Origin of the sequence: Paraburkholderia graminis, from assembly GCF_003330785.1 — a bacterium.
Taxonomy (GTDB): Bacteria; Pseudomonadota; Gammaproteobacteria; order Burkholderiales; family Burkholderiaceae; genus Paraburkholderia; species Paraburkholderia graminis.
In genome coordinates this window covers 1,820,669-1,936,011 of record NZ_CP024935.1, presented here as the reverse complement: position 1 = coordinate 1,936,011, position 115,343 = coordinate 1,820,669, and the positions used below count along the sequence as shown (strand labels likewise).

The 115,343-nt window shown below is 63.7% G+C and carries 96 protein-coding genes and 1 pseudogene (2 of these 97 running past the window's edge); 58 read left to right on the top strand and 39 right to left on the bottom strand.

The annotated features are described in order from the left end of the window. From CUJ91_RS26790 to CUJ91_RS26765, 6 genes are all read right to left on the bottom strand, one after another. Positions 1-69, bottom strand: the 5' portion of a protein-coding gene (locus CUJ91_RS26790) for a DUF72 domain-containing protein (RefSeq protein ID WP_114157571.1). Its footprint begins 735 nt before the window's first position; the window shows 69 of its 804 coding nt (coding positions 1-69); it begins with the start codon at positions 67-69; the stop codon falls past the left edge of the window. Positions 70-212: 143 nt separating this feature from the next. Then, positions 213-1,559, bottom strand: coding sequence for a hypothetical protein (locus CUJ91_RS26785; protein WP_244231034.1), 1,347 nt, complete (start codon positions 1,557-1,559; stop codon positions 213-215). Between the two features lie 273 nt (positions 1,560-1,832). After that, positions 1,833-2,525 (bottom strand): phosphatase PAP2 family protein, encoded by a 693-nt coding sequence (locus CUJ91_RS26780; RefSeq protein ID WP_006049828.1) that lies wholly within the window; start codon positions 2,523-2,525, stop codon positions 1,833-1,835. Between the two features lie 299 nt (positions 2,526-2,824). Then, entirely contained in the window at positions 2,825-3,124 is a 300-nt protein-coding gene (locus CUJ91_RS26775; RefSeq protein WP_232292279.1) for a DMT family transporter, read from the bottom strand. Between the two features lie 75 nt (positions 3,125-3,199). After that, positions 3,200-4,621 (bottom strand): UbiA family prenyltransferase, encoded by a 1,422-nt coding sequence (locus tag CUJ91_RS26770; protein ID WP_114158074.1) that lies wholly within the window; start codon positions 4,619-4,621, stop codon positions 3,200-3,202. A 349-nt stretch (positions 4,622-4,970) separates the two neighbouring features. Continuing rightward, positions 4,971-5,822 (bottom strand): NAD-dependent epimerase/dehydratase family protein, encoded by an 852-nt coding sequence (locus CUJ91_RS26765; protein WP_216649169.1) that lies wholly within the window; start codon positions 5,820-5,822, stop codon positions 4,971-4,973. Positions 5,823-5,977: 155 nt separating this feature from the next. Between CUJ91_RS26765 and CUJ91_RS26760 the strand changes: the two genes are divergently transcribed. Continuing rightward, positions 5,978-6,970 (top strand): LacI family DNA-binding transcriptional regulator, encoded by a 993-nt coding sequence (locus tag CUJ91_RS26760; protein ID WP_006049824.1) that lies wholly within the window; start codon positions 5,978-5,980, stop codon positions 6,968-6,970. 48 nt (positions 6,971-7,018) lie between these two features. On the opposite strand, the gene CUJ91_RS26755 is transcribed toward CUJ91_RS26760, so the two are convergent. Continuing rightward, positions 7,019-8,308, bottom strand: a complete 1,290-nt coding sequence (locus tag CUJ91_RS26755) for an MFS transporter (RefSeq protein WP_053860150.1) — start codon at positions 8,306-8,308, stop codon at positions 7,019-7,021. Positions 8,309-8,607: 299 nt separating this feature from the next. Here CUJ91_RS26755 and CUJ91_RS26750 point away from each other — a divergent pair, with 299 nt between their 5' ends. Then, entirely contained in the window at positions 8,608-10,773 is a 2,166-nt protein-coding gene (locus CUJ91_RS26750) for a hypothetical protein (protein ID WP_114157569.1), read from the top strand. A gap of 2 nt (positions 10,774-10,775) precedes the next feature. Here the strand turns inward: CUJ91_RS26750 and CUJ91_RS26745 are convergent, their stop codons facing one another. Both CUJ91_RS26745 and CUJ91_RS26740 read right to left on the bottom strand, forming a co-directional pair. After that, positions 10,776-12,218 carry an HdeD family acid-resistance protein gene (locus tag CUJ91_RS26745; RefSeq protein ID WP_114157568.1) on the bottom strand — a complete coding sequence of 481 codons (1,443 nt, stop codon included), beginning with the start codon at positions 12,216-12,218 and terminating at the stop codon, positions 10,776-10,778. 21 nt (positions 12,219-12,239) lie between these two features. After that, a complete protein-coding gene (locus tag CUJ91_RS26740) occupies positions 12,240-13,169 on the bottom strand; it encodes a helix-turn-helix transcriptional regulator (RefSeq protein WP_053860153.1) in 930 nt (309 codons plus the stop codon). Between the two features lie 99 nt (positions 13,170-13,268). Between CUJ91_RS26740 and CUJ91_RS26735 the strand changes: the two genes are divergently transcribed. Beyond that, positions 13,269-14,171, top strand: a complete 903-nt coding sequence (locus CUJ91_RS26735; RefSeq protein ID WP_114157567.1) for an SDR family oxidoreductase — start codon at positions 13,269-13,271, stop codon at positions 14,169-14,171. Between the two features lies 1 nt (position 14,172). Here the strand turns inward: CUJ91_RS26735 and CUJ91_RS26730 are convergent, their stop codons facing one another. Then, entirely contained in the window at positions 14,173-14,775 is a 603-nt protein-coding gene (locus CUJ91_RS26730) for a UbiX family flavin prenyltransferase (protein ID WP_006049818.1), read from the bottom strand. A 253-nt stretch (positions 14,776-15,028) separates the two neighbouring features. Here CUJ91_RS26730 and CUJ91_RS26725 point away from each other — a divergent pair, with 253 nt between their 5' ends. Then, positions 15,029-16,669: a UbiD family decarboxylase gene (locus CUJ91_RS26725; RefSeq protein WP_006049817.1), complete on the top strand. Its 1,641-nt coding sequence runs from the start codon at positions 15,029-15,031 to the stop codon at positions 16,667-16,669. Positions 16,670-16,758: 89 nt separating this feature from the next. Beyond that, entirely contained in the window at positions 16,759-17,814 is a 1,056-nt protein-coding gene (locus CUJ91_RS26720) for a porin (protein WP_244231033.1), read from the top strand. A gap of 127 nt (positions 17,815-17,941) precedes the next feature. Here CUJ91_RS26720 and CUJ91_RS26715 read toward each other — a convergent pair whose 3' ends face one another. From CUJ91_RS26715 to CUJ91_RS26705, 3 genes are all read right to left on the bottom strand, one after another. Further along, a complete protein-coding gene (locus CUJ91_RS26715; RefSeq protein ID WP_006049815.1) occupies positions 17,942-18,778 on the bottom strand; it encodes an ABC transporter ATP-binding protein in 837 nt (278 codons plus the stop codon). A 55-nt stretch (positions 18,779-18,833) separates the two neighbouring features. Next, positions 18,834-19,826, bottom strand: coding sequence for an ABC transporter substrate-binding protein (locus tag CUJ91_RS26710; RefSeq protein ID WP_006049814.1), 993 nt, complete (start codon positions 19,824-19,826; stop codon positions 18,834-18,836). A gap of 121 nt (positions 19,827-19,947) precedes the next feature. After that, positions 19,948-20,739: an ABC transporter permease gene (locus tag CUJ91_RS26705; RefSeq protein WP_029970232.1), complete on the bottom strand. Its 792-nt coding sequence runs from the start codon at positions 20,737-20,739 to the stop codon at positions 19,948-19,950. Positions 20,740-21,096: 357 nt separating this feature from the next. Between CUJ91_RS26705 and CUJ91_RS26700 the strand changes: the two genes are divergently transcribed. The 7 genes and pseudogenes from CUJ91_RS26700 to CUJ91_RS26670 all read left to right on the top strand — a co-directional run. Next, positions 21,097-21,933, top strand: coding sequence for an alpha/beta fold hydrolase (locus CUJ91_RS26700; protein ID WP_029970234.1), 837 nt, complete (start codon positions 21,097-21,099; stop codon positions 21,931-21,933). Positions 21,934-21,979: 46 nt separating this feature from the next. Beyond that, complete coding sequence (locus CUJ91_RS26695) at positions 21,980-22,873, top strand: FAD binding domain-containing protein (protein WP_006049811.1); 894 nt, start codon at positions 21,980-21,982, stop codon at positions 22,871-22,873. Further along, the gene (locus tag CUJ91_RS26690; protein WP_114157566.1) at positions 22,873-25,188 is read left to right on the top strand and encodes a xanthine dehydrogenase family protein molybdopterin-binding subunit; all 2,316 of its coding nucleotides are present in this window, start codon (positions 22,873-22,875) and stop codon (positions 25,186-25,188) included. The genes CUJ91_RS26695 and CUJ91_RS26690 overlap by 1 nt, the downstream gene beginning before the upstream one ends. A 2-nt stretch (positions 25,189-25,190) precedes the next feature. Further along, a complete protein-coding gene (locus CUJ91_RS26685) occupies positions 25,191-25,697 on the top strand; it encodes a (2Fe-2S)-binding protein (protein ID WP_006049809.1) in 507 nt (168 codons plus the stop codon). Positions 25,698-25,791: 94 nt separating this feature from the next. Beyond that, entirely contained in the window at positions 25,792-27,195 is a 1,404-nt protein-coding gene (locus CUJ91_RS26680) for an MFS transporter (protein WP_114157565.1), read from the top strand. Between the two features lie 3 nt (positions 27,196-27,198). Then, positions 27,199-27,576 (top strand): RidA family protein, encoded by a 378-nt coding sequence (locus tag CUJ91_RS26675; RefSeq protein ID WP_114157564.1) that lies wholly within the window; start codon positions 27,199-27,201, stop codon positions 27,574-27,576. Positions 27,577-27,600: 24 nt separating this feature from the next. After that, a pseudogene (locus tag CUJ91_RS26670) lies at positions 27,601-27,753 on the top strand (XdhC family protein); the annotation flags it as partial. Here CUJ91_RS26670 and CUJ91_RS26665 read toward each other — a convergent pair. Continuing rightward, on the bottom strand, positions 27,745-29,373 hold the full coding sequence (locus CUJ91_RS26665; protein ID WP_114157563.1) for a class I adenylate-forming enzyme family protein: 1,629 nt from the start codon (positions 29,371-29,373) through the stop codon (positions 27,745-27,747). The pseudogene CUJ91_RS26670 and the gene CUJ91_RS26665 sit on opposite strands and share 9 nt — an antisense overlap. Before the next feature lie 4 nt (positions 29,374-29,377). Then, positions 29,378-30,343, bottom strand: a complete 966-nt coding sequence (locus CUJ91_RS26660) for a LysR substrate-binding domain-containing protein (protein WP_006049804.1) — start codon at positions 30,341-30,343, stop codon at positions 29,378-29,380. Between the two features lie 412 nt (positions 30,344-30,755). Between CUJ91_RS26660 and CUJ91_RS26655 the strand changes: the two genes are divergently transcribed. The 4 genes from CUJ91_RS26655 (at position 30,756) to CUJ91_RS26640 (ending at position 35,034) form a co-directional block, all read left to right on the top strand. Beyond that, on the top strand, positions 30,756-31,193 hold the full coding sequence (locus CUJ91_RS26655) for a PaaI family thioesterase (RefSeq protein ID WP_029970240.1): 438 nt from the start codon (positions 30,756-30,758) through the stop codon (positions 31,191-31,193). A gap of 254 nt (positions 31,194-31,447) precedes the next feature. Then, positions 31,448-32,905, top strand: a complete 1,458-nt coding sequence (locus CUJ91_RS26650) for a UbiD family decarboxylase (protein ID WP_107709554.1) — start codon at positions 31,448-31,450, stop codon at positions 32,903-32,905. Between the two features lie 22 nt (positions 32,906-32,927). Continuing rightward, positions 32,928-33,536 (top strand): SRPBCC family protein, encoded by a 609-nt coding sequence (locus CUJ91_RS26645; RefSeq protein WP_107709556.1) that lies wholly within the window; start codon positions 32,928-32,930, stop codon positions 33,534-33,536. A gap of 82 nt (positions 33,537-33,618) precedes the next feature. Next, complete coding sequence (locus tag CUJ91_RS26640; protein WP_053860165.1) at positions 33,619-35,034, top strand: MFS transporter; 1,416 nt, start codon at positions 33,619-33,621, stop codon at positions 35,032-35,034. Between the two features lie 27 nt (positions 35,035-35,061). Here the strand turns inward: CUJ91_RS26640 and CUJ91_RS26635 are convergent, their stop codons facing one another. Then, on the bottom strand, positions 35,062-35,934 hold the full coding sequence (locus CUJ91_RS26635; RefSeq protein ID WP_053860166.1) for a MetQ/NlpA family ABC transporter substrate-binding protein: 873 nt from the start codon (positions 35,932-35,934) through the stop codon (positions 35,062-35,064). A gap of 310 nt (positions 35,935-36,244) precedes the next feature. On the opposite strand from CUJ91_RS26635, the gene CUJ91_RS26630 reads away from it, so the two are divergent. Then, a complete protein-coding gene (locus CUJ91_RS26630; protein ID WP_114157562.1) occupies positions 36,245-37,435 on the top strand; it encodes a porin in 1,191 nt (396 codons plus the stop codon). An 83-nt stretch (positions 37,436-37,518) separates the two neighbouring features. On the opposite strand, the gene CUJ91_RS26625 is transcribed toward CUJ91_RS26630, so the two are convergent. Beyond that, positions 37,519-38,583 carry an LLM class flavin-dependent oxidoreductase gene (locus CUJ91_RS26625; RefSeq protein ID WP_114158073.1) on the bottom strand — a complete coding sequence of 355 codons (1,065 nt, stop codon included), beginning with the start codon at positions 38,581-38,583 and terminating at the stop codon, positions 37,519-37,521. Positions 38,584-38,792: 209 nt separating this feature from the next. Between CUJ91_RS26625 and CUJ91_RS26620 the strand changes: the two genes are divergently transcribed. The 7 genes from CUJ91_RS26620 (at position 38,793) to CUJ91_RS26590 (ending at position 47,395) form a co-directional block, all read left to right on the top strand. Next, positions 38,793-39,818 (top strand): succinylglutamate desuccinylase/aspartoacylase family protein, encoded by a 1,026-nt coding sequence (locus CUJ91_RS26620; RefSeq protein ID WP_114157561.1) that lies wholly within the window; start codon positions 38,793-38,795, stop codon positions 39,816-39,818. 187 nt (positions 39,819-40,005) lie between these two features. Further along, positions 40,006-40,557, top strand: a complete 552-nt coding sequence (locus CUJ91_RS26615; RefSeq protein WP_114158072.1) for a GNAT family N-acetyltransferase — start codon at positions 40,006-40,008, stop codon at positions 40,555-40,557. A 32-nt stretch (positions 40,558-40,589) separates the two neighbouring features. Beyond that, positions 40,590-41,531, top strand: coding sequence for an ABC transporter substrate-binding protein (locus CUJ91_RS26610; protein ID WP_114158071.1), 942 nt, complete (start codon positions 40,590-40,592; stop codon positions 41,529-41,531). Between the two features lie 60 nt (positions 41,532-41,591). Then, complete coding sequence (locus CUJ91_RS26605; RefSeq protein WP_114157560.1) at positions 41,592-42,914, top strand: LLM class flavin-dependent oxidoreductase; 1,323 nt, start codon at positions 41,592-41,594, stop codon at positions 42,912-42,914. A 40-nt stretch (positions 42,915-42,954) separates the two neighbouring features. Beyond that, a complete protein-coding gene (locus CUJ91_RS35150; protein ID WP_114157559.1) occupies positions 42,955-44,772 on the top strand; it encodes an amino acid ABC transporter permease/ATP-binding protein in 1,818 nt (605 codons plus the stop codon). Positions 44,773-44,793: 21 nt separating this feature from the next. Continuing rightward, positions 44,794-45,726, top strand: coding sequence for an ABC transporter substrate-binding protein (locus CUJ91_RS26595; RefSeq protein WP_114157558.1), 933 nt, complete (start codon positions 44,794-44,796; stop codon positions 45,724-45,726). 85 nt (positions 45,727-45,811) lie between these two features. After that, complete coding sequence (locus CUJ91_RS26590) at positions 45,812-47,395, top strand: ABC transporter substrate-binding protein (RefSeq protein WP_044021217.1); 1,584 nt, start codon at positions 45,812-45,814, stop codon at positions 47,393-47,395. 77 nt (positions 47,396-47,472) lie between these two features. On the opposite strand, the gene CUJ91_RS26585 is transcribed toward CUJ91_RS26590, so the two are convergent. Beyond that, entirely contained in the window at positions 47,473-48,828 is a 1,356-nt protein-coding gene (locus CUJ91_RS26585; protein WP_114158070.1) for an LLM class flavin-dependent oxidoreductase, read from the bottom strand. 116 nt (positions 48,829-48,944) lie between these two features. Further along, complete coding sequence (locus tag CUJ91_RS26580) at positions 48,945-49,529, bottom strand: uracil-DNA glycosylase family protein (protein WP_114157557.1); 585 nt, start codon at positions 49,527-49,529, stop codon at positions 48,945-48,947. A 368-nt stretch (positions 49,530-49,897) separates the two neighbouring features. Here CUJ91_RS26580 and CUJ91_RS26575 point away from each other — a divergent pair, with 368 nt between their 5' ends. From CUJ91_RS26575 to CUJ91_RS26555, 4 genes are all read left to right on the top strand, one after another. Then, complete coding sequence (locus CUJ91_RS26575) at positions 49,898-50,782, top strand: oxidoreductase (protein WP_114157556.1); 885 nt, start codon at positions 49,898-49,900, stop codon at positions 50,780-50,782. 60 nt (positions 50,783-50,842) lie between these two features. Then, entirely contained in the window at positions 50,843-52,012 is a 1,170-nt protein-coding gene (locus tag CUJ91_RS26570; RefSeq protein WP_161966597.1) for an MFS transporter, read from the top strand. A gap of 356 nt (positions 52,013-52,368) precedes the next feature. Continuing rightward, positions 52,369-52,827, top strand: a complete 459-nt coding sequence (locus CUJ91_RS26560; RefSeq protein WP_029970259.1) for a DUF3331 domain-containing protein — start codon at positions 52,369-52,371, stop codon at positions 52,825-52,827. 61 nt (positions 52,828-52,888) lie between these two features. After that, on the top strand, positions 52,889-54,325 hold the full coding sequence (locus CUJ91_RS26555) for an amidase family protein (protein WP_114157554.1): 1,437 nt from the start codon (positions 52,889-52,891) through the stop codon (positions 54,323-54,325). Positions 54,326-54,393: 68 nt separating this feature from the next. On the opposite strand, the gene CUJ91_RS26550 is transcribed toward CUJ91_RS26555, so the two are convergent. From CUJ91_RS26550 to CUJ91_RS26525, 5 genes are all read right to left on the bottom strand, one after another. Then, positions 54,394-55,380 (bottom strand): anti-sigma factor family protein, encoded by a 987-nt coding sequence (locus CUJ91_RS26550; protein ID WP_114157553.1) that lies wholly within the window; start codon positions 55,378-55,380, stop codon positions 54,394-54,396. A 24-nt stretch (positions 55,381-55,404) separates the two neighbouring features. Continuing rightward, complete coding sequence (locus CUJ91_RS26545; protein ID WP_114157552.1) at positions 55,405-55,935, bottom strand: RNA polymerase sigma factor; 531 nt, start codon at positions 55,933-55,935, stop codon at positions 55,405-55,407. Between the two features lie 356 nt (positions 55,936-56,291). Next, on the bottom strand, positions 56,292-57,749 hold the full coding sequence (locus CUJ91_RS26535) for a serine/threonine-protein kinase (RefSeq protein ID WP_114157550.1): 1,458 nt from the start codon (positions 57,747-57,749) through the stop codon (positions 56,292-56,294). Further along, a complete protein-coding gene (locus CUJ91_RS26530; RefSeq protein WP_114157549.1) occupies positions 57,746-58,666 on the bottom strand; it encodes a c-type heme family protein in 921 nt (306 codons plus the stop codon). The genes CUJ91_RS26535 and CUJ91_RS26530 overlap by 4 nt, the downstream gene beginning before the upstream one ends. Beyond that, positions 58,663-59,658 carry a hypothetical protein gene (locus CUJ91_RS26525; protein ID WP_244231032.1) on the bottom strand — a complete coding sequence of 332 codons (996 nt, stop codon included), beginning with the start codon at positions 59,656-59,658 and terminating at the stop codon, positions 58,663-58,665. The genes CUJ91_RS26530 and CUJ91_RS26525 overlap by 4 nt, the downstream gene beginning before the upstream one ends. A 348-nt stretch (positions 59,659-60,006) precedes the next feature. On the opposite strand from CUJ91_RS26525, the gene tssB reads away from it, so the two are divergent. From tssB to CUJ91_RS26430, 19 genes are all read left to right on the top strand, one after another. Next, a complete protein-coding gene (gene tssB / locus CUJ91_RS26520; RefSeq protein WP_114157547.1) occupies positions 60,007-60,528 on the top strand; it encodes a type VI secretion system contractile sheath small subunit in 522 nt (173 codons plus the stop codon). Positions 60,529-60,536: 8 nt separating this feature from the next. Beyond that, on the top strand, positions 60,537-62,030 hold the full coding sequence (gene tssC / locus CUJ91_RS26515) for a type VI secretion system contractile sheath large subunit (RefSeq protein ID WP_029970267.1): 1,494 nt from the start codon (positions 60,537-60,539) through the stop codon (positions 62,028-62,030). Between the two features lie 110 nt (positions 62,031-62,140). Then, the gene (locus CUJ91_RS26510) at positions 62,141-62,644 is read left to right on the top strand and encodes an Hcp family type VI secretion system effector (RefSeq protein WP_006049774.1); all 504 of its coding nucleotides are present in this window, start codon (positions 62,141-62,143) and stop codon (positions 62,642-62,644) included. Positions 62,645-62,698: 54 nt separating this feature from the next. After that, on the top strand, positions 62,699-63,202 hold the full coding sequence (tssE, locus tag CUJ91_RS26505; RefSeq protein WP_029970268.1) for a type VI secretion system baseplate subunit TssE: 504 nt from the start codon (positions 62,699-62,701) through the stop codon (positions 63,200-63,202). Between the two features lie 5 nt (positions 63,203-63,207). After that, positions 63,208-65,133 carry a type VI secretion system baseplate subunit TssF gene (gene tssF / locus CUJ91_RS26500; protein ID WP_114157546.1) on the top strand — a complete coding sequence of 642 codons (1,926 nt, stop codon included), beginning with the start codon at positions 63,208-63,210 and terminating at the stop codon, positions 65,131-65,133. Next, positions 65,097-66,128 (top strand): type VI secretion system baseplate subunit TssG, encoded by a 1,032-nt coding sequence (tssG, locus tag CUJ91_RS26495; protein WP_053860179.1) that lies wholly within the window; start codon positions 65,097-65,099, stop codon positions 66,126-66,128. Before tssF ends, tssG begins: the two co-directional genes overlap by 37 nt. 91 nt (positions 66,129-66,219) lie before the next feature. Then, a complete protein-coding gene (gene tssH / locus CUJ91_RS26490; RefSeq protein ID WP_114157545.1) occupies positions 66,220-69,006 on the top strand; it encodes a type VI secretion system ATPase TssH in 2,787 nt (928 codons plus the stop codon). A 3-nt stretch (positions 69,007-69,009) separates the two neighbouring features. Beyond that, positions 69,010-70,020 (top strand): TcdA/TcdB catalytic glycosyltransferase domain-containing protein, encoded by a 1,011-nt coding sequence (locus CUJ91_RS26485; RefSeq protein WP_114157544.1) that lies wholly within the window; start codon positions 69,010-69,012, stop codon positions 70,018-70,020. 144 nt (positions 70,021-70,164) lie between these two features. After that, entirely contained in the window at positions 70,165-70,845 is a 681-nt protein-coding gene (locus CUJ91_RS26480) for a hypothetical protein (protein WP_114157543.1), read from the top strand. An 82-nt stretch (positions 70,846-70,927) separates the two neighbouring features. Continuing rightward, positions 70,928-72,817, top strand: a complete 1,890-nt coding sequence (gene tssI, locus CUJ91_RS26475; RefSeq protein WP_167450673.1) for a type VI secretion system tip protein TssI/VgrG — start codon at positions 70,928-70,930, stop codon at positions 72,815-72,817. A 68-nt stretch (positions 72,818-72,885) separates the two neighbouring features. Next, on the top strand, positions 72,886-73,362 hold the full coding sequence (locus CUJ91_RS26470; RefSeq protein WP_006049766.1) for a DUF6931 family protein: 477 nt from the start codon (positions 72,886-72,888) through the stop codon (positions 73,360-73,362). Further along, positions 73,359-75,029, top strand: coding sequence for a type VI secretion system-associated FHA domain protein TagH (tagH, locus tag CUJ91_RS26465; protein WP_114157542.1), 1,671 nt, complete (start codon positions 73,359-73,361; stop codon positions 75,027-75,029). The genes CUJ91_RS26470 and tagH overlap by 4 nt, the downstream gene beginning before the upstream one ends. Before the next feature lie 74 nt (positions 75,030-75,103). Then, the gene (gene tssK / locus CUJ91_RS26460) at positions 75,104-76,444 is read left to right on the top strand and encodes a type VI secretion system baseplate subunit TssK (protein ID WP_029970276.1); all 1,341 of its coding nucleotides are present in this window, start codon (positions 75,104-75,106) and stop codon (positions 76,442-76,444) included. Then, on the top strand, positions 76,441-77,781 hold the full coding sequence (icmH, locus tag CUJ91_RS26455; RefSeq protein ID WP_114158069.1) for a type IVB secretion system protein IcmH/DotU: 1,341 nt from the start codon (positions 76,441-76,443) through the stop codon (positions 77,779-77,781). The genes tssK and icmH overlap by 4 nt, the downstream gene beginning before the upstream one ends. Positions 77,782-77,785: 4 nt before the next feature. Continuing rightward, positions 77,786-81,361 (top strand): type VI secretion system membrane subunit TssM, encoded by a 3,576-nt coding sequence (gene tssM, locus CUJ91_RS26450; protein WP_114157541.1) that lies wholly within the window; start codon positions 77,786-77,788, stop codon positions 81,359-81,361. Continuing rightward, on the top strand, positions 81,358-82,848 hold the full coding sequence (gene tagF, locus CUJ91_RS26445) for a type VI secretion system-associated protein TagF (RefSeq protein WP_114157540.1): 1,491 nt from the start codon (positions 81,358-81,360) through the stop codon (positions 82,846-82,848). The genes tssM and tagF overlap by 4 nt, the downstream gene beginning before the upstream one ends. Beyond that, on the top strand, positions 82,845-83,561 hold the full coding sequence (locus tag CUJ91_RS26440; RefSeq protein ID WP_114157539.1) for a PP2C family protein-serine/threonine phosphatase: 717 nt from the start codon (positions 82,845-82,847) through the stop codon (positions 83,559-83,561). Before tagF ends, CUJ91_RS26440 begins: the two co-directional genes overlap by 4 nt. A 10-nt stretch (positions 83,562-83,571) precedes the next feature. Then, positions 83,572-86,445, top strand: a complete 2,874-nt coding sequence (locus CUJ91_RS26435; protein WP_114157538.1) for a serine/threonine-protein kinase — start codon at positions 83,572-83,574, stop codon at positions 86,443-86,445. Then, positions 86,442-86,873, top strand: coding sequence for a hypothetical protein (locus CUJ91_RS26430; RefSeq protein ID WP_244231031.1), 432 nt, complete (start codon positions 86,442-86,444; stop codon positions 86,871-86,873). The genes CUJ91_RS26435 and CUJ91_RS26430 overlap by 4 nt, the downstream gene beginning before the upstream one ends. Positions 86,874-86,967: 94 nt before the next feature. On the opposite strand, the gene tssA is transcribed toward CUJ91_RS26430, so the two are convergent. Further along, complete coding sequence (gene tssA, locus CUJ91_RS26425) at positions 86,968-88,050, bottom strand: type VI secretion system protein TssA (RefSeq protein WP_114157537.1); 1,083 nt, start codon at positions 88,048-88,050, stop codon at positions 86,968-86,970. 258 nt (positions 88,051-88,308) lie between these two features. On the opposite strand from tssA, the gene CUJ91_RS26420 reads away from it, so the two are divergent. The 4 genes from CUJ91_RS26420 to CUJ91_RS26405 all read left to right on the top strand — a co-directional run bounded on the left by CUJ91_RS26420 (position 88,309) and on the right by CUJ91_RS26405 (position 92,102). Further along, positions 88,309-88,857 carry an RNA polymerase sigma factor gene (locus CUJ91_RS26420; protein WP_006049756.1) on the top strand — a complete coding sequence of 183 codons (549 nt, stop codon included), beginning with the start codon at positions 88,309-88,311 and terminating at the stop codon, positions 88,855-88,857. Next, a complete protein-coding gene (locus tag CUJ91_RS26415; protein WP_114157536.1) occupies positions 88,854-89,867 on the top strand; it encodes an anti-sigma factor family protein in 1,014 nt (337 codons plus the stop codon). The genes CUJ91_RS26420 and CUJ91_RS26415 overlap by 4 nt, the downstream gene beginning before the upstream one ends. A gap of 108 nt (positions 89,868-89,975) precedes the next feature. Beyond that, entirely contained in the window at positions 89,976-91,064 is a 1,089-nt protein-coding gene (locus tag CUJ91_RS26410) for a catalase family peroxidase (protein ID WP_244231030.1), read from the top strand. Positions 91,065-91,199: 135 nt separating this feature from the next. Further along, positions 91,200-92,102 carry an anti-sigma factor family protein gene (locus tag CUJ91_RS26405; RefSeq protein WP_114157535.1) on the top strand — a complete coding sequence of 301 codons (903 nt, stop codon included), beginning with the start codon at positions 91,200-91,202 and terminating at the stop codon, positions 92,100-92,102. Here the strand turns inward: CUJ91_RS26405 and CUJ91_RS26400 are convergent. The 12 genes from CUJ91_RS26400 to CUJ91_RS26345 all read right to left on the bottom strand — a co-directional run bounded on the left by CUJ91_RS26400 (position 92,080) and on the right by CUJ91_RS26345 (position 104,425). Then, complete coding sequence (locus CUJ91_RS26400; protein ID WP_029970287.1) at positions 92,080-93,000, bottom strand: LysR family transcriptional regulator; 921 nt, start codon at positions 92,998-93,000, stop codon at positions 92,080-92,082. The two genes, CUJ91_RS26405 and CUJ91_RS26400, sit on opposite strands and share 23 nt — an antisense overlap. Before the next feature lie 135 nt (positions 93,001-93,135). After that, positions 93,136-94,701, bottom strand: coding sequence for a UbiD family decarboxylase (locus tag CUJ91_RS26395; RefSeq protein ID WP_114157534.1), 1,566 nt, complete (start codon positions 94,699-94,701; stop codon positions 93,136-93,138). 35 nt (positions 94,702-94,736) lie between these two features. Further along, entirely contained in the window at positions 94,737-95,462 is a 726-nt protein-coding gene (locus CUJ91_RS26390; RefSeq protein ID WP_114157533.1) for an enoyl-CoA hydratase/isomerase family protein, read from the bottom strand. After that, positions 95,452-97,803: a xanthine dehydrogenase family protein molybdopterin-binding subunit gene (locus tag CUJ91_RS26385; RefSeq protein ID WP_114157532.1), complete on the bottom strand. Its 2,352-nt coding sequence runs from the start codon at positions 97,801-97,803 to the stop codon at positions 95,452-95,454. Before CUJ91_RS26385 ends, CUJ91_RS26390 begins: the two co-directional genes overlap by 11 nt. Beyond that, positions 97,800-98,309 carry a (2Fe-2S)-binding protein gene (locus CUJ91_RS26380; RefSeq protein ID WP_053860194.1) on the bottom strand — a complete coding sequence of 170 codons (510 nt, stop codon included), beginning with the start codon at positions 98,307-98,309 and terminating at the stop codon, positions 97,800-97,802. The genes CUJ91_RS26385 and CUJ91_RS26380 overlap by 4 nt, the downstream gene beginning before the upstream one ends. 28 nt (positions 98,310-98,337) lie before the next feature. After that, the gene (locus CUJ91_RS26375; protein ID WP_006049747.1) at positions 98,338-98,796 is read right to left on the bottom strand and encodes an SRPBCC family protein; all 459 of its coding nucleotides are present in this window, start codon (positions 98,794-98,796) and stop codon (positions 98,338-98,340) included. A 49-nt stretch (positions 98,797-98,845) separates the two neighbouring features. Continuing rightward, on the bottom strand, positions 98,846-99,649 hold the full coding sequence (locus tag CUJ91_RS26370) for an FAD binding domain-containing protein (RefSeq protein WP_114157531.1): 804 nt from the start codon (positions 99,647-99,649) through the stop codon (positions 98,846-98,848). Positions 99,650-99,710: 61 nt separating this feature from the next. Then, a complete protein-coding gene (locus CUJ91_RS26365; protein ID WP_107709618.1) occupies positions 99,711-100,475 on the bottom strand; it encodes an alpha/beta fold hydrolase in 765 nt (254 codons plus the stop codon). Positions 100,476-100,478: 3 nt separating this feature from the next. Continuing rightward, complete coding sequence (gene fahA / locus CUJ91_RS26360) at positions 100,479-101,834, bottom strand: fumarylacetoacetase (protein ID WP_114157530.1); 1,356 nt, start codon at positions 101,832-101,834, stop codon at positions 100,479-100,481. Then, positions 101,831-102,373 carry a VOC family protein gene (locus CUJ91_RS26355; RefSeq protein WP_171800023.1) on the bottom strand — a complete coding sequence of 181 codons (543 nt, stop codon included), beginning with the start codon at positions 102,371-102,373 and terminating at the stop codon, positions 101,831-101,833. Before CUJ91_RS26355 ends, fahA begins: the two co-directional genes overlap by 4 nt. A gap of 58 nt (positions 102,374-102,431) precedes the next feature. After that, positions 102,432-103,619, bottom strand: a complete 1,188-nt coding sequence (locus tag CUJ91_RS26350) for an FAD-dependent monooxygenase (protein WP_053860199.1) — start codon at positions 103,617-103,619, stop codon at positions 102,432-102,434. A 227-nt stretch (positions 103,620-103,846) separates the two neighbouring features. Next, entirely contained in the window at positions 103,847-104,425 is a 579-nt protein-coding gene (locus CUJ91_RS26345) for a UbiX family flavin prenyltransferase (protein ID WP_006049741.1), read from the bottom strand. Between the two features lie 310 nt (positions 104,426-104,735). Here CUJ91_RS26345 and CUJ91_RS26340 point away from each other — a divergent pair, with 310 nt between their 5' ends. The 3 genes from CUJ91_RS26340 to CUJ91_RS26330 all read left to right on the top strand — a co-directional run bounded on the left by CUJ91_RS26340 (position 104,736) and on the right by CUJ91_RS26330 (position 108,938). After that, on the top strand, positions 104,736-105,827 hold the full coding sequence (locus tag CUJ91_RS26340; RefSeq protein WP_114157529.1) for a porin: 1,092 nt from the start codon (positions 104,736-104,738) through the stop codon (positions 105,825-105,827). Positions 105,828-106,025: 198 nt separating this feature from the next. Beyond that, positions 106,026-107,411 (top strand): MFS transporter, encoded by a 1,386-nt coding sequence (locus CUJ91_RS26335; RefSeq protein WP_006049739.1) that lies wholly within the window; start codon positions 106,026-106,028, stop codon positions 107,409-107,411. Positions 107,412-107,567: 156 nt separating this feature from the next. Next, complete coding sequence (locus CUJ91_RS26330; RefSeq protein WP_114158066.1) at positions 107,568-108,938, top strand: MFS transporter; 1,371 nt, start codon at positions 107,568-107,570, stop codon at positions 108,936-108,938. Between the two features lie 82 nt (positions 108,939-109,020). Here CUJ91_RS26330 and CUJ91_RS34955 read toward each other — a convergent pair whose 3' ends face one another. Continuing rightward, complete coding sequence (locus tag CUJ91_RS34955; RefSeq protein ID WP_244231029.1) at positions 109,021-109,305, bottom strand: hypothetical protein; 285 nt, start codon at positions 109,303-109,305, stop codon at positions 109,021-109,023. Between CUJ91_RS34955 and CUJ91_RS26325 the strand changes: the two genes are divergently transcribed. Then, entirely contained in the window at positions 109,274-110,779 is a 1,506-nt protein-coding gene (locus CUJ91_RS26325) for a methyl-accepting chemotaxis protein (protein WP_244231028.1), read from the top strand. The two genes, CUJ91_RS34955 and CUJ91_RS26325, sit on opposite strands and share 32 nt — an antisense overlap. A gap of 54 nt (positions 110,780-110,833) precedes the next feature. On the opposite strand, the gene CUJ91_RS26320 is transcribed toward CUJ91_RS26325, so the two are convergent. Beyond that, on the bottom strand, positions 110,834-111,733 hold the full coding sequence (locus CUJ91_RS26320; RefSeq protein WP_006049736.1) for an NAD-dependent epimerase/dehydratase family protein: 900 nt from the start codon (positions 111,731-111,733) through the stop codon (positions 110,834-110,836). A gap of 244 nt (positions 111,734-111,977) precedes the next feature. Between CUJ91_RS26320 and CUJ91_RS26315 the strand changes: the two genes are divergently transcribed. The 3 genes from CUJ91_RS26315 to CUJ91_RS26305 all read left to right on the top strand — a co-directional run. After that, entirely contained in the window at positions 111,978-112,979 is a 1,002-nt protein-coding gene (locus CUJ91_RS26315) for an ABC transporter permease (protein WP_114157528.1), read from the top strand. 75 nt (positions 112,980-113,054) lie between these two features. Next, positions 113,055-113,996 carry a sugar-binding protein gene (locus CUJ91_RS26310; protein WP_114157527.1) on the top strand — a complete coding sequence of 314 codons (942 nt, stop codon included), beginning with the start codon at positions 113,055-113,057 and terminating at the stop codon, positions 113,994-113,996. Continuing rightward, a protein-coding gene (locus CUJ91_RS26305) for a sugar ABC transporter ATP-binding protein (RefSeq protein ID WP_114157526.1) crosses the window boundary here: on the top strand, positions 113,996-115,343 show its 5' portion. Its footprint extends 170 nt past the window's final position; only the first 1,348 of its 1,518 coding nucleotides appear in the window; its start codon is at positions 113,996-113,998; the stop codon falls past the right edge of the window. The genes CUJ91_RS26310 and CUJ91_RS26305 overlap by 1 nt, the downstream gene beginning before the upstream one ends.

Sequence of the window (115,343 nt, the reverse complement as noted above, 5' to 3'; positions counted from 1 at the left end):
CCCGCGCCATGGGGCATAGGTCCAGCCACCAATGCCCACCCGGATTCGCGGTTTCGTGCGCGTTGCCATATGCGGTTCCTCGTTGTTCTGGTTTGCCTCGCGGCGCCCCGGTGTCGATTCGAGCGCTGACAGCCCTACGTTGCGTCAGGCAGTAGCTTACTCGATCGTGCGTCGCGTGTAAGGAAGGGGCGGGGCATTCATCAAAACGGGGGTTATCGAGGAAGCATCCGGTAAAGCCGATGTTCCGGTAAAGTCGCCACGAGTTGCCAGCCTGCCAGTGTTTCAGACAGGCGCCGTTGCGGATCGAACACTGCCAGGTACACCTCAGTGAATCGGGTTGGCAAGTCCGGAAATGTGTTTTGCAAGTCTGCTGCCCACGCGCGCAGCATATCGTCGTTTGCGCGGAATGCCTTATCGCCGTTTTCAATGTCGTCCTGGAACTTCCTCAACGCGGCGTTTTTGGTGCGGTAAAGCACCGGCTGTTGACCCGCCTTCAAATAGAGATCCGGTACGAGAACACGGTCAAGCGTGGCGAGCGCGACGACTTTATCCAGATACGGATTCCACCGGTCGGGCGCCGTTCTTGGCGACGGGTACGTCGTATCCTGTTTGTACTGGAACAGAACAGAGCCTGATTTCAAGGACGCAAACGTAGCCCTGTATGCCTGAATGGCAGGCTTCGCCGCACGCCAGTCGGCAGTTACCGTCGCAATGCGGAACAGGAAGACGATAGTGAGCGCCACCGCGCCGGCACGTTGCAGACGCGGTCTCGAAGCCCGCACATCCACCAGTGCAGTCAGCAGGAACGCGAAGCTCAGCGCACATCGCTCGACAACGCCATAAGAAGCAAATGCGGAGAACGGCGCGAATAGGGCGACCAGCGGAAGCGCGATGACGGTTATCCGGCACTCAGGCTGACACGTCCACCACCTCAGCAGAAAGCCCACGGCTAACGTCAGGCCCAGGCTTGCCAGAATTGCAATGTCGGCGGGAGGATTACCGATTGCGAACACATCGAGCCAGCGGCTCACTTTGGCGAATAGATGAATGAAACCGAAGTCGACGGAACCGCGAAGCCCGCCGGTACTGCTGTGCGCCAGCAATACCACGGGAAGTATCAACGGAACCAGGGTTGCACTCGCATGCCTGAACATCGACCGGATGCGGAACTTGTCTTCCTGTAGCAGACAGCCAAGCTCCCATGTTCCCGTGACCAGTGCAAAGACGGCCAAAGGAAACAGATGGCAAAAATAGATGAGAAGCGCGCTGCAAGACGACACTGCGATTCTAGCGACCGTGGACCGGCGTAGCGTGACATGCAACGCTATGGCCCATAAACAAAGGCCGATTCCGAACAGAAAGTTGTCGTAGCCGCGAATCAGAATCCAGTTGTAGAGCAGCAGGAAACTGGTCAATGGGAACCATGACCAGCGGCCGTTCAGCGCACGGCTGAGGATCAGGCATCCCGAGCTGATCAACGCGAGTTCCACAACGATAAAGAGCCACGCAGCCCATTCCACCGGCATGAGCTTCGCGATCCACGGGACCGTCAGGTCCATCGCAAGATCGGGTAAAGGGTCCCACCGAACTACAAAGTCGCCGGCGTAGGAAACCGGATGCGCAAGAATGTCTATCCTGACGATATTATAAAAGTGCTGCCCCAACGGAGGTATCGACGAAACGAAGAGCGGCAATGAGGCCACGAGAGTGGCGATTAGCCAGACGGCCCACAGAGTCAACGGCCTGCCGCCCTGCACGGGTCCTCTTTGTGCAGTCATCAAATCCCCTTTCAGGTTGTTAAAGCGCTTTGCGTCGTGCGGGTAACGAACGAATCAAACAACCTTGAGGATCGAAGTCGCGAAAGTTCTAATCTCATCGAACTGGGTAACAAGTTCCAGGCACAACACGAATCCAAGCATCGCCGATAGTCCGGGGTAGCGCTCGATCCAACGCAATATAGGAGTTGCGTAAAGCGGTCTCACGGAATCGCGCGTCATGACATAGGTAATGACGATGCCGATCGCAGCGCCCGCCAACAGGTCCGTCGGATAGTGGAAGCCGAGGTAGGCGCGCGGAATGCAAATGAAAATCGCGACGTAGAGAAGCGCGAGAATGCCGATGCGGCGCGAGACGACGAAGAGTCCTACCGCGACCGACATCCACAGCATTGCGTGATCGCTAGGAAAGGAACTCCACGTTGACAACATGCTTTCGCTTTGCGGGACAAATGGGAAATGAAGGTTTAGCTCGGGTGAAAAGGCGGGGCGCATACGGAAGGGTAAAAAATGCGCGAGAAGCCTTCCTGCAAGAAGGGCCAACAGGCCACTCACGGCCGTTGCAATGACGACTTCACGCCTCCATTGCCGACGCTCCGCCGATTGAAACCATATCCACCACAAAGCCGGGATCAGAACCAGACCTTTGAAGGTGTACATGTTGGCAATGGCTTGCACCGCATGATTGCAGAGCGCACACGAATTGAATCCGCTAAGGAACGTCTCGATGCTCGTATCGAAGCTGTTCATTTTTCGCGTAGACAGTAAGGTTCGTACTGGGACCGGACGGCAACCCTCCGTCTTGCGGAGGGGTTCGCCCAACGAGTCGCTTTCCTACCTGCGGTACACCCAGATTATGATATTTGCCACCGTCGGAGGATCGACATCGGCTCCCGAATGCGCGCTTGCGCACGCTACGTTCCAAAAAATTTCCCGTTGTGGCCTGAAATGAAGAATGCTTTCAGATCGCCGTCACGGAACATCGGGTCACGCGCAAGCAGTCTCGCGAAGTACTGGTATGAGCAGCGAAGTTCAGGTCAGCACCACGCTCACGGCCTTGCGCTCGACGGCAGGTATAGCAACAGCACGCTTATGAGAAGGAAGCCTGCGCCTGCGACGATCCGCGGCGAAACCGCTTCGCCTGACACGACGCCAAACACAAGAATCTCGAGGATCGTGACTGCAACCATCAGCGGATAAGCCACGCTCAGCTCGACCCGCTTGAGCGCCAGCGCATAAAGGCCGAACCCGGCACCATAAGCCGCTATCGCCGCGAGTCGATAAAGTAGCGGCCGGCCACCGGTCGCGAACAACGAGGGGTCGTTATCAACCCGCGCCGCAATGCGCAAAAGAATGCTCGCCGAGGCACTGCACGTGCCGCTCAGAAACAGAAAAAAGAATTGCATCGATTGAATGGTCGAGCGTCAGCTTGCCGCTATCACCGTCGCTACGCAGAGGCAGACCACGAGCAGGCTAAGGCGGTTCTTGAAGGTGAACACGATCGGATCGTCATGCATCTCGCCGCGAAAGGCCAACATCCACACACGGCTAATCCAGAAGAGAAGTAGCCCGAATAACAACCAGAGTGCGTGCGGGTGCCGATAGAGCATCCGTACATCGGATGAATTCATGTAGAGCGCGAGCACCAGTACCGCGACGTAGCCAGAAGCCGTGCCGAATGAACGCAGAATGCCGAGGTCCTGCGTAACGTAACCGCGCCCGACTGCGCAAACTTTCGCTTCGCGCAATAGCGCGTCGAGCTCTGCGTAGCGCTTCACCATCGCGAGACTGAGAAAGATCAGAATAGAAAACATGATCAACCAGTCCGACAGGGGAATGTCCCCCGCCGCGCCGCCCGCCGCGACGCGGGCGGTGTAAAGAGCCGCGAGCACAAAGACATCGATAAGCACGAACCGTTTGAGCCTGAGCGAATAAGCAAGCGTAGTTGCGAAGTAGCCGGCCAATACGAGCTGAAATGTGGAAGGCAAAAGCAGGGCAAGACCCGCAGAGGCGACGAGGAGCGCACACCCGATAAGCATGCCAAAAGCGAGAGATAACTGTCCCGAGGCAAACGGCCGATTGCGCTTGCTTATGTGGCGCCGGTCCGCATCGAGGTCCAGCATGTCATTGAGCAGATATACCGATGAAGCACAGAAGCAGAAGGAAAAAAATGCGATGCCTTCCGCTCGAAGCGTGTCCCCTTCGGTAAAACGGTGCGATGCGAGCAGCGGTACAAAAATCAGGAGATTCTTGACCCACTGATAAACACGCATTTCCCTGACGGTCAGGCCGATGAGCGATCGCCGCTCCTCGAAGAAGAGAACCTTCTGATTCACCATCTCGGCCGCCTCGGCGATCGGGCGCGTTCCCACAACGATTGCCCGTCTGCACTGTTTCCAAACGGGTACGTCGCACAGCGCGTTGCCGCAATAGTCGAAGCCATGCGGACCGAATTCCTCGGACAAAGCGCACGCCTTCTGGACGCCGGACAGATTCAGAGCGTCGTTGCTCGCGAGAATACCCGCGAAGAAACCGAAGTATGAGGCTATCTGTTCCGCGAACTTGCGGTTCGCAGCCGTGCATAAATACAGATCCCTGCCACTGGATCGCTCTGCACGCAGGAACGCCACGAGGCGCGCGTTATAGGGAAGCAATGTCACATCGATTGCCGCCCGCTGGGCAATCTGCGCTTTCAGATGCGCTTTGCCGCGAAACAGCCACCCAATACAAAAAAACGCATACAGTGGATTTCGCTTTATCAGCACGAGGAAAGATTCGACCAGAAGGTCGGTGCTGGTCAGCGTGCCATCGAGATCGACGCAAAGGGGTACGCTCGCCTGGGACATCATCACCTCGTGTGAGTCTGGGCTGCATGCCTGATTCGTCAGGCAACGCGCATTGCATACACTTTCCTCTTCAAGAATAGTGCTCGATTTGCTCTGCACTGTGCGTCAGAACACACTTGTCGCGGCGTCGTTAAAAAAACTGTCACACTGGCTAAAGCGCAACTGTTCTTCAGGTTTCCTTAAGGTTTTGCGCATAGCATCTGAGCGATATATGCGCCTTCGGTTCAGATGCTGATGCCGGTTGCGGACAAACCTTTTCTGCGATCTCTTGCCCGTCGCTGGAAACCGCGCCATGCGGCGAACCGAATGGCGCGCTCGCTGCTATGACGAATTAGCCCGCCTCGCGAAGTTAGCGCGGCTTCTCACCTTCCATCGGCTCGCCTAACACGAACGGCCCACCTTGAAAGCGCTGCGCGGGATCGTCGCGCGAGTCGTCAGGCGCCGTTGCCGGAAAGCGCGACGCGAACGGCGCGGAACTGTCACGCGGATTGAAGCCGAGGAACGCGGCCTTGGTGTTGTCCCACCACTTGGCCGGATTGTCCGACGCGCCGTACACGACAACATGCCCCACGCGATTGGTGAACAGCGAGCAGCGCACGAGTTCGATGAAGTCGCGATAGCTCAGATAGGTGACGAGCATCCGCGGATTTTTAGGTTCTTCAAACGACGAACCAATGCGCATGCACACCGTTTCTATCCCGAAGCGATCGTAGTAGTAGCGCGACAGCGCTTCGCCGAAGCACTTGGTCACGCCATAGAGACTATCCGGACGCTGCGGCGCATCGGCGTCGATTACTTCAGTCACCGGATGAAAGCCGATCACATGATTCGAACTCGCGAACACGATCCGTTTGACACCGTGTTTGCGCGCGGCTTCATAGATGTTGTAAGTGCCGGCGATGTTCGCGCCGAGCAGATCGTCGAATGGCGCGTCGATGGAAATGCCGCCGAGGTGCACGATTGCGTCGACACCTTCGACGAGTTGCATCACCGCTGCGCGGTCGGCGAGATCGACCACACTCGTTTCTTCATGCGCCGCGGGATCGCCGAGACTCGCGATGTCGGTCACGCGCACGACCTCGGCCCATTCCGCGAGTGCGCCGCGCAACTGCCGGCCCAGGTTGCCGGCGCCGCCGGTCAGCAGCAGGCGCCGGAACGGCTTGCGATCTACTGTGGGCGATTCGCTGATGGTTTGGCTCATCGATAAAACTCCTGCCTATTGCGTGGTTAAATTGCAAAAAAGTTTTGTGCGGCCGGCGACCGGCGGCACGCCGCAGCCTGCAACCGAATCAAAACAAACGCGCGCCAGCCCATTTCTGCGACAATCCGTTAACAGGAGAACCCGTTAACTGCGCGATGAAAAAACTTCCTCCAACTATTCGCGACGTCGCGGCTGCCGCGGGCGTATCGGTCGCAACCGTGTCCAAGTTCATGAACGGCGCGCAGCGCTTCTCGCCACCCGTCGAGGCGCGCCTCAAAGCGGCGATCGAAGATCTCGGCTACCGTTCGAATCCGCTTGCGCGATCCATGATTACGGGCCGCACACGCGCCATCGGATTGACGATTCTCGACATCAGCAATCCGCACTTCACTAACGTCGTGAAGGGCGCGAACCGCATTGCACTGCGCCACGATTACACGCTGCTGCTCGTGGACACCGACGAAAACCAGGCGCGCGAAAAGCCGTTGATCGAAGCACTCGCGCAGCGCGTCGACGGCTTGATCATCAGCTCGCGCATGTCCGACAGCGAGTCGCAATGGCTGCTCGATCTCGACAAACCGCTTGTGCTGTTGCGGCACAGCGAAACCTTGCCGATCCCGAGCGTCGGCATCGACAACCGGCTCGCAACTTACATGCTCGCGCGGCACCTGCTCAATCTCGGGCATCGTCAGATCGCTTATCTCGGCTTTGGGCAGGCACGCATCAACGACGAGCGCATTCGCGGCGCGCGCGATTGTCTCGAGGAAGCGGGTCTCACGCTCGACGTGTACGACGCGCATGCGCCCACTGCGCATGCCGGCGAACATGCGTGCTCGCGCGTGATGCTTGGACCGCACAGGCCGCAAGCGGTGATCTGCTACAACGACCTTATCGCGCTCGGCTTCATGAAAGAGGCGGCGTCGCTCGGCATCAAACTGCCGCAAGAGTTGTCGGTGACCGGCGTGGATAACGTTCCGTACGGCGAATATGCGGCACCCGCGTTGACCACCGTCGATATTCAAAGCGAGAAGATGGGCGAACTCGCGATGCAAAAGCTGATCGATCAACTCGCGGGCCACGCGCAAACAGGGCATTCGATGTGCGAGCCGAGGCTCATCGTGCGTGAATCCACGGCGGCCTGCGGCTGACACATATCGCGCTTTCAACCCGTACTTCTCGCGCTTCTCGCGTTGTTGTTACGCTTCGAGTTTCGCCGGCGCCATACGCGGCGTCAGCAAGTGCATCACGCCAAACGCGACGAGATAGGCGAGCGCGCCGATAGCGAACAGTACCCAGTAGTGCCCCGTGCGTTGCAGTACCTGGCCGATTACTTCGGAGAACAGCACGCCGCCAATCGAACCGGCCATTCCGCCGATGCCCACCACCGCGCCGAGCGCGCGCTTCGGAAACAGGTCCGACGCCGTGGTGAACAGATTCGCGGACCAGCCCTGATGCGCTGCCGCCGCGAGGCCGACGATCGCAACCGCGCCCCACAGATTGTCGACCTGCGAGACGAATGCAATCGGCAGCACGCAGCACGCGCAGATCAACATCGCGGTCTTGCGCGCGGCGTTCACCGTCCACCCTGCGCGCAATAGTGCCGACGAAAGCCAGCCGCCGCCGATGCTGCCCACGGTCGTCATCGCGTAGATGCACACGAGCGGCAGGCCGATATGCTGCATGTCCATGCCGCGCGATTCGTTGAGCCACTTCGGCAGCCAGAACAGATAGAACCACCATACCGGGTCGGTCAGGAACTTGCCGATCAGGAACGCCCATGTCTGGCGCTTGCGGATCAATACGCCCCAACCAGGCGCACGCGCGTTCACGTTGGCGGCGTCGAGTGATTCGACTTCGTCGCGTGCCTCGTCGAGATCGTCGTCGTGTGAGCGCGGTTCGGCCGAGCGGTAGAACGCGAACCATACGACGAGCCACAGCAAGCCCAGCGCGCCGATGATCACGAACGCCGCGCGCCAGCCAAACGCGAGCGCAAGCGGCGGAATGATCGCGGGCGCGAACACGGCGCCGATATTCGCGCCGGAGTTGAAGATGCCGGTTGCAAGCGCGCGCTCGCGTCGCGGAAACCATTCGGCAGTGGTCTTGATGGCGGCCGGGAAATTGCCGCCTTCGCCTATGCCGAGCAGCGCGCGGACCATCGCGAAGCCGGTGACTGAACCTACCGCCGCATGCAGCATTGCGGCCACGCTCCACAGGAGCATGGCGAGCGCATACGAAATGCGCGTGCCGAGCCAGTCGACGATACGGCCGAAGCACAAAAGCCCCACTGCATAGAACGCGGAAAACGCGATCACGATGCGGCCGTACTGCACCTGCGTCCAGCCGATGTCGTGCTGCAGCAGCGGCGCGAGCAGCCCGAGAATCTGGCGGTCCATGTAGTTGATGACGGTCGCGAAGAACAGCAGTGCGCAGACCGTCCAGCGGTAGCGGCTGGCTGTACGGGCAAGACCGAGTACGGCAGTTTGCATGGATGTCTCCGTCGCACGGCTTCGCTCGTCGCGCCGCGCTTTTCTGTGCCGGGCGACGAGCGCCCGGGCCCGCGGCGCAGCACCCGGCGCAGTCGCGCGCGGTCAGCGATTTGGACCCAATTAGGAAAACGTTTTTCTAGAATAGAAGCTTTGCGGCCGCAATGCTAGTGCTGAGTTTACCTAGGGTTGTGCGCGACGGCGAAATGGTGCGACGATAAGCGCCGTGCAATAGGTTAATCGTTTTCTCGAAGGTTGCCAGGAGCCGCCGAGCTCTATCCAACACTAATCAGGAGACAGACATGCGTTCCCCACGAAAGTCCATCGGCAGGTGTGCTGTGAGTACGTTGACGCTTCTTCTCATGTCGGCCTGCGGCAGCGGCACCGACGATGCGAACCAGCCGCCCGCGCCTACGCCCACGCCGACAGCCGCGCCGTCGCTGCATGCAATCGTTTATGGCGCGAGCGATACCAGCGTTCCGCGAGGAACCGATGTGCCCATCACGATGATGGGCCAGATGCGGGCGCTCTTCGATCTGATCAGGAAATCGCCGGACTTCACGCAGGTCGTGATGGATCTCGGCGACGGCACTCCGGTACACGTTCTCGACACCAACACGGGCGACAAATTCCTGCCCGGCAAACTCGCGCTCGGCCTTTCGTACATCCTGATCGATATGAAGGCGAAGGGCGATCCGAAATACGCGGACTATCTGGCGACCTACCAGAAGATCACCACCGCGATGATGGCGCAGCCGAGCGGCGGCAATTACACCTACGCCAATACCTCGTGGGGCGAATACTATTACCTGGTGGCGCTGAACAACTTCAAGGCGCACGGCATGCTCAATGAAGTATTCAGCGACACAATGCTGGCGACGCTGCAAAACCGTCTAACCTTCTGCGACATGTTCGGCGCGGACTCAAGCGGAAAGACGAATACCTGTCCTGCGGCCGGCGTGCCGATCGACGTTGCATCGCTGAATACCGCGCAGAATTACTATGCTGTGTCGTACGGCATTGCTGGATTACGGCAGAAGCTCGGCTGGAGCAATCCGACGTTTTCGTCCGCGACCGACCCGGCCGTTGCCACGATGAACGCGCGCGACGCGTTGCTATACACGCTGACGAACCATATCCGCAACGATTCGTCGGGCGGCTTCTCCGACGAAGCATCGAACACGCACACGACCTATTACGACAAGGCGCGCTTCGACAGATACAGCACGTTGCTGATCGGCGAAGTAGTCGAGCGCACACTCGAAATGGGCAACGAGGCCAATCTCACTCCGGAATTGAAGGGCTATTTGAGGAAATCGGTCGATCTTATTCTTCCTCAATTGAACGCGGACGGCGAGGGCTTCAACTATGGACGGTCCATTGGTCCTTATGGCGATTCGGCATTCATGGAAGTTCTCACTGCCGCAGCCAATGCCGGCGTATTGACGCCGCAGGAAATGCAGATCGCCTATACGTTCATCTATAAGGCGGCTCGCCGCTATGAAACGTTCTGGTATGACCCGACGTTGCCGACTCCGTCGGTGAATATGTGGGTGAAAGGCCGCGGCACCGATACTTACCGCGGCAAGCCGCGCGTGATGGGTGAGAACTTCAGCCTGCTGCATCAGTACATGTATGTCGATGCGTGGTGGAGCAAACTGGGTTTCGGCGGCAAGGCGCCGATGGCCGATTCCGACTATCAGGCGTGGCTCGATGCAAGGCCGCGCTATACGCTGACCTGGTACAACCAGCCCACCGATACCGCGCACCCGTACAGTGCGGCGCTTCTGACCGTGCGTGACGGCAATCGGGTTATCAATCTGAATCTGAGCCAGGCGCCCGACTACAATTCATTCACGCCGTATTACCCGGTTCCTTTCTCCGACAAGCTTATCTACGGTACGACCGACCTCGGCTATGCATTGCTGATTCCGCAGGTGTCGTATAACGGCAAGACCTATATACCCGTCACGTACTATAAAAACCTCAACGTCACGGAGAGTAATGGTCAGGTGATCGTGTCATTCGATACGGCGAAGTTCAGGCAAGCCGCGAAGAACGCGGCGTTCTCGACGGACCTGGATTTGCAGGCGCATACGGTGCTCACATTCGGCCGAGGCACGCTGACGCGCACCGATACGCTGAGTTCGGCAACGCTGACCGGCAATGTGACGGTGGAAACCGACTTCACTTCATTCGCCGATTACCAGAGCACGACCGCCAACGGCGACGGCTTCTCGGTCAATTACGCCAATAACGCCAATAGCAATGCGACCGGCTACGGCACCACCGGTTTCGACAGTTGCGCGCTGTCGAACTTCGATACGACAGCGGGCGGCGCCACGAACCCCTTGTCGACGACGCCGATCGGCCAGTTGCACTCGAACTTCGCGTGCACGACGCAGCCGTTCACGATCAACGCCGGCAGTACCCGCACGTTCGGCTGGAGCCTGAAGTACAGCAGTTAGCGTTAGCGTTGTTCTTCGTTCGTCTTTGCTGCGGTGGCTCGATGATCGGATACGAGCGTCCGCAGCATCGACGGATCATCGGCAGGCTCACGATCCAGACGCCGCGATCGAACCATCTTGCGCATGGCCAGACGCGCCATCCTGGCCCAGCCGGAAGGACGCGGATCGGCAAGCATGCTGAGCGCGCGCGCATAGTCGAGCGTGAGGCCGGGCGTCCACGCCATCGTCGCCGCGCGTTTGCGTATTTGCGCAGCAACCCATAGCTCCGGCGTCGTGATGACGCGAAGAAAAGGCCGCCACCCGCCGAGGCCGCCGACGCCACCGAGGCCGCCCCATACGCGTGTCGAAGCCCCTTCGATCGCCGCCTCGAGCGCGCGCGAGACACTGCTCGAACAGTTGCGGGACGTCAGGTTATACGTGGTGTCCTGCCGATACGCGTCCCAGAAGCGGCGCAAGCGCGCCGGATTGTAATTGCGTATGCGCACCTGAACCGTCGATGGACACCACGCCTTCGATTCCGTCGCATAGTCAGGCTGGAACACGCCGGGCACATCGTTCTCGCGCGTGGCACGCAAGAGCCGCGCGAAGTCGTCCGGAGAACGGTCGAATTCCACCGCGGGATAGAGGCTCACGTAAATGCCGTCAGGTGCTTCCAGCGCCGCGTGTCCGGTCGAGATCACGCCGTTGCGATCCACCGCCGCGATATAACGATCGACAATTGGCTGTCGCCGCGCCTCGCCTTTGGCCGATCCGACGGGGGTCCACACATGCACGGTGAGCGCGGCTTCGTCGGCGGCGGGCGGGCCGTCCCATTCGATGTTCGTCATCGCGGCCCGAGTCGCTGCATCGCTGTTGTCCAATCGTTCGGCATCCGAATCGACTGCGGGATTCGACACGAGGCGCCGCGCCCGCGTACTCAGCAACAAAAGATTCCAGCCGCCGAATATCAAACCGAGGCCGAGGCAATACGGTACGGTGCCGACATAGTGCGTGGGATAAGGCTGATAGAAGAAGAGCGCCAACGCGATTTCGACGCCACCGCCAATCGTTGCGAGCCGCCACGTACGGTAGCGCACGACATGTGCCGAGACGATCTGCAACAGGCCATCGGCGAGAAACAGCGTGCCGAAAATCATCGACAGCGCGAAGTGGCCATGATGATGACCCGCGAGAATCAGCGCCGCCGCCAACGAGAACGCAATGCCCTTCGCATAGCGCAGCGTGCGCTGGCCGCCCATGCCGGTCCACGCGACCGCGAGCGTGGCGAGCCCTTCGAGCAGCAACAAAACCGCAAACGGCGTGATCGGAAAATAGAGCGCGCCGTCGAGCGCGTCGATGAACACGACGATGCCGAGCAGCAGGCTAGCCGCGCCCATCATCCTGAGCGAGCGCCAACGCGTGCGCAGGTAATCGACGCCGAGCAGAATCATGACCAGACGAACCATAACGAATCCTCCTTGACGCGTTCAGTTTGCACCGGCACCGACGCGCGTGATGTCCTGTTCGCACTCTAAAGGCGAGCCGTTCGACGACGATGCAGTTTCATGTCGGCGGCTGGCGGCGATCGATCGATGTTGAAGAGCGGCAGCGCGGATGCGCTCGGCCATGAGCGCATCCAATGGCGTGTACACGACCATGCCGAGATCCGGCCGGCCATCGACGGCGAATAGCGAATATTCCATTTCGACCTGCCCGAGCGTGGGATGCAGCAGGCGCTTCACGTTCTCGCCGTCACCGTGACCCAGCACCTGGTTTTCGCGCCACATGCGGTCGAAGTCCGCGTTGGCGCGGCGCAGATCGTCGACGAGTTCGCCCACTTCGGAAGCGAGCCCTGCGCGCGCCACGTCGGCGCGGAATGTTCCGACCACGAAGCGCGCGACGCTTTCCCAGTCGTGCTGTTTCGCGCGAACGGCCGGGTCGCCGAACAGGAAACGCAGGATGTTGCGCTGGCCGGCCGGCAGCCTGCCGTAGTCGGTCAGCACGACCGCGGCGGCCGCATTCCACGCGACCACGTCCCACGTCGCGGTCTTGATGATCGAGGGGCTCGCGTCGAGCGAATCGAGCACGCGCTGCAACCGCGGGTTCACACCGTCGACGCCGCGATAGCGCACCTCGGGCGGCCTCCCGAGGCCCAGCATAAAAACGTGTTCGCGCTCAGTATCCGTGAGCATCAGCGCCGCGCAGATGCGCTCGAGCACATGCGCGGACGGCGCGCCGCCGCGGCCCTGTTCGAGCCAGGTGTACCAGGTGGAACTGATGTGGGCAAGCTGGGCGACTTCCTCACGGCGCAGTCCAGGCGTGCGCCTACGGCCCGAAAAGCCGAAGCTCGCCGGGTCCAGACGCGTGCGGCGGCTGCGCAAAAAGTCACCGAGGGTTTGAGCGTCGTTCACTGACATGCTGAGCCTGTTAGTCCTTTTACCGGGATAACGTCACTACTTAAACAGGATAGCGGATGAACGCATAGTACAGGGATGACTACCTAAGGAGGCATTGCCATGCGGATCTTTGTGACGGGCGCAACGGGCTTCATCGGCTCGGCGTTGGTGCCCGAACTTATCGAGGCCGGTCATCAGGTGATCGGCATGACGCGCTCCGATGCGGGCGCGCAGGCGCTGCGCGCCGCGGGCGCCGACGTTCATCGCGGCACGCTTGAAGACGTCGACAGCGTGCGCGGCGGCGTCACGAACGCGGACGCCGTCATCCATCTCGCATTCGACCACGACTTTTCGCGCTTCGCGGCGAACTGCGAGAAGGACGCACGCGTGATCGAAGCGCTCGGATCGGCGCTGGCCGGTTCCGATCGTCCGTTGCTCGTCACGTCGGGCACGGGCGCGGGCAGCCGCGACGACGGGCAGCCCGCCACGGAGGATGTGTTCAACACGGCGCACCCGAATCCGCGACTCGCAACGGAGCTGGCGAGTAACGTTCTGCTGGAGGCAGGCGTGAATGTCTCGGTGATGCGCCTGCCGCAAGTGCACAACCCGTTCCGGCAAGGGCTGATCACGCCGCTTATCCAGATTGCGCGCGAGAAGGGGGTTTGCGCGTATGTCGACGAGGGCCGTAATCGCTGGCCCGCGGGACATCTATCGGACGTCGTGAAGCTGTACCGGCTCGCGATCGAAAGGGCAGAGCGCGGCGCGCGCTATCACGCGGTCGGCGAGGAGGGGGTGAGCGCGCGGGAGATCGCGGAGGCGTTGGGCCGCGGCCTGAAGCTGCCGGTCGTTTCGATCGCGCGCGAGCAGACGCAGGCGTATTTCGGATGGATGGCGATCTTCGCGGCGCTCGATATGCCCGCGTCGAGTGCTCTGACACAGGCACGTTTGGGCTGGCAACCGGCGGGCCCGACGCTGATCGCCGATCTCGACGAAGCACGTTACGCCGATGATGTGCCGGCGTGACTCAACCGTTCGACACGCTGACGAGCTTCTGACTGTGTTCGCCCGTCCAGCGCTTCACCGTCCCCGCGTCGATATCGAATAGATCGAGCACGCGTCCCAGCGTGTGATCGATCATGGACTGCAAACTGTCGGGCCGCGCGTAAAACGCCGGCACCGGCGGATAGATGATCGCGCCGGTTTCCGTCGCCGCGGTCATATTGCGCAGATGCCCGAGATGCAGCGGCGTCTCGCGCACCATCAACACGACGCGTTTGCGTTCCTTCAGCATCACATCGGCGGCGCGAGACAGCAACGAACCCGTGTTGCCCGTCGCGATCTCCGCGAGCGTTTTCATCGAACACGGCGCGACGATCATGCCGTCGACGCGAAACGAGCCGCTCGAAATCGCCGCGCCAATATCGGCATTGGGATAGTGCTCGAAAGCCAGCGCCTGAACGTCGGCCGCGCGCAAGTCGGTTTCGTAGGCGAGCGTCATTTGCGCCGAGCGGCTCATCACCAGATGAGTCTCCACGTCGAGCTCGCGCAACATCTCGAGCAGCCTCACGCCATAGACAACGCCGGAAGCGCCACTGATTCCCACCACGATACGTTTGCGTCGGTCCATGTTCGTCGTCTCTTGTCGATCCGCTGCGCGGCGGGTTCGTAGGTTCGTATGTTCGTCTGTCTCCGCACTCAGGTTGCATGACATGGCCCCTGTCGTTCAAACGAAATCTGTTCATGCCTCGCATGAGGGCTTTTCATTGTCCGCGGATGAAATCCGTTCATGACGTACATGAGAAATCAGCGTTTGCGAGGGGAGGTCGTTGTGCGTCAGTCTGCGCTCACCGTCGTTCCCCTTGATCATTCACCGGACAACCATGAAAACTTTCCCCTCGTTCCAGACCCACTTGCAGGCCCTCGAGGAAAAGGGCCTTGTCGTTCACGTACACCGCGAAATCAACAAGGACACCGAACTCCATCCGCTCGTGCGCTGGCAATTGCGCGGCGGCATTCCCGAGTCGGATCGAAAGGCGTTCGTGTTTCATAACGTCGTCGACAGCAAAGGACGCCGCTACGAGTTGCCCGTCGTGGTCGGCGCGTTGTCGATCAATCGCGAGGTCTACTCGATCGGCATGGGCGTGCCCGTGGATCAGATCGGCAAAAAGTGGCAGCAGGCGAAGGGCAATCCGATCGCGCCCGTTCTCGTGAACGAAGCGCCGTGCCAGGAAGTGTGTTTTATCGGCGATGAACTCGATGTCGACGGTCAAGGTCTCGAACATCTGCCGATTCCCATTTCGACGCCGGGCTTCGACAACGCGCCGTACACAACGTGCTCGCAGTACGTTTCCGTCGATCCGGAAAACGGCATTCAGAACATGGGCACGTATCGCGGACAGATCAAGGGTAAGCGCCGCGTCGGTTGCAATCCGTCGATCGAAATGGGGCAAGGCATCTATCAGCATTGGCTCAAGTACAAGGCGATGGGCAAGCCGATGCCGGCCGCGCTCGTGATCGGCGGCCATCCGGCCGTGTCGTTCTGCTCGGTCCAGAAGCTGCCAATCGACGTGGACGAACTCGGCGTGGCCGGCGCGATTCTCGGCGAACCGCTGCGCGTGGTGAAGTGCAGGACCAACGATCTACTCGTGCCCGCCGACGCCGAAATCGTGATCGAAGGATTCGTTCCGACGGATACGCTCGAACCGGAGGGGCCTTTCGGCGAATCGCACGGTCACGTGAATTTGCAGGAATTCAATCCGTACATGAACGTCACGGCGATTACGCGACGCAAGAACGCGCATCTCGTGTCGATCATCAGCCAGGTCACGCCGAGCGAAAGTTCGCTCGTCAAGAAAGTCGCGTTCGAGCCGCTCTTTCTCGACCATCTGAAGAATTCGCTGCGTATCGCAAGCGTCGAAAAGGTCGTGATGCACGAGCCGCTGACCAATCTGCGCAAGCTCGTGATCGTGGTGTTCAGCGAGAAGGCAACCGAAACCGAAATATGGCGCGCGCTGATGGGCGCGGCGTCGCTGCAACCGGCTGTCGGCAAGCTGGTCGTTGCCGTGAGCAACGACATCAACCCCGAAAACAGCGACGCGATCTTCTGGTCGATGAGCTACCGGATGAACGCGATCAAGGACGTGCAGATTCTGCACGGCCGCGATACGGGACACGGACCGCGCACGTCGGGCGCGCAACGCGGCGACGATGCGGTTGACGGCGTGATCCTGATGAACGCGACACGCAAGGAAAAGCTGCCGCCGCTTTCGCTGCCGACGCGCGAGTACATGGAAAACGCGAAAGCGATCTGGGAAGAACTCGGGCTGCCGCCGCTGCGTCCGGAATGGCCGTGGTACGGCGTCTCGATGGGCGACTGGGACGAGCGCAACGAAGCGATGGCGCAGCGCGCCGTGAAGAGCGAGTACTTCGAAACGGGCGAGGAGCAGACGCGTCAACGCGTCGGGCCTGAGTGGATCAATAAGGATTCCGACTGGTTCTTCGCCGAAAAGAAAGACATCTAACGCGCCGCGGATAGCGGCCACCATATCAATAGAACGACATCGATGGAGGAGATATGCACGACAAAGGAGAAGCACTTCCGGCTGTACGAATGAGTATGTTGACGCGCTCGCTCGCGGCATTCACGTTGCTTGGGCTGTCGAGCGGCGCGGCGCATGCGCAAAGCAGCGTCACGTTATACGGTTCGCTCGACGGCGGCTTGCGCAATCTCGTGAACGGCACGAAGGCGGGCGGCGCGGCGTTGACGATGGCGTCGAACGGCGTGTACAACTCCAACCGCTGGGGCCTGGAGGGCAAGGAAGATCTGGGCGGCGGCTACTATGCGCGCTTCAATCTGGAAGCAGGCTTCGTGCTGTCGACCGGCGCGAATAACAACACCAACAACCAGATCTTCCAGCGCACGTCGACGGTTGGAATAGGCGGGCCATTCGGGCAGGTCGATATTGGGCGGCAATTCACGCTCCAGCATTTTCTGATCAAGGACTTCGAGCCGTTCGACTTTCATTACCTCGGCATTACGGAATCGACGGCGGTGTCGGGCGGCAACACCGGACGCGACGATAACGACATCAACTATCGCGGCATTTTCGGGCCGTGGGTGGTTCGCGGCGAATATGCGCTGGGCGGCGTGCCGGGCAGCGCCGCGCACGGCTCGACGCTCGCCGGCGGCCTGAACTATCGGGGCAAGACGATCAAGCTGGGCGCGGGCTATACGCACAAGTCGAATCCGCTGACGGCGACGTCGAGCGAATACTTCAGCAATGACCAGTACACGGCAGGCGGCACGGTGAGCGTGGGCCCTGTCGATGTGATGGCCGGTTACTCGCTCGATTTGCAGGACACGCCCGCTTCGGCGCGCAGCATGACACGCAATCAGTACTTGTGGGGCGGTTTGCGTTATCAGGCGACGCCGTTCTTCAGCGTGACTGCCGCGTATTACGACAACAAGAACAAGACCGGCGGCGTGGACGGCAGAAAAGACGTGGCGATTCTCGGCATCGACTATCTGCTCTCGAAGCGCACGGAGCTTTATGCGGACATCGACTATACGCATTTCACCGGCGTTTATGTCACTAACGCAACGTTGAACGCGTCGGGTCACGCGAAACAGACGGGTATCTCGTTCGGTATGAATCACTGGTTCTAGCCGTACCGTCTACTGCGACTTAACTCACGCAAAAAAACCGGTCGGAAGCCTTTAGGCTCCAACCGGTTTTTTTACGCTTGAACAATCAGTGTTCAGTGTTCAGTGTTCAGTGTTCAGTGTTCAGTGTTCAGTGATCGTCGAGCGACCCTTGCGCATTGAAGTGCGCGCGAATCGTCTTCGTGTGATGCAGAAATGCCGGCGTTGCCATCACCTCAAGGGAACGCGGACGCGGCAAATCGATGTCGTAGATCGCGGCTATCGAGCCCGGCCGTTCCGACATCACCAGTACGCGGTCCGACAGGAATACCGCTTCAGGAATGCTGTGCGTGATGAGCAGCACGGTTTTCTTCGATTCGAGCCAGATGCGCTGCAATTCCATGTTCATGCTCTCGCGCGTCATTGCGTCGAGTGCGCCGAAAGGTTCGTCCATCAGCAGAACGGACGGCTCGTGCAAGAGCGCGCGGCAGATCGACACGCGCTGCTGCATGCCGCCGGAAAGTTGCCACGGATACTTTTGCTCGAAGCCTTCGAGACCGGCCATGCTGATTAGCTGCATTGCCTTCTCGCGTGCTTCGCGCCTCGGCATGCGGCGCATCTCCGCCTGTAACAGGATGTTGTCGAGCACGTTGCGCCACGCGAGCAGCACGGCGCTCTGGAACACGATGCCCACATTCTTTTGCGGACCGCGAATCGGCTCGCCGGACAACGTCATCGTTCCCGACGAGATCGCTTCGAGTCCGGCGACCATCTTCAGCAACGTGCTTTTGCCGCATCCGGACGGCCCCACGATCGAAACGAACTCCTGCTCGCGGATGTCGAAATCGAGCGGTTTCAGCGCTTCCATCATGCCTTGCGCGCTGCGATAACTCTTGGTCACGCCGCGCAGTTCTATCAGCGATCTGGCGGGCGCGGGCGCGGAAAAAGACCGGTGATGCTTGTCGTCGAGCTTGAGTACGGTGGTCATAGCGGGGCGGGTTTCGGGTGAACGGAAAGGAACGACGCGGCGGCGCTAGTGCGGCTCATGGAACGAATGCGCCGGTGTAGTACTTCGCGGGCACGTTCGCCGACGGATCGAGCTTGCTGTACTGCACGATCGCGGCCACGGAGTCGTCGATGTTCTTCGCGCTGACGTGGAAGATCGGCGCCTTCTCGGTTTCGGGCGTGCGGTAGAACGGGATCGTCGCCTGCAGCGTGCGGATCATCGTGTCGCGCGAACCGGCGGCGGGCAGCGTCTTGAGTAGCGCATCGACCGCGGCGGCCGGGTCTTTCTCGCTGTCGTTCACGGACTTCGCCGTCGCGCGCATGAAGCGTTTGAGCAGATCGGCATGGTCCTTGATCATGTCGTCGCGCGCGATGATGCTAAGCGTCGCCACGTTCACGTTGTAGTCGGCAAACAGGATCGCGCGCGCAGGCTTCTTCGTGGCCTGCTCGACGGAGATCAGCGGGATCGTCGCGAAGCCGACCAGCAGATCCGCCTGACCCGTAATGACCGCATTGATCGTGGTCTGCGGATTGCCGGTGATGGTCTTGAAGTCGGAGTCCTTCAGGCCGACCTTGTTCATGAACATCGTCCATAGCTGCGACGACGCGTCGCCGGGCGCAACCGCAACCGTTTTTCCCTTGATGTCCTGCGGCGTTTTGATGTTCTTGTCCGCGAGCCCGACCACGGAGGTCGGATTTTCCTGCATCAGCACGCCGATCGCTTTGACGGGTGCGCCCATCGCGGCGACCTTGACCATCGTGCTGAAGTCCGCGTAGCCAATGTCCACGTTGTGCGTCGCGACGGCCTGCACGGTCGGGCCCGAGCCGTGTCCTTCCATCAGCTTGAGGTCGATGCCTTCGGCGTCGTAGTAGCCCTTCACCTTGCCGAGATAAAACGGTGCGACCGCGCCGTTGACCGTGTAGTTGAGCATCAATGTCAGCGAGTCTTTCGCGTAAGCGGCGTGGCTCGTGCAGCAGACCGCTGCAAACGCGAGCGCGGCTGCCATGCGCGTCGGCTTTCGTGATTTCATGGTGTCTCCTTCCTGTGGCCCCATCTGAAATGGGTGCTGTCTGCTTCTTGATGTGGGGTAGTCAAAGCGAATGCGGTGGAACCGCGCGAACGCCGCGAACGCCGAGAACGCCGCGAGCGCGTCAAGCGCGTCCAAGCAGCCGCGAGCGATGCGACGCATGCCACGGAATCGCGATGCGCTCCAGCATGTCGATGGCGACGAACAGCAGAGCGCCGATCACCGACAGCACGACCAGCGCCGAGAAGATCAGCGGCTGGTCGAAGTTGCCGTTTGCACGTTGCAGCACGAAGCCGAGTCCCGAATTCGCGCCGACGAATTCGCCGACCACCGCGCCGACGACAGCGAGCGTGATCGACACCTTCATGCTTGCGAAGATCGACGGAAGCGCGTGCGGCAGGCTGATCTTGAAGAACGTTTTCACCGGCGAACTGCCCATCGACTTCGCCAGATCGGTCAGATCCTTCTCGACCGATTTGAAGCCCATCACCGTCGATACGACCACCGGAAAGAAGCCGAGCAGGAACGCAACGAGTATGCGCGGAAAGAGTCCGAAGCCGAACCAGACCACAAAAAGCGGCGCGATCGCCACCTTCGGAATGCTCTGCGAAAACACGACGAGCGGGTACAGGTAGCTCTCGATCAGCGGCGACGCGGCGACCAGCATCGCGATCGGCACGCCGATCAGCACCGAAAGCGCGAAGCCGCCGAGCGTCGCGTAGAGCGTCGGCAACGACTCTTCCAGCAGCATCGACCATTGCGCCGCGATCTGATGGAAGATCGCTTCGGGCGTCGGCACCAGATACGGCGGAATCTTGAAGATGCGTATCACGAGATCCCACGCAAGCACGATGACCACGATAAGCAGCAGCGGACGGACCCACTGCGAACTCAGGACTTTCCTGGTGAAGTTCACGGCATTCGACCTTTATGGTTGAGAAGCGGAAGAGCGGGAAGAACTGGAAGAGACCGCGCGCGGACATGCGCCGGCATGCTCTGGCAGCAAGATTGACCGCCAGCCATGCGCCGGGCAAACGCTAATTGTTCATGCCGCATATGAGAGAAATTCATCCGCTGCGTGCGGCGGCGCGATGCGCAATAACGAAACGCGCATCGTCGTCGATGCGATGAAACGCCCGTTCGCAAGCGATGAATTGTTTTCATGCTTTACATGAAAGATCGTCGTTTGCCGGTCCAACGGCGAGCCCGCAATATCCGGCTGAGGGCTCGATGACCCGAACTCGAACGCATCCGATAGCCAGTGGAGCACGCAATGAATCAACCGATCAGTCCCGATGTCGTGTCGTCGCACGTTACCGTGCGTGACGGCACGCAAATCGGCTACACCCTCTACGGCGCAAAAGACAACACGGTGCGCGTGGTGCTCGTGCATTCGCTCGCGATGGACCGTCACTTCTGGGCGCCTGTCGTCGAGCGGCTGTTGCCGCGCGCTGCTGTGCTCGCCATCGATGCGCGCGGTCACGGCGCGTCCGGCAAGCCGGCTGGTCCGTACACGGTGTCGCTGTTTGCGCAGGACGTCTACGACGTGCTGCGCGCGACGGACTTTCGCAATGTGCTGATCGCGGGCGCGTCGATGGGCGGCTGCGTCGCGCTGCAATTCGCGGCCACATGTCCTGATGCGATCGGCGCGGGCTTGATCGACACGACCGCGTGGTACGGCGAGACGGCGCCGCAGGACTGGGACGCGCGCGCCCAGAAGGCCGAGGCGGGCGGCCTTGCGCCGCTGGTCGAATTCCAGACCACGCGCTGGTTCAGCGACGCGTTTCGCGCCGCGCATCCGCAAGTGGTGCAACGTTGCGTGGACACCTTTCTACGCAACGACGTTGCCGCGTTCGCCGCGACGGGCCGCATGCTCGGTTCGTTCGACGGCCGCGCGCTGATGGCGAAGGTGAAAGTGCCGACGTGCGTGATCGTCGGTGAAGAGGACTATGCGGCGACGCCCGCGATGGCGCGCGCGTTGCACGCGGGCATCGCCGGATCGACCTTCACCGAGATCCCGAAGGCGCGTCATCTGACGCCGCTGGAAACGCCCGACATCGTCGCGCGCGAACTGCACGCGCTGCTCGATCGCGCAGGCTGCGCCCGCTAGATGCACAAGAAACCTGCAACGAATACGCGCAACAAGGAGTGCCTGGATGATTCCGTTTGAGCTCGCGAAGCCACGGTCGCTGAAGGAAGCGATTGCGCTGCTGGACCCGGAAGACCCGGATATTCGCCCGGTGGGCGGCGGCACCGCGGTGATGTTGATGATGAAGGCCGGCGTGCTGCGGCCGACGCGGCTCGTCAGTTTGCGCGATATCGAGCCGCACTATGCGCAGGTTCGCCTGGACGACAACGGCGAGTTGCGTATCGGCGGATTGACGCGGCTCGCGACGCTCGAGCATTCGCCGGTCGTGAAGGAGGGATGGCCGCTCATCGCCCGCACGTTGCGCACGCTGTCGAATGTGCGAGTGCGCAATGTGGCGACCATCGGCGGCAACCTCGGTCACGCCGATCCTCATATGGATATGCCGCCGGTGCTGAGCGCGCTCGGCGCACGCGTGACGATCACGGGTCCGCACGGCGAACGCACGGTGCCCGTCGAGCAATTGTGCACGGGCTATTACGAAACCGTGCTCGCTCGCGATGAACTCATCTCCGAAGTGATCGTGCCGCCGCAAGCCGGCCGGCCCGCTGCGTACATGAAGGTCACGACCCGCGCGGCGCATGACTGGCCTGCGCTCGGCGTGGCTGTCGTGCTCGATATAGAGGGGCCGCGCATCGGCCGCGCGAGCGTGATTGTCGGCGCGGCGACGGACCGGCCGACACGGCTCACGCATGCCGAGGCGCTGCTTCGCGGCGCGGCGCCCGACGACGCGATTCTGCGTGAAGCGGGCGAAGCGGCTGCGGCGCAACTCGATATCGTCGGCGATCCTCATGGGTCCGCGAGTTACAAGAAGCAACTGCTGAAGGTCTATCTGGGCCGCGCGGTGCGCACGGCGCTGGCCGCCGCGAGCGGACGCGCCGCTCAATTCGGGGATCATGCGTGATGAAGATCGACAAGGCGCTGGAAGAACAGCCAGCACAAAAGCAGGTGGGCCGCGCATTGAACCGGCTCGAAGCGCGCTCGAAAGTGACGGGCCGCGCGGAGTACATTCATAACCTCGTGCTGCCGCGCATGCTGTACGGCAAGATTTTTCGCAGCACGATGGCGCACGCAAGGATTGTCGGCATCGACACGAGCGCCGCGCGTGAAATGGAGGGCGTATTCGCCGTGTACACCGGCGAAGATATTCGCAAGGTGATTCCCGAGCCTTACTATGGCCCGGCGTTTCACGACCAGCCGATTCTCGCGCTGGATAAAGTGCGCTACATCGGCGAGCCGGTTGCCGTCGTGCTCGCGGCCGATCCGCATATCGCCGAAGAGGCAACGCATCTGATCATGGCCGAATACGAGGAATTGCCGGCCGTGTTCAACGAAGTCGAGGCCGCGCAATCGGATGTACTCGTGCACGACTTCCTGCGCCCAGCGGGTACGTTCCCGGACCTGAAGCATCTTGCCGGACGCAAAGGCACCAATGTCGCGCTCGATTTCCAGTTGCGGCGCGGCGACGTGGAGGCGGCCTTCGCAAGCGCCGCGCATGTATTCGACGACACGTTCACCACGCAGCAGGTGATGCACACGCCGCTCGAGCCGATGGTCTCGCTTGCCGAGCCGGATATGGGCACGGGAATGCTGACGGTGCATACGGCTTCGCAGAGCCCGTCGTTCGTGCGCATCGAAATCGCGCGTCTGCTCGGCTGGGACGAGAACCGCGTGCGCGTGAAGTCGGCGCTGCTCGGCGGCGGCTTCGGCGCGAAGCTGTATATCAAGCTCGAAGCACTCGTCGTCGCGCTGGCGCTGCTGTCGCGGCGCAACGTGAAAATCTCGCTGACAATGGAAGAGCAGTTCTTCACGATCACCAAGCACGCCACCACGTTCCGCATGAAAACGGCGGTAAACGAAGAAGGCCGCATTGCCGCGCGCAAATGCGAGGTCTGGTGGAACGGCGGCGCGTATGCCGATATCGGGCCGCGCGTCACGCAGAAGTCGGGCTTTACCGCTTCGGGTCCGTACGACATCGAGAACGTCTGGATCGATTCGTATCAGGTCTACACGAATCTGCCGCCTGCGGGCGCATTTCGCGGCTTCGGCATTCCGCAGATGGTGTGGGCTTACGAGAGCCACGCCGATATGATTTCGCGCGCGCTTGGCATCGATCCGCTCGAATTCCGCCGCCGCAATATTCTGCGCGAAGGGCGTCCGCATGCAACCGGCACGCCGATGCACGACGCGGCGATCGGTCTCGTGCTCGAACGCGTCGCGCAGCGAATGAACTGGGCGGCGCCGTTCGAGCGCGGCACAGGCACGCTGCGGCGCGGGCGCGGCATTGGAGTCGGCTTCAAGGCGCTGGTGGCGCCCACCACGTCGATGGCGATGGTGAGCCTCGCGGGCGACGGCAGTTGCACGGTTTATTCGAGCACGGTCGACATGGGCCAGGCGTCGGAAACCGCGATTGCGCTGATGGCCGGCGAAGTGCTCGGCATTCCCGCCGAACGCATCCGCGTGATGCGGCCCGATACGGACGTGACGCCCTACGACATGGCGACGCTCGGCTCGCGCTCGACATTCCACATGGGACACGCGGTGCGTCTCGCCGCTGAAGACGTGAACCGCAAACTCGCCGAACTCGCCGATGAACTCGGCGTGCCGGCCGCGCCCGCGAGCCGCGCGGGCGAACTGCTGCGGCGCAAGTACGGCATGCAGGCGGGCAACATCGTCGGCATAGGCAGCTTTATTCCGCCGTACAAGTCGCCGGAACACGAGACAGGGCAGTCGGAGAACATCACACCGAACTGGATGGTGGGCGGCTGCGGCGTCGAAGTCGAAGTGGATACGGAGACGGGCCACTTCAAGCTGCTGCGCTTCGAGCATGTGGTGGATTGCGGCACGCCGATCAATCCGAAGGTGGTCGACACGCAGATCTCCGGCGCGGCCATCATGCAGCTCGGCATTTCGCTGTTCGAGCGCATGGAGTTCGACGAGGTCGGGCAGCTTCGCAATGCGTCGTTCGCCGAGTACAAGATTCCGGGCATCCACGATATTCCGCCGGTCATCGGGCGCGAGACCGTCGACTCGGTGCAGAGCAACGGGCCGTTCGGCGCGAAAGGCGTCGGCGAGAGTTCGACATTCGGCGTTGCGTCGGCGATTGCCGAGGCCATCGAAGACGCGGTCGGCGTGCGTCTGAAGTCGCTGCCGCTCACGCCCGAGCGTGTGTACCGTGCGCTGTGCGCCGCGCGCAATGAACCGCTATCCGAGGAATAAACATGAGCGCTACTTCCATCAACATTCAATTCACGCTGAACGGCGAGCGCGTGAGCGCCGAGGTCGAACCGCATCACACGATTCTCGACGTGCTGCGTCAGCAGTTCGCGCTATATGGCGCCCGCGAAAGCTGCGGTCAGGGCTTGTGCGGATGCTGCACGGTGATCGTCAACGGCGAGAGCGTGTCGGGCTGTCTCTATCTCGCCGCAATGGCCGACGGCGGTGAAGTCAGCACGATCGAAAACCTGGACGCCAATGGAGAACTCGATCCGGTGCAGCAGGCGTTCATCGAGTGCGGCGCGTTTCAATGCGGCTTTTGCACGTCAGGCTTCATACTGATGAGCCGCCAGTTGCTCGACCGCAATCCGGACCCGAGCGAAGCCGAGATCCGCAATTTCCTGTCGGGCAATCTTTGCCGTTGCGCCGCGTATCCGGAGATCATCGAGGCCGTCAAGCTCGCCGCGCAAATGCGCAAGTCGAAGGCGACGGTCGCCGTCGTGGCCGCGTAGCGCGCCTGCAAACAACGGCAAATCAACGCAGTGACGCGCGTCTGAAGAACAACAGACGGCATGGCGCGCGATAACGACATCGAGGAGACAGTCGATGCAGCACCCTCTGGAGGAAAGCTCCGGCGGCGGCACGCGCGGCAGCCTGGGCGGCGAGCCGCGGGTCGCCCTGGACGACGCAACCCATGCCGTCTGGTATCGCTCGATCAACCGCCAGCAATGGAGCGCATTGATCGCGTCCAATCTCGGCTGGTTCTTCGACGGCTACGAAACTTACGCACTGGTTCTGACCGTGGGCGGCGCGCTCGGCCAGTTGCTGCCGGCGTCGGGCCACGCGCAGATTCCGTTCTACGCGGGACTGGTGATCGCATTGACGCTGCTCGGCTGGGGCATCGGCGGATTGATCGGCGGCATCCTGACCGACTATATCGGCCGCAAACGGATGATGATGTTCGCGATTCTCGCGTATTCGCTGACCACCGGTTTGAGCGCGCTGTCGTGGGACTGGACATCGTTCGCGGCGCTGCGCTTCATCGTCGGTCTCGCGATGGGATCGGAGTGGGCGACGGGCACCGCAATGACCGCGGAAATCTGGCCGGACCGGCATCGCGGCAAAGGCGCGGGGCTCATGCAGTGCGGCCTCGGCACGGGCTTTTTCGTCGCGTCGCTGATATGGCTTTTCATGAGCGGCGCAGGCGAGCATGCATGGCGCTACATGTATCTGATCGGCGTGCTGCCCGGTCTCGCGACGCTGTGGATGCGCGCGGGCATTCCCGAGTCCGAGCAATGGCAGCGTGTGAACACGGAGCGCAAGGCGACGCTCGCGCGCAGGAAGTCGGGCATGACGCTCGACGCGCGCGAACAGTCGCTCGCGCGCTTTACGCTCGTCGATCTGCTGGCCGATGCGAAGCTGCGCCGCCGCACGTGGATCGCCGTGCTGATGTCGCTTAGCACGACGCTCGGCTGGTGGGGCATCTCGACATGGGTGCCGCCCTACATCGGCTCGGTCGCGGCGCGTGCCGGGCTTTCGGCGGCCTCATGGGCGAGCTTTGCCGGCATGGCCTACAACGTCGGCGCGATCAGCGGTTATATTGGCCTCGGCTTTCTCGCCGACGCCTATGGCCGCAAGCGCATCACCTGTCTATTCTTCGCGATGGCGTTCGTGCTGACGCCGGTGCTCTTCATGTGGACGCACGACGTCGGCCTGCTGCTGGCGGTCGCCTGCGTGGCAGGCTTTTTCAGCCTCGGTCAATATACGTGGATGCCCACGTGGCTGCCCGAGCTTTATCCGACGCGCGTACGCGGCACCGCTATCGCGCTGTGCTTCAATGTTCCGCGCTTTCTTGCGTGGACGGGGCCGCTCGTCGCCGGCACACTGATCACCCGCTTCGGCGGCTACGGTCATGCGGCGGTCATAGTCGGCTTCATCTATCTGGTCGGCCTCGCGCTCGCGCCGTGGCTGCCGGAAACGCGCGGCCAACCCTTACCAGAAGAGGTTTGAACCATGAATTTCATTTTCACCGACAATGCGCCGTCTCCGGGCGGCCACTATTCGCAGGCTGTGCAGGCGGGCGGCTTCACGTTCGTCTCGGGCATGCTGCCGGGGCCGGGCGTGGCCACCGACGGCTCCGACAACTTCGAGCGCCAGGTGCGCGCCACGCTCGCTCATTGCGAGCAGGTGCTGGCCGCGGCGGGCTGCGCGCTGACCGACGTCGTGCAATGCACCGCGTACATCGTCGATGTGAAGAACTGGCCGGAGTTCAACCGGCTCTACGCGGGGTATTTCGGCGCTCACAAGCCGGCGCGCGCGGTCGTGCCGGTGCCCGAGCTGCACCACGGCTTTCTCGTCGAGCTGCAGATGGTCGCGCATCGCGGCGCATAAACGCGCCGCTTTACGGAGGACACGATGGACAGCATCGACGTGAGCGTGCTGCGCAATGCCGTCGACTGGCTCGCGCCGCGCCGCCGCGTCGTACCCGTCACGGTGACGCGCACGTGGGGTTCGAGTCCGCGCCCCGTCGGCGCGATGCTCGCGATGCGCGACGACGACCTACTCCTGGTCTTGATCCGCCTCCGGCAACTCCGGCCCTGAGCTGACGATCCCCCACCATTGCTGACGCAGTGCGTCGCGCAAGATCTTGCCGCGCGCGCTGCGCGGCAGCGCTGCAACCGGATAGATATTCATCGGCATCTTTTCACGCGGCAGATGCCGCCGGCAATGCGCACGCAGCGCCTCCACGTTCGGCGCGATGTCCGGCTGCAGCACCACGAAGCAGACCGTTTCCTGTCCATACACCGGGTCGGGCACACCGAGCGCCGCGACGTCCTGCACATGAGGATGCGTACGCATCACATCCTCTATCTCCTGCGGCACGATCTTCACGCCACCACGAATGATGAGATCGTCCATGCGAGCCGCCATGCGCACGAAGCCGTCCGTGTCGCGTGCGGCGATATCCCGCGTGAAGAGCGGCGCGCCGCGAATCGGCAGCAGCGAGCCGTCTTGCTGAAGCACGCCGAGCGCGAGCTTGTCACCGTCGACGACAACCTGGCCTTCGACGCCGGCAGCGCACGGCATACCGTCGGCATCCACGATCTCGAAGCGGATATGCGCGGCCGGATAACCGACCGTCCCGAGCTTGCGATGCTCGAGCCGGTTGCCGCACATCCATCCCGCTTCCGACGACCCATACAGATTGAGGATGCGAATGCCGTAGCGCTTTTCGAAGCGCATCCATTGAACGGGCGATAGCGGCGCTGTGCTGCATGTCATCGCGCGCAGCGACGAGAACGTGTCGGCGCTCACCTCGAGCGGTGCTTCGAGAAGCATGTTGAGCACCGTGGGCACGCCCGCGCAAACGGTAATGCGCTGATCGCGGATCCAGTCGCCGAAGCTGCTGCGCGAAAAGCGGCGCGCGACGCATAGTGTCGAACCGAGTTGCAGGAACGGAATGAAGCTCAGTATCTGCGCCGAGTACCAGTCGAACGAACGGTATTCGAGCATGCGGTCGTCGCGGCTCGAACCGAGCAGGTCGATACTGTCGAGGCCGTTGAGCCAGTACGACTGGTGATCGTAGACGACGATCTTCGGAATGCCGGTCGTGCCCGACGTGCAGCACATCGACGCAATGTCGCGAAGCGTGCATACGGTTGCGCCATCGGGTAGCGGCGTGCCGTCGTGCGCGCCTGCTTCGAGCGAGATGATGTCGCCATCGCAGCCGATGTTCTCGCGGCCGGCCGAGGCCCACGAAACGAAGCGCACGACCTGCACGTTCGCTGCGGCGACGGAGGTGTCGGCGGGGTCCACGGCGTCGACGGGAAACACGATCAGCTTCGGCCTGATCGTGTCGAGCAACTGCCGTGCGATCTTTACGCCGACGAAGGGCACGTCGAGCGGACACACGATTGCACCGAGCCGCCACGCGCCGAGCCACAGCAGCAGCTTGTCGGGCGCATCGCAGTCGGCGAGCACGACGCGCGTGCCTCTCGTCACGCCACGCCGCGCGAATTGTCTGGCGATCGTCTCGACCGATTGCGCGAGTTGCTCGAAGCTCATGCTCACGCGCCGCTCGACATCGACGATGGCAGGCTTGTTGGGCGTCGCGCGCCGATGCTGTTCGAGCAGGGCCGCGACAGTGCGAAAAGGCGGATCGTTCGTGGGCGGATGCGTGCTGACCATGAGCTCAGCAGGGCTCGGGCACGGAAGGCGAGGCGGCCTCGCATTGCGCCGCGGTCTCGCCGCGATCGCGGTTTTCGCCGAGCCGCGCGAGCGCCCATTCACGGAAGGCTTCCACTTTCTTCGTGCGTGCCTTGTCGGTCGGCGACGAAACGAAATACGCGGAATTCGACGGCACACGCACGTCGAACGGCGCCACGAGTTTGCCGCTCGCCAGATCGCCGTTCACGAGCGGCGTGCGGCCGATTGCAATGCCGACGCCGTCCACGGCCGCCGCGAGCGACGTGAGCTGCAAATGGAAAACGGATTCGCCGGCGAATTCGACGGGCTCATGCACGGCCGCTTCGAGCCACGCGGGCCAGTCGTCCTGATACATCGAATAAAAGTACGTGCGAATCTGCCGCATGCGTGCGAGCACTTCCGCGACCGATCCGAACTTGCCGGCTTCTTCGAGCACCGCGGGCGAGCACACGGGAAAAAATTCCTCGCCATGCAGACGGTCGGAGCGCGCCGACGCCCAGCGCCCGGAGCCGTAACGGATCGCGACGTCGTAGCTGTTGCGATCGAACTCGTTGAACGTCGAACTGGTTGCGACGTGCACGGTGATGTCCGGATGAGCACGCTGGAATTCGGGCAGCGCGGGGATCAGGCATTTGACTGCGTAGGTGGGCAGGCACGTCACCGTGAGCACGGTGCTGGGTTTTTTCTTGCGCGCGTGCGCCGTGGCGATGGACAGCAGATTGATCGCCTCATGCACCGAATCGAGATACTCGCGTGCCGCCGGCGTGAGTGTGAGCACGTTTCGGCGCCGCACGAAAAGCTTGACTTCGAGCCGGTCTTCGAGCGTCTTGATCTGGTGGCTGATGGCCGTCTGCGTCAACTCGAGTTCCTGTGCCGCGCGGGTGAAGCTCAAATGCCGCGAGGCAGCTTCGAATGCGAGCAGGCTCTGAAGCGAAGGGATATAGGGTCTCATCTGTTGTCAGCGCAATGCAGGAACGCCTGGGTAGTGGATCTTAGCGGGTTTCATCGGCGCGCGAGGCGCCTCGCACGGGCGCGGGAATACGTGTCGGCGGCCCTGCGGAAAGCCGCCCTGCGGAGAGCCGCCCTGCGGAAGGCCGCCCCGCGGAAAGCCGCACCGATGCCTGGATGATCGGCTGGTTACGGACCCCGAGGAAATGAAACTTTTTCATGCAGGCATGAGAAAAGTTAGTTTGCGCGCGTGGAAAGCGCTCATGCACTCTTGGTCCGGTCGAGCGAAGCGTCGTCTATCGGCGCACATTAATCAATCGTTACAAACCCGGAACGTCAATGTGCCGGGCCGCGCGCGAAGAACCGAAACGTTGGGCAGTCAGGCCCGTTCACGCGCGGATAGGGAGAGAACAACAGTGGATATCGATGTGCTGGAAAATCCGTTTCTTGCCAGCCTCGGCTTGTCGCGCACGGCCTGGCGCGATGGCTATGCGGAGTTTCGCCTGAACTTGCAGCCCGAATTGCTGAACCGGCAACGCGTGCTGCAAGGCGGCGTGGTGGCGACGCTGCTCGATGCGGCCTGCGGTTATGCGGGGCTTTATAGCGCCGATCCGCTGCGGCCGATACACGCGGTGACGCTGTCGCTGACGCTCAACTTCCTCGATAAGGGAGTGGGCGAGACCTTGATCGGCAAGGGCTTTCTCGAGCGCAAGGGGCGGTCGGTTTATTTCGCGCGCGGCGAGGCGTGGATCGATTCGAAGACGCTGATCGCCACCGCGCAGGGCACCTTCAAATATGCGGGCGGTTACGGCCGGCGCGAGCCGTCGAGCGCCCCGCCTGGCGAGCTCGACTGAACTTAACTTTACTTAACTGACATGCGGCGGGCCGCAGCGCCGCGGTCACTTCGTCACGATCGCATTCGCACGATCGCATTGCAACCATCGCATGAATCCTTCTCATCCCTGTCATGAAGGATGGTCGTTTGCGTGTGCCGCCGCATTGCCTCATTGTGGCGATCAACAAGTGAAGCGGCGCCACGTGACGACGGCGCGCGCAATCCCGCATACGAATACGAATACAAATCGCCAAACTATCGGAGACACACGACGTGACAGACAGCTCGACTTCCCATCCGCTCGATCTGCGGGCATGGCTCGACGAGGCGCGCGCGCTCGGCGAACTGACCGACGTTTCGGGCGCGGACTGGAATCTGGAACTCGGAGCGATCAGCGAGTTGAACGTGAAGAAGGAGCGGCCCGCCGCGCTGCTTTTCGACGATATCCCCGACTATCCGCAAGGACATCGCGTGCTGACATGCAGCACCGCGAGCCCGGCGCGATTGTCGTCGATCCTGCGCGTCGGACATCAGCCGACGCACCGCGCGCTGGTCGAGACATTGCGCGGCAAGCCGAAGCAATGGCAGGCGCATGCACAGGAATACGATCCGGTGACGGTGGCGGACGGCCCCGTGTTCGACAACGTGCAGACCGGCGGCGACGTCGATCTCTTTTCGTTTCCCGCGCCGCTGTGGCATGAGAAAGATGGCGGCCGTTATATCGGCACCGGCTGCATGGTGGTGACGAAAGATCTCGACTCGGAGTGGATCAATGTCGGCACGTACCGCGTGATGATTCACGACCGCAATCATGTCGGCCTCGACATGATTCCGGGCAAGCACGGCGCGATCCAGTACGACAAGCACATGAAGGCGGGCAAGCCGTTTCCGGTCGCGATCGTGATCGGCTGCGATCCGCTCGGCTACCTGATTTCAGGCATCGAAGTGCCGTTCGGCATGTGCGAGTACAACTATATCGGCGCGATCCTGAAGAAGCCGGTCTCCGTGGTGAAAGGGCAGTTGACGGATCTGCCGTTCCCGAGCGCATCGGAGATCGTGATCGAAGGCTATGCGCATCCGGGCGACGTCAGGATCGAAGGGCCGTTCGGCGAATTCCACGGCTATTACCCCGGCAAGGCGGAGACCGCGCCGGTGGTGACCATCGAGCGCATCTACTATCGCAACAACCCGATCATCATGGGCAGCCCGCCCGCAAAGCCGCCGAACGACTACTCGTATTCGAAGGCCGTGATGCGCTCGGCGTTGCTCGTCGATGCGCTTCAGGCGGCCGGCGTGCCCGATGTCGCCGGCGTGTGGGCGCACGAGATCGGCGGCGCGCGCATGTTCAACGTGGTGTCGATCCGTCAGCGCTATGCGGGACACGCGCGGCAGGCAGGACATATTCTCAGCCAGTGCGGCGTGGGCGCATACATGTCGCGCTATTCGATCGTGGTCGACGAGGACATCGACCCGGCCAATCTTCAGGAGGTGATGTGGGCCGTCGCGACGCGCACCGATCCGGACATCGATATCGACATTGTCAAACGCGGCATGGGGTCGAAGAACGATCCGATGTCGATTGCGAATCCGTACAAGGCGCCGTTCAACTCGAAGGCGATTATCGACGCGTGCCGTCCGTTCGATTTTCTCGCGGAGTTCCCGCAGGTTGCCGAGGCGAGCAAGGAACTGCAGGACAAGACGCGCGCGAAATGGGAACACATTCTCGGCTGACGGACGACAAGGAGAGTTGCACATGGAACTGACAGGCGAACAGATTTTGCCGCTGCCGCGCGAACGCGTATGGGCCGCATTGAACGACCCCGAAATCCTCAAGGCTTCGGTGCCCGGCTGCGAGTCGTTCGAACGCGTCGACGACAACCAGTTTCAGATGGTGATGGCTGCAAGCGTCGGCCCGATCAAGGCGCGCTTCAAAGGCAAGATGGTGCTGACTGATTTACAACCGCCGCAGTCGTATTCGATGACGTTCGAAGGATCGGGCGGCGCGGCAGGCTTCGGCAAGGGCGGCGCGCACGTCGATCTGCTTGCCGACAACGGCGGCACGCGGCTCGTGTACCGCTCGCATGCGCAGGTTGGGGGGCGTCTCGCGCAAGTGGGCGCGAGACTGATCGACGGTGTCGCGCGAAAAATGGCCGAGGACTTTTTTGGGCGCTTCACGGCGGCTGTGATTGGGCCGCAGCAGACGGCGGAAGATGAAGCACGCCCGGCGACCGCTTCTGCCGACGCTCACGCAGGCACGCTCGCCACTTCGCAGACAGCGGCAGGCACGAGCGCAAGAAACTGGACGTGGGCACTGGGCGTGGTGGTCGTCCTTGCGCTCGTCGCGGTGTACGCATTGCATTGATAACAACGACGGGGATGCGTGAACGACGTATCGGGCGCCGCAGCCCGAACGCCGCTCGGGGCACCCGCAACAGGAGACGACGATGCAGGATGGCAATACGCTACAGGGCGCAGTCACACGCGACGACACGCAGACGGCGGCCGTCGAAGCGGCTGTCGACGCTGCAAGCGCGGCGCTGATTCGCCGGATAGAGAGCGTGCCGTTTTCGCGCTGGCATACGAAGGCGCGGATCATCGTCGGCAGCGCGACGTTCTTCGATGCGTTCGACGCGCTCTCGATCGCCTTCGTGCTTCCGGTGCTGATCGGTCTGTGGCATATCGAGCCGCTCGAGATCGGCGTGCTGATCGGCGCGAGCTACATCGGTCAATTCATCGGCGCGCTGACGTTCGGCTGGTACGCGGAACGGCGCGGCCGAATTCGCAGCGTGACGATCGCCATTGCGATCATGTCCGTGATGAGCATGGGCTGTGCGCTAAGCGGCAGTTTCGCGGTGCTGCTGGTGTGCAGATTCATTCAGGGAATCGGCGTGGGCGGTGAAATGCCGGTCGCGGCGACGTACATCAGCGAGTTGTCCAACGCTCACGGCCGCGGCAAATATTTTCTGCTATACGAACTGATTTTCCCGGTCGGTTTGATGGCGACCGGACAGATCGGCGCATGGCTCGTGCCGCTCATCGGCTGGAAGATCATGTTCTGGATCGGCGCGGTGCCTGGGCTTCTGATCGCGCTGCTGATCGCGCGCTTGCCCGAATCGCCGCGCTGGCTGATTTCCAAAGGACGATTCGACGAAGCGGAAGCCGTGATCCGCGACATGGAAGCGAGCACGGATCGCCGCATCGAACCCGGCCGGCGCCAGCAGCCGAACAAAGGCGTGATGAATGCGCGCGCGGGCTGGCGCGAACTGCTTTCGCCGTTCTATCGCGGCCGCACGCTCGTCGTGTGGGTGCTGTGGGCGACCGCGTTTTTCATCGCGAACAGTTTGAACAACTGGCTGCCGACCTTGTATCGCTCGGTTTATCACCTGCCGCTGCAAACCGCGCTGCGAGCCGCGTCGATGACCAACGTCGCACAAGTCGCGCTGCTGCTGATCTGCGCGTATGTGATCGATCGCGTTGGCCGCCGCAACTGGACGGTGTCCGCTTTCTGTCTGGCGGCGATTCTGTTCGCATGCCTCGGGCTCTTTGCCGCGCACGACGTATGGAGCGCAATGGTGCTCGGCACGCTGAGTTATGGACTGATCGGTTCGATCGCGGCGGTGCTGTACCTGTACACGCCCGAGGTTTATCCCACCAGAATGCGCGCGACGAGCACCGGGCTCGCCACTTCCTGGCTGCGTCTTGCGTCCGCGGTCGGACCGTCGCTTGCGGGACTGCTGCTGCATAAGCGGGGCATCGGCTCGGTGTTTGTGATGTTCGCCGTGGTGGCGGTGGTCGGCGCGATTTGCGCACTCAGAATGACAGAGACGCGCGAACGAAGCCTCGAGGAAATCGCGCCGTGACAAGGCTGCGGGTTGCGATAAGCGCGCTCACTCATTAGCGAAATACGCTGGCAACCTGAAGCCGTCATAGAAGCGGTTGCCGCGAATCGCCTGCTGAAACTCCACCGACCGATACGCGTCGACGATGTCCTGCGTCGCGCGCGCATTGCGGTTGCCGGCCTTCACGACGACCTGGTTGATATACGGCGGCGTCATCTCTTCCAGCGCGAGCGCATCGGCCAGTTTGTGGCCGCTGAAAATAGCGAAATTGCCCTGAATCGCGGCGTAATCCACATCGTCGAGCGCGCGCGGCGCTTGCGCCGATTCCAGCGGAACAATCTTGATGCCGGCCGGATTGGCGATCACGTCGCGCTCGGTGACGTCGACGGGATTCGGGTTCGGCTTGATCCTGATCCAGCCGATGCGCTGCAGGATCTTCAGCGCGCGTTCGAGATTCACCGGATCGTTCGGCACCGCGACGCGCGCGCCGGGTTTCACTTCAGCCAGCGTTCGGTGCTTCTTCGAATAGAGACCCATCGGCGGCGTCGGCACCTGCACCACGCCGACGAGGTCGGTCCCGTTGCGCTCGTTATACGACTTCAGATAGACCTCGTGCTGCATCACGTCGGCGACAATCTCGCCGCGATATACGGCCTGATTTGCTTCGAGCCCTGTACTGAACTCGACGTACTTGATCGCATAGCCTTTCTTGCGCAGTTGCGGTTCGACACCCGCTTTGAATTCGTCCGCGTAAGGACCAGGCACGAAGCCGACGCGCAATTCCTGCGCGGTGTTCTTGCCATCGGCGGCATGCGCGCTAATGGACGTTAGCGCGGTGAGAGCGCTGAGCGTGGTGGCGAGCAGCAGCGCGCCGGCTGCGCGTTTTTTGAAGGGTGACGGGATAGTGATTGTTCGGAACATGACGATGAAAGTAGTGGCGATCGCACCGGCAACCGTGCAGCGTTGCTAGAGAACTTTGAATTCGAAGCAGTAGATCACGCGCCGTTTCGAACGCCAAACAACTAATTCTGCTTATCAATTGCCAGTTCTCGCTCGCAATGCAAGCCGCGATAAGCGTGCCGGGAAATTGCAATTTAAAGTCTCGCTGAATTTCAAATGCACGGAGCAATCCGTAGCAAACCCGACTTCGATGTTTGTCTCCCGCATTTCGCGATCCTAAGATTGGACCCCTTTCAGCCGATGATGTTAACCACGACAACAAGGGGTAAAGATGAAACGAGTCGCTCTCACCAGCGCCGCCGGTCTGCTTGCAATCACTCCACTCGCCGCTCACGCGGAAAGCTCGGTCACGTTGTACGGGCTCGTGGATGCGGGCATCACCTACACGAACAATCAGAAGGGCGCGAGCAACTTCCAGCAGACGAGCGGCAAGCTCAGCGGCAGCCGATGGGGCCTCAAAGGCAACGAGGATCTGGGCGACGGCTGGAAGGCCGTGTTCACGATCGAGGGCGGCTTCCGTCCCAACGACGGTACGCTGGCTCAGGGCGGCCGCGAGTTCGGACGGCAGGCGTTTGTCGGCGTCCAGAAAACCGGCATCGGCACATTGACGCTTGGACGCCAGTACGAGCCGCTCGCCGATCTCGCGGCGCAATACGCGGGCTCCGGTTTCTGGTCGCCGTCGACCCACATCGGCGATAACGACAATCTGAACCAGACTTTCCGCGTCAATAACGCCGTCAAGTTCCGCAGCGACACGATTGCCGGATTCACGGTGGACGGCCTGTATGCGTTCAGCAATCAGGCCAGCGGCGGCAGCGGAACAGGGTTCGGCAACAACCGCGCATGGGGCATCTCGGCGAACTACGTCAATGGACCGTTGTCGATCGGCGGCGGCTACGTAGTGCTCAATCATCCGGATACGACGTCGAATACGAGCGGTGCGGTCGGCGGCGCGTCGACCACGAGCGGCGACGATTACAGCGGCGCGTTCTTCTACGGATTGAACGGCGGCGTGGTGCGCCAGCAGATCGCGGTGGCGGGCACCAACTACGCATTCGGCCGCGCGACGGTCGGCTTTGCATGGAGTCACACGCAGCTCGACTACAACGACGGCTCGTCGCGCAAGTTCAACAACTACGACCTGAATGCACGCTACCTGTTCACGCCTGCGCTGACGCTGATCGGCGTCTACACCTATACGGATGGCCGCGCGACGAATCTGCCGGGAACCAGCGGCGCGAATCTGAAGCCGCGCTGGCATCAGTTCACGCTCGGTGTCGACTATGCATTGTCGAAGCGCACCGACGTGTATCTGTCCGGCGTGTATCAGCTTGCCGTCGGCGATGCATCGACGCGGGTCGGCTCGGGCTACCGCACCATCGCGGCGATTGCCGATGCCGGCACGGCTTCGTCGACGAACCGTCAGGTCGCCGTGCTTTCAGGCTTGCGCGTGAAGTTCTGACCGGAGGCCGCGACGGCATGGCGCATGCATGCCGTCGTGGCTTATACGCGATACGTGATACGTGATTGAGTTGCTGAGTCGTTTCAGCCGCGCGCCGCTTCGGCGGCTTCGCGCGTCTTGCCGTGCTGAAGTCCGCGCGCCAGCAAACGAACCGAGGCGATGCGTTGCGCGGCATCCGTCACCGGATTGTCGATGATGAATTCATCCACGCCATAGCGGTCTTGCAGTTCACTGAGCGCATCGTGCACCGCGTCGGATGTGCCATGCACGATGTGGTTCTCGCGTTCGTCGATGCGATGAGCGCCGCCGCCTGCCTGACGAACGAACTCTTCGGCCTGCGCGATGCTGCCCACCGTGACCGGCTGCTGATCGCCGACCTGCACGCGAAAACGCCGCGTGTCCGATGCGAGCCGCGCTGCTTCGTCGGCGCTTTCTGCTGCTATGACGGAGAGAGCCAGCAATGCCTTGCGTCCGTTCGATGCCGCGCGATAGCGCTCCAACGCGCGCTCGATCTCGTCCGGCGCGCCGTTGATGTGAGCCGCGTACACGAAGTCCCAGCCAAGCCGCGCCGCAAGCGCCGCGCTCTCGACGCTTGCTCCGAGCAGAAAAGGGCGCGCAGGCGAAGGCGGCAGCGGCGTGGCTCGCAGCACGGAACCGAACTGCTCGTCGCCGTCGGCAGCATCGTGTTCGCGATTCGCGCCGAGAGCATCGGCGAGATAGCGGTCCAGCTCGAACGCGAGCGCAGCGAAATCGGGCTTGTGCGCAGGGTCGCGCGCCGATTGCAGCGCGCGCGTCGAAAGCGGCAAACCGCCAGGCGCCTTGCCGATGCCGAGATCGACGCGGCCGGGCGCGAGCGAGGCCAGCAGATTGAAATTTTCCGCGACCTTGTAGGGACTGTAATGCTGCAGCATCACGCCGCCCGAACCGACACGTATGCGATTGGTGCGTGCAAGGATATAAGCGATCAGGATTTCCGGCGAAGGGCAGGCGAGCTGACTCGTGTTGTGATGTTCAGCGAGCCAGTAGCGCCGGTATCCCCATGACTCCGCATGGCGCGCCAGTTCGACCGTGCGCCTGAGCGCCTCGGTCGGCGTTTCGCCTCGTGCGATCGGGCTCTTGTCCAGCAGGCTTAAAGCGTAGGCGGTCATGTGAGGTTCTGGAAGTACGGCATATATCGGGCTTGCGCGGCGCGACGAGCCGATCATTAGTACGGCGATGGTATTTCTCGATGAACGGCGCGGTCAAACAATCTAGAAGAATAAGTAAAGGCAAAAAGATTTGTTCGATGCGAAGACGCCGGCCGATGTTTAATGAGGCCAACGCCTCGAATTGCCGGCACTTTCCAGAGAACTGTCATATGCACCTGAATCCAATCGTCAGCGAGGTCGACTTCGACCTGGCCGGCCGGCACACCGGTTATCTGCGTTTGCCGCACTCCGTGCATCGTTCCGCATACGGCTGGCTGCCGTTCCCCGTCGTGTCGATACGAAACGGCAGCGGGCCTGTCGTGCTCGTGATGGCCGGCAATCACGGCGACGAATACGAAGGACAAATTCTCGCCGCGCAACTCGCGCGCGAGATCGATCCGGCCCATCTAACGGGGCAAATCATCGTGTTGCCGGCCGCGAATGCGCCCGCGGTCGAGCAGGGTCTACGGACCTCGCCGATAGACGACGGCAATCTCAATCGCGCGTTTCCCGGCGACCCGCGAGGCTCGCCCACGCAGATCGCCGCGCATTACATCGAGCATGAATTGCTCGCGCGTGCCGACTATCTGATCGACCTGCATTCGGGCGGCAGTTCACTGCTCTATCACGGCGGCAACATGCTCGCGATCGAGCCGCGCGACGAGGCCGGGAAAGCGCGGCTAATCGATTTGCTGAATGCATTCGGTTTGCCGAACGCATTCATTCATCGCGAGAATCCGGTGCATGCGGCAGCGGCGGCGCGGCGTCAAGGCGCGGTGTCCATCACGACCGAACTCGGCGGTGCGGGCACGGTCAGCTCCGCGCTGATTCGCGAAGCGCGCCAGGGGCTGCTGCATTTCCTTGGGCACGTCGGTGTGCTGCATGGCCCGCTCGTCCCCGAATCGCCGCCTGCAAGCACGCGTTTCAGACGCGTCGCCGGTGCGCGGCACTACGTTTATGCCTACGACAGCGGCGTTTACGAGCCGCTTGTCGAACTCGGCGACCGGGTAAGTCAGGGGCAACCCGCTGCGCGAATCCATTTCCCAGATACGCCGTGGCGCGAGCCGGTGATTCGCCATTTCGACAGCGACGGAGAAGTCGTTTGCAAGCGCGTGCCCGCGTTGGTCCGAAGAGGCGATTGTCTGTTTCACCTTGCAGAGGACGATCCAACGTTCTTTACGCAGCTCGCGCGCTGACGATGTTCTATTGACGGATACGCTGCGCGAATAACGCAATGCGATGCGCGAGCAATCGAACGGACAACAAAAAACGTTCGCCGCAGCGGCACCATATTCATATACCAATTGCTTGTTTTGCCGTCGAACGACTGCGCGCTATCGTGTGAATTCCACAAGACGAGCCGGCGCGTTCCGGTCGATCATCATGAGCTTTAGCGTTGTCGATACCAGTCCGCTCGATCCGCTTGCCCAACCTCTGCTAAGCGCATTGCAGCGCGAATATACGACGCGTTACGCATCGTTTCACAAGGATAACGGCGAGTCGGCCGCGCAGGAAATCGCGCGTTATCCGGCCGAGGCGTTCGCTCCGCCGGAGGGCGCATTCATTCTGCTGCTGCGGGACGGCGCGGCGATCGGCGGCGGCGCGTTCAAGCGCTACGACGCGCGCACCGCGGAACTCAAACGGGTCTGGACACGCGACGATGTGCGCCGTCAGGGCCTCGCGCGCCGCGTCGTGCAGGAACTAGAACAGCGTGCGCTCGCCCAGGGTTATACGCGCGTTTATCTGACCACCGGTTTCCGGCAGCCCGAAGCCTGGGCGCTGTATGCGAATAGCGGCTACGTGAGCCTGTTCGATACGTCATTGCCTCCCGAGGTGCATGTTCATCTGCGCTACGGAAAGGACCTGCTCGATCCGGGCCGCATCGATACCCTCGAAGACCTTCGCGCGAAACAAACCGATCTCGCGATCCGCTAAGCCCACCTGACATTCCAACGGAACACATGACGATGAGATTGCGCGCGCATCTTGCAACGCTTCTATTGGCGAGCATGGCCGGCATGACGGCCGGCAGTGCCCCGGCGCTCGCGGCGGCCCCGGGCTTCGATCTTAGCCCGGCGCAACAGAACCGCATTCGCGGCGCGGAGGACCCGGCCGCCATCAAGGTCATACCTTCGAACTTCGCCTTCGTCGCGAAGAATGCGTTGACGGTGGGCATCGTCGTGGGTCATCCGCCGATCAGCACCTATGCGAGCGACGCGAGAACGGTAGTCGGGTTCGACCCGGACCTCGCGCAACTGATTGCGGACAGTCTCGGCAAGCATCTGAATGTCGTGATTCTCGCGTGGCCGGACTGGCCGCTGGCCCTTGCGTCCGGCAAGGTCGACGCGGTGATTTCCAACGTCACGGTGACGGAAGAGCGCAAGGCGAAGTTCGACTTCTCGACCTACCGGCAGGATCAGATCGGCTTCTATGTGAGGACCGATAGTCCGATCAGGCAAATCGCCGAGCCGAAAGATATCGCCGGTCTGCGGATCATCACCGACGCCGGGACCAATCAGGAAAAGATCCTGCTCGAGTGGGACCGGCAGAACGTCGCGCGTGGGCTCAAGCCGGTTTCCGTGCAGTACTACGACGACGATGCGGTGAGGTCGGTGGCGTTGCAGTCGGGGCGCGCGGACGCGATCTTGAGCGTGAATGCCGCGCTTGCCTACGATGCCGCGAGACAAGGCAAGACGCGCCAGGTCGGCACCTTGAGCGGCGGCTGGCCGCGCACGGCGGAGGTCGCGGTGACGTCGCGCAAGGGCAGCGGTCTTGCCGAGCCGCTCACCATCGCGCTGAACAATCTGATCCAGAACGGACAGTATCGCTCGGTGCTCGCGCGCTGGCATCTCGAGTCCGAAGCGATCGCGAAGGCGGCGACCAATCCGCCGGGCTTGCCGAAGTCGTGACGCGGCGGTCGAAAACGCATCACCGGCTTCGATCTTTCCTTCTGTCTGGCGAACGACATCATGAGCAAGAAGCACATCCCATTCGGCATCATGCTGCAAGGTGCCGGCAGCCACATGAACGCGTGGAAGCATCCGGCGGGACCGGCGGATGCCAGCGTCAATCTCGATTTCATGATCCGCACGGCGCAAAAAGCGGAAGCGAACGGCATTGCGTTCGCGTTCGTCGCGGACGGTCTCTACATCAACGAGAAATCGATTCCGCACTTTTTGAATCGCTTCGAGCCCATTTCGATCCTGTCGGCACTCGCCACGGTCACGTCGAAAATCGGTCTCGCGGGTACGGTCTCGACGTCGTATAGCGATCCGTTCACGGTCGCACGCCAGTTCGCCTCGCTGGATCTGATCAGCGGCGGGCGCGCCGGCTGGAACGTCGTCACGACGCCGCTCGAAGGCACCGCGAAGAACTACGGCGGATCGCATCCCGAGCATGCGTTGCGCTACGAAATCGCGGATGAATACCTGAGCGTGACGCAAGGGCTATGGGATAGTTGGGACGACGATGCATTCGTGCGCGACCGCGAGCGCGGCGTGTTTTTCGATCGCGACAAGTTGCATCCGCTCAATCACGAGGGGAAATTTTTTCAGGTAGCGGGGCCGCTCAATATCCAGCGCTCGCCGCAAGGTCAGCCGGTGATCTTTCAGGCCGGCTCGTCGGATGCGGGCATTGCATTGGCCGGTAAATATGCGGATGCCGTGTTCACGCATTCGGTCTCGGTCGAAGAGACGCGGCTTTTCGCGCAGCGCGTGAAGGACAGCGCCGAGGCGCATGGGCGCAGCCGCGAAGACGTGAAGATATTCCCCGGTATCGGCCCGATTGTCGGCGCCACGCATGAAGAAGCCGAAGCGAAGTACCGCGCGATTCGCGATCTGCTCAATATCGACGAAGCGCTCGCGTATCTCGGCCGCTTTTTCGATCATCACGACTTTACGCAGTACCCGCTCGATGCCCCGTTCCCCGAACTCGGCGATCTTGGCCGCAACAGCTTCCGCTCGACGACGGACCGCATCAAGGCCAATGCCCGCAGCAACGGACAAACCTTGCGCGAAGTCGCACTCGAAGTCGCGACGCCGAAGACGCATTTCCTCGGAACGGCCGAACACGTGGTCGATGAACTGATTCGCTGGATAGAAGCGGGCGCCGCCGACGGATTCATTCTCGGCTTCGCGGTGCAGGCGCAGGGCCTCGACGATTTTGTCCGCTACGTGATTCCCGAACTGCAGCGGCGCGGCCGTTACGAAACGACGCTCAGCGGCGCAACGCTGCGTGACCACTTAGGTTTGCCGCGCAAGGAAAGCCGCTACGCACTGACCGAAACTGCATGAACACACGCGAACGGACACCACAACGGACCGAGTACGAACGATGAACGAAGCCGCTAAAGTCGCCGTCCAGGCGCCAGGTTCCGCGCAAGCAGAATCGCAACGGGACCGCAACCGCTATCACGTCGTGCCCGCGAAGCATCGCGCGCGCAGTGCCGGTGCTGCCCTCGCCGCTATCGTGATCGCGCTCGTGCTCGACTCCGTGCTTGGCAATCCGCGCTGGGGCTGGGGCGTATTTGCCGAATGGTTTCTGTCGGAACCGGTGCTCTCGGGGCTTGGGCGAACACTGCTGCTGACGGCGCTCGGTGCGTCGATCGGTTTTGCGCTCGGCATGCTTATCGCGCTCGCAAGAGTCTCGCGTTCGCCCCTTCTTGCAGGCAGCGCCTGGGTGTTCGTGTGGTTGTTCCGCTCGATCCCGCTTATCGTTCTGCTGCTGATCCTGAACAACCTCGGCTATCTGTACGAGACGATCAGCGTCGGCATTCCCTTTACCGGCATTGCATTCGGTAACTGGCCGACTACTGAAGTCGTCAGTCCTTTTTGCGCAGCCGTTCTCGGCCTGACGCTGCATCACGCCGCTTTTTCGGCGGAAGTGATTCGCGGCGGCATTCTGTCCGTCGATCAGGGGCAGCTTGAAGCAGCCGCCGCGCTCGGACTGCCGCGGCTTCGCCAGGCGCGGCGCATCGTGCTGCCGCAGGCCATGCGGGCCATCGTGCCGACCGCGTTCAACGATCTCATCTCGCTCGCGAAGGGATCGGCGATGGTTTATGTGCTCGCCATGCCCGAGCTGTTCTACACGGTGCAGATCATCTATCGGCGCAATCTCGAGGTCATTCCGCTGCTGATGGTGGCGACCGTCTGGTATCTGGTCATTCTCTCGGTGCTCTCCGCGATTCAGGTGTACGTGGAGCGCTATTTCTCGCGCGGCGCGACGCGCAGCACAACGTCGTCGCCATTCGAAGAGGCCATCAAAAAGCTTGCTGCATTCGTGCTGCGCCGGCGCGAAACGGCATTTGCCGGCGAGTCGCGGCTTGCCGCCGCCATCGCGCCGAGCGAGTCGAAAATCCCCGGCGCTGCGAATCCGTGGATCGACCAGCGCACAGGCGGCGAGATCGTCATCCAGAAGGTCTCGAAGAGCTTCGGCGCACTCAAGGTGCTCGACAACGTCTCGCTCACCATGCGTCCCGGCAGCGTCACGGTGATCCTCGGTCAATCCGGCTCCGGCAAGTCGACGTTGCTGCGCACGATCAATCATCTGGAACGCGTCGACGACGGTCTGATCGATATCGACGGCGAACTGATCGGCTATCGCCGCGACGGCATGACGCTCTACGAACTGAAGGAGCGCGACGTGCTGCGGCGTCGCGGCGACGTCGGCATGGTGTTTCAGAACTTCAATCTGTTCCCGCATCTGAGCGTGCTGGACAACATTGTCGAGGCTCCTGTCGCGCTTGGCCGCTTGCCGCGCAAGGAAGCGGAGCAGCTCGCGCAGGGTCTGCTTGCGCGTGTCGGACTCGCGGACAAGGCGCACGCGTGGCCGCGGCAATTATCGGGCGGACAGCAGCAACGCGTCGCGATTGCGCGCGCGTTGGCGTTGAGGCCAAAGGTTCTGTTGTTCGACGAGCCGACATCCGCTCTCGATCCCGAACTGGTGAACGAAGTGCTCGACGTCATCAAGGAACTGGCGCGCTCCGGCACCACGATGGTGATCGTCACGCACGAGATTGGCTTCGCGCGCGAAGTGGCCGACACCATCGTGTTCATGGATCGCGGCCGGGTTATCGAAGCTGGTCCGCCGGCGAGCGTGCTGAACCATCCACAACATTCCCGCACGCGCGAATTCCTGTCGCGTGTGCTCTGACCACTCCTTCTTCGCAACACGATGATCAACAGGCGCAGATTCGTCATGACGGGCATCGCGGCGGCGTTGGCGACGATCGGCCGCGCACATGGCGCGCAGACCGGCATCGACCTCAGTCCGCAACAGCCCGGACGCATACGTACCGGCAAAAACGAGCAGGCGATTGCGGCAATCGCGAATCGCTACCGGTTCGTGAAGGAAGGGCTTTTCACAGTCGCCATCTCGCCGCATGGTCCGCCGACCGCGACTTACGCGACGGATGCGCGCACCGTCGTCGGTTCGGATGCGGACTACGCGCAACTGATCGCCGACGCCCTGGGACTCAAGCTCGACATCGTGTCGATCACGTGGGCTGACTGGCCCTTGGGCTTGACGTCGGGGAAATACGACGCGGTGATCTCGAACGTCGGCGTGACGGAGCAGCGCAAGGAGAAGTTCGACTTCACCACTTACCGTCAGGGCTTGCACGGCTTCTATGTGCGAACCGCCAGCCCGATACGTCACATCGCGGAGCCGAAAGACATTGCGGGCCTGCGTGTGATTACCGGCTCGGGGACGATCCAGGAAAAGATCATCCTCGAATGGAACCGGCAGAACATCGCGAAAGGACTGAAACCCGTCGAGCTCCAGTATTTCGACGACGATGCGGCAAGCCGCGTTGCGCTGCTCTCCGGCCGGGCGGACTTGGAGTTCAATCCCAATGCGCCGCTTGCCTACGACGCCGCGCGAAGCGGCGCGATTCGCCAGGTGGGAACCGTGAATGCGGGCTGGCCCGCGAGAGCGGACGTGGCGATTGCAACGCGCAAGGGCAGCGGACTTGTCGACGGCCTGACACTTGCCACCAATGGCGTGATCGCCGACGGCACGTACGCGCGCGCGCTCGCGCGCTGGGGGATTCAGGCGGAAGCGCTGAACCGCTCCGAAAGCAACCCGCCGGGCCTGCCAAAATTCTGATCCAATTCCAATGACCTTCCGTTCCGTTTTTCCCGGCGCGTCGCTGCGGCACGCCCTGTTTCGTGGTTCGCGCCTTGGCGTGTCGATGGTGCTAACCGGCGCGCTGCTGATGAACGGCGCTTCTGTCCACGCCGCGCCCACCGGCACACTCGTGTTCTGCTCCGAAGGCAGCCCCGCCGGCTTCGATCCGGGCCAGCATACGACCAGCACCGATTTCGACGCGAGCACCAATACCGTCTACAACGGACTCGTGCAGTTCCGCCGCGGCACGCTCGATCTCGAACCCGCGCTGGCGACGAGCTGGGACATTTCAGCGGATCAGCGCACGTACACGTTTCATCTGCGCGGCGGTGTGAAGTTTCATACGACCGCATGGTTTCGACCGACGCGCGACTTCAACGCCGACGACGTGCTGTTCACGTTCAACCGGATGCTGCATGCCGACGATCCGTTCCGCAAGGCGTATCCAAGCAGCTTTCCGTATTTCAGCGACTTGGGCTTCGACAGGAACATCGAGAGCATAGAGAAGATCGATGCTCTGACCGTGCGCTTTCGGCTCAAGGAGCCGGACGTGATTTTCGTGCGCAATCTCGCGATGAGCTTCGCGTCGATTCTGTCGGCGGAATATGCGGAGAAGCTGAGCGCCGCGCATCGCGAGGCGGACATCAATCAGTTGCCGGTCGGAACCGGGCCGTTCGTGTTCCGCTCGTACCAGAAGGACGCGCTGATCCGTTACGACGCCAATCCCGTCTACTGGCGCCCGGACGACGTCAAGCTCGCGCATCTGATCTTTGCGATCACGCCTGATCCGGCGGTACGCATGCAGAAGCTGGCAAGCGGCGAATGTCAGGTGTCCGTGTTTCCACGTCCCGCCGATCTCGAGGTTGTGAAGCGAAACGCCGCGCTTACCGCAGTTTCGGGCGTCGGCTTCAATGTGGGCTTCGTCGCCTACAACACGCAACATGCGCCGCTCAATCGCGTGGAAGTGCGCCGCGCACTCGATATGGCCATCGACAAACCCGCGATCATTCAATCGGTCTTCTCGGGCAATGCAACCATTGCGTCGAATCCGATGCCGCCCGCGCAATGGTCGTACAACAAGCAGTTGAAGGACGCACCTTACGATCCCGCAAAAGCCAAAGCGCTGCTTGCGCAGGCCGGCTTTCCGAACGGCTTCGAGATTTCGCTATGGGCGATGCCGGTGCAGCGCCCCTACAATCCGAATGCGCAATTGATGGCGCAACTGATCCAGCAGGACTGGGCGAAGATCGGCGTGCGCGCGAAGATCGTGAGCTACGAGTGGGGCGAATATAACCGCCGCGCGAAGCAGGGCGGCGAACACGACGCGATGCTCTACGGCTGGTCAGGCGATAACGGCGATCCCGACAACTGGCTCGGCACGTTGCTCGGGTGCGATGCGGTGCACGGCAGTAACGTGTCCAAGTGGTGCGATCCGGCGTTCAACGCGTTGATCGACAAGGCGCGCGCAGCCGCGAACGTCGACGAGCGCACGGCGCTTTATCAGCAGGCGCAGGTCATCTTCAAGCAGCAGGTGCCTTATACGCCGATTGCGCATTCCATCGTCTCTCTGCCTGTGTCGAAGCGTGTGAAGGGGATGGTGTTTTCGCCGCTCGGCAGTCATCGCTTCGAAGGCGTGTGGTTGGAGTGATCGCGTCTACGTCGAGGCGACGTGCGGGACGACGATGCGATGGCATCGCATCGCATCGCCCCGGCGGTCGGCTCGAACTACGCCGTTGCGGCCGCTTCACGCCGCAACAGATGGCGGCTGAACGGACGCGGCAGCGCGAAGTGGTCGCGCAGCGTACGTCCTTCGTAATCGGTGCGGAAAATGCCGCGTTGCTGCAGCAGCGGAACCACGCCGTCGGTGAAGTCTTGAAGCCCGCCCGGCAGAACATCCGGCATCAGATTGAAGCCGTCGGCGGCGCCGCCTTTGAACCAGTGCTCGATGTCGTCGGCGATCTGTTCCGGCGTGCCGACGACGACACGATGTCCGCCGCCGCCCGCCAGCGCGCGAATCAATTGACGCGCCGTGTAGCCATGCGTGCGCGCCTGCGCGAGCGTGGCGTGGAAGAACGTGTGATTACCATTGCCGCCGCCGGGCAATGCGAGATCGTCGGGCAGGCGTTCGTCGAGTTTCAGGCGCTCGACAGCGATGCCCAGTATGCCGGCCAGTCGCGTGAGGCTATACGTCCACGGAATCAGATCGACCAGTTCATCGCGACGGCGCAAAGCCTCGGCTTCGGTTGCGCCGATGATCGTCGTGAGCCCCGGCAGCACGCGAATCGCATCGCTGCCGCGGCCCCATGCTGCCGCTCGCGATTTCAGTTCGCGTGCGTAGGCGGCGGCTTCATCGAATGATTGCGATGCGGAAAACACGGCTTCGGCATGGCGGGCCGCGAACTCGCGTCCGTCGGCCGAGCCGCCGGCCTGGATCAGCACGGGATGACCCTGTTCGCTGCGCGGCAGATTGAACGGGCCGTCGACACTGAAGTATTTGCCGCGATGCTCGATGCGGTGCACCTTCGCCGTATCGATGAAGCGGCCGCTCGCCTTGTCGCCGATAAAAGCGTCGTCTTCCCAGCTATCCCAGAGCGCCTTCACGACCTCGGTGAATTCGGCCGCGCGCTCGTAGCGTTGCGCGTGATCGGGCACGGCCTCGCGCCCAAAGTTGCGCGCCGAGCCGAGATCGGCGGTCGTCACGATGTTCCAGCCGGCGCGGCCTGCGCTGAGCTGATCGAGCGTGGCGAAGCGGCGCGCGATGTTGTACGGCTCGTTATAACTCGTCGACGCCGTGCCGATAATGCCGATATGCGTGGTCGCCGCGGCAATGGCGGCGAGCAGCACGGTCGGCTCGAGTGCGGTGATCGGGCGGAAGTCGATCTGATCTGCAATCGACGCGTTATCCGCGAGAAACACCGCATCGAACTTCGCGGCCTCGGCGATCTGCGCGACGCGAACGTAGTGAGCGACATCGACGAAAGCGCGCGGATCGGCATCGCGCGTTCGCCATGCGGAAGGGACAAAACCGGAGTGAAGGATGTTGACGTTCAGATGAAGCTGGCGAGGCGGATCGGTTCTCATGGTCGTGTCGAATGCGGGAGAAGTCAGCAACGAACGTGCTGACCGATTCGATCATTGTCGATGAGCGCGGCGGTCGCGACCACGAAGGAATTGTGGCATCGATATGTATGCGGGGACTAAGCGGGCGACGTCAGCGCCATTGACACGCGCGCTCGCAACGCGGGCAAAACATCGGCTTCGAACCCGGGATTGCGCTTGAACCATGCGATGTTGCGCGGCGACGGATGCGGCAGCGGCATCACGCGCGGCCCGTATTCCTGCCACCGGGTGAGCGTGTCCGTCAAGGTTGGCCCCCGTGCGTCACCGAGTCCGAATTGTTGCGCGTATTGTCCGACCAGCAGTGTGAGCCTGACCGCACCGAGGTGTTGGAGCAGCTCCTGGTGCCACCGGGGCGCGCACTCTGGCCGTGGCGGCAAATCACCGCTGCGGCCGCGGCCTGGATAGCAGAACCCCACGGGAACGATGGCAAATTTCGAATCGTCGTAGAACGTCGCGTCGTCGACGCCGAGCCATGCGCGCAGGCGCGTGCCGCTCGCATCGCTCCAGGGGATCCCCGACGCATGCACCCGTGCACCGGGCGCCTGACCCACGATGAGAATGCGCGCCTGTGCCGACGCGGCCAGTACCGGCCGCGGTGCATGGGGCAGCTTCGACGCGCAAAGCGTGCAACTGCGAATGTCGCTTAGCAGCTTATCGAGCATGATGATTCCGTAGTTGTTTGCCGGGGGCACGGCGCTGTCGGAACGAACCGACTGGTTCGACGCGGCCGCATAGTCTTATGCCCCCGAAGAGACTGCGCCGTGGGTGGTAACGGCCGGATAGCTTAGCATCTGCTCGCAATCGACTACTGCGATCCCGCCGACAAAGCCTGTCGAACCCGCACCGCTTCACGCCTCGCCCGGGCCGCGATACATTCCGATACCTCGCCGACACACGTGGGATACATAGCGCGCTTCTAATCGCTGCATGGCGCCGGGCGCGAGCGTTGTCAGCTCGCCTGAAGGACATTGAACACGTGTCGTCAGAGTCCCGTCGATAGATCAATTGCAAACGATAAGGAAGCTCGCAAATGACTGGCGACAAAGTGTGGTTTATCACCGGCTGTTCCGCGGGGCTGGGGCGCGAGCTTGCCGAAGCCGTGCTCGCGAGCGGTCATCGGCTCACCGCTACGGCGCGGGACACGGCACGGCTGCGGGCTCTGGCCGACAGGTACGGGGATCGCGTTCGCGTGATCGCGCTGGACGTGACCGATCCGGTCGCGGCGCGGGACGCGGTCAGTCTCGCCGTCGAGCAGTTCGGCCGTCTGGACGTGCTTGTGAACAACGCGGGCTACGCCGACCTGGCTTCAATCGAAGACGCGACCGATCAGGCGCTGCGCGAACAGATGGACGTCAACTTCTTCGGTGTTTGCAATCTCAGCCGCGCAGCGTTGCCGGTGATGCGCAAGCAGCGCGCCGGTCACATCATGCAGATTTCGTCTGTCGGCGGACGCGTCGGAGGACCGGGGCTCGCGGCCTATCAGGCGGCGAAGTGGGCGGTAGGCGGCTTCTCCGAAGTGCTCGCCAAAGAGGTCCGCGACTTCGGCATCAAGGTCACGGTGATCGAGCCAGGGTCGATGCGAACGAACTGGGCCGGTTCGTCGATGACCATTCCCGAGATCAGCGAAGCCTACCAGCCGGTCATCGGTCCGGTGGCGGAGCGCCTGCGCCGCAGTGACGGCAATCAGCCGGGCGACCCGGCGCGCATTGCCCAGGTGCTGCTCGATATCGCCGAAGTGCCGGCGCCGCCGTTGCGCCTGCTGGTCGGCAGCGACGCGGTAGCGGTAGCCGCCGATGCCGCGAGGTTTCGCGCCCAGGAGGACGCCGAATGGCGCGCGGTCAGCGAATCCGTTGCGTACCCGCCCGCTGACACTGCACACGTCGCGCAAGCCACGCAAGCCGGCGGTGCGGATTGATACGGCCGCGATCCGCCGGACCGCTCACCGTCGTCGTTCATCTCCGATACTGATTTCGCCATGCGCCCATTCAGCGCCTTCTTCGTGCTCATCGGCACCTTGCTCACCGCGAGCGGGTACGGGGCGACGTTTTTCCTGTCGATGCATTTCCGGTCTTTCGGGGGCAACGATCTGGATACCGGACTCGCGCTGGCGGAAGCCACGGTCGGCACACTGGTAGGCGTGCTCGTGGTGGGCCGGTTCGCGCGGCGTATCGGCAGCGCGCGCACCACCGCGCTAGCGGCCCTGTGCATTGGCCTCGGCGTGATCGGCTTTGCTGCGGTCGACCGGATGAGCGCACCTGGCATTCTCCCCGGCTTTCTCGTGGGCTTCGGCTGGGGAGCGTTCTGTCTCGCCGCGCCCATGTCGTTGACGGAACGCACGAGCGACGCCGATCGCGGATTCTGGTTCATGCGCTTCGGTACGATCCAGATGGCGGGCATTGGCGGCTGTCCCGCCGTGGCCGCAATGGCGATCCGTTCGTGGCACTGGCCGCTCACCAGCGTGTTCTACGTGGTCGGCGGCTTATGCGCGGTCGCCGCGCTGATGCTCGAAGCGTTCGGGCGGGTATCGCCGCACCGGGACGAAGCGCCGGTGCAGCAGGACTGGCTGCGCGAGTCGGGTGCTGTCTGGCGAACGCGCGCCGCGTATCCGATCGTGATGATTTCGCTGTGCGCGTGCGTCTTTTCGGGGTCGATGACGTTTCAGATGTCCATCATTCGCGGCACGCATGCGCAAGCCGGCACGTTCTTCAGCCTCTATGCGGTGACGGTCGTCGTTGCGCGATGGCTGCTCACGCGCGTCGTAGTCAGGCTATATCACGGAGTCGCGACCAGGCTTCTGCTGGCGATCATGGTGCTCGGCACCGCGGCCATGTTCGTCGTGCCGTACCAGCCGGCTTTTCAGTCGATAAGCGCAGTACTGCTGGGCATCGGCTACGGGCTCGTGTATCCGACCATCCAGGCGCAGGCCGTGAACGACTGCGCGGCGACGCACCGGCAGCCCGCGCTCACATGGTTCGTCGTGGCGTACTTCATCGGCACGTTCGGTTTCCCGGCGGTGGCTAGCTGGGTGCTGGTTCATATAGGCACGCCCGCGTTGATCGCATTGATGGCGGCCTGCGGTGTCGGCGCGCTTGTCCTCGCGGTCATGCGGGACAGGCACGCGATTGCGCCGTTGTCCAATGCGTGACGGAGCTCGGCTTGCTCGTGGCGCGCCGCGACTTCTGCTGTAGCTCATTGGTATGCCGCATGAAGTGGCCGTCGCTGACGATGGCCGCAAGCGTTCGATGGGCCGGATACATTTCGATACGTCGCCGAAACACCGCCGATACATTGCGCAGTTCTAATTGAAACACCCCTGATTCGCAGCGGCGCAGCGGCGCAGCGGCGCAACGGCGCAGCGAAAGGCGTCGCAGTTGCTGCGGCGAAGCAGGTGCGCGGCGTCACGTCGATGAGCAGCAAACCGACGCTGCGCGAGCAAGGCGGCGTTAAGCACCAGCTTTTGCTCTTCCCACTACGAACATACCGGCTTCTGGAGATCAGTCGATGAGAGTGCTATCCGACGACGACATCGTGGTTCGCACATTGCTGAATGTCCTCGATCCTTCCGCGGAACAACTGGACGCCTGCGCGCGGAAGAAGCCCGTGCCGCTCAAGCGGTGCCGCATAGGCACGCGTTCGCCGATGGCCGACGCATCCCACCATCGCGCGAGCCGGCCGGCCCGGATTGCGGTAGTGGAATGGTTGTCGCCGGCGACCATCAGCGTATCGTGGAGCGACTCGTGCACCGGGCGCTACGCCGAGCAGATATGGTGCAGCGGACTCGCGCGGGTCGGTTCCGTATGCGCGCTGACAGGCCGCGCAGTCAGACGCGGCGACCGGATATTCCGCCCGCGTATCCGGCAGATGCGGGTGCCCGGCAATCGCGATCAGGTGATCCTCGCGGAGGCGATCGGACAGCGCACCGATCTGCCAATAGAAGGCGCTGCCGGCTGGCCGTTTTGAACCGCTACACGTGCGACTGGATGCATGCCTGCATACGGTTGGCATCGACACTGGAGGCTACATGAGTGAACTATGGCAATTGTCCGCAACTGAACTGGCGAGGCGTGTGAGAACGCGTGAAGTGTCCGCTCGCGAAGCGGCGCAGTCCGCGCTGGCGCGTCTGGATGCGGTCAATCCGCTCATCAACGCGGTCGTGGCGCACCGGTCCGACTGGGTGCTGGAGCAGGCAGACAGCGTCGACCGCGCGATTGCTCGCGGTGAAGATCCGGGGCCGCTGGCGGGCGTGCCTGTCACGACCAAGATCAATACCGACCACGCGGGTTTCGCCACCACCAACGGCACGCGTTTGCAGGAAAACCTGGTGGCCGAGGTGAATAGTCCCGCTGTCGATAATCTGCAAAAGGCCGGCGCCGTGCTGCTCGGCCGCAGCAATTCGCCGACTTTCGCTCTGCGCTGGTTCACCTCCAACCAGATTCATGGACGCACGCTCAATCCGCGCGACCCATCGCTCACGCCGGGCGGGTCGTCGGGCGGCGGAGCAGCGGCAGTCACCGCGGGTATCGGGCAGATTGCGCTCGGCACGGATATCGGCGGCTCGATACGCTATCCGGCCTACGCATGCGGCATCCACGGACTCAGGCCGACGTTCGGACGCGTGCCCGCGTTCAACGCGTCGTCGCCCGAACGCCCGATCGGTGCGCAATTGATGTCGGCCACGGGTCCGATGGCGCGCACGGTGGCGGATCTTCGCCTCGGCCTCGCCGCACTGGCTGCGCCCGACTTGCGCGATCCCTGGTATCTGCCGATGCCGCTCGAAGGACGCGCGGTGCCGTTGCGTGCCGCGCTTTGCCTGCGTCCGGGCGGCCTGCAAATCGTCAAGGAAGTCGAGCACGCGTTGCTGGACGCGGCCCAACGCCTTCGCGACGCAGGCTGGCGCGTCGACGAGATCGACGACACACCGTCGATGCGCGAAGCCGCGCAATTGCAGGAACGTCTGTGGCTCGGCGACGGATTCGAGGCGCTGGCCGACTCGGTGGCGCGTGACGGCGACCCCGGCGCGCAAGCGGTGGTGAACGCGGCTCGCCTGAAAGTGAAAGACCTGCCGGCCGACGTGATCAGCCGGTCGCTGGTGCGCCGCACGAGCTTGCTACGTGAATGGCGGCTGTTTCTCGATCAGTATGCGGTCGTGCTGATGCCGGTGTCGGCGGAGCTTCCGTTCCCGGACGATCTCGATCAGCAAGGCGCGGCGGGCTTCGACCGCGTATGGGAAGCGCAACTCACAATGCGTGCGCTGCCTGCGATGGGTTTGCCGGGTCTTGCCGTCACGACGCAACTGGTGAACGGCGTGCCGGTGGGTGTGCAGATCGTGGCCGCGCATTACCGCGAGGACTTGTGTCTGCTCGCGGGTGAAGCGATCGAAGCACGCGGCACACCGCTCTCTCCGGTTATGCCGGTCACTCCGCTTACGTCGCTTACGTCGCTTACGCCGCGCGTCTGAGCCGGCATCGCAGGGCTTGCATGAAGCGCACAGGCGGCGGTTGCCGGCTGTGCGAGCGTATCCGTCGGCTAGCTTACCGGTGCCTGATACGCTGCCAGCGCCTGGCCGAGAATCTCGCCGGTCCTGCTTTGTGCAATGTGCCGGCCGATTGCCGCGAGGTCGGTGTCGCCGGAGGTGGCAATCAACGCATAGCTTTGCTTCGCCTGTCTCCAGGTCACCACCTGCATCGTGTTGACGTCCTGCTGCGCGAGCGCGGCATCCGGCTTGTCATCTGTCATCACGCATAGCGAAACCGGCAAGCCTTTCTCCGGCAGGTAGACGATCTGCACCAACGGCTTGTCGTTAAAGCGCAGCCGTTGCACGCGCTTGAACGTCAGTCCGAGCGAACGCAGGTCCGGCACGTGGATCGACAGTCCGTCGTCGCGGCGAATGTCTTCGACGATGTGCGCAAGGCCGGTAATCGGCAAGTCGGACGCAACGGTTTCCCGCGTATAGAGCCGTTGATAATTGACCGCTGCGATGATCCACGGCGATACGCCTGCCGGGATAGCCTGTTGTGAAAGCGTCTGCCCGACACCGCCGGGGGCGCTGCTTCCCGCCAGGCGCAGCACGACGGCGCAACAGAACGCACCGCTTACGAATGCGAGCGCGGCCCACGGAGCCGCGGCGCGAATGCGTGCGCGCACCGGCCGGGCCCACTGAATACCTGTGTCGGAGCCTGAAGCCCCGGACGGCCCGCGCATACGCAAGGACCACGGGCTGCGGCCGCTCGCGCGCGAAGCCCACGCCGCGGCACGATCGTTCCTGCCCACGGCTCTCATGCCAGGAGCCGGCGTTTGCGCTTCTATCAACTGCGCAACGTTGCGCGTGAGGCTTTCCGGAACCGGTGGCAGTTGCTGATGCTGGAACGCCCGCCGATACGGCAACGCCGACGCCCTGAGCAATGCGACGCGTTCGGCGACATCGGCCGAGACGACGATTGTGCGTTCGACTTCCTTGCGCTCGCGCGGCTGCAAATTGCCGTCGACGTACGCCATGAGCAGGATGTCGTCCATAGTCAAGCCCCCTGGTCTCTGCTATTACTCATTACTCGCGCGAGCCACGCTTTTTTGTTTTTCGCTGAACAGGGCCCCGATGGTTTGCCGGGCCCGCGAGAGGCGGCTCATGACGGTCCCGATAGGGACGCCCAGGGTTTGCGCCGCTTCCTGATAGCTGAGGCCCTCGACCGCTACCAGCAGCATCACCACGCGTTGCGCGTCGGGTAGCCGCTGCACGGCTTCGACAATCTGTCCGTCCATCGCGTGTTGTTCAGGCGTGCGCGCGGTGGGGTCGGCGACTGTTTCGAGAAATTCGTCGTCCCAATCCATGCCCGAGCGACTGCGCACGCTGCGCGCACGCAACTCGTTTATCCATGTGGACTGCACGATCGAAAACATCCAGCTAAGCGGCGCGGTGTCCGGCTGAAGCTGATGCGCGCGTTCGAGCGCCCGCACGCAGGCGCGCTGCACGAGGTCTTCGGCGTCGTGCCGGTCGCCCGAAATGCGCAGCGCGAATGTCCACAGGCGTGGAAGCATCGACGGAAGCAGGGCGGACAGATCTGCTGCGGTCATCGAATCGGTCCATCGCCGGATGTCATGCGGCCGCCGTCCGCCGGCGCAGGCGTACGCGCGGTCTGTTCACGCAGGCACGCGATCTTCGTTCGCACTGCGGGTCGCGGCCGCGCCGCACTGCGTTTCGATCCGTGCGTGCCGTATGCGGCCGGCTGCGATGTCTGGTCTGTTTCCATGGAACGATGCGGATGCGCTGGCTAGTCGACATCACATAAACACGCACAGCCGGTGATCTATTCCATCGCGGCAAGCGATGCAGGATGACAAGGACTGAACACGCGTGCTCTAGCCGTTTGCGCGCGAACGTGATTTCGAACGCCAATGCCAATGCCAATGCCAATGCCCACGCCGCCCGTTCACGGCCCGCAAGCGTCAGCAAGCCGCTCGCTCAGCGCACGAAGAAACGCGGATCTGTCGACGGTGGCGGGAAGTGCATCGGCGAGCCGGTTGTGAAAGGTCGCGGTGTCGACGCCCAGCGCAGCCCGCTGCGCGACGATGCGGGCGACGGGCCCAATATGCGTTGCAAGCTGCCGTGCGGCTGCTTCGATATGCGCGGCATCGGGCACGCGTGCCTGGGTAGAAGCGACGCGTGCCGCAGGTTGAATGCTCTCGCTCACCGGCCGCGAAGACGCGCTTCCCTGCCCGGCAGTATGCCGTTGCAACAGCGTGTCGAATTGATGACGTGTCGCTTCGTCGGGAAGATGACGCGCGAGTTGTGCCGCCAGCATGCGCGGGTTCGTTGCGTGTGCCGCCGCCCGCCGCACGAGCAGCGACGCAACCGGCCCAACGTGGTGCGCGAGCCGCTCTTCGAGCTGCGCCAGCAATTCCGGAGGCCAGACGACAGAATCGGCGGATACCGCGTGAGCAGTAGCGGTGATGATCGGTGGTGCAAGCGCCTCGCGATTCACCGGCGCCGCGACCACCGTCTCGTCCGGATCGCGTTCCGCCGCGAGCGTATCCAGCAGGCCTATCAACTCCGCGCGCCAGCTTTGCGCGGACAGGTAGCGTGCCTTGGGCTCTTTTGCAAGCGCCTTGCGCACCATCGCATCGAGCGAGGTTGGAAGGCCAGGCGTTTCGCTCGACGGCGCGGGCGGCATGCCGTTCAACACCTGTTGCATGACAGCCGCCGATGAGCCGGCGAACGGGCACTTGCCGGTCAGCATCTCGTACAGCACGACGCCCGCGGAAAACAGATCGCTGCGTGCGTCGATCGGTGCGCCCGTGTACTGCTCGGGCGACATATACGCAGGCGTGCCGATCATCATGCCTATCTGCGTCAGACGGCCCGTGTCCAGTTGCGCGATGCCGAAGTCGGCGATCTTGCATTCGCCACGCGGCGCAATCAGCAGATTGGCGGGCTTGATGTCGCGATGGATCACGCCAGCCTCGTGCGCATACGCCAGCGCGTCCAGCAACTGCGCGAACCACGCGAGCGTGCGCACGAGCGGCAATCTCGTGCCATGCAGGGCCTCTTTCGCGAGCCGTGCGGCGAGCGTTTCTCCGCGCACATATTCGAGTGCGATAAACGGGACGCCGTCGGCCTCGCCATAGTCGAACACACCGACGATATGCGGGTGCACGAGCCGCCCGGCCGCGCGCGCCTCGTTGATAAAGCGCGCGGGCAGTTCCGCGTCGGCTGCGCTGCTCCCTTGCTGCGAGTCGCGCAGCAACTCGGGGTTGATCGTCTTGAGTGCGACTTGCCGCTGGATATGCGGGTCGGTGGCGAGATAAACGGTGCCCATCGCGCCGCGGCCAAGCACGCCATCGACCAGATAACGGCCGATCTGCCGCGGCGCTCCGCTCGTCGCGGTCATGGTTGCAAGCCGTGCGGCACGGTTGCGGCCGCACCGGTCTCGTCGAGTATCTCGAAGGCCGTCACGAGACTGGTGCGCATTCTTCCGAACGACACCGCGAGCGAAGCGATCTCGTCGCTACCGCGTGTGGGTAAGTCCACTTCGCCGAGTTTGCCGAGGCTGACTTCGTCGGCGGCACGCGAGAGAGCCTGCAGGCGCCGCGTGACGAGCACATGCACCATCACGTTCAGGACCACCAGCACGACCGCGAACACGACGCTCAGGGCGGTCATGAAGCTGCGCCACAGCGCCCGGCCGCGCGCGATCGATTCCGACATCGGCACCGACACGAACTCTGCGCCGATCACGTCGTTCATGGCCCAGCCAAAACCGTTCGCCGGCCCGTACTTGTCGAGCATGGTGCCCGGCGCCGCCGACGGCGTGCTGTGACACTGCATGCAGGCGGCGTCCGTGATCCGGCTGGGACGCGCCAGAAACAGCAGATGTTCGCCGCCGGGAGTGCGCCGCTCGCCAGTCACCTCTTTCAGCGCGGGCTTGTCGTGCAGATGCGCAATCACTTCGGTTTCCCAATCGGTTGGGCGATCGCGTAGGTTGGTCGGATTGAGCATCGTCGAACGATACGAGAAGTTCGGGAACGCGCCCTGCAACGTATTTAGCATTTCAATCGCGGAGAACGCGGGCACGGACTCGGGCACGAACGAATACTGAATCTGTGTCGAGAGTAACGGCGTGATGTGCTGAGCCGTGTAATTCTGCATCGCCTCGGCGGCGCTCATCAGCACATTGGCGTCGTGCCGGGTTTCGTCGAGCGACTGCTGCTGCAGCACATGATTTGCGACGATGCCCGCCGCGCTCAGTCCAATCGCGAAGATTGCGATGAACACGAGATTGAACTTGATGGCGAGTGACAGCTTCATGGTCGAGCCCATACGGATGAGTAGGACGAGTAGGCAGAAACGGGAGCGGCTGTGCCGGCCCGCCACGCAGGTCGCGGATGTGGCTGCACGAGCGGCCGCCAGTCCGGCAGCTCGCGCAGGTGTTGGCGGATGTCGCGGCGGAACGCCGGATCTGACAGGCGTGCGCCAAAGCGTTGAGTAAAGCGCGTGGCCGGGTCTGTTCGCACCGCAAGCGCGCTGCCGAGCCAGTCGGACACGTCCGCGTAGGTCACGGGGCGCGAGCCGGCTGCCGATGGGCTCGCCGGGCTCGCCGGGCGCGACGCGGCCGGCTCGGGTCGCAGCGGCAGCGGGCGCAATGCGTCGCGGAACGCGAGTGGCATCGCGGCCACGAATGCGGGGTCAAGGCGTGCCGAAACGATAACGCGTGCGTTGGCTTTCGAAAGCTGCGCGAACTGATGAGTTGATATCGCCGTCCGCGCGGGCTCGCCATGCGGCTTGCCGAGCGTGACCAGTTGTGCGGACCCGCTTTCGCAGAACACAGCGTTCGCGTCGTCGCCGGCATAAGCCGGCGTGGACGCGGCAATCACGAGCGCGCTGGGGGCGGCCGGCGTGACACGCATACGCTCAGTCTCAACGACGGGCACCGCGCAATTGGCCGCGGCGCAAACATGCTGCACCTTCAGCCAGCCGCGTAGCAGCGCGACATGGCCATCGCGCGCAAGCAACACCCGAGTGTCACTTCCCATCGCAAGCACATTGCCCGTCTCGTCCTGCATCTGAACGATGCCATTGGAATCGGGCGGCGTTTCGACGATATCGTCTGGCGCGAGCCGTTGGCCTGAGCCGGCCCGATACACAGTGCTTTCGTGGATCGTCGTCACCGGTGCGCCGGTTTGCACGATCGTCCAGCCGGCGTGCGCATACGGTGCCAGTGCGAGCAGGCAGAGGGGTAAGAGCCGCATCGGTGCAATTGCGATCGGGCACAAGCGTGTGGGATCTTCGGATGATGTCATTGCGTGCCGTGTACTGAAGCCACTGTTCGATAACCACTGTTGCTGACTGAACAGCCGGCTGCCCCGATTTATTCCGGCACGTCACGACGAATGTCGCGACGTCGCGCGCTCGCGTGGGTTCCCGCGAATTTTCAAAGCAATCATTCGAGCGACGGAATATTCACGCCGGCCCAGATGTTCTGGTTGCGGAATGCGGTTGCGTCGATGGACGAAAGCTCTAGCAGATCGATTCACAAATCACGGAATAGATCGCGAGTCTGCGCTGTTGTGTGAGCGTGGACGACGGCCGGGCACCAGCACCCGGCTCATTCGAATCCCGAACCTGAATGCATCCAGAGGAACGAGCGTATGGCAACGAGACAGAGCAGTCAGAAATTCATTGCGCGAAATCGTGCGCCGCGCGTACAGATCGAATATGACGTCGAGCTGTACGGTGCGCAGAAGAAAGTGCAGATACCGTTTGTGATGGGCGTGATGTCGGACCTCTCCGGCGCGAACAGCGGCGATCTTCCGCCAATAGAAGAGCGCAAGGCACTGGAGGTGGATGTCGATAACTTCGACAACCGCATGCAGTCGATGAAGCCGCGAGTGAACTTCAACGTTCCCAATACGCTGACCGGCGAAGGCAATCTCGAAGTGGACATGACGTTCGAAAGCATGGACGACTTTTCGCCCGCGGCAGTCGCGCGCAAGGTCGATGCGCTCGCCAGGCTACTGCAGGCACGCACGCAACTGGCGAACCTGGGCACTTATCTCGACGGCAAGGCCGGCGCGGAAAAACTGATTGCCGAGGCGCTCAAGGACCCGGCGCTGCTGCAATCGCTAAGCGCCGCTCCGAAGCCCGTTGACACCGAACCCGGACAGGAGTGAGCGCGATCATGGAAAGTCAGAAGCAGTTGGACACAGCCGCGCAAGGCACCCTGAGCGAAACCAGCGACTTCGCCGCGCTGCTCAACAAGGAGTTTCGCCCGAAGAACGAACGCGCAAGAGAAGAAGTCGAGGCGGCGGTGCGCACGCTCGCCGAGCAGGTGCTGCAGGATTCGAACATCGTCTCCGATGACGTGACCCAAACCATCAATGCGTATGTCGCGGAGATCGACCGCAAGCTCAGCGAGCAGTTGAACCGCATCATGCATCACGAGGAATTCCAGAGGCTGGAAGGCGCGTGGCGTGGCCTGCATCATCTGGTCACGAACTCGGAGACCGATCCGATGCTCAAGATCCGCGTGCTGAATGTGTCGAAGAAGGAGCTGGGCAAGAACCTCAAGCGCTTCAAAGGCGTTGCATGGGATCAGAGCCCGGTGTTCAAGCGCGTTTACGAAGAAGAGTATGGTCAGCTTGGCGGCGAACCGTACGGCTGCCTGATCGGCGACTACTACTTCGATCACAGTCCGCAGGATATCGAACTGTTGCGCGGCATCTCACAGGTGGCCGCCGCGGCCCACGCACCGTTTATCTCCGCCGCCGATTCCACCTTGCTCGGCATGGAGAACTGGAGTGAGCTCGCCAACCCGCGCGATCTGTCGATGATCTTCACGACGCCGGACTACGCTGGCTGGCGCTCGCTGCGCGAAATGGACGACGCGCGCTACCTCGCGCTGACGATGCCCCGCACGCTTGCGCGGCTGCCTTACGGCGCAAAGACCGACCCTGTCGACGAGTTCGATTTCGAAGAAGACACGGAAGGCGCCGATTCGTCGAAATACACATGGCAGAACGCGGCCTATTCGATGGCGGTGAATATCAACCGCTCATTCAAGCTATATGGCTGGTGCACGCGCATTCGCGGCGTGGAGTCGGGCGGTGCGGTCGAGAATCTGCCGGTTCACACTTTCCCGAGCGACGACGGCGGCGTGGATATGAAGTGCCCGACTGAAATTGCGATCACCGACAGGCGCTCGGCCGAACTCGACAAGATGGGGCTGATGCCGCTCGTGCATCGCAAGAACTCGGATGTCGCCGCGTTCATCGGCGCGCAGTCGGTGGCGAAGCCGGAAGAGTACGACGATCCGTCGGCGACCGCGAATTCCAATCTCTCGGCGCGGCTGCCGTACATGTTCGCGTGCTGCCGCTTTGCGCACTACCTGAAGTGCATCGTGCGCGACAAGATCGGTTCGTTCAGCACGCGTGAGCAGATGGAGAGCTGGTTGTCGAACTGGGTGATGAATTACGTCGACGGCGACCCGGTGAATTCGAGCGAAGAAACCAAAGCACGCAAGCCGCTCGCCGCCGCGCAGGTCGTGGTGGAGGAAGTGGAGGGCAATCCCGGCTACTACACGTCGAAGTTCTTCCTCAAGCCGCATTACCAGTTGGAAGGCCTGACCGTGTCGCTGCGGCTCGTGTCCCGCCTGCCGTCCGCGCTCGCGGCGTAGGCGTCCCGCACCACGTCACCATGCAGAAAACCCGTCCGCGGCGCAAACGCCACGGGCTCCACGTTCGCCGCACCGGCGAGCACACTCATTAGCAACGGGAAGAGGTCAATATGGCATTCGATATGCACCTGAAATTCGGCGCTGGTTCGGTCACGATCCAGGGCGCGTCCAACCATTCGAAGCACAAGAACGAGGTGCCGATCATCGCGTGGTCCTGGGGCGTCAGCAACACCGGCAACCTTCACACTGGCGCGGGCTACGCGTCCGGCGGCAAGGCGAACATTCAGGACATCACCATCACCAAATACGTCGACAGCTGTTCGAACGCGATTCTCAACGCCTGCTGCACGGGCGCGCGCCTCGACACTGCCTATCTGTACGTGACCAATGCGACCGGTCAGCAAACGGACTTCCTGACAATCGAATTGAGCGAAGGCGTGCTGATTACGTCGGTGGCGACCGGCGGCAGCGGCGGCGATGAGCGTCTGACCGAAAACATCACGCTGCACTTCGGCAAGTTCAAGTATTCGTTCCAGCCCCAGGACGACGAAGGCAAGGCGAGCGGCGGCACGAAGGACTTCACGTTCGACATCCAGCAGGTCGCGAAACAGTAAGCAAGCTGAGGTGCGCGACGACAAGGTGATTCTTACGATCAGGATACCGAACGGATGGCGGAGCTGACCCCTCAGGAGCGCTTGCAGCCCTCGTTGCTCGACCGGCTCACCGACATGGCGCCGGACGAGCCCGACGAGAGCCGCGAGCAGCGCGTGATCACGGCGGCGCGCCTGCGCGAGTATGTGACGCGTGACATTGCCGCGCTGCTGAACTGCACGCGGCAGTGGGACAGCGACGGTCTTCCGGGACTCGATCACGTCGCTAACTCCGTGCTGAACTTCGGTATTCCGGATCTGGCGGGCGCACCGTTGTCCGGCATCGACGCAGGCATGTTGCAGGAGCGTATCCGCACAGCGCTCATCGACTTCGAGCCGCGCCTGATTGCGGACACGGTGCAAGTGGCCGTGAATATCGACGACGCGGTAATGAACGCACGCTCGCTGAGTTTTCGGATCGAGTCGCAGATGTGGGCGCAACCCATGCCGCTTGCGCTCTATCTGCATACCGACGTCGATCTCGAGACCGGTGAATTCCGGGTCTCGCAACATTTCGGTTGACTATCATGGACCCACGTCTTCTCGGCTACTACAACCGCGAACTGCAGCATGTTCGCGAGATGGGCGCGGAATTCGCGAGCGCCTATCCGAAGATCGCGGGGCGCCTCGGCATGGAGGGCTTCGAATGCGCCGATCCCTACGTGGAGCGGCTGCTGGAAGGCTTCGCGTTTCTCGCCGCACGCGTGCAATTGAAGCTCGACGCGCAATACCCGGTGTTCACCCAGCATCTGCTGGAAATGATTTATCCGCACTATCTGCTGCCGATTCCGTCGATGGCGGTGGTGCAGATGCATCCGGACGCGACGCAAGATCTGCCCGCTGGCGGCCACACGGTCGCGCGCCACACGGTAATGCGCAGCCTGAAGGGTTTCGGCGACCGTACCGCGTGTGAGTACCGGAGCGCGCACGAGGTCACGCTGTGGCCGCTCGAACTCGCCGAGGCGCGCTATTTCGACACGCCGGCCGCGCTTGCCGCCGCCGGTCTCGTGCCGCCGCCAGGGCGCGAGGTCCGGGCGGGGTTGCGGCTGCGCTTCTCCACCCTCTCCGGGGTGCAGGCGAACATGCTGGCGCTCGACAGCCTTCCGATCCACTTGGCGGGAGCGGACGAACTGCCCAACGTCGTGTACGAGCAGATGCTCGCAAACGGTGAGGGCTACACGGTCAGAGCGCGAGGCGCGCAGGAAGGCCAATTCGTCAGCGAGCATCACGACGCGGCGGCGCTGCGCGCGATCGGCTTCGGCGAACAAGAGGCGATGCTGCCGTACGGCGACCGTTCGTTTAGCGGCTACAGACTGCTACAGGAATATTTCGCGTGCCCGGAGCGCTTTCGCTTCGTCGAATTCACAGGACTGCGCTCCGTGCTCGCTCGGGCTCAGGGCAATGAGTTCGAGATCGTGGTGTGGCTCGACCGCGGTGCTGCCAGGCTGCATAACGCGCTCGACGCCGGCAACTTCAGGCTGTTCTGCACGCCCGCGGTCAACCTGTTCGAGCAGCGGGCCGACCGGATTCATCTTCAGCAAGGCAAGACCGAGTATCACGTGATCGGCGATCGCACCCGTCCGATGGATTTCGAGGTGCATAGCGTGCTCGACGTGCAAGGCTACGGCGACAGTCAGGAACCGCAGCAAAGCTTTTTGCCGTTCTATGGCGGCACGTCGCGCACCTGGCATCACGCGCAGTCGGCGTTCTATACGTTGCGCCGCGAGCCGCGTCTTCTTTCGGGCCGGCAATTGCAGAACGGCGCGCGCTCCAGCTATGTGGGCAGCGAGACGTTCATTGCACTCGTCGACGCAAACGACGCGCCGTACCCGACCACGCTGCGTCAACTCGGCTTGCGGGTGTTATGCACCAATCGCGATCTGCCGTTGCATATGCCGGTCGGCAAGTCGTACACCGATTTCACACTGGACACCGACGCGCCGGTCGCATCGATTCGCTGCATCGCCGGTCCGACCCGGCCGCGCGCGCCGACCGCTACCGGCGAGACCGCGTGGCGGCTCATCAGTCATCTGCAATTGAATTACCTGTCGCTGTTCAACGAGAGCCGCGACGACAATGGCAGCAAGGATGGCAACGACGAAGGCGAGCAGAACGCCGCCGCATTGCGCGAGATGCTCGGCCTCTATCGCGACGAGTTCGACGCGGCGGCGCGGCGGAGAATCGAAGGCATCAAGCAGGTCGCCGCGAGAGCCGCCACGCGCCGCGTGCCGGTGCCCGGACCGATCACCTACGGGCGCGGGCTCGAAATCACACTGACGTGCAGCGACGCGGCCTTCGAGGGCAGCAGCGCGTTTTTGCTCGCGTCGGTTCTTCAGCATTTTTTCGCGCGCTACGTCTCGCTGAATTCGTTCACGGAGACCGTCTTGCGCACCTTCGAACGTAACGAGGTAGCCCGATGGCCCGCCACACCCGGCAAGCGTCCGATCCTTTAGCGCCCGATCCTCTGGCACTGGAAGCCGCGCTCAGCGAGCGGCCGTTCGACTTCGAGTTTTTCGAGGCGATGCGCCGGCTCGAATGCGCGTATCCGGACCGTCCGCGGCTCGGACATTCGACGAAGCCGGCCGACGATCCCGTGCGGCTCGCGCATGCGGCGACGCTCGAGTTTGCGCCGCGCGGCATCGAGCGCTTCGAGCGCGGGGCGGCGGGTTCGCCTGGCAAGCTATACGGGCTGTTTCTCGGCCTGTTCGGACCGAACGGTCCGTTGCCATTGCATCTGACCGAGCATGCAGTCGAGCGTCAGCGCAACGCGAAGGACACGTCGCTGGTGGCGTTCGCCGACATCTTTCATCACCGGATGCTGAGCCTTTTTTACCGCGCGTGGGCCGACGCACAGCCCACGGTTCAACTCGATCGCCCCGACGAAGACCGCTTTCGCACGTATGTCGGCGCGTTGATTGGAATGGCCGCGCCGCAACTGGAAGGACGCGATGCGCTGCCGGATCGGTACAAGCGCTTCTTCGCCGGCCGGCTGGTGCCGCAGGCGCGCAATGCCGAGGGGCTCAGGGGCTTTCTCGCGCATTACTTCGGCGTGCCGGTGGCGGTGCTCGAGTTCATGACCGGCTGGATGCAGTTGCCGCGCGACGCCCATCTGCGAATGGGCATTGCGGTGGCGTCATTGGGCCGCGACGCGACGCTCGGTGCGCACGTGCGCGGCGCGCAGCAGCGCTTTCGCTTGCGAATCGGGCCGTTGCCGCTTGGCGAGTTCAAGCGTTTTTTGCCGGGCGGCGATGCGCTCGCCGAACTGGTCGCCGCGGTCAAGCTCTACGTGGGCGGAGAAAAACGCTGGGACGTGCAGATCGTGCTCATGAAAGAAGAAGTGCCGGCGACGCATCTCGGCCAGATGGGTCGCATGGGTTTCAGTACATGGATGGGTCACTACACGAAGCCCGTCGATGCCGACGACGTCGTGCTGACGCCAGTCGACTGAGGCCATGCGAATGCATTGCACCGACGCGCTCGCGTCCTGACTTCCAACCGGCGGCATCACGCCGATCACCCCATTTCAAAGGATCGCCATCATGGCCGAGATCAGTCGCGGCGCGCTGTTCGGCAAGCTCAATTCGCTTGCCTACCGGAGCATCGAAAGCGCTACCGTGTTTTGCAAACTGCGCGGCAACCCGTACGTCGAAATCGCGCATTGGGTGCATCAGATCCTGCAATTGCAGGACTCCGATCTGCACCGGATCGTCAGGCGCTTCGACGTCAACCCGTCGAGTCTCGCTCGCGATCTGAGCGCAGCGCTCGAGCGTCTGCCGCGCGGCAATACGACGATCAGCGATCTGTCGGCCGACGTCGAGGAAATGGTCGAGCGCGCCTGGGTCTTCGCCACGCTGATGTTCGGCGAGGCCCAGGTTCGCACGGGGTATCTGCTCGTCGGCGCGCTGCGCACGCGCCATCTGCGTAACGCGCTGCTCGCGTTGTCCGCTGAGTTTGCGAAAGTGAAGGCGGAGGCGCTTGCGGACGCGTTCGGTGAGATCGTCGCGGGATCGCCCGAAGACCGCCTGGAGGCGACCGACGGCTTCCGGTTGGGCGCGGCGCCCGCGCCTGGCGAAAGCAGTGGCTCCATTGCGCCGGCGCAGATGGGAAGACAGCAGGCGTTGCAGCAATTCACGGTCGATCTGACGGCGCAGGCTCGCGACGGCAGTCTCGATCCTATCGTTGGCCGCGACGGCGAGATTCGCCAGGTCGTCGACATACTCATGCGCCGCCGGCAGAACAATCCGATGCTGGTCGGCGAGGCGGGCGTCGGCAAGACCGCCGTCGTCGAAGGCTTTGCGCTGCGGATCGCGCGCGGCGATGTGCCTCCGGCGCTGAAGGACGTGGTGGTGCGCACGCTGGATGTCGGTCTGTTGCAGGCCGGCGCCAGCATGAAAGGCGAATTCGAGAACCGGCTGCGCCAGGTGATCGACGAAGTGCAGGCGTCGCCCAGGCCGGTGATTCTCTTTATCGACGAGGCCCACACACTGGTTGGCGCGGGCGGCGCGGCCGGCACCGGAGACGCCGCAAACCTGCTCAAGCCGGCGCTCGCGCGAGGCACGCTGCGCACGATCGGCGCGACGACGTGGGCCGAGTATCGCAAGCACATCGAAAAGGACCCGGCATTGACGCGGCGGTTCCAGACTGTGCCCGTCGACGAGCCGGATGAAGAAAAGGCCATTCTGATGATGCGCGGTGTCGCGAGCGTGATGGAGCAGCATCACCGCGTGCAGATTCTCGACGAGGCGCTCGAAGCGGCCGTCAGGCTGTCGCATCGTTATATCCCTGCGCGCCAGTTGCCGGACAAGTCGGTGAGCCTTCTCGACACTGCTTGCGCACGGGTGGCGATCAGCCAGCATGCGACGCCCGCTGAAATCGACGACATGTCGAAGCGGATCGAGGCGCTGGAGACCGAACGGAACATCATCGAGCGCGAAAAGAGCGTGGGCATCGACGTGACGGCCCGCGAAGCGCGCGTCGCTGTTTCGCTCGACACGGCACGCGCGCGCCGCTCGCAACGCGAGTCGGAGTGGGCGAGAGAAAAACCGCTGGTCGAGCGGATTCTGACGCTGCGTGCGCAACTGCGCGGCGATAGCGCGGTGGTCGATGGGACAAGTGACGACGTCGCGCAGCCGGCAGAGGCCGAGCCGGATCGGATGACGCAGACGGGCGCGGCCTCTGCGCCCGACCCTTCCGCGCGCGCGGACATGCTTGGGCGTCTCAAGCGCCTGCAAGCCGAACTCGCCGAACTCCAGGGCGAGGCTCCGTTGATCCTGCCGAGCGTCGACTACCAGGCGGTCGCGTCGGTCGTCTCCGGTTGGACGGGCATTCCCGTAGGGCGGATGGTGCGCAGCGAACTGAAGACCGTGATGAATCTGGCGACTGTGCTGGGCGAGCGCGTGATCGGCCAGGATCATGCGATGGAAGCGATCGCGAAGCGGATTCAAACCTCGCGCGCGGGCCTCGACAATCCCGATCGTCCGGTTGGCGTGTTCATGCTCGCGGGCACCTCGGGCGTCGGCAAGACCGAGACCGCGCTGGCACTGGCCGAGGCGCTGTACGGCGGCGAGCAGAACCTCATCACGATCAACATGAGCGAGTTCCAGGAGGCGCATACGGTATCCACGCTCAAGGGTGCGCCGCCGGGCTATGTCGGCTATGGCGAGGGCGGCGTGCTGACAGAAGCGGTGCGTCGCAAGCCGTATTCGGTCGTGCTGCTCGACGAGATCGAGAAGGCGCATCCCGACGTGCACGAAGTGTTCTTTCAGGTTTTCGACAAGGGCGTGATGGAAGACGGCGAGGGCCGCTCGATCAATTTCCGCAACACGCTGATTCTGCTGACGACCAACATCGGCACCGAACTGATAGCGCAACTCTGCAGCCGCCCGGCCGCCATGCCGGATGCCGACGGGCTCGCGAAGGCGCTGCGCGAGCCGTTACTGGACGTGTTTCCCCCCGCGCTGCTCGGCCGTCTCGTGGCCATTCCGTACTTCCCGCTCAGCGCGGACATGCTGGCGCGAATCGTCACGCTGCAGTTGAACCGCATCAAGCGGCGCGTGGAGGAGCGCTACCGCGTGCCGTTCGACTATGACGACGCGGTCGTTCGCCTGATCGTCGGACGCTGTACCGAGAGCGAATCCGGCGGCCGGATGATCGACGCAATTCTCACCAACACGATGCTGCCCGCAATCAGCCGCGAGTTCCTTGCGCGCTTGATCGACGGCGGCGAAGTGCGGCAGGTTCGCGTGAGCGTGGAGCAGGGGGATTTTGCGTATTCGTTCGACTCCGCTGCGTGCCTCGATCAACCTGGTCTCTATGAGGAGGTTTGAAAGTTGAGAGCCATTCCAAAGGTCATTCATATCATCTGGATCGGCGGCGATATCCCGCAACGGAATCGCGATTGCATCGTCACGTTTCCAAGGATGAATCCCGACTGGGAAGTCAATCTCTGGATCGACGCCAACCAGTTGCTGACCGGCGAACGCCGCCGGCAGATCAGCGACCAGAACGGAGCGCAAGGCCTTGGGCGCGTTTCCGCGGCGCAATGGCAGGAAGTCGCACAGGTGCTGGGAAAAAAAGGAGGCGATGCAGCCACGATCCGCTATCTGGAAGAGTATCTGAATCAGCGCGGCGAGACCCTCCGAGGCATGCGCGCGACGCAGGTCAACTCGATCATCAACTTTTGCGAGGAGAACAGGATCAAGCTTCGGGAAGTGCAGCGCGACCTGAAAATGGGCAAGAACGCAGCGATTTATCGCAGGGAACTCGTCAATCGCGGCGCCAACTTCGGTTCGGCCAGCGACATTCTGCGCATCGAGATTCTTCTTCAGTACGGCGGCATTTATGCGGATACGGACGTCAGTTGCGTGAGTCCGCTCGGCGACATCGTCTGCCATCAGTCTTATCCGCGGTTTTCCGCCGTGAATCCCGTGTGGCACAACGGCGTAAGCGAAAACGACTGGACCAGCGCGGACTGGTGGCAAGCGAATATCCGCGGAGATCAACCGCCTCCCATCAGCAACTCGATCATTGCAAGCCACGCCGGCAGCAATGGCCTGAAGTCGTATAAAGCGCTGATACACAGCAGGTTTCGTTCGCTGAAAACCAACGACGAGCTGCGCACCGAGTACATGGAGGACGTGCGCCGCAGCACGATCAGGATGACCGGCCCCACGGCCGCGGCCGAGAGTTCGGGCTTCACGAAGCTGCGCGACCGGATGTTTGAGGACCAGGTCCACTCGCAGCTTCCAGAGCAGAGTCTGGAGAACAAGATGTTCATGCGCGACAACTGGTATTTCCCCATGTACAAGGTCAGAGACAGCTACTTCCACGACTGGCTTTGACGCTCGAGCCGCAAGTCGCCCACATACAACCAGCGTCCCCCGCCGCGCGCGCCGATTTTTTTACTTCACGAGGAAGGAATAGATCGCGAGACCCGGCTGTTGTGTTCTTCGAGAGACGAACCAACCGCGTCGGGAGATAAGGCGATGCCAGCAGCAAAGAGCAACGATGGATTCGCGGAACTGTCGACACTGAGCGACAAGAATGTCGTGCAGTTCGTGACGAGGCTGATCCAGAACTTCGAGCACGGATCGAATCCCCGCTTCACATACAGGAACGTGCTGGCCGACGACGCGACAGACAACAAGTCGAAGTCCGTGAACCTCATTTCAAACCCCGTCGTGATTCCGTGGACAGTGAGCGAAGAAGACGGTGCGCAGGACGTTCTGTTTCTGTCCGCGCATGTGAACGCCACGCTGAAAATCGGTCAGCTGAAAAAGACCTCGCCGCTCAAGATCAATGTCAGCAAGTTTCATCTGACGGTGCGGCGCAAGCGTGTGCAGGACACCATCGAGGACAGCGGCGTGACGGTCGATGTCGGACCCGAGTCGGTCCACATCGGCGGTGCGAGTGACGGCGGCTGGGACAAGCGTAGCGACAACCTGGAAACGCTGCGCAAAAAGCTGATAGAGGATTCGGCGCTGCCCGCAAAAGAAACCTTGATCACAAAGGAAGCACTCAAAGAGATGCTTGACGGCTGGGTCTCGGTGTCGCGTTTCAAAAGCGAGATTCGCGAGAACTTCAGAACGTCGCTCGGAACTCAGGTCGAGAAAAACGTGAAGTCCGCGGCGAACCTGCCGAGGTTCAGCGTAGACGTCGTCCTCTAGCGCGCATGGACGCACGCACCATCGCACAGCTTCGCGCGCCGCACTGACCGGCTCCGCACACAACCCCGCTTTCGTCAATCACATGGCTCACGCAATCACGCTTGCCTCGAACCTCGGCACCAGTCTGCTGTTCTCGAACATGACTGCGACAGAATCGCTCGGCCGTCTGTTTTCATACCGGATCGAGGCGATCAGCAAGAACCCGCAGGTCGATCTGCGCGCACTGCTCGGCACGCCGATGACCGTCAAGCTCGTCACCCCGCAGGGCTATACGCGGTACTTCAACGGCATGGTCAACGAGTGCGAGCAGGGCGGCTTCGTGAACATCGACAACGTGCGTTACGCCGTCTACACCTTCGGAGTCGTGCCGAAGGCATGGTTGGCGACGCGCCGGCGCGACTGTCGCATCTATCGAAGCATGAGCGTGCCGCAGATCGTCAAATCGGTGCTCGCCGATGCCGGCTATGCGGACGTAAAACTGAGTTTGAGCGGCACTTACGCGCCGCGCGATTACTGCGTGCAATACCGCGAGAGCAGCTTCGATTTCATCAGCCGCCTGATGGAGCAGGAGGGCATCTACTACTTCTTCACGCATGCGGACGGTGTCCACACGATGGTGCTGGCGGACGCGCTCGGCGCGCATTCGCCTGTGTCCGGCTTCGAGCAGATTCCGTATGCGCCGCCGACCGGGCGCGGCAAACGCATGAAGGCGTCGATCAGCGACTGGACCACTGCGCGCGCGATGAATGCAACGCGTGTGCAACTGGACGACTACGACTATCTGAAACCGAAGGCGTCGCTGCTCGCCACCGAGGATGTCACCGATAAGGACGATGCCCACAGCGTGAGCGGTCTCGACATCTACGACTACGCGTACGACTACGTCGGCCACGACCAGCGTCTGCAGGACGGTCAGCGCTACGCGCAGGTGCGCGCCGATGCGCTCAACGTGCCGATGCTGACGAGCGCCGGGCACACCGACGCATGCGGCGTCACCACGGGTGCGTTATTCAGGCTGAAGGACTTTCCGCTTGCGGACGCCAACCAGGAATATCTCGTGATCGAAACCGAGATGCGGCTCGTCGAGCCGGACTACGTGACGGGCGGCGGCGCGGACGAAGGCGAGGAACCGTTTCGCTGCGCGTTCAGGGCGATTCGCAGCCGTCAGCCGTTTCGCACGATGCCGCTCACGCCGCGCCCTGTGATTGCCGGCCTGCAGACCGCGGTGGTCGAAGGCAACACGCCGGAGGACATCGCAGTCGACAAGTACGGCCGTGTGCAGGTCACGTTCTTCTGGAACCGCCCGGCCAAACCAAACGCGCAGAGTTCCTGCCCGGTGCGCGTCGCGCAGATGTGGGCGGGCAAGCGCTGGGGCGCGCAGTTTATTCCGCGCGTCGGACAGGAGGTGGTGGTCAGCTTTCTCGACGGCAATCCGGACCGGCCGCTGATTATCGGCAGCGTCTATAACGCGGACAACATGCCGCCGTACAGCCTGCCCGAAAACCGCACGCAGAGCGGCGTCAAAAGCCGCAGCCACACCGGCTCCACCGAGGACTACAACGAAATCCGCTTCGAGGACAAAAAGGGCAGCGAAGAGGTGCTGATTCATGCGCAGAAGAATTTGCGCGAGGAATCGGAGCATGACCACGACGTGCAGGTGGCGCGCAATTACACGCTGACGGCCGGCAAGCAGATCAGGCTGGTGACCGGACTCGCGAGCATCACGTTGAACAGCACGGGTGAGATCGCGATCGACGGCACCAACGTTACGGTGAACGGCGAACTGAACGTGGCGATGACGTCGGGGCTCGCGATGGAACTCAATTCCAAGGCGAATCTGAACATCAGTTCGATTGCCGCGATGGAGATTCTCTCCGAGGCCGACTGCCTCGTGCAGTCCACCAACCTGCAACTGATCGGCACGGCCACCGCGATACTCGGCGGCGCGGCGCCGATGATCCTGCCGCTATGACTACGCTTTTCGACGCTGCCCGGCAGATGCGGCTATCCGCGCCGGCGAACGCCCGCCTGGAACCAGGGATGACGCCGCGCGCCGCCGTACAGACGCTGCTCGACGACGGACTGGCCGCCGACGCGCTGAGCCTGCTCGCGCGCCTCTTGCCGCGTCGCTACACGGTCGCGTGGGTATGTCAGTGCGCGAGCCGCCAGCCCCTCGGCGCGCACGACCGCGAAGGTGTCGCGCTTGCCGAAGCGTGGGTGCGCGATCCGGGCGAAGCGCAGCGCGCCGCCGCGGCGTCGTTTGCCAACGAGCACCGCTACCGGACGATCGGCGCATGGGCCTGTGCCTCCGCCGGCTGGACCGGCGGCAACCTGAATCCACGATACGGGCAGCCGACGCCGCCGCCCGAGCACCTGAGCGCGATTGCCGCCACGGCGGCCGTCAGCTACATGGCCGCGCTGGTCCCGGCGCAGATCGACGCGCGCCGCACCGCGTTCGTGCGCGACGCGCTGAGCCTGCTCGGCATCCCTAACGATATGGACGGAGCGACGCAATGAGCACCGCGCACAATCTGATTCTCTCGGTGCAGGGCGAACGGGCCGAGCGTCTGGGCGGCCGGCGCGAGTACGTGTTCGACTGTCGCGACGGCAGCATCGGCCGCTCGGAAGACTGCGACTGGGTGCTCGGCACCGAGGGTGTGTCGCGGCTGCACGCTCTGGTGCGCTATCTGAACGGCCTCTATTTCGTCGAGGACCGCAGTACCAACGGCATGCTGCTCAATGGCGCCGCGCTGCAAAGGGGCGATCCCGCGGCGCTGAAAAACGGCGACCGGCTGCAGATCGATACATTCGAAATCACGGTGCGTCTTTCCGGCGCGACGGCCGGGCAGGACGATACCTCGCGCGACGTTTCGCGCGACGTTTCAACAGATGCCCGCAAAGCGGCGGCGCCCGCGCCGTTGCCGCCAGCGTCGGCAGGACCGTCGCCGTTGCCCGCCTCCGACGTGGGAGCGGCTCGCGCGCGGAACGCCGAGCCGCTCGATCTGGGTCTGCTGCTGCCGTCCGCGCGTGCCGGCGCATCTGGCGGCGCAGGGTTTGCGGAAGGGCTGATTCCCGGTGCAGCCGATGCCGCAGCGGCGGGCGCGAGTCTCGATCCGCTCGCGCTATTCGACGCGCCGCCTTCTTATTCCGACGAGGCTGCGCCCGCAGGTCCGCCTGCGCCGGACTGGAACCACATGCCGGCGGTCGCGGACCGCTTCCGCCCGCCGCAAGTCGAACTGCCGCGAACCAGCGGCCCGCTGCTGCCGGACGACTGGGACGCAACCGGAAGCCGGGTCGAACCGCGTTCCGGGCCGCAACGGGAGCCGGTCGATGTCGAGCCCGTCGCCGGGACGTCGGCGGATGTAGCGCAGGCGACGGACTCACGGCAGCCGGCGGATTGGCAGCATGCGTCGCCGGCTATGGTGGATTTTCCGGCTCCGGCTCCGGCCGCCGCGCCGGTCTCATCGATTCCGACGGGCGCAGCGGTTCCGTCAGTCGATCCGGCGGCAGCGGCTCCGCTTACGGATTCGTCACCCACGCCGGCAACGTCGCCATCGACATCAGCATCAGCCACGCCACCGACGCCACCGACGCCACCCACGACCCCCGACCCAAGCCCCGCCACAACCAGCGCGTCCCCGCCAGCCTCCGCCGATGCCGAGGCGCAAGCGCAACAATTGACCGACATGCTCCACATCGCGGTCGACGCGATGATGGACGTGCTGCGCGCCCGCGCCGAGCTGAAGAACCGCTTCCGGCTGCCTGCAACGCTGATCCAGCGTTCGGAGAACAATCCGCTCAAGTTCGCGCCGACCGCGCAGGAAGCGGTCAGGCGGCTGTTCGCGCCGCCGGACGGCGGCTTCCTGTCCGGCAACGCGGCGCTCAACGATGCCGCCGCCGACATCCGCAATCACCAGATGGCCATGCTTGCCGGCGTGCGTTCGGCATTCCAGTCGATGCTGGCCCAGTTCGATCCCGCGCGCATCGAGGAGTCCGAAGGCCGCGCGCGACGCTTGCCGCTCGGCGGCCGGCCGCGCCACTGGGAGCGCTACAAGGAGCAGTTCGACGCGCTAACCCGAGACCCCGACGAATGCTTTCGGCGCCTGTTCGGCGACGAATTCGCGCGGGCCTACGAGCAGCAGCTCGCGCACCTCAAAGCCCGCGCGGCCGACGACCCGCAATAGTGACCCCAGCCACCGCGTCAGCGCACCGCCCGCAGCCGGGCGGCGCACACAGAACTCTTGATCGAACCGACGACATGACCCACCGCAACAAAGTCATATGGAGCGAAGGCCTGTTTCTGAGGCCGCAGCACATGCAGCAGCAGGAACGCTACTTCGAGCGCTACGTGGAACTGCGCGCGGGCGGGCTGCGCCCGCATGCGTGGGGCTTCCAGGAGCTCGAACTCGAACCCGACCTGCTCGCGATAGGCAAGCTCGGCATCAAGCGCGCGCGGGGCGTGTTTCCCGACGGCACGCCCTTTTCGATGCCGGGCGACGATCCACTGCCGGCGCCGCTCGACATCGATTCGAACTGGCGCGATCAGGTCGTTCATCTGAGCTTGCCGCTGCGCTCGTCCACGCGGGCAGACAGCGGATGGACCGGCGCGGGCGCCGCCGACCAGCTATTGCGCTATCGGGTTCGCGAGACGGAAGTGCACGACGCGTCCGGCAGCATGGAAGGGCTTACCGTGCTCGAAGTCGCGGGCATGAGCACGCGGCTCATGCCGGAGTCGCAGCCCGCCGAGGGACTGATGCAGATTCCGCTCGCCCGCGTGATCGAGTGCCGGGCCGACCGGCGCGTGACGCTCGACGACGGCTTCATGCCGAGCGCGTTGCAGACTCAGGCCGCCGAGCGTCTGGTGACGTTTCTGTCGGAACTGCTCGGCCTGCTTCACCAGCGCGGCGAAGCGCTCGCGAGCCGCGTCACGCAAACGGATCGGGGCGGCGCTGCGGAGATCGCCGACTTCCTGATGCTGCAGGTCATCAACCGTTACCAGCCGCTCGTTGCGCATCTGGCCGAAGCGCCGCTGCTGCATCCCGAAGCGCTGTACCGGCTGCTGCTCGAACTGGCCGGGGAACTGGCCACCTTCACCGCGCCGGCCAAGCGCGCACAGAGCTTTCCGGCGTATCGGCACGAACTGCTGCGGGAGAGCTTCGAGCCGGTGATCGCCGCGTTGCGGATCGCGCTGAGCGCCGTGCTCGAACAGAGCGCGGTGCCGATCCCGCTGCAGCAACGCAAGTACGGCGTGTGGGTCGGCGTCGTGCCGGATTCGACGCTGCTCGACACGGCAACCTTCGTGCTCGCCGCGCGAGCCGATATGAAAGCCGAGGACATGCGCCGGCAGTTGCCCACGCAATCGAAAATCGGGCCCGTGGAGAAAATCCGCGACCTCGTGAATCTGCAACTGCCGGGCATCGGCGTGTCGTCGATGGCGGTCGCGCCGCGCCAGTTGCCTTATACGTCCGGCTTCGTGTATTTCGAGTGCGACCGCGGTTCGGCGATGTGGCGAATGTTGAAGACATCCGGTGGCATCGCGATGCATTTCGGCAGCGGCTTTGCCGGCCTCGATCTTCAACTGTGGGCGGTTCGCGCATGAACACCGCCAATCGCAACGATGAGCTGGCCGGGCGCTTCGACGCCACCGTGATCCGTCCGCAGCCGCAAGCCGGCGCCGACGACGCAACGCGCATCATGCCGCGGCATGCGCCTTCGCGCGGCCACGAGCAGGCCGCTTCTGCCGCGCCGCGTATCGAACTGCGCGAATTGATGAGCGGCGTCGTCAATCCGCTCGTGCGCGCCGCCAATCCGCTGCTGCTCCTCAGCGTGCAGTTGCGGCACAGCGTGGCGGCGCCCGCCGATGTCGCGCGGCTGCGCGAACAGGCCGTCGCGCACGTGCACAGCTTCGAGCGTCACGCGCAGGATGCCGGTGTCAACACGCAAACCGTGATGGCCGCGCGCTACGTGCTGTGCACCATGCTCGACGAAGCCGTGAACAACGCGCCGTGGGGCGACCTGAGCGGATGGGCGCAAAAGACGCTGCTCGTGACGTTTCACGGCGAGACCTACGGCGGCGCCAAGTTCTTCCAGATTCTCGACCGGCTGAGCGTGGACTTCTCGCGTCATCTGGATCTGATCGAGATGATGTACATCTGCCTCGCGCTCGGTTTCGGCGGACGCTATCTGGTGGAGCCGGGCGGCCTCGGCCGTCTGGCCGACATTCAGGACGATCTGTACCGCCGGATTCGCGGCTTGCGCGAAGCGCCCGCTGCCGAACTGGCGCCGCACTGGCGCGGCGTCGATGACCGCCGCAATCCGGTCATGCGTCATGTGCCGCTGTGGATCGCCGCTGCCGCGTCGGCGCTCATCGTGATCGGTGCGTTCCTGTACTTCTTCACGCGGCTGAATGCGCTCGCCGAACCCGTCGGCGCGCAGCTTGCCGCGATCGGCACAGGCAGCGCGCCGCCGCCCGCCGGGGCCGCTGCGCCCAGGCCCGCTCGCCCCAGCCTGAAGGCGCTGCTTGCGCCGCTCGAGCAATCCGGCGCGCTCGCCGTGGACGAGCAGGCCGACGGCCGCGACACGATACGCCTTGCGGCAGGCGCGCTGTTTCCTTCGGGCGGAGCGGATCTTTTACCCGACGAGATTCCGCTGCTGCGCCGCGTGGCCTCGGCGCTGAACCAGGTGCGCGGGCGCGTGATCGTGGTGGGCCATACCGACGATCAACCGGTGCACTCGCTCAGATTCAAGGACAACTTCGCGCTGTCGACGGCGCGCGCGCAGAACACGCTGGCGGTCCTCGCACAAGGACTCGACGATCCGCGCCGGCTGGAGGCAAACGGTGCCGGTTCGTCACAGCCGATCGCGACGCCGGCCGATCTGCCGGCGAACCGGGCGCGCAACCGTCGCGTGGAAATTCTGTTTATCCCGGAGAACTGAACCCATGAACACGCTGAAAACCTGGGTCAAGTCCCGGTGGTTCACGCACGCGCTCGGCCTGCTGCTGATCGCGGCACTGATCTGGCTCGGCGGCCCTTACGTGGGCATCGGCGAGCGCGAACCCCTCGCGAGCGCGGCGGCGCGGGTCGCATTGATTCTCGCCGTGGTGCTCGCATGGGTGATCGCCTTGCAGGTCCTGCAATGGAGAGCGCAGCGCAAGACTGCACGGCTTTCCGGCGACCTCGCGGGCCAGGAAACGCAGCTCGCCGCCGCGGAGCCCGTCAGCGAGGAGCGCGCGCAACTGCTGCAGCGCTTTCGTGAAGCAATCCACACGCTGCGCAAGACACGCCGCAACGGCAACAACCTGTACGCGCTGCCGTGGTATGTCGTGATCGGGCCGCCCGGCTCGGGCAAGAGCACGCTGCTGCAAAACTCCGGTCTCGACTTTCCGTTGTCCGAGCGCTTCGGCAAGGACGCGTTGCGCGGTATCGGCGGTACACGCAACTGCGACTGGTGGTTCACCGACGAGGCCGTGTTTCTCGACACCGCGGGCCGCTACACGACGCAGGATTCCGACGCGCAAGCCGATGCAAGCGCATGGCAGTCGTTTCTCGCGCTGCTGCGCCGCTATCGCAGGCGCCGGCCGCTGAACGGCGTCATCGTGACGATGAGCGTGTCCGATCTGCTCGGCTTCGACGACGCCGCGCGCGAACAGCATGCGCGCGCCGTGCGCCGTCGTCTGGACGAACTCGCGCAGCATCTGAAAGTCGCCGTGCCCGTGTATCTCGTGTTCACCAAATGCGACCTGGTAGCGGGCTTCGGCGAGTTCTTTGACGACCTGGGCGCTCAGTTGCGCAGCCAGGTGTGGGGCGTCACGTTCCCGCTGGGCGCGAGCCTCGACGGCAGTGCGTCCAGCCGTTTCGCCGATGAATATGATCTGCTGCTCAACCGCCTCAACACGCGCCTGATCGAGCGCCTGCATGGCGAGCGGGACCGCGGCCGGCGTGCGTCGGTGCTGAGCTTTCCGCAGCAACTGGGCGCGTTTCGCGAGATCGCCCGGCAGTTCGTCGAGGCCGCGTTCGGGCGTCACGAGTACGGCACGCCACCGATGCTGCGCGGCGCTTACCTGAGCTCGGGCACCCAGGAGGGCGCGCCGATCGACCGGATACTGGGAGCGGTCGCGCGCACCTTCGGCGTCGACGCCGCGCGAGTGCAGGCCGGCGCCGGGCAGCGGCACACCTACTTCGTCGAGCGCCTGCTGAAGGATGTGCTGTTTCGCGAGTCCGGTCTCGCGGGCACGAATCCGCGCTTCGAGCGGCAAAAGCTCTTCATGCAGGCCGCCGCCTATGCGGGCCTCGCCGTCGTGACCCTCGTGCTGGTCGCGGGATTCGCGACCAGCTATGCGCGCAACCGCGCGTTCGTCGCGGAAGTTCAGGGCGCGCTGAAGGACTTGCCGGACGCCGCTACGCTTGCCGGCGCGCCTGACCTCAAGTCGTATTTCGCGCGGGCGCTCGCGCGGCTCGAGGTGATCTCCGCGACGCAGGACGCCGCGGGTCAGTACCGCGCGCATGTGCCGTGGTCGATGCGCTTCGGGCTGTATCAGGGCAACGCGCTCTTCGCGCAGGCGCACAGCGCATATCTGCGCGAGCTTGACGGCACCTTGCTGCCGGGCGTCGACCTGCGGTTTCGCGAAGGTCTCGTCGAGAACGCCAGCAATCCGCAAGCGCTTTACGACGATCTGAAGGGCTACCTGATGCTCGGCGAGCCGCAGCATCTCGACGCGGACGAACTGGCCGCGCTTGCGCGCGTCGAGTGGCAGCGGCTGTTTCCGCAGGACCCGGCGATTCGCACTGCGCTCGACAAGCACTTCTCGGCCCGGCTCGGCGACGCGCAGAAGCCGCGCGCACTGCCGCTCGACAACGCACTGATCGCTCAGGCGCGCTCGACGCTGAAGACAGCGGACGTCGCCACGCTGATCTACGGCAGCGTGCAACTGGACGCGGGCCGCTCCGGCGCGTCGCCGGTGCGGCTCGACCAGTCGCTCGGGTTGCTGGGCAACGTGTTCCGCCGCAAGAGCGGGGCGCCGCTGTCCGAGCCTTTGCCGGTTCTTTTCACGCGGCCGTATTTCCAGTCCGAGGTGAGCGGCGGGCTAGACCAGTCCGTCGATCGTTTCGTGAAGGACTACTGGGTGTTCGACAGCGGGCGCGTCGATCCGCTAGCCCGCTCGCGCTATGAACAACAGGTGCTGACGCTCTATGAGCAGGACTACATCCGGAACTGGGATGCCTTGCTCGCCGATCTGCAATTGCAGCCGGTCACGAGCATTCAGGACGCGAGCGCGATGGCCGCGAAACTGTCCGGACCGAGTTCGCCGCTAAAAGCGCTGCTCAACCTGGTTCGCGACAATACGAGCGACATGTTGCGCGCGCCGGCAAGCGCCGCGGCGGCGGGCGCCGACTCGCTGGCCTCGCAGGCGCGGCTTGCGGGTGAAAACATCGCGGCGAAGCGCGCGCTGAACACGCGCCTCGCGGGCGAACTGCGCAACGCAGGCGCGCCGCTGCCCGTCGGCGTCACGCTCAAGGCGGGCGATGCGAACCCGGCCGGCTCGCGGCAGCCGGGCGCGGCCATCGAAGAACATTTCGCGCAGATCGATCAACTGGGCACGGGCACGGGCACGGGCACGAGCGGCGCGACGCCGCTCGACCATACGTTGGCCGTCCTCGATCAGCTTGGCAAAACCCTGCTGACCATGAACGACCTGAGCGACCCTGCCGCGCAGAACAGTCCGGCGCTGCTTGCCGCGCGCCAGGAAGCGGGGCAACTGCCGCCGCAGGTGGCCGGACTGATTCAGGGGCTCACCGGCAAGAGCGCCGATCTGGTTGCGAGCGGCAGCAGCGCGGCGCTTGCCGATCAGTTTCGCGCGGCGGCGGGCAGCGACTGCGCAAACTTCGTCGATGGACGCTATCCGTTTGCGGCAAGCGGCGGCTCGGATATCCCGTTGCAGAATTTCGCCGAGCTGTTTGGCAACGGCGGCAGATTCGACAGTTTTTTCAAATCGACGCTTGCGCAGAGAGTCGATACGGGCGGCCGTGCATGGCGCTGGAAACCGGGCGCGCCGCCGGGACCGCAATCGGTACTGGCCGGCGCGCAGGCCGCCGACGACATCCGTCAGATGTTCTTTCGCAGCGGCGCTCAGGTGCAGGTCGGCTTCACGCTGCTCGCGCCGCAGTTCGAGGCGCCCATCGCGCGGGCCGTGATCGAGATCGACGGGCAGAAGTACGACTATTCGGCTAACGGGGCGTCGAGCGTGGCAATGGCATGGCCGGGCCCGCAGCCGGGCCATGTGTCGGTCAGCGCTTTCGATGTGGCCGGCCGTCCGCTCGGCACGCCGTTGCGCTTCGACGGCGAATGGGCGTTCTTCCATGCGCTCGACGCCGCTCGCCTGCAAAAGCAGGGCGATCTTCGCTATCTGGCGACCTTCGATTTCGACGGCCATGTTCTGAAGCTGCCGATCCAGCCGGCGAGTCTGCGCAATCCGTTCGACAGCAATGAAGTGCGGCGCTTCAGGTGTCCGCGATGAGCGGCGCCGTCGGCTTCTACGGCAAGCTGCCCGGCGCAGGCGACTTTGTGCGGCGCCGGCTGCCGCCGGACTTCGTCGACGCATGGGATCGCCACTTCCAGCGCGCGGTCGAGATCGGGCGGCGCGAGACCGGCGAGCGATGGGCGTCCGCCTGGCAGCACGCCGCGGCATGGCGGTTCGTGCTTCCGTCACAGGTATGCGGCAACGGCTCGTGGTGCGGTGTCGCCGGTCCGGCCGTGGACCGTGTCGGCCGTGCATTCCCGACCGTGCTGGCGGCGCGCTGTTCCGGCGAAGTCGCGGAGCTGTTCGGCAATCCCGGCTGGTTCGACGCGCTCGAGCGGGTGTACCGCAGCGCTCAAGGCGAGGCAGTCAGCGTCGAGACCTTCGACGCGCGCGTCGTGACGCTGCCCCGGCCATTCAGCGACGCGCGCGATTTGTCGGCGCTTTGGCGCGAGTTGCCGTGGGACAGCGGGCAATGGGAATTCGGCATAGCGGACAGCGCGTGCGCCGGCCTGATTCTGAGCGAGGCATGGCGCCAGCTTTGCATGAGGCCGGGGCCGTGGTGCCTGTGGTGGACCGCGGGCGCGGCGCGATTGCTGGCGACGCGCGGGTTGCCGCGCAGTTATGCGGCGCTGCTTGCGCCTTCATGCCTGCCGGCTCAGGACGGACCGCATGGAGCGTATCGACAGTATCAACCGTACGAGCAACCCTTGCGCGCTGACGATACTTTTAGCTCGTCGGATATCGATGCAAGCGGCGCCGCGTCGACGACGGCAGTCTGCGCCTCCGCAAGCGAGCCTTTGATCGCGACCTCAAGCAGTCCCGACCTCGTCCCTCGCACCGCGCCGATCGGCAGCACGACGATGTGGCTGGACAACGGCCGGACTTTGCTCGTGAGCGCAGACGACGGTCCGCCTGACCCACGCCGCGTGGCCGCGCGCGGCATCCGCGAGACGGTGCTGCTGAACGCGCCCGACGCCCGGATGCTGAGGGCCGGGCTGATGTCGCTCCATGCGCGGCTGCGTGATTCAAACAGTGAAGCAAGCCGTGAAGCAAGCGGGGCGGCTGCCGAAAACGGCGCGGCTGTCGTCGTGTGTTTCGAGGGCGCGTCCGCCCGCGTGATGCGCGTCGGCGCCGCGGCGCTGTGGCACTGGCGCTCCGGCCAGTTGCTCGCGCCGTTCGTCGAGCGCGCAGCGGGCACGGGCGGCGAGTTGGACGATCTGCTGTTCGGCGACGCATGGCTCGACATGCCCGGCATCGGCGCCCACGGCGATCCGAACTGCGAGGAAGCGGCGCTTTCGCTCGAACGCGGCGACCGTCTGCTTCTGCTCGCCACACGCGAACTCACGCGGCTTTCGCGCGACTGTCTCGCCACGGCGCTGGCGCTGCCGACCTGCGACGACGCGCGCGCCTATCTGGCGAATGCGGCCGGACTTCGTGCGCCGTCCGCGGAATGGCCGCTCGCGGTCGTGGAGATAGACGCATGACGACGGTCTGCCGCTCAGCCGGCCACACGGAAACCGGTAACGTGCGCCGCCGTAACGAGGACGCGATCCTGGTGCGCGACGACCTCGGACTGTGGGTCGTCGCCGATGGACTCGGCGGCCACGCGGCCGGCGACTACGCCAGCACGCTGATCGTCGAGCGGCTGGGTGCGCTGACTCGCGACGCCGACGTGAACGACTTCATTGCGGCCATCGAAGATACGTTGCAGCAGGTCAACGCCGAGCTGCGCGCGGCAGCCGCGGCGCGGCAGGTCGACGTGATCGGCTCGACGCTCGCGCTGCTGGTCCACGCCCCGGCATTCGTGCTGTGCGGCTGGGTTGGCGACAGCCGCGTCTATGTGCACGAAAACGGCGCGCTGGTTCAGCTCACGCGCGATCACGTGCACGGTCAGCCAGCCGACATCACACAGTTCGGCACGCGCGCGCCGGCAGCGGGGGCGGGGGTGCTGACACGCGCAATCGGCGTCGAGGACACGCTGTTCGTCGACTGGGCGGTGGCGGGCAGCCGCCCAGGCATGCTGTTCCTGCTGTGCTCGGACGGGATCAACAAGGAACTCAGTGACGGCGAACTGGCCGACGCATGCCGCGATCCGCACACCCCGCAGCAGCTTGTGGACCGCCTGTTCGCGCTGTCGCTTGCGCGCCGCGCCCGCGACAACCTTTCCGCCGTGATCGTACGGCTTGAAGCAGCCTGATAGACCTTCGATGAACGACATCTACTCACGCCTCGGCGCCGGCGGCGCGCGCGCACGGCAACTGTTCCTTCTGATCGAGGCCCGCGCACGGTGGTTGTTCGCGCGGCGCGCCGCGCCGGTTTCGTCTTCTTCCGTGTACCGCCGCGAGCAAGTGGCGCTCGATGCGAGGCCCGTTGACGCCGGCGACGGCCTCACTGTCGTGCAACCCGCAGTGGGGGTTTCATCGCGCGCATCGTGGGACGACGCGACCGTCGTCAAACCCGCGAGCCGTTCCGTCAGCCACGCGGGATCGCAAGAAGTCCGAAGCAACGATGCGAACAACAGCGATGTGAACGACAGCGATGTGAACGGCAGCAGCGCCAGTGATAGCAAGTCCAGCGACAGCAGCCTGAACCGCGATACCTGGCAGCGTGTAGCTCAGGCGCGAAGCGGCGATCATGCATCGGTGGGCAAGCTGCTCAAAGGACGTTTTCTGCTCGAGCGCGAACTGGGGCGCGGCGGCATGGGCGTCGTCTATCTGGCGCGCGACGAGCGCAAGGTCGAGGCCCGCGACCGCGATCCCTACGTGGCCGTGAAGGTGCTCAACGACGAGTTCCGCCGCCACCCGGATTCGCTGATTGCCTTGCAACGCGAAGCGCGCCGCGCGCAACGGCTTGCTCACGACAACATCGTGCACGTCTACGATTTCGACAAGGACGGCACGATCGTTTTCATGACGATGGAGTACATCGACGGCACGGATCTGCGCACGCTGATTCGCGGGCGTCCCTCGGGAATGCCGTTTCGCGAGGCGTGGCCGCTGATCGACGCGATGGCGCGCGCGTTGCAGCGCGCGCATGCGAGCGGCATCGTGCACTCGGACTTCAAGCCGGGCAACGTCATGGTGACGCGCGACGGCGTGCCGAAGGTGTTCGACTTCGGCATCGCGCGGGCGGGGCTCGCTGCGGCGGGCGCGGCCGGTGAGCAGACCGTGTTCGATGCCGGCACGCTCGGCGCGATGACACCGGCCTATGCGAGCCTCGACATGATCGAGGGCGCGGCGCCGTCGGTGCGCGACGACGTGTACGCGCTCGGCTGTGTGGTTTTCGAGTTGCTAACCGGCCGCCATCCGTTCGACCGGCACAGCGCCGACGTCGCGTTGCGCGAGAGTGCAGTGCCGCCGCCAGTGCCGGGTCTCGGGCGGCGTCAATACCGGGCGCTGTGCCAGGCGGTGGCTTTTCGCGGCGGCGAGCGGTTGCAGACGGTGGGCGCGCTCGTCGAAGGGCTGCGGCCGAGGAAAATGCGCGAGCGCCTGTTGCCATATTGCGCGGGCGCGCTCGCCGTGGCGGTGCTCGCCGCAGGCGCTTCCGCATGGCATAGCCAGCATCGCCATCGGCAACTGGAGGCGACCATCGCACGCTTTGCCGATAGCGATCCACGGCACTACGCGAACGAAGACCAGGCCGTCGCGGCGCTCGCCTTGCTTGGCGTGGACGAGCGCGAACGCCTCGTGCTGAACCAGAACGATCTGATCCAGCGCTTTCTCGCAAGCCGGCTCGACGCGTACTGGAGCCCGCCGCTCGGGCGGATCGATTATGCGGCCGCCCAGCACGTGTTTCAGATCCGCGACCAGTTGAAGCTGTTTTCGCCGGAATTCGACGTGCGGCGCAAGCAGATCGACGATGAGCGCGCCGACATGCTCGCGAAGCTCGCGAGCAGCCTCGACGAAGCGCTCGATCGCGACGCGTTGTTCGACGACCAGCCGGGCAGCGCGGCGGACATCCTGCAGCGGATTCGCATGCTCGACCCGGGCAGCGCGTTGCTGAAGAGTCCGCAGATCGAATCGCGCTACGACGCCGCGATCGGGCAATCGCTCGACTCGGCCAGGTTCGACGAAGCGCGGGCGCGGATCGCGCTGGCGCTGCAACTGTTTCCGGACTCCTCGCGCTTGCAGCGGCGGCGCGGACAACTGGCGGCGGCAGCGGCATCGGCGACACAAAATCATGGGACGCCTGCCGCCGCGATGAGCGTGCCCGATGCGCGCCGCTCGCTCGTGGAACTGGCGGCTAATCCGTCAGCCAGCGCCGCGTGGCTCGACGGCGTGAGCCGGGCGATGAGCGCGCTGCAAAACGACGCTTCGCCGGAAACCGGCACGGCAATAGACGCGCTCGCCGACGGCATCGTCGCCGCGGCGTCTCGCGTGACCGATCCGCTGCTGGCGCATCGGACGCTGGACGTCATCGAGGTCGGCTTGCGCTATGCGCCGCATTCGCCGGGTCTTTCCGCTCAGCGCGACCGGATGCTGCAGTTGTTGCAGCAGCAACGCATCGACCAGTTGACGGCGAGCGGCGACGCGGCTGCGCAAATGGACGCGCTGCGGCTCGCCGCTGCCGCCAACGACGGAGCGCGTGCGCTCGCGGCACTCAACCGGATGCGCGCGTTGGAACCCGGCAACGCGTTCCTCACGAGCGGCGCGCCGCAGCTCGTTGCCAACGCGTATCTCGGCAATGCTCGCGCGCTTGGCCGCGCGGGCAATCTGCAAGACGCCGCTCGCGTCGCCTCGCAGGGTGCCGACGCGCTTTCGGGCGATCAGAAACTCGGCGACGCGGCGCAACGCTATCTGCTCGCCGCGGCAATCCTGGCCGCGCGCGATCAGCCGATGGCCGACCCGGATCTGCAGGCGCTGCAGGCACGCTTCGATACCGCGCAGGCAGCCGACCCGGAAGCCATGAAGCAGATGGAGCGCGACATCGGCGCGAGCATCGCGTTGCCGCCAGGCGGTTTGAGCGCGCTGCTGGACCAGATCAAGGCGCGGGTCGAAAGCGGCGACGCGGCGAGCGCGGCGGCGTCGGTTTCGATGACGCTGCCCGCGCGCAGCGACCGGCACAGCCAGGCGAACGCATGACGGGCAGCGAAATGCGGCGGGCCGGACAGCGCAGACGGGCGGCGCGGCGCGACACTCAGGCGGAGCTTGCGGTGACGACACAGGAGGAGCCGGGCGTGCGCGAGCAGCAGGTCAACGACGCGTTGCGGGTGCTCGATGAAATGCATCGGCTTGGCCGCATCGAACGCGATGCATATCGGCAGCGGCGGCGACGCTTGCTTGATTCGCTCGTCGGCGAAGCGCCCTCCGATGGGCGCGATACGGTGCGTCGAAGCGTCCCTGCGGGTGCCGCACGGCGCCAGCCCGTGCCGATTCGGCGGCGCGATGCCGGCAGCGCGCAGATGCCTGTGAAGCGAGGCCGCTCGTCCGCGCTATGGATGCTGCTGATGCTGCTGCTGGTCGCGGTGGCCAGCGCGCTTGCCGCCGGCTGGTTGATGCTGACTCGTTGATGCTGGCGTCATGATCGCCGTTGAGGGCCGCGATGCGGTCTGCTGAACGCGCCTCCGCGGCCGCACCTCGCCGGCCGCGCCTGGCCGGCCGCGCTTATTCGCTCTCGGAACCCGACAATGTCTGAAGCTCCGACAGCCCGCCTGGCGCGATGTCCCTGAGCACCTCGGCGAAACTCTTGCCGACGAGGCGCCGCGCGCGTTTGAGCAGAACCGGTAGCGGGCTCGAAGGTTCGACGCGCTCGTAGTAGTCGCAAATCTCGTCGAGCCGCCGGATCACATCGGCCTGGCCGGAGATCCTCGCGTTGGCCGGCTCATGCGTGGCGCCCTCGTGCGGCGACACAGGCGAAGACGAAGACAAGTCCAGAAGCGAGCCCGACAGCGAGGCCGGCGACGCGCCGACGCTCGCTTCCGGTCGTCCAGGAAACCGGCGCTGCACTTGCGTATCGACGAATTTTTTCAGCTCCGCGATATCGCCGCACAACAGCGCCAGGTCGGGGCTCGCCGTGCCGAGTTTTTCCCGCACCAACGCAACGATGGCTTGCGCATGTTCCTGTGCTTCTGCGAGCGTTGCGGCCGATTGCGGTAATTGATCCTCCGGGCAGTCCATGCAACATGCTTCGAGATCGACGAGCGTCGGAGCCGGCGCGCCGTCCTGCGACGGCGACGCGTTGATCGCGCCCGTCGCGACGCGCAGATCGCGCAGCGAAAAGCGGCCGAGACGCGGCGACTGCACAAACGGAGCAAGCCTGAACATGCCGAGCGCGCTTTGCGGATCGCCAAGCGGCATCAGCGCATTGGCGCGGGCGGTGGGGTCGTTGTTATCGTCTGCGTCCAGTTGTGGATGCACATGGTCCCAGTAGCGTTCGAGCAGCCCGCGCACGAGGCCGAGGCCCGCGGCCCATCCGGACAGACCTTCTCTACGGGTTCGAGCAGAACACAGGTGGACCGCGACGCGCAGATCTTTCGTGCACGCGAGCAGCGCGCCGGCGGCGCTTGCGACTTTGTCCCAGTCGGGTTCCTGAGCCGCTTTCAGACTGTCGCCCATGGCGCGCTCGGGCGTCGGTGTCGCCAGCAGTTCGAGTTCGGTGAAGGCGGGATCGTATTCCAGGTTGAGCCCGGCCGGCGCCGCATCGTCGATAGGGGAAAGCAGGGCATTCGTCGTGTAGGAGTCGGTCATGTCGGACTGGAAGAGGGGAGCATGTGCAAGCGCGAGCGAAAACGGCGGACGCGCTCGCGTGATTTCGTTCGGTGTTTCCGGTCCATGACAGAACAACTGACGGCGAGCGGTTATTCCACCTGATGCGGCAAAGAGGCGTGGCTGCCCGGAAGCAAACGTTTGACGCACGCTGTACAATCCGCGAACTCCTTCACCCGCAGGAACGGTCAGTCAGCAGCCGGCGCGCCGGACGGTAACCCTGCTTCGAGCCAGTCAATCATGTCAACAGCAGATGTCGAGAATCTGCCCAGTCTTCTACCGGGCATGCTGCCGCGGCTCTGGGCATTCTCTCTGCGCCTGTGCGGGAACCAGCACGACGCCGAGGATCTGCTCCAGCGCGCGTGCGTGCGGGGGCTCGAACGTGCTCATCAATTGCAGCCGGGCACCTCGCCTCTGAGCTGGATGTTCTCCATCGTCCATTCCACCTGGCTCAACGAACTACGTGCGCGCAACGTGCGCAGCCGCTCGAGCATGGAGTGGGACGACAACTTTCTCGAAACCGTGCCCGACCCAGGGGCGCGCAATCCTGCCGACAGCGTGAGCGAGATCATCGCGGCGGTGGAGCGTCTTCCCGACGCGCAGCGCACCGTGATGCTGCTCGTGGCGGTCGAAGGGTTCAGCTATGCGGAGGCGGCCGAGGTGCTCGGCGTGCCGATCGGCACGATCATGAGCCGGCTCTCCCGCGCGCGCCAGACAATCGGCGCGCAATTCAGCGACCACGATACGTCTTCGGCACGATCGTCGAAAAACCAGCGAGCGGCGCAATGAAGATCGATGATGCCAGCCTGTTGGCTTATGTCGACGGTGAGTTGTCGGGCCCCGAGCGCGAACAGGTGGAAAAGGCGATCCGCGAATCGGAAGATCTCGCGTCCCGCGTGTCGATGCTGCGCGCCTCGCAACTGCCTTATCGGCATGCGTTCGAACAGCAGGCGTTGCCGCCCATGCCGGAATCGCTGGGCCGTAGCGTCGACGCGTTGATCCGTCAGCATGTGGAGCGCGAGAGCGCCGAGCGGAGCGCGAGCGCTGACGCGGCAGAAGTGGCCCAAGCGGCAGAAGCGGCAGAAGCGGCAGAAGCGGCAGAAGCGGATAACTCGCGCGGCACCGAAGAACAGCCTGGCGACAATGTCCGGCCGCTAAGGCCTCGGACGAAGTCGCGGCAATGGCTGTCGCTGCCGCAGTGGCCCACGTGGCCAAAGCTCGCGGTGGCGTTCGTCGCGGGCGCGTTCTGCTGCGGCCTCGCGCTGCGGCTCGTGCCGCAACTGGCCGGTGGCGGCGGCGCGCTCACCACGGCCTCTGACGACTCGGGCATGACGCCGTGGATCAAGGCGGCGGCCGGTTATCAGAAGCTGTACACACGGGACACGGTCGCTCTGCTGCAACCCGACATGAGCACCACGGCGACGACCGTTGCAGACATCCAGCAGGTGGATGAGCTGCCCGTACGGATTCCCGATTTGCGCAGCCAGGGGCTGACTTTCAAGCGCGTCCAGCGGCTGCGCTTTCATGGCAAGCCACTGGTGCAGATCGTCTATTTGCCCGAGAAGGGCGATCCGGTCGCGCTGTGCGTGCTGAAAGAACCGAAGGCGGATGCAGCGCCGTCGAACGCGAAAGTCGAAGGCATGAAGGTTGTCGCGTGGCGGCGCGGCGAGGTGGGCTATGCGCTGATCGGCACGCCAGGTACAGTCGATCTCGATGCGCTCGGCAGGCAGCTTTACGATGGCCGGGTATCCGCGACCGTCGGCGACAACCGCACCGGCACCGATGTCCAGCAGAGTTGAGCGCAACCTTAGCGGTTCGATGTGCATGACGAGTCGCGCCGCATTCGCTGGTCACGAGCCGCTCGCGTACGCCGCGTTGAAGCGCACGCGCCGCCGGCCGCATAACGCATGAGGTTCGGCCACTTGCGCGATCAGCCGGCGCGTCCGCGATCATCGCGTCGCACATTGCGCGCGTTGCGCTCGTTCGCCGTATGCGCGATACCCGCGGCGCTCGCCGCTGTGTTCCTTTCTTGCGTGGGCTGGCTTTCTCCACGACTGAACGCACGGCGCATCGTCAATGCGTTCGAGGCGACGACCACGCCGCACCCCGGTTTCAGGCGCAATCATGCGAAAGGAATTTGCGTGACCGGCCACTTCGACAGCAACGGAGACGGCGCGCTGCTCTCACGTGCCAGCGTGTTTGCGAAGGGGCGTTATGCGGTTGTCGGACGCTTGTCGATACCCGGCGGCGATCCCGGTGAGGACGACGCCGCCGCCACGGTGCGCAGCCTCGCGCTGCGCATGACGCTGCCGCGCGGCGAGGAGTGGCGTCTTGCGATGAACTCCACGCCTGTGTTCCCGGTGCGCACGCCTCAGGCGTTGCTCGAGCAGTTGCAAGCGGATGCGCGCGATCCGCGCACGGGCCGCCGCGATCCGGCGAAGATGCAGGCGTTCCTCGACAGTCATCCCGAGGCCCGCGCTTTCAGGCGTTTTATCGAGCAGCATCCGCCGTCGTCGGGCTACGACAACGCCACGTACTACGGCATCAGCGCGTTCCAGACTATCGACGCGCACGGTATTCGTCGCTTCGTTCGGTGGGAAGTGGTGCCGGACAAGCCTTATCGTGCCGTCGATGCCGGCGATCTGCGCGATCCGGATTTTCTGTTCTACGATCTGTCGAAAAGTCTGCGCAAGGGGCCGTTGCGCTGGCATCTGTTTATGAACGTCGCCATGCCCGGCGACACGACCGACGACTCCACGCGGCAATGGGTGAGTTCGCCGCGCCGGCCGAGAATCGACGCCGGCACGCTCGTGATAGATCGCGCGCAAACGCAGATCGACGGTGCGTGCCGCGATCTTGCTTTCGATCCAACGGTTTTGCCGGACGGTATTGCGCCTTCCGCCGATCCGCTGCTTGCCGCACGATCCGCCGCCTATGCCGTGTCCCTGCAGCGCCGCACGAGTGAAGAAGCGGCGGCGCGGGCCCGCGCACATTGACGCGCGCACTGCCTCGGGTGGGAACGCACCGCCAGTACGGTTATCATGGAAGCCTTCGGCAGCACGGGCGTTCGTGCCCGCCGTGACGCCACTCACTCATTCACACAGCCCTTTCTCTCCTTAGCCTATCGTCCAATGAAGCCCGACGACAGCCAACTGATCGCGTATGCCGACGGCGAACTCAGTGCTCGCGAAGCGGCATCGGTCGAGAGCGCGCTCGCGCAATCCGCCGATCTGAGAGAAAGCGTGGCGTTGCTGCGAGCGTCGCGGCTTCCTTATCGCGAAGCGTTCGCGGCGCAGAAATTGCCGCCGCTGCCTGACGAACTCCGGCGCCGGATCGAGTCGATGGCGCAGGCCGCGGGGCCGCAGGCATCGAGCACTCCCGCGCCGCAAGCACAGCGTTCGCAGCGCCGCGTGTGGCTTGCCGCCGCTTTCATTGCGGGCGCTTTTTGCGCGGGCCTCGTGCAGCATCTTGGCGGATGGCCCGGCGCGTCCGGCAATCGCGGAGTCTCCACGGCGGCCGTTCAGACGCGCTCGTGGATCAGCGTCGCGGTCGACTATCAGCGCATGTACACGCGCGAGACGGTCGCCAGTATCGTTCCCGATGGCGCCGCTGCCGCCCGCACTGTCGATGCGATTCGCAAGGTCGACGGCATCCGCTTGCGTATGCCCGATCTGCAGGCGGCGGGGCTATCGTTCAAGGCGGTGGAGCGGTTGCGCTATAACGGCAAGCCGCTCGTCCAGATGGTGTATCTCCCCGAGCATGGCATGCCGGTGGCGCTGTGCGTGATGAAGGATTCGCGCCCTGACGAGTCCATCGCCCAGCGCGAGATGGACGGTATGAACGTCGTTTCGTGGCGGCAGAACGAACTGTCCTATGCGCTGATCGGCAAGCCCGATTCCGCCGACTCCGCCGACTTGCCGGCCATCGCCCGGCAGATATCGAACGGCAATGTCGACGATATGTTCTCCGGGCTCGACGCATCGTCGCAGCACGGGCGTGGCACGCGGCCATTCATCCAGGCACGAACGGGCTGAGTTGAGCCGCCGCGGCGAACATCCGCGTGAATTGATCCAGCGCGGGCAGCGTGTCGCGTCCGCTGCGCGTGATCCGGTAGAACGAAAATTCCACCTCTGGCCGGATCACGTCGATGCGCACCCGATAGTGCCGGCAGATGTGTTCGCAGAACGACGGCATGATCGCAACGCCCAGTCCTTCGTGAGCCATCGCGACCGCGGTCTGCAAATGACCGACAACCGTACGCCGGCCCGCCGTCACTTCTTCTTTCGACAACGACGCTTCGATCAGCCGCTGCAACGGGTTCTCCTTCGGCAGGGTAATGAGCGGCAACCCTTCGAGCGCGCGCCATTGCACTCCGTCGCGCGGCACCTTGCCGATGCCATGCGCGCCTTCCACGGGCGACGAGACCACGACGAGCCGCGTCGGAAAGATAGGCACGCGGTCTATCCCGGACAACTGCGAGAAGAAGATGCCGTACGCCGCATCGAGATCGCCGTCCTCGACCATCTTCAGAAGCTCGCCGGGAGGACGGTCGACGAGTTCGATCTGCGCTTGCGGACTCGTCTCGGCGAAACGCGCAAGCACTTGCGGCATCAGACTCGCGGCGATCATCGGCGTGCAGCCGAGCAGCAGCGACGCCTGCTTCTGCCGGCCGAGTTCGTTGAGTTCGACAACGGATTTTTCAAGCGTGTCGACGATCTTCATCGCCGTTGGATAGAACAGGTGACCCGCCTCCGTGAGCGCAACCGTGCGCGTGGTGCGTTCGAACAGCCGGCAATCGAGCTGGGTCTCGAGCTCGCGGATGATCGCGCTCAGCGCCGCCTGACTCAGATGCAAGCTCTGCGCGGTCTTCGTGAAGCTCGACGCGTTCGCCACGCCGAGAAAGACCTTCAGTTGTTTCAGGGACAGATTCATGCGGCGGTCCTGTGGGAAGGGCACGAGAGGGCTGCCGGGATTCTATCGCCGCGCTCGGGTATCCGCGACCGGGACAACACCCGATCGCCCCTTACATGTCCATGACGATGCGACGGCGCCGTTGCGCCGCACCCGTCATGCAAACGCGTATCGCCCCTCCTCGTCGCGGACGATGGCGCGGGTTGCCGCCGTGTCTTCGAGCCAGCGCACGATCTCGCGGCCATCGCGCGTTCCTGTCGCGGACATGAGTTCGGTGAAACGCTTCGGACCGTGCTCGAGTGCGGCTTGCAGCGAATCGAAACGCGCGCCCGTCAGAACCGGCGGCGTGGGAACGCGATGTTCGAGATCGCGCTGTTCGCCGGGGCGCAAGAGCGGCAGCGTCAGGTCGAAGCCGAGTTTGGCGGTGACCGTTGCGCCGGCGAGCGACGGGTCCAGCGGCATCGCGCGCATGCCGCCATGCATCACCATATCGCGGTCCGCCTGGAAGCGCGTGGCGAGCGCCCAGTCCATCTGCTCGTCCGAGAAGATATCGATGTCGGGGTCGACCACGAACACATGCTTGACGTTGGCAAGCGACGCGAACACGGCCGCGATCGCGTTGCGCGCTTCACCAGGCACACGCTGTTGCATCGCGATCCGCACGTTGAACATGCCGCCCGTCGCGGGACTCGCGTACACCGCCCTGATCTCGCGCACGGCCGTTTCCAGCGCGCGCCATACGGTGACTTCGGTGCGCAGCGCGGCCAGTTGCGCGGTATCAGTGCGCGCCATCGTGCGGCCGCCGATCGTGCAGGTCTGGAACACAGCGTCTTTGCGATGCGTGATCGCAGTCAGATGAAACACCGGGTTGGTCTTGATGCCGCCGTAATAGCCGAGGAATTCGCCATACGGTCCTTCGGGCTCCGCGTGGCCGCGCTCGTCGAGATAGCCTTCGAGAATGAACTCCGCGTCGGCCGGCACCAGCAGATCGCTGGTCACGCATTTGACGACGCCCATCGGCGCGCCGCGCAACGCGGCAACCAGCTCGAGTTCGTCGGCGGGAATGCGCATCGTTGCACCAACGTGATCGATGGGGTGCGTGCCGACGGCGAAAGCGATCGGCAGCCGCTCGCCGCGCTTCGAATGTGCGAGCGAGATCGCGCGCAGATCGGACGGCGCCACGAGATCGATTCCGGCGGTGCGGCGCCCGCGCAGCATCAGCCGGCGAATGCCGACGTTGGTCCAGCCCGTGTCGGGGTCGACCGCGAAGTCGATCGACGCCGAGATATACGGCGCGCCGTCCAGATCGTGTTGCAGATGAACGGGCAGCGCCGTGAAATCGCAAGCGTCGCCGGTCAGGACCACTTGCTGAACGGGTGCCTGTGCGCGGCTCACTTCGACGAGCTTGCCCTTCGTGCGCAAACGGTCGCGCACGACTTCGAGCAACTGGCCGGGTGTCGTGTCGAACGCTTTGGCAAGGCGCGAGCGGCTCGCCGCCACGCTGCCCGCGAGCGGCACGCTGCCGCCTGCCGGTTGCGCGAACCAGACGGCGCGCGGATTGCCTTCCATGATCGCGGCGATATCGGCCAGATCGACGGGCTCGCTGCGTCTATCGAGTTCGGTTTCGTCGAGCGAGTCGAGAAAGCGGCGCAGCCGGAAGCGCTCCAGGTCGGGCAGTTCCGCGCCTTGCGCGGTGGAAGCGATGGTGGTCTTCGGTCTCAATGTCGTGTCCTTGTGCGAGGGGCGGCGCGCGGCCCTCAGAAGCGGGCTGACAGCGCAGTGGCTGCAAGATGGGCGGCAAAGCCGCTCGAAGCCGCGGGGGGCATCTCCGGAGCGAGATGCAGGAACTGCTTGACGGCGCGCAGCGTGACGGCGCTGCAGCCGAGCAGCGTTTCGGTGAGCGCCCCGGCTTCGGCGTCGAGCGAGGCGGATGCAACGACGCGGCTCACGAGCCCCGCCGCCAGCGCTTCGTGCGCGGAGAGCCGCGCGCGGCTCAGCACCATGTGTGCAACTGTCTTGACGGGAACGCGTCCGATCAGCGCCGACATGACGAGCGTCGGCGGAATGTCGCGCTCCATCTCGGGGATCTGAAACACGGCGTCCTCGGCGGCAAGCGCGACATCGCAAACGCCCGCGAGCGCGCAGCCCACGCCAATCGCCTCGCCGCGCACGACGCACAGCACCGGCACACGCACCGCCTTCAGCGCATCGTAGAGCGCGAGCGGCGGCGCGGCGACGACGCGGCGCAGCGTTTCCGCCGACGGCTTCGCGCCTGCCGGCGGCATCGGCGACTGGCGTCCTTTGCAGAAGTCCTTGCCGCTCGTGACAATGCGCACGAGCTTGGTGTCGTCGTCGATCGTGGTCAGGGCGGCGATGATCGCATCGCTCATCGCCTGGTCGATCAGGTTGCCGTTCTCAGGACGGTCGAGCACGACTTCGAGCAACGCGCCCTCACGGCGGATAGTCACGGATTCAGTCGACATGAGCGCCTCCTTGCGCGCGGTGTATGTATTCCCAGATCACCCTGGGCGTGGCCGGCATCGCGAGTTCGTCGCTGCCGTAGTCGCGCAGCGCGTCGGCCAGCGCGTTGAAAATGGTGGCCGTAGCCGGCGTGATGCCGCTTTCTCCACCGCCTTTCACTCGCAGCGGATTGCCCTGCGTCGGATCTTCCGTCAGCTCCACGTTGAGCGGCGGAATCACGCCGGCGCGCGGCACGCCGTAGTCCATGTAGGAGCCGGTCAGCACCTGGCCGGTTTGGCGATCCATGTAGAAGCCTTCCGAGAGCGCCTGGCCGATTCCCTGCGCGAGGCCGCCATGCACCTGGCCTTCGACGATCAGCGGATTGATCGGCTGCCCCACGTCGTCCACCGACGTGTAGTTCACCAGCTCGACCGCGCCGGTGTCGGGGTCCACTTCGAGTTCGCAGACGGCCGCGCCGGTCGGATGGGCGGGCACGCGCGTGCTGACTTCCGCGTGGGCGTGCAGCTTTTTCGCCGATGGGTCGCCTGGCAGGCCGTCTTTCGCCACATGCTGCGCGATCCCGGCAAGGCTCACTCGACGGCCGCTCGCGGGCGCGGTGAATTGCGCGTCGGCGAATTCGACGCTCGCTGCGTCCACATCGAGCAAGACCGCGGCGACGCTCTTGCCGGCCGCAATGATCTGTTGCGCGGTATCCACGAGCAGCATGCCGCCGAGCCGCATCGTGCGGTCCGAGTGACTGCCGCCGCCGACGCTCACGAACGCGGTATCGCCCGTGCGCAGCTTGACGGCTTCCATCGGCACGCCGAGATGATGCGCGACCACCTGCGCGAACGTGGTTTCGTGTCCCTGGCCGGTCGACTGCGTGCCCGACACGATATCGATGCCGCCGTCGGCGCGCACCGTCAATTCGATGCGCTCACGTGGCGCGCCCACCGGCGATTCGATGTAGTTCGCAAGGCCGATGCCGCGCAGCCGTCCCTGTGTGCGCGACTGCTCGCGGCGCTCCGCGAAGCTGTCCCATTGCGCGAGCGTCAGCGCGCGCGCCATGTTGCGCGCAAAATCGCCGCTGTCGTACGTGAGACCCATCGGGCTGCGATACGGAAGCCTGTCTCGCGGCACCAGATTGCGCCGGCGAATTTCCGCGCGATCAATACCTAAGCCGGCGGCCGCAAGATCGAGCATACGTTCGATCACATGCGTCGCTTCGGGGCGGCCCGCGCCGCGATACGGCGCCGTGGGCACGGTGTTGGTCAGGACCGCGCTCACATGCACGGCGGCCACCGGTACGTCGTAGACGGTCGTCATGATGCGCGTGCCGTTCGACATCGGCACATACGAGACCGTGTGGGCGCCGACGTTGCCGATCCACTCGTTGTCGATGGCAAGCATGCGGCCGTCTTTCGAGAAACCGATTGTCGAGCGGATGATCGCGTCGCGCCCCTGGTAGTCCGACAGAAACGCTTCGCTGCGATCGCTCGTCCATTTGACCGGGCGTCCGATGCGGCGCGCGGCCCATACGACGGCAAGCTGTTCGACATAGATGAACGAGCGTGGCCCGAAGCCGCCACCGGTATCCGGGCATACCACGCGCACGTTCGCCGGCGGCACTTTCAGCGCCGCGGCGAGGCAAAGCTGCTGGCGCACCGCGCCCTGACTGCCGGAGATCAGCGTGTAGACGCCGGTTGCCGCGTCGTACGCGCCGATCGCGCTGCGCGGCTCCATCTGGCAATTGACGAGCCGGCTGTGATGAAACTCGCGGCGCACGACATGATCCGCTTTGGCGATGATCGCGCGCGCGGCGTCACGATCGCCGATCTGGGTCTGGAAGCACAGATTGCCCGGCGCGCCATCCCAGAGTTGCGGCGCACCGTCCTGCATCGCGTCGTTGCCGTTGATCACAGCGTCGAGCACGTCGTAGTCCACGTCGATCAGCTCGGTCGCGTTGCGCGCCTGCAGCGGCGTCTGCGCGATCACCATCGCGATCGCTTCGCCCACATGGCGCACCCGGTCGACCGGCAGCGGGAGATGGGGCTGATTGAAGATCGAGCCGGTCAGCGACGTGAGGAAAGCCTTCTTCGTCGCGTCGATGGCATCGACGGGATTCGGCACATGGTCCACCCCCTTGAAGCCGTCGTCGAGATAGTCCTGGCCCACCAGTACCGCGATCACGCCGGGCGCTTCGCGGGCGGCGGCGATGTCGATCGAACGCAGCACGGCGTGCGCATGGGGCGAGCGCAGAAACGCCGCATGCAACTGTGCGTCGACGTGAATGTCGTCCGTGTACTGGCCGTTGCCGGTGACGAAGCGCTGGTCTTCGACGCGAGGTATCGGTTTGCCGATCATGACGAGTGAGCCTCCGTCCTGGCGAACGGCGCATCCGGATACATTTCGCGAGCCGCGTGGCGAACGGCCTCGATGATGTTCACATAGCCCGTGCAGCGGCAGATGTTGCCCTCCAGCGCATGAGCGATGCTCGCCTGGTCGAGCGCCGGCTCTTGGCGCAGATAGAAAGCGCTCGCCATGATCATGCCCGGCGTGCAGAAGCCGCATTGCAGACCGTGGCACTTAACGAAAGCAGCCTGCACCGGGTGCAGCTTGCCGCCGCACGTTGCGTTGAGACCTTCGACCGTGACGACCTGGCCGCCGCTCGCCTGCGCGGCCAGCACGGTGCACGACTTGACGGCCTGACCGTCGAGAAGCACGGTGCACGCGCCGCACTGGCTCGTATCGCAACCCACGTGCGTGCCCGTGAGACGCAATTGCTCGCGCAGGAATTCGACCAGCAGCGTGTTGTCGGGCACGTCGCGCGCGACATCCGCGCCGTTCACCTGCAATTGGACATCAACCATGATTCACCTGTGTTTCCGGTTCTTGCGTTCATTGCGCGGCCTGGCTCGCTGCGCTCAGCGTCGCGTTGAAGCGTTTGAAGAATTCGGCGGCGAGCTTGTTCGCCACGGACGTAACAAGCCGCGAGCCGATCTGCGCGAGCTTGCCGCCGACCTGCGCGTCGGCCACGTAGGTGAGCAGCGTGCCGTCTTCGGCATCGGCGAGCGTCACGGTTGCGGTCATCTTGCCGAAGCCGGCGATACCGCCTTCGCCCTGGCCTACGATCCGGTAGCCGCTCGGCGCATCGCGATCCGACAGTTCGAGCGTGCCCTTGAAGCGCGCCTTGACGGGCCCGACCGACGCCACCACCACCGCCTTGTAGCGGTCTTCGCTTTCGGCCTCGAACGATTCGCAACCAGGTATGCATTCCTGCAGCACGGCTGCGTCGTTGAGTCCTTGCCAGACCTGTTCGCGCGATGCCGCGATGGTTTGCGATCCAGTAAATTCCATTCTTGTCTCCTCGATGAGCGTCCGCTGTTACGACGCGGTTACGACGCCGTTACGACGCAAGCAGCGCCTGCAGTGCGCGGCGGGTATAGGTTTCGATCAGATGAGCGCGATACGGCGCGGACGCGTTGTCGTCGTCGGGGAGCGTATCGCGGTCGATGCAAAGCGACGCGAGCGCCGCGTGCGAAAGGTCCTGCTGCAAGGCGTTTTCCGCATCGAACCAGCGGAACACCGACGCGCCCGCGCCCGTCACGGCGACGCGGATCGTATCGTCGTACTGGGCGATGAATACGCCGGCCACCGCGTAGCCGGACGCGGGATGCCGGTACTTGGCGTAGGCCGCGCGCAGCGGAATCGCAAATTCGATTGCGGTCACGAGTTCGTCCGGGCGCAGCGCGGTCTCGAAGGTATCCACGAAGAATTCGTCGGCGGGAATGCGCCGTTGCGACGACGTGACGACGTGCGCATTCAGACCGAGCACGGCGGCGGGGTAGTCGGCGGCCGGATCGTTGTTGGCGACCGAGCCGCCCAGCGTGCCGCGGTTGCGCACCTGCGGATCGGCGATCACGCCAGCCAGGCTGGCAAGCGCCGGAATCGCGCCGCGCACGACGCTCGACGCCGCAACCTCGGCGTGTTTGCTCAGCGCGCCAATGCGTAAAATGCCGCCGCGCACTTCGATGCCACGCAGCGCGTCGATGCGCGTGAGATCGATCAGATGCGAGGGCGCGGCGAGGCGCTGCTTGAGGGTGGGAATCAGCGTCATGCCGCCCGACAGCGGCCGCGCTTCTTCATGCTCGCGCAGCCAGCCGACGGCTTCGTCAAGCGATGCGGCGCGCAGATAGGTGGTCTCGTACATGGTGTCTCCTGCATCGCGCCGGTTGTGTTGGCGCGCGTGCCTGACTGCTTAGCGCGGTCCGTTAAGGCTCCGAGAGCCAGTTTTCGAGTGCGGTCGCCAGCGCCACCGGCACTTCGTTCATTGCGTAATGCCCTGCATTGGTCAAGGTTTCCACGGCGGCATTCGGATACCACGTCAGCCACGTGCGCGCCGTCAGCTCCGCCGTGATGGCCGGATCGTGTTCGCCCACGAAGAGTTTGACCGGCGTGGGATTGCCTTCCACCTGTGCGGCAAAGTCGCCGGTGGCCCAATGCGGCAGATAGGCCGCGAAAGCCTCGCGGCGCGATTCGCGCTCCGATTGCTGGGCGAGGTGCGCGCTCCATCGTGCGGCGAGCCGGCTGCCTGTCGAAAAGTGGATGATGCCCGCGCGCTTCGTCACGTCGCCGATTGCGGCGGCAAACATCGCGAGACGCGCCTCGTCCATGCGCGAGCCGCAGGCGGGAACGGCCGACACCCCCGCCATCTTCACGATGCGCCTGGGCGCCGCCAGCATCACCCGCTGCATCGCCATGCCGCCCATCGAGTGGCCGATCAGGCTGAAGCGCTGCCAGCCGAGATGGTCCGCGAGCGCAAGTACGTCGCTTGCCACTTCGTCGAAGGTGAATTCGCCGTCTTTGTCGCGCGAAAGCCCGTAGCCGCGATAGTCGAAGAACGCGTAGCTGAAGCGCTCGGGATCGAGTGCGGGCGTGAGCGCGTTCCAGTCGGCCGAACTGCCGAACCAGCCGTTCAGCGCGATGACTTTATGCGGGCCGCCGCCGAACTGCGCGAAGCCGTTGAGCGTCGTCATGGTTCAGTGTTCTCCGTGCGGCAGCGCATTCGGCGCGTGCGGATACGGCAACGCCGGCGCGATGCGTGCGCGGCACTCGCCGAAGCCGATCGACACTGCGCCGGGCGCGCTCGCACGCGCACTCAGCACGATCTCGTCGCCGTCTTCGAGCGCGATGCGCGATTCGCCGCTCGGCAGCGCAAGCGGCTTCTTGCCCGCGTCGGTCAGTTCGGTCAGACAGGCGCGCGATTCATCGCTCGCACCGGAGATCGTGCCGCTGCCGAGCAGGTCGCCCGTGCGCAGGTTGCAGCCGTTGCTCGTGTGATGCGCGACCATCTGCGCAAACGTCCAGTAGAGATTGTCCAGATGCGTGTGCGTGATTCGCACGGGCTCGATGTGGTCGCGCCGCATTGCAGCCGTGGACAGTTGTGCGAACAACTGCAGATCCAGACCGCCGCTTTGCTGGTCCTGCACGCCGTGAAGATGCGGCAGGATCGCCGGATCGCCGGCGGCGCGTGCGGGCGCCGCCTTGCGAAACGGGGCGAGCGCTTCGTCGGTGACGATCCAGGGCGAGATGCTCGAATGAAAGCTCTTTCCAAGGAACGGCCCCAGTACCTGCTCGAACCATTGAATGCTCTTCGCCGACCAGTCGTTGAGCAGACAGTAACCGAAGATGTGCGCGCGGGCGTCGTCGATCGGAATGGCTTGCGTCAGCGGGTTGCCGCGGCCGATCACGGCAGCCAGCTCCAGTTCGAAGTCGAGCATCGGCGCGGGCCCGAAACACACGCGGCCTTCCGCGTGGCGATACTGGCCGTACGGGCGCCGCACTTCGCCGCCGCTCACGCGCAGCGACGAAGCCCGGCCGTGATACGCGATCGGCAGCGATTTGAACGCGGCCGGCAGCGGATCGGCGAGGCCCTTGTAGCGGCCGTGGCGCTCGGTGTGATGAAGCGACGTCAGAAAGTCGGTGTAGTCGCCGATCGTGCACGGCAGTGTCAGTTGCACATCGTTCATGTGCGGCAGCACGGCGTCGATCGACGATTCGAGCCGCGAGCGTGCGGGCGCGTTCTGCGCGAGCAGCGCCGACAGTGCGCCACGCAACGCGCTCACATGGCGGGCGTCGAGCGCCATTAGCGCGTTCAGCGTACCGTCGCGAACCGACGCGCAGGCGAGCGCCGCGTCGCCTTCCAGCAGCGCCGTGTCGTGCAGCGCGCGCAAATCGACGATGCGATCGCCGATTGCGACGCCGGTGCGCAATTCGCCGCCTCGCACGAATGCGCCGAACGGCAGGTTCTGAATGGGGAAATCCGCGTTGCCGGCGTTCGCCGATTCGATCCAGCTGCGCCGCGCCGGATCGTGCGTGGAATTGAGCGCGCTCATGCGGGGCGTGTCTCCGATACTGCCTTGTTCTTTTCAGCGGTCCAGGCGTCGAGCACCGGCCGAGCCCGCATTCTATAACCCGCGAGTTCTTCGGCGGGCGCGACGGGCACCGTTAGTTCGACACGCAAGCCGTTCGGGTCGAAAAAATAGATCGAGCGGACGAAGTGATGATCGGTGACGCCGAGCACCTCGACGCCATTGTGGGTCAGCCGCGCTTTCATCGTTTCCAACTGTTCGAGCGTTGCCAGGCGCAGCGCGATGTGATTGACCCACGCGGGCGTATTCGGCGAGGCAAGCGCGGCGGTTCCATCGCCGAGATCGAAGAAGGCGATGTTCGAGCCGTCCGCCATTTCGAAGAACAGATGCACGTAGGGACAATATTCGCCGGTGCTCGGCACGCGGTCCAGGCGGATGACGTGCACGAGCGGCAGACCGAGAATGTCTTCGTAGAAGTGACGCGTTTCCTCGGCGTCGCGGCAGCGCCACGCAAAATGATGCAGGCCGAGCACCGGCGCTGGAGGATCGAGATGGATGGACACAGTGTCTCCTGGTATTGCTGGATCGTACGGGGCAGCGTCGCGCGAAACCCGGCGCGGGTCAGACTTCGATCGCGTCGACGTTGTATTCGAACAGCCAGTTGTAGCGCTCCTTCACGCGCTCCTCGCTCCACTCGCGGTCCACATAGGCGGCTGCGCCTTCCGCATGGGCAAGCTGCGGATTGTGAAAGCGCGTCGCGTTGGCCGCCGAACCGCGCACGACTTTCGCGGTGCGTTCGAGCCGCAGCGCCTCATAGCGTTGCAGTGCCTGCGGCACGTCGTGCGTATAGCGTTCGAGGCAGCGCGCGAGCAGATAGCCGTCTTCGATCGCCATGCCGGCGCCTTGCGCGAGAAACGGCAACGTCGGATGACAGGCATCGCCGAGCAGCGTCGCGTGGCCCTGGCTCCAGCGGGCCATCGGCTCGCGCACCATCAATGCCCATTTATACGGAATGTCGATCGCGGAAATCAGCGTGCGCACATCTTCGTGCCAGCCTTCGAAGTCGGCGAGACATTCGTCGAGCGTGCCGCGTTCGGACCATGATTCGACTTGCCAGCCCGACTTCTCGATCGCGCCGACGAAGTTGACGAGCCCGTTGCCGCGCAGCGGATAGTGAATGACGTGCGCGCCGGGGCCGACCCAGTTCGCGCCGTAAGGCGAACGCAAGTGCTCCGGCAGCTTGCTCGCGTCGATCACGCCGCGCCATGCCATCACGCCGGAAAACACGGGCTCGTCAGGGCCGAAGAGCGCGTGCCGCACACGCGAATGCACGCCGTCCGCACCGATCAGCAGATCGCCTTCGCAGGTTTCGCCATTGAGGGCCTGCACCAGCACCTTGCCGTTCTGTTGCGAGAAGCTCTCCACCTTATGGTTCAGGCGAATGGCGTCGGGTTTCATGGAGCGCACCACGTCGGCGAGTTTCTGATGCAGGTCGGCGCGATGCAGTGTGAAGTAGGGATAGCCGTAGGTCTCGCGCGATTGCGCGCCGAGATCGAACAGGCGCCATGTCTGGCCGGTGTTCCATAGACGCACGCGCTTGCCGAGCGGTTCGCACGCAAGGCCCTCGAGCGCATCGCCCGCGCCGAGCTGGAACAGCACGCGGGTGGCGTTCGGGCTCAGTTGCACGCCGGCGCCGATCTCCTTGAGCGCCTGCGCCTGCTCGAACACCGTGACATCGAAACCTTTTTTCAATAATGCGGCTGCGGCCGTCAATCCGCCGATACCGGCGCCTGCAATAACTATCTTCATTCGACGATTCGACCTTTTTCGTAATGAGCGCTTTTATCGATCTTCGTTATGAATCGATCGATAATCTTTATAAGTAGCCAACGCGGTGAAATCGGGAATCACTTTAATTCAGCGAATCGCGCGAAAGAAGCAAATTAATCCGAATGGATCATCACTGAAATTTGATAATCGGAACAGGCGCTGTGACAAGGGCGCGGTGGCCCTGAACGGCAGAGACGGCGGCGCGCCTACATGCCCCAGCGCTGCACCGTGGCGGCGTCCAGCCCGAACAGGTCGAGCACGCGGCCGAGCGTGTGATCGACCATGTCGGTCAGCGATTCGGGGTTCGCGTAGAACGCGGGCACGGGCGGATAGACGATGGCGCCGGACTCCGTTACCGCCGTCATGCTGCGCAGATGGCCGAGGTGCAGCGGTGTCTCGCGCACCATCAGCACGAGGCGGCGGCGCTCCTTCAACGTGACGTCCGCGGCGCGCGAAAGCAGGCCGCTGGTCATGCCCGTGGCGATTTCCGACAGCGTCTTGATCGAGCAGGGCGCGACGATCATGCCCATCACCGGGAACGATCCGCTCGAGATCGACGCGCCGATATCGGTGTTGGAATGGCAGACGCTCGCCATCGCGCGGATGTCGGCGACGCTGAAGTCCGATTCGTGAGCGAGCGTCACCTGCGCCGAGCGGCTCATCACCAGGTGCGTTTCGATTTCGAGCTTGCGCAGCAGTTGCAGGAGCCGCACGCCGTATATGACGCCCGACGCGCCGCTGATTCCAACCACCATGCGCCGCGGCAGCATGCCTCTTATATCCATACGAGTCTCCAGACGCAGGTTCTTAATGCCGACGCGGCGGATGGTAGCACCGGGTTCTGGCTAATAGAAGCGTGGGCGCCAATTAATCGTGCTTACCTGGTATTTTCACCGACCATTAAAAGCTTTATTCGTTTTGTTCGATGAGTTGATAAATAATTCACGATTCAAAAGCCTAAATCCATTCGCTACACTCCCGGCAACATCTGGAAAGACGGCAGCGAACCGCGCAGCAGACCGGCGCCTGTCACCCACATGGGGATCGGTCAGCAGACATGCGGCCGGCGACAAAAAAAGACATTGGAGACATGGGTTGAAAACGACGAGTCTGTTCTCAGGTGCGTGCGCGTTGGTGCTGGGGTGCCCCGCGTTCGCGCAGTCATCGGTGACGCTCTACGGGAGCGTCGACGTGGGTGTCGATTTCGTGACGAACTCGCGCGGCGGGCATCTGTATCAGGAGTCGGCCGGCAAGCGCACGCCGGACCGTTTCGGCTTTCTCATCAAGGAAGACATTGGCGGCGGCAACACGGTTTTCGCGCGGCTGGAGTCGGGTTTTCTCACCAACACGGGCGCGCAGATCAATCCGGCCAGCTTCTTCAACCGGGACGCGTACGTGGGCATCACGAACAGCCGCTTCGGCTCGCTGAGTCTCGGCCATATCCCCGACTATGTGTACGAGTACGTGGGCGCGTTGAACAATTCGGTGCCGGGTATCTCGTCGTATTACACCGTGGGCAACCTGGACGGCCTCGCGAACACGCGCGCGCTCGACAACTCGGTGAAGTACGAATCGATCGACTACCGCGGTTTTCAGGCCGGTGCGATGAACGCCTTCGGCAACCAGACGAACTTCAGCGAAGGGCGTCAGTACAGCGTGGGTGCGCGCTACCAGAACGGCAGAGTCAAACTGGGCGCGGCGTATTCGATGTCGCACAACCGCACGGCCGACCTGTTCGGTATCTTCGGCGTGACGTCGGTACTCGGTCAGCGGCTCAGGCAGGGCACCCTGTTCAACGCCGACCGTTACAGCACGATAGCGGTCGGCGGCTCGGTGGTCGTGGGCGACTTCATTCCGCACGCGACCTTTACGGACGTGAAGCTCGAAGATCCGCAGGGCTCGGTGACGGAGCGCAACTATCAGGTGGGCGTCAACATCGACCTGAGCGGCGGCAAGCGCTTCTATGTGATGGGGATTTCGTACAACCGCTCCATGTTCGAGGGGCTGACGTACAACCAGTACAACCTGTTCATCACGCACTATCTGTCCAAGAGCACGCAGATCTATGCAGGCGTCGGCCTGCAACGGGCCTCGGGCACGAATGCGAAGGCGGAGCAGTTCGGCTATCAGCCGTCGAGTTCGAGTGCGCAGACGGTTGGACGTATCGGTATCAACCAGATGTTCTGACGTGACGCGGATGCCGTGTGCCGGGTAACGCGGCGGGCTTTGTTCACTAATTTCGATTTCATCATCGGGATTTTTTGATTCTGTCGCCCGCTGCCGGGCCGTATATTGAGGCTCCCGGCGCAGGCGCCAACGGGAAACAGAACGAAGCGGCGTGCGCGGCAACTGCGCCCACCGCCTGATCGGCATATTGGGACGCACATGCAAGCAGAGCGCACATTCAACATATCGACACTCATCGAAGAGCAGAAGACAGGACGTTTCGCGGTCGGCTTGCTGTTCTGGTGCTTCCTCATCATGCTGATGGACGGTTATGATCAGACGGCCGTGTCGTTCGCGGCGCCCGCCATCATCAAGGAGTGGCACGTCGCACGCGGCGGCTTTGGACCGGTCTTCGGCGCGGGTCTGTTCGGCACGTTGATCGGCTCGTTCATCTTCGGCTACTTCGGCGACCGCTTCGGCCGCAAGCGTGCGATCGTGTCGGGCAGTCTGTTTTTCGGTCTGCTGACGCTTCTGTCGGTGTGGGCAACTTCGCTGCACGAACTCATGCTGCTGCGTTTTATCGCCGGTCTCGGCATGGGCGGCGTAGTGCCGAATTCGGTTGCGCTCGTCGCCGAATACGCGCCCAAACGGTTGCGCGCCACATGGGTGACGCTGATGTTCTCGGGCTTTTCCATCGGCGCGGGGTCCGGCGGGCTGGTTTCGTCGGCGCTCATTCATCGCTATGGCTGGCCGGTGATGTTCGTCGTGGGCGGTATCGGCTCGCTCGCGGTCGCGTGCCTGCTGATCGTGACGCTGCCGGAATCCGCGAAGCTGCTGGTAGTCCGTCGGCGCAGTGTCGAAACGGTGCGCAAGCTCGTTGCGCGTCTGCGCCCCGAACTGGCGCTTCCCGCCGACGCGCAGTTCGTGCCCGGCGAAGTGCAGGAAAAGAAGCGCTTTGTGCTCAAGCTGATTTTCTCCGACGGCCTGCGCGCAATCACGCCGTTGCTGTGGATCGTATTCATCGTCAATTCAATGGCGCTGTACTTCTTGCAGAACTGGCTGCCCATTCTGATGGAAGGTGTCGGCATCAATCCGCAGAGCGCCGGTGTCATCACAACCATGTTCTCGGTGGGCGGCGTGCTCGGCGGACTGATCCTGTGCCGCTTTGTCGACCGTCACGGCGTGCTTGCGATCATCTCGTTGCCGGCGGTCGGCTGCCCCGTGGTCGCTTTCCTCGGGCATGGCATGTCGGAGGCGTGGCTCATGTTCGCCGTGTTCGCGACGGGTTTCTGCGTGGTCGGCGCGCAGTACGGGCTGTACGCGGTGGCGGGGATGATTTACCCGACCTCGTTCCGCTCGGCGGGCGTGGGCAGTGCAATCTCCGTCGGCAAGATCGGCTCGGTATCGGGGCCTGTGATCGGCGGAATTCTGCTGTCCATGCATCTGCCGATCTCGCAGATGTTTTACGCGGCGTCCGGACTCTTTCTCGTCGCCGCCATCTTCTCGACCGTGCTGGCAGTGTTGTACAAGGCGCGATTCGGCGAACAGCATAAACAGGACGACGCCCGCATCAAGGAGATGCGTTCCGCGCTGGGCGACTCCTGATCCGGACCAGACAGAAGCGTTCATACAATCAGCCGGCCGGCGCCGCAAACAGGCGAACGGCCGCAGCCACGGAGACCCGATGAGCCCGTACTTCGAACGTGCTTGTGGATGCGCGCCGGCGCGCGCCATGCGCCGCGCCGATGGGAGATACACGCGATGACTGTGCTTCCCGAAAGCGCCAGCGCTGTTGCCCCGGCCGTTGACATCACCGCGCTCATCGAGCGGCAGAAGTTGCGCGGCTTTTCGCTGGGCCTGATTGCATGGTGCTTCGTGATCGTGCTCATCGATGGCTACGATCAGGTCGCCGCTGCCTATGCCGCGCCCACGCTCGTCCGCGCATGGCACGTGAAGGCTACCGAGTTCGGTCATGTGTTCGGTTACGGCCTCGTCGGCGTGCTCGTCGGTTCGTTGCTGCTGGGCTTTCTCGGCGATCGCATTGGACGGCGTCTCACGATCATTTACGGCGTGTTGTGGTTCGGCATCCTGACACTTGCGTGCAGCCGGGCGGCATCGCTCGATCAATTGACCGTGCTGCGTTTTGTTGCGGGAATCGGCATGGGCGGCGTGGTGCCCAATACGGTCGCGCTGGTGTCGGAATATGCGCCGAAGGCACGCCGCGCGACATGGATCACGCTAATGTTCTCGGGCTTTTCGATCGGAGCCGGCGGCGGTGGCGCGATCGCTTCGTGGATGCTGCCGCGCTTCGGCTGGCCGGTTCTCTTCGAGGTGGGCGGCGTCGCGGCCATTGCGGTCGCCCTCGTGTCTTTCGCCGTGCTGCCCGAGTCCGTCCGTTTCCTGATCCTCAGGGGGCGGGCGCCGCGCGAAGTCGCCCGCATCGCTCGCCGTCTCGGTTCGGACAGCGTTTTCAACGACGCGGAAAACCAGGCTGCGCGCTATATCGTTCAGGACGAAAAGCGTATTCGCGCGACACCGCTCGCGTTGTTCGGCAACGGTCTTGTCCGTGTGACGCCTTTGCTGTGGGCGCTCTTTGTCCTGAATTCGCTCGCACTGCATTTTCTGCAGAACTGGCTGCCGATTCTGTTCAGCATGAGCGCGCTGCCGGCGGCGCAGGCAGCGAAAGCCGCGATGATGTTTCCGGTCGGCGGGACGGTCGGTGCGCTCGCGCTGTGCCGATGCGTGGACCGTTACGGCATAGCGGTGATTCTGTTGCTCGCTTTGGTCGGGCTTCCGGTTTGCATCTCGCTCGGCATGCCGATGCCCGCTCTTTGGCTCTACGGCGCGTCGTTCATGAGCGGGGTATGCGTGATCGGCAGTCAGTTTGCGCTCTATGCGGTGGCCGGCATGCTGTATCCGACGATGTTGCGCTCGGCCGGAGTCGGCTCGGCTATCGGCATCGGCAAGCTCGGCTCGGTAATCGGCTCGGTGCTCGGAGGCGTCTTGCTGGCGATGCATTGGCCGGTTGCCGATCTTTTCATGAACGTGTCGGGCGTTTTCATCTTCATTGCGCTGTTGTCCGTCTGGCTGGGCTGGAACCGGCGCCGCGCAGCGAGCCAGTCGATCGCGTAACTCAACGCCGCTTGCCGCAACCAGGCGCGGCATATACGGGCAAGGCCGTGCGCGAGTCGACGCGTCATAGCGTCCACGGCATTTATCCGATTTCAAGAGCAGAGGTTCGCATCATGCTGTCCCTTTCCAACGCTTCCAACGCCTCCAACGCTTCCAACGCTTCCAACGCTTCCAACGCTTCCAACGCCTCCACCGCCTCCACCGCCGACATGGCCACACCGTTCTCCGAACCGGACCCGGTTAGCAACGCCGATGCGTTCGGCGCGACAGATCGTGCGGCGGCACCTGCCGGGCTGCGCAAGGCGATTTCGTTGCAGCAGCGCATTGCGCTGACGATGGCCTTGCTCGCCGCGCTGATGATCGCCATCGGCGTGCTCGGACTGGCGGGCGCATGGCGTGCGAACCAGGCGACGCGCGATACCTATGAGAACAAGCTGACGGCTGCAGTTCACATCGGTAACGCCGAACTGTTGATGGCGCGTACCCGCCTCGTGCTCGGCGGTGCAATGGCCGCGACGGACACCGCGCGCGCGGGCGAGCAGATTCGCCATGCCGCCGACTTCCTCAAGCAATCGGACGAACAGTGGCGCAGTTTCGTGAACGAGCCGCACGAAGCGGGCGAAGCGTCTCTTATCGACGCCGCGGGGCAGCGCCGCGACGCAATGCGTGTCGCGATGCGAGCGTTCCTCGACGCGCTGCAGTCAGGTGACCGGTCGACTGCGCAGCGGATCGGCGTATCGCAGTTGAGCACGCTGTTCAACGACATGAGCGCGGCGAACGATACGCTCAAACGCTCGCTGTATGCCAATGCGAAACGCAGCTACGACGACGCGGAACACTACTTCAAGCTTTTCTTTGCGGGATCGACGGCGATGCTTGCGTTCGGCGTCGCCGCGGCGGCGTTTAGCTGGCTTGCGCTGCGCCGTGCGATCGTTGCGCCGCTTCGCGACGCGCTTGCGCACTTCGACGCGATCGCGGCCGGAGATCTGAGCCGCACGGTTGCCCGTCACCGCGCCGATGAAATGGGACAACTGCTCGACGGACTGCATCAGATGCAGGCGCGGCTCGCGCAAACGGTAACGGCGGTGCGCGACAGTTGCGAATCGATTGGTACGGCCGTTGGCGAGATTGCTGCCGGCACGCTGGATCTGTCCGCCCGGACGGAAGAGCAGGCGGCGTCGCTCGAGCAGACCGCCGCGAGCATGAGCGGTCTGACGGAGACGGTGCGCCGCAATGCGACGCGGGCGCAGCAAGCATATGGCGTCGCGCAGGAGGCGGCCTCGGCCGCGAACCAGGGCAATCATGCCGTCGAAGAAGTGAGCAAGACCATGGCGCGCATCGACGCCAGTTCGAGGAAGATCGCGGACATCACGGGAATCATCAAGGGCATCGCGTTCCAGACCAATATTCTCGCCTTGAACGCCGCCGTGGAAGCGGCGCGGGCCGGCGTGCATGGACGGGGCTTTGCCGTCGTCGCCGCCGAGGTGCGCTCTCTCGCGCAGCATGCGTCGACGGCTGCGAAGGACATTGGCGTGCTGGTGGCGGATTCCGTCGGCGCGGCGGCGGATGGCTCGACGCTCGTAACACATGCGGAAGGCGCGATCCGGGCCGTGCTCGACGCAGCCGGACGCTTTCGCGAAGTAATGAGCGAGATGACTGCCGCGGCCGAGGAGCAGCGCGTCGGCATCGAGCAGGTCGATGCCGCGTTGACCATGATGGATTCGATCACGCAGCAGAACGCGGCGCTCGTCGAGCAGGCGAGCGCATGCGCCCAGTTGCTCGACGAGCAGTCCCGGCAGTTGAGCCGGCAAGTCGCGGTGTTTCGCATCGGCGCCGCATAGCGATGCCGGTGCGGTGCGGCCTTGCCTCAGCGTGCGGCGCTTACGACCTACGACTTACGACTGTGACGACACCTGCTCGCGCCACCGATACGCCTGCTGCCATCCAAGCAAACGCTTGAGCTTCTCGTTACTCAGCAAGGTCTCGAACTCGCCGAGCGGCTTTTTGACCGGCACATTCGGGTAGTAGGTCTTCAGCAGTTCGGCAACCGGGCGGTCCGAAGAGACGTCGTCGGCGGCGACATTCATCACCGTGTAGCCCAGCCCGTCTTTTTCAATGCCGAGACGGCAGGCCGCCGCGAGATCGCGGCCGTCGATATAACTCCATGCGATGCGCTTTCTCAACGCAGGGTCCTTCAGCCAGACGGGGAATTTCCGGTAGTCCTCGGGATCGAGTACGTTGCCGATACGGAAGCAGTAAATGTCCGAGCCCGTGCGCGCATGAAACGCCTTGGCCGTCACTTCATTAATGACCTTCGACGTGGCGTAGCTGTCCATCGGGTCCACCGGGTACTCCTCGTCGAGCGGAAAATACGCCGGGTCGCGATGGCGATGCGCGAACACCACGCCGTATGTCGTCTCGCTGGAAGCCACGATAACCTTCCTGATGCCGAGCTTCGCCGCCGCGTCCAGCACGTTGTAAGTGCCCATCACGTTGATGCGGAACACCTCGTTGTCGGTCGTGACGAGAATGCGCGGAATCGCCGCGAAATGCACGACCGCGTCAATCGGCTTGGGCTCGATGTCGTCGTCGAATTCCTTCGCCGTTGTAGTGGATGCGAACGCATTGAATACCTGTCCCGCATCGGTGATGTCGGTGATCAGGGTTCGCGCCGTGCCTTTGGCCATCGGTACGCGGTCCACATTGAGCACTTCATAGCCGTGCGCCACCAGATCCTCGACGACCCATTTGCCGGCAAGTCCGCTGCCGCCCGTCACTATCACTCGCTTGGTCATGCCTTGTCTCCTTTACAGTTCATAAAGCCGTCCGGTTTTGCCGCGCCGTTGATCACACCACTCGCATCCTAACGCCGCGCCTCGCGCGAATGCTGTGACGCGCGTCATAGGCACGGGGCCTTTCATCGCGCTATCCGCAGGCAATCTACGGGTGAATCCCGATACGGATCTATGACGGGCGTCACAGATTTCCGCGGGCCGGCGCTTCTATGATCTGTTCCGGGCTTGCAAAGAGGAGCGATCGGTGACCGCAATATCGTCGAAGAAGGAACCCCAGCCTGCGCCGTCGCGTGCCGCGGAACGGATCAAGGCGTGTCTGCGGATACGCGAGCTGAACGTGCTGTCGGTGCTGCTGCTGGTCGGCTTGCTGATCAGCGTCTTCTCGCCGTACTTCCTCACGACCAACAACCTGATGGGCGTGTTCCGCTCGTTTTCGCTGATCGCGCTGATGTCGATCGGCATGATGCTCGTGATCATTACAGGCGGCATCGACCTGTCGGTGGGCTCGGTCATGGGCTTATCGTCGCTCGTCACCGCGCTTGCCTTCCAGCACGGTTACAGCGCGCCGGTGGCGATCGGCGCGGGGCTCGGCGTGGGACTTGCCGTCGGCGCGTTCAACGGCTTCATGATCACGTGGATACAGTTGCCGCCTTTCATCGCGACGCTGGGCACGCTGTCGATCGGCCGCGGCCTCATGTACATCGTCACCAAAGGCGTGCCCGTCACGCCCGACGTGCCCGACAGTTTCACCTTCGTCGGTCAGGGCTATATCGGTTTCGTGCCCTTTCCGGTCGTCATTCTTCTGGCGATGACAGCCGTCTTTTCCATCGTCATGCGGCAGACGCGCTTCGGCCGTCATGTCTATGCGACGGGCGGCAACGAAGTGGCCGCGCGCCTGTCCGGCGTCCGCACGGCCCGCGTCAAGTTCTCTGTCTATGTGCTGTCCGGACTGATCGCGTCGATGGCGGGCGTCATCGCGTTCTCACGCTTCGTATCGGCGGAGCCGGCCTCCGGTTTCGGCGCGGAACTCGACGTGATCGCGGCGGCTGCCATCGGCGGCGCGAGCCTGTCGGGCGGCGCGGGCAGCGTGGAAGGCGCGATCATCGGCGCGGCGCTCGCGGGAATCATCACGAACGGCGTGGTGCTGCTCAATATCGATACCTATGCGCAGCAGGCCATCACCGGCTGCGTGATCCTCATTGCCGTCAGCATCGACATCTGGCGCGTGCGCCGCAAGGAACGCTAGAAACACTAGAAACACTAGAAACACTAGAAACACGAGTCATACCGAGTGCCGCGAACATAACATCAGGAGACACGCATGAAACTCACGCAACGTATTACCGCGGGCGCATTGGTCGCGCTGGCCGCATCGGCCGGCACAACGGCTCACGCGAAAGACGCAAAAGATATTTCGGTGGCCGTCATTCCCAAAGTCGCCGTGCCGTTCTTCGACGACTGCAACAAGGGTGCGAAAACGGCGGCCGACAAAGCCGGCGTGAAATACCAATGGGTGGTGCCGCAAAACACCCAGGGCTCCACGCAGGTACAGATCATCGAAGATCTGATTTCAAGGCACGTGGATGGCATTGCGATATCTGTCAATGAGCCGAAGTCGGTCGAGAGCGTGATGAAGCGCGCGGAGCAAAGCGGCGTCAAGGTGCTGACGTACGACTCGGATTCGCCGAAAAGCGGCCGGTCCATGTATATCGGCACGAACAACGAACAGGCGGGCGCCACCATGGCCGAGACAATGGGCAAGGCGCTCAACGGTCAGGGTGAAGTCGCGATCATCACGGGGCAGCTCGGCGCGGTCAATCTGAACGAACGCATTGCCGGCATCAAGAAGGGCCTGGCGAAGTATCCGGGCATCAAGGTGGTCGAGACGCAAGGCACCGACGACGACCTGGCGCGCGGCGTGTCGGTCGTCGAAACCACGCTGCGCGCGCATCCGAACCTCAAGGGCATTTTCGGCGTGAGCCAGGTCGGCGGGCCGGCGGTCGCGAAAGTGCTCAACACGCGGGAATTCGGCGCGATGAAGGGCAAGCTCGAAGTGCTTGCCTTCGACGATCTTCCGGACACGCTCAAAGGTCTCAAGGACGGCTACATTCAGGGCATCATGGTCCAGCGCCCGGTGACGATGGGCTCGCTCGCGGTCGACCATCTCGTCGCGCAGATCCAGGGCCAGGAGGGCCAGCCGAAGGACATCGACACGGGCGTGACCGTGGTCACGAAGGACAACATGACCAGCTATACGAAGTGATGAGCCCCGTGACAGGCGTTCCGTTTCTGGAGATGCGCAACATCTCCAGAACCTTCCCCGGCGTCAAGGCGCTCGATCGCGTGAATCTCGAGATCCGCGCGGGCGAAGTGCTCGCGCTTGCCGGCGAGAACGGCGCCGGCAAAAGCACGTTGATGAAGATACTCACCGGTATCTATGCGCCCGACGCAGGCGGCACGATTCTCATCGAAGGGCAGGAAGTCACGCTGGCCGACAGCCATCACGCTCGCGCGCTCGGCGTGAACATCATTTACCAGGAACTGGCGGTCGTGGGCAATCTCACCGTCGGCGAGAACATCTTTCTCGCGAGGGAACCGCGCACGCGGCTCGGGCTGATCGACCGTCCGCGCATGTATCGCGAGGCGCGCGAGGTGCTGGCCACCATCGACATGGATATCGATCCCGCCACGCGCGTCAGCGAACTGAGTGTCGGACAGCAGCAGATGATCGAGATCGCCAAGGCATTGTGCGCGCAGTCCAGGGCCATCATCATGGACGAGCCGACAGCGTCGCTCAGTCATCACGAAACGGGCATACTGCTGCGGATCGTCAAGCGCTTGCGGGAACGGAACATCGCTGTGGTGTATATCTCGCATCGTCTTGAGGAAATCTTCGAACTCGCGGATCGCGTGACCGTGCTGCGCGACGGACGCACGGTCGGCACGGCGCCGATTGCCGAGATGACCCGCGAGACGCTCGTGCGCATGATGGTGGCGCGCGAGTTGAGCGAACTCTACGGCGAGCCGGATTCTCATGCGAGCGGGGAGGCCGTGCTCGAAGTGCAGGCGCTGTCGCTCAAACCGGTCAGAGGGGCGGCGCCCCGCATTCGCGACGTGAGCTTCACGCTGCATCGCGGCGAAGTGCTTGGCATTGCCGGCCTGGTCGGTTCCGGGCGCACCGAAATAATGGAAATGATCTTCGGCATGCGGGCATGCACGGGATCGATCAGGATCGACGGCAAGCCGGTGGAGATCCGCAATCCGCACGATGCGATCAGAGCCGGCATGGGCTTCGTTACCGAAGACCGCAAGGCCCAGGGGCTCGTGCTCGGCATGAGCGTGCGCGAGAATTTCAGCCTCACGCATCTCGAGCGCTATTCGCCGTTCCAGTTCGTCCAGCATGCGCGAGAACGCGAGAGCTGCCAGCATTTCGTGCGCATGCTGGGCATCAAGACGCCGGGCGTGGAGCAGAAGGTCGTCAACCTGAGCGGCGGTAATCAGCAGAAGATCGTGATCGCCAAGTGGGTCGCGCGCAGCCCGAAAGTGCTGATCGTCGACGAGCCCACGCGCGGGATCGACGTGGGAGCCAAGGCGGAGGTGCACGCGCTGA

What these genes read in the sequence shown, in the direction of transcription:
- CUJ91_RS26785 (WP_244231034.1), bottom strand. Translation starts at nt 1,559, where the DNA reads ATGGACCTGACGGTCCCGTGGATCGCGAAGCTCATGCCGGTGGAATGG.
- CUJ91_RS26780 (WP_006049828.1), bottom strand. Translation starts at nt 2,525, where the DNA reads ATGAACAGCTTCGATACGAGCATCGAGACGTTCCTTAGCGGATTCAAT.
- CUJ91_RS26770 (WP_114158074.1), bottom strand. Translation starts at nt 4,621, where the DNA reads ATGTCCCAGGCGAGCGTACCCCTTTGCGTCGATCTCGATGGCACGCTG.
- CUJ91_RS26765 (WP_216649169.1), bottom strand. Translation starts at nt 5,822, where the DNA reads ATGAGCCAAACCATCAGCGAATCGCCCACAGTAGATCGCAAGCCGTTC.
- CUJ91_RS26760 (WP_006049824.1), top strand. Translation starts at nt 5,978, where the DNA reads ATGAAAAAACTTCCTCCAACTATTCGCGACGTCGCGGCTGCCGCGGGC.
- CUJ91_RS26755 (WP_053860150.1), bottom strand. Translation starts at nt 8,308, where the DNA reads ATGCAAACTGCCGTACTCGGTCTTGCCCGTACAGCCAGCCGCTACCGC.
- CUJ91_RS26750 (WP_114157569.1), top strand. Translation starts at nt 8,608, where the DNA reads ATGCGTTCCCCACGAAAGTCCATCGGCAGGTGTGCTGTGAGTACGTTG.
- CUJ91_RS26745 (WP_114157568.1), bottom strand. Translation starts at nt 12,218, where the DNA reads ATGGTTCGTCTGGTCATGATTCTGCTCGGCGTCGATTACCTGCGCACG.
- CUJ91_RS26740 (WP_053860153.1), bottom strand. Translation starts at nt 13,169, where the DNA reads ATGTCAGTGAACGACGCTCAAACCCTCGGTGACTTTTTGCGCAGCCGC.
- CUJ91_RS26735 (WP_114157567.1), top strand. Translation starts at nt 13,269, where the DNA reads ATGCGGATCTTTGTGACGGGCGCAACGGGCTTCATCGGCTCGGCGTTG.
- CUJ91_RS26730 (WP_006049818.1), bottom strand. Translation starts at nt 14,775, where the DNA reads ATGGACCGACGCAAACGTATCGTGGTGGGAATCAGTGGCGCTTCCGGC.
- CUJ91_RS26725 (WP_006049817.1), top strand. Translation starts at nt 15,029, where the DNA reads ATGAAAACTTTCCCCTCGTTCCAGACCCACTTGCAGGCCCTCGAGGAA.
- CUJ91_RS26720 (WP_244231033.1), top strand. Translation starts at nt 16,759, where the DNA reads ATGAGTATGTTGACGCGCTCGCTCGCGGCATTCACGTTGCTTGGGCTG.
- CUJ91_RS26715 (WP_006049815.1), bottom strand. Translation starts at nt 18,778, where the DNA reads ATGACCACCGTACTCAAGCTCGACGACAAGCATCACCGGTCTTTTTCC.
- CUJ91_RS26710 (WP_006049814.1), bottom strand. Translation starts at nt 19,826, where the DNA reads ATGAAATCACGAAAGCCGACGCGCATGGCAGCCGCGCTCGCGTTTGCA.
- CUJ91_RS26700 (WP_029970234.1), top strand. Translation starts at nt 21,097, where the DNA reads ATGAATCAACCGATCAGTCCCGATGTCGTGTCGTCGCACGTTACCGTG.
- CUJ91_RS26695 (WP_006049811.1), top strand. Translation starts at nt 21,980, where the DNA reads ATGATTCCGTTTGAGCTCGCGAAGCCACGGTCGCTGAAGGAAGCGATT.
- CUJ91_RS26690 (WP_114157566.1), top strand. Translation starts at nt 22,873, where the DNA reads ATGAAGATCGACAAGGCGCTGGAAGAACAGCCAGCACAAAAGCAGGTG.
- CUJ91_RS26685 (WP_006049809.1), top strand. Translation starts at nt 25,191, where the DNA reads ATGAGCGCTACTTCCATCAACATTCAATTCACGCTGAACGGCGAGCGC.
- CUJ91_RS26680 (WP_114157565.1), top strand. Translation starts at nt 25,792, where the DNA reads ATGCAGCACCCTCTGGAGGAAAGCTCCGGCGGCGGCACGCGCGGCAGC.
- CUJ91_RS26675 (WP_114157564.1), top strand. Translation starts at nt 27,199, where the DNA reads ATGAATTTCATTTTCACCGACAATGCGCCGTCTCCGGGCGGCCACTAT.
- CUJ91_RS26665 (WP_114157563.1), bottom strand. Translation starts at nt 29,373, where the DNA reads ATGGTCAGCACGCATCCGCCCACGAACGATCCGCCTTTTCGCACTGTC.
- CUJ91_RS26660 (WP_006049804.1), bottom strand. Translation starts at nt 30,343, where the DNA reads ATGAGACCCTATATCCCTTCGCTTCAGAGCCTGCTCGCATTCGAAGCT.
- CUJ91_RS26645 (WP_107709556.1), top strand. Translation starts at nt 32,928, where the DNA reads ATGGAACTGACAGGCGAACAGATTTTGCCGCTGCCGCGCGAACGCGTA.
- CUJ91_RS26640 (WP_053860165.1), top strand. Translation starts at nt 33,619, where the DNA reads ATGCAGGATGGCAATACGCTACAGGGCGCAGTCACACGCGACGACACG.
- CUJ91_RS26635 (WP_053860166.1), bottom strand. Translation starts at nt 35,934, where the DNA reads ATGTTCCGAACAATCACTATCCCGTCACCCTTCAAAAAACGCGCAGCC.
- CUJ91_RS26630 (WP_114157562.1), top strand. Translation starts at nt 36,245, where the DNA reads ATGAAACGAGTCGCTCTCACCAGCGCCGCCGGTCTGCTTGCAATCACT.
- CUJ91_RS26625 (WP_114158073.1), bottom strand. Translation starts at nt 38,583, where the DNA reads ATGACCGCCTACGCTTTAAGCCTGCTGGACAAGAGCCCGATCGCACGA.
- CUJ91_RS26620 (WP_114157561.1), top strand. Translation starts at nt 38,793, where the DNA reads ATGCACCTGAATCCAATCGTCAGCGAGGTCGACTTCGACCTGGCCGGC.
- CUJ91_RS26615 (WP_114158072.1), top strand. Translation starts at nt 40,006, where the DNA reads ATGAGCTTTAGCGTTGTCGATACCAGTCCGCTCGATCCGCTTGCCCAA.
- CUJ91_RS26610 (WP_114158071.1), top strand. Translation starts at nt 40,590, where the DNA reads ATGAGATTGCGCGCGCATCTTGCAACGCTTCTATTGGCGAGCATGGCC.
- CUJ91_RS26605 (WP_114157560.1), top strand. Translation starts at nt 41,592, where the DNA reads ATGAGCAAGAAGCACATCCCATTCGGCATCATGCTGCAAGGTGCCGGC.
- CUJ91_RS35150 (WP_114157559.1), top strand. Translation starts at nt 42,955, where the DNA reads ATGAACGAAGCCGCTAAAGTCGCCGTCCAGGCGCCAGGTTCCGCGCAA.
- CUJ91_RS26595 (WP_114157558.1), top strand. Translation starts at nt 44,794, where the DNA reads ATGATCAACAGGCGCAGATTCGTCATGACGGGCATCGCGGCGGCGTTG.
- CUJ91_RS26590 (WP_044021217.1), top strand. Translation starts at nt 45,812, where the DNA reads ATGGTGCTAACCGGCGCGCTGCTGATGAACGGCGCTTCTGTCCACGCC.
- CUJ91_RS26585 (WP_114158070.1), bottom strand. Translation starts at nt 48,828, where the DNA reads ATGAGAACCGATCCGCCTCGCCAGCTTCATCTGAACGTCAACATCCTT.
- CUJ91_RS26580 (WP_114157557.1), bottom strand. Translation starts at nt 49,529, where the DNA reads ATGCTCGATAAGCTGCTAAGCGACATTCGCAGTTGCACGCTTTGCGCG.
- CUJ91_RS26575 (WP_114157556.1), top strand. Translation starts at nt 49,898, where the DNA reads ATGACTGGCGACAAAGTGTGGTTTATCACCGGCTGTTCCGCGGGGCTG.
- CUJ91_RS26570 (WP_161966597.1), top strand. Translation starts at nt 50,843, where the DNA reads ATGCGCCCATTCAGCGCCTTCTTCGTGCTCATCGGCACCTTGCTCACC.
- CUJ91_RS26560 (WP_029970259.1), top strand. Translation starts at nt 52,369, where the DNA reads ATGAGAGTGCTATCCGACGACGACATCGTGGTTCGCACATTGCTGAAT.
- CUJ91_RS26555 (WP_114157554.1), top strand. Translation starts at nt 52,889, where the DNA reads ATGAGTGAACTATGGCAATTGTCCGCAACTGAACTGGCGAGGCGTGTG.
- CUJ91_RS26550 (WP_114157553.1), bottom strand. Translation starts at nt 55,380, where the DNA reads ATGGACGACATCCTGCTCATGGCGTACGTCGACGGCAATTTGCAGCCG.
- CUJ91_RS26545 (WP_114157552.1), bottom strand. Translation starts at nt 55,935, where the DNA reads ATGACCGCAGCAGATCTGTCCGCCCTGCTTCCGTCGATGCTTCCACGC.
- CUJ91_RS26535 (WP_114157550.1), bottom strand. Translation starts at nt 57,749, where the DNA reads ATGACCGCGACGAGCGGAGCGCCGCGGCAGATCGGCCGTTATCTGGTC.
- CUJ91_RS26530 (WP_114157549.1), bottom strand. Translation starts at nt 58,666, where the DNA reads ATGAAGCTGTCACTCGCCATCAAGTTCAATCTCGTGTTCATCGCAATC.
- CUJ91_RS26525 (WP_244231032.1), bottom strand. Translation starts at nt 59,658, where the DNA reads ATGACATCATCCGAAGATCCCACACGCTTGTGCCCGATCGCAATTGCA.
- tssB (WP_114157547.1), top strand. Translation starts at nt 60,007, where the DNA reads ATGGCAACGAGACAGAGCAGTCAGAAATTCATTGCGCGAAATCGTGCG.
- tssC (WP_029970267.1), top strand. Translation starts at nt 60,537, where the DNA reads ATGGAAAGTCAGAAGCAGTTGGACACAGCCGCGCAAGGCACCCTGAGC.
- CUJ91_RS26510 (WP_006049774.1), top strand. Translation starts at nt 62,141, where the DNA reads ATGGCATTCGATATGCACCTGAAATTCGGCGCTGGTTCGGTCACGATC.
- tssE (WP_029970268.1), top strand. Translation starts at nt 62,699, where the DNA reads ATGGCGGAGCTGACCCCTCAGGAGCGCTTGCAGCCCTCGTTGCTCGAC.
- tssF (WP_114157546.1), top strand. Translation starts at nt 63,208, where the DNA reads ATGGACCCACGTCTTCTCGGCTACTACAACCGCGAACTGCAGCATGTT.
- tssG (WP_053860179.1), top strand. Translation starts at nt 65,097, where the DNA reads ATGGCCCGCCACACCCGGCAAGCGTCCGATCCTTTAGCGCCCGATCCT.
- tssH (WP_114157545.1), top strand. Translation starts at nt 66,220, where the DNA reads ATGGCCGAGATCAGTCGCGGCGCGCTGTTCGGCAAGCTCAATTCGCTT.
- CUJ91_RS26480 (WP_114157543.1), top strand. Translation starts at nt 70,165, where the DNA reads ATGCCAGCAGCAAAGAGCAACGATGGATTCGCGGAACTGTCGACACTG.
- tssI (WP_167450673.1), top strand. Translation starts at nt 70,928, where the DNA reads ATGGCTCACGCAATCACGCTTGCCTCGAACCTCGGCACCAGTCTGCTG.
- CUJ91_RS26470 (WP_006049766.1), top strand. Translation starts at nt 72,886, where the DNA reads ATGACGCCGCGCGCCGCCGTACAGACGCTGCTCGACGACGGACTGGCC.
- tagH (WP_114157542.1), top strand. Translation starts at nt 73,359, where the DNA reads ATGAGCACCGCGCACAATCTGATTCTCTCGGTGCAGGGCGAACGGGCC.
- tssK (WP_029970276.1), top strand. Translation starts at nt 75,104, where the DNA reads ATGACCCACCGCAACAAAGTCATATGGAGCGAAGGCCTGTTTCTGAGG.
- icmH (WP_114158069.1), top strand. Translation starts at nt 76,441, where the DNA reads ATGAACACCGCCAATCGCAACGATGAGCTGGCCGGGCGCTTCGACGCC.
- tssM (WP_114157541.1), top strand. Translation starts at nt 77,786, where the DNA reads ATGAACACGCTGAAAACCTGGGTCAAGTCCCGGTGGTTCACGCACGCG.
- tagF (WP_114157540.1), top strand. Translation starts at nt 81,358, where the DNA reads ATGAGCGGCGCCGTCGGCTTCTACGGCAAGCTGCCCGGCGCAGGCGAC.
- CUJ91_RS26440 (WP_114157539.1), top strand. Translation starts at nt 82,845, where the DNA reads ATGACGACGGTCTGCCGCTCAGCCGGCCACACGGAAACCGGTAACGTG.
- CUJ91_RS26435 (WP_114157538.1), top strand. Translation starts at nt 83,572, where the DNA reads ATGAACGACATCTACTCACGCCTCGGCGCCGGCGGCGCGCGCGCACGG.
- CUJ91_RS26430 (WP_244231031.1), top strand. Translation starts at nt 86,442, where the DNA reads ATGACGGGCAGCGAAATGCGGCGGGCCGGACAGCGCAGACGGGCGGCG.
- tssA (WP_114157537.1), bottom strand. Translation starts at nt 88,050, where the DNA reads ATGACCGACTCCTACACGACGAATGCCCTGCTTTCCCCTATCGACGAT.
- CUJ91_RS26420 (WP_006049756.1), top strand. Translation starts at nt 88,309, where the DNA reads ATGTCAACAGCAGATGTCGAGAATCTGCCCAGTCTTCTACCGGGCATG.
- CUJ91_RS26415 (WP_114157536.1), top strand. Translation starts at nt 88,854, where the DNA reads ATGAAGATCGATGATGCCAGCCTGTTGGCTTATGTCGACGGTGAGTTG.
- CUJ91_RS26410 (WP_244231030.1), top strand. Translation starts at nt 89,976, where the DNA reads ATGAGGTTCGGCCACTTGCGCGATCAGCCGGCGCGTCCGCGATCATCG.
- CUJ91_RS26405 (WP_114157535.1), top strand. Translation starts at nt 91,200, where the DNA reads ATGAAGCCCGACGACAGCCAACTGATCGCGTATGCCGACGGCGAACTC.
- CUJ91_RS26400 (WP_029970287.1), bottom strand. Translation starts at nt 93,000, where the DNA reads ATGAATCTGTCCCTGAAACAACTGAAGGTCTTTCTCGGCGTGGCGAAC.
- CUJ91_RS26390 (WP_114157533.1), bottom strand. Translation starts at nt 95,462, where the DNA reads ATGTCGACTGAATCCGTGACTATCCGCCGTGAGGGCGCGTTGCTCGAA.
- CUJ91_RS26385 (WP_114157532.1), bottom strand. Translation starts at nt 97,803, where the DNA reads ATGATCGGCAAACCGATACCTCGCGTCGAAGACCAGCGCTTCGTCACC.
- CUJ91_RS26380 (WP_053860194.1), bottom strand. Translation starts at nt 98,309, where the DNA reads ATGGTTGATGTCCAATTGCAGGTGAACGGCGCGGATGTCGCGCGCGAC.
- CUJ91_RS26375 (WP_006049747.1), bottom strand. Translation starts at nt 98,796, where the DNA reads ATGGAATTTACTGGATCGCAAACCATCGCGGCATCGCGCGAACAGGTC.
- CUJ91_RS26370 (WP_114157531.1), bottom strand. Translation starts at nt 99,649, where the DNA reads ATGTACGAGACCACCTATCTGCGCGCCGCATCGCTTGACGAAGCCGTC.
- CUJ91_RS26365 (WP_107709618.1), bottom strand. Translation starts at nt 100,475, where the DNA reads ATGACGACGCTCAACGGCTTCGCGCAGTTCGGCGGCGGCCCGCATAAA.
- fahA (WP_114157530.1), bottom strand. Translation starts at nt 101,834, where the DNA reads ATGAGCGCGCTCAATTCCACGCACGATCCGGCGCGGCGCAGCTGGATC.
- CUJ91_RS26350 (WP_053860199.1), bottom strand. Translation starts at nt 103,619, where the DNA reads ATGAAGATAGTTATTGCAGGCGCCGGTATCGGCGGATTGACGGCCGCA.
- CUJ91_RS26345 (WP_006049741.1), bottom strand. Translation starts at nt 104,425, where the DNA reads ATGGATATAAGAGGCATGCTGCCGCGGCGCATGGTGGTTGGAATCAGC.
- CUJ91_RS26335 (WP_006049739.1), top strand. Translation starts at nt 106,026, where the DNA reads ATGCAAGCAGAGCGCACATTCAACATATCGACACTCATCGAAGAGCAG.
- CUJ91_RS26330 (WP_114158066.1), top strand. Translation starts at nt 107,568, where the DNA reads ATGACTGTGCTTCCCGAAAGCGCCAGCGCTGTTGCCCCGGCCGTTGAC.
- CUJ91_RS26325 (WP_244231028.1), top strand. Translation starts at nt 109,274, where the DNA reads ATGGCCTTGCTCGCCGCGCTGATGATCGCCATCGGCGTGCTCGGACTG.
- CUJ91_RS34955 (WP_244231029.1), bottom strand. Translation starts at nt 109,305, where the DNA reads ATGGCGATCATCAGCGCGGCGAGCAAGGCCATCGTCAGCGCAATGCGC.
- CUJ91_RS26320 (WP_006049736.1), bottom strand. Translation starts at nt 111,733, where the DNA reads ATGACCAAGCGAGTGATAGTGACGGGCGGCAGCGGACTTGCCGGCAAA.
- CUJ91_RS26310 (WP_114157527.1), top strand. Translation starts at nt 113,055, where the DNA reads ATGAAACTCACGCAACGTATTACCGCGGGCGCATTGGTCGCGCTGGCC.